This is a genomic window from Microbulbifer aggregans (assembly GCF_001750105.1).
Classification (GTDB): domain Bacteria; phylum Pseudomonadota; class Gammaproteobacteria; order Pseudomonadales; family Cellvibrionaceae; genus Microbulbifer; species Microbulbifer aggregans.
Genome location: NZ_CP014143.1, coordinates 1,211,104 through 1,326,446 on the forward strand (window position 1 = coordinate 1,211,104; position 115,343 = coordinate 1,326,446).

Consider the following 115,343-nt stretch of genomic DNA (forward strand, 5'->3'; position numbering starts at 1 on the left):
TTTAGGCGCGTTGAACCATTCGGAGGCCGAAAGCGGGGAAGGCCGAAAAAATATTATATCGAAGACGTTATTAAGGATACATTTTCAATTTATGATCGGGACTTTAAGTCGACTGGGGTCAGAGTGCAAATACCAAGCTCACAGACTCTTGTTAGTGTCGACATTACCGAGTTGTCTGAAATACTCACTAATCTCATAACTAATAGTATTTATTGGCTGAATTCGGTCCCGAGAGGCCAGAGAAAAATTAAAGTAATGGTTTCGAGGTTGAGCGGAGATTCTTTAGAGATTGTTTTTGCGGACACTGGCCCTGGAATTAAGGAGGAGCATAGAAACCATATCTTTGAACCATATTTCTCCGATAGAGAGGGGGGGCATGGTTTGGGGCTCTGCTTGGTGGGTGAGATAGCCAAGGACTACTACAATGGGTCAGTTGAACTCTTAGATACCGGAAAGAATAATGGTGCAGTCTTCAGAATTGTTTTGAATAAGCGGGTTTAAGAATGAATGTGTGGAATGTTTTGGCAGTTGATGATGACCCGAGAAAGCTAGACGAGATTGAGCGGATATTTTCCAGGGGAATTGATGATAACATCTTTTATTTCACAAAAGAGACTTCTTTTGATGAAGGGGCAAGGCTAATAGAGAAAAATAGGTTTGATTTTGTATTCCTTGATGTTCACGAGGATAAAAATGATCCTGACCCTTCTATAGAGCCGGCTGAAGAGGATCAAAGGGGAGAGGAAATTCTGCAAGCATTGCAGAACTCTAGATTTCTTCCTGTGATTTTTTATACAGGATTTCCAGATAAAGTTAGACATTTGTGTAGTCCTTTAGTGCAAGTGGTGAGTAAGGGTTCATCGGTCCAAGAGATTCGTGCGGCAGTGCAGGCAATACTGGATATGAAGTTACTCCACCTCTTTAAATATATTGAAGAGCAAGGTAGATCATATATGTGGGATTCGCTTAGCTCTACTCTGGATGGTCATTGGGGTGATATCAAGCCAAGGGAAATATCGCTGTTACTAGCGAGACACATATCAAAAAGCCTTTCTAAAGAGGTTATTAAGCAGCTTCTAGAAATGGATCATAAGATCATTGATCCACTAGAGATGTACTTATATCCACCAGAAGGTGATTCCTGTAATCCGGCTGATGTTTTCCGAAGTAAAGCTGATTCTTCTTTATGGATGGTGTTAACTCCAGCTTGTGATTTTGAGCAGTCTAAAGCAGATAATGTCTTATTGGCCAGAATAAAATCCATAACTGAACATCCAGTATATAATGAGTGGATGTCTGCTAAAGATGCTCTTGAAAAAATTCCGGAGAATGAAAGAACTAATGAACAGAAGCAAGGTGTTAAAAATTTAAAGGGAAAGGTGAAAAGTTTAGTAAAAAACCAAGCTGGCATTAGGTATAGATACTTACCTAAGGCATTTTTTCTTCCTGATTGTGTGGTTGATTTCCAAGAGCTAATACATTTGCCTGCAGAGCAATCAGAATATTATGAGCCTGTTTGTTCCTTGGATAGCCCTTTTCGTGAGGAAATGCTAAGTGCATTTTCGAAGTACTATGGTCGTATTGGGATACCTGATTATGATTCGTCTGTAATCTTGGAGCGCATAGAGAAGGAATATTTTGAATAATGTGCTCTCTACGCAATGATTCTCCTGATAGCAGCCCAAGTGCTACCTATAAATGGTAGATGTTTTATCGCCCGAGCAGCGCTCTTACTGTATGTCCCAGATTAAGGGGGCAGGTACTACGCCTGAACTGGCGTTGCGAAGAGCTCTGTGGCATCTCGGCTTTCGATATAGAATAAAGAGTAAACTACCGGGAAAACCAGATATTGTATATCCGACTTTGAAGGTTGCCATATTTGTAGATGGTTGCTTTTGGCATAAGTGTCCAAAGCACTATTCACCCCCCAAGACACGAGCAAAATTCTGGTCGGATAAAATATCGAAAAACGTCGCAAGAGATAAAAAGAACAATGTTTTACTCAAAAAACGGGGTTGGACAGTTGTTAGGTTCTGGGAGCATGAAATAAGGGATTCACTGGAAGATTGCGTAGTAACAGTTGTAAGAGCTCTGAAATCTAGACAGGTTAAAAGTTAGAAAGCCACTTAGTTATTGCCAGATGTGATCCAACCTTTTCCTTGAGGATTTTGACGATATCTGCCGCTGAAATGATGACTACTGGGTGATTATCATCCTTCAGTTCAGTGTACGCTTGGGGCGCTAAGTACGATGTGGTGACCATAACCCCGAATTGACGGTGTCGCAGCCTGGAGAGCAGGCGGGAAAGCTCCTTAACACCAACACCTGATCCGGGCTTGTAGCACTTTGCTTCCAGTGCGAAGTCCACCTCGATGGCACTGGGTCCAACGCCGATCTTGTAGCTCCCTATAGCATCTCTCCCACCATCTCGCCAGGGACGTGTGATCTCGCAGGAACCAATTGCTGGCATCATAAGCCGGGCAATTGCGACAGCGCAGTACTCAAAACGTACGGGGTTTTCCTTAAACTTCCTGTAGATTGATTCCAGGATTTTCAGATCCTCTGTCTTTTCGGGGAGCTGCTGCTCTTTACTGCGGATTTCCAGGCTGTGGGGTGCATAAAGAGGAGTAAATTTTCGAGAGTTTACCCAATCAAGCCAGATTTTCGGTGCATGTGGGGAATTGACGGTGCGGCCGTCTTTGATGTCATCAATCCACTTGCGTGATACAAGGGGAACATTCAAGACTGTAAAAATAGATTTATAGTTCTGGAAGCGCTGATTGTCGGAGCCTTTGGCTCGCCATATTGCCACCAAATCTTCATCGGGCCCAAGATTCTGCGCACCAGGAACAGCCAAGCCAAGAAATCGTACATCGCGATATTGCCCTGTTCCGCCGAACAGCAGTATTACAGGGAAGTGATCAAACGAAGTTGAAGTATGCCGGGCATCGAACAGGTTTCTGAGAATTAAATTGCCTTTTCTCGGAGTATCATGAATCTCGCGGACAGATTTGTTATCTCCAAAGTAAGTGAATAATCCACTTTCGGTGTCCAGGTGATCGGGCCAGTCTGAGTCGTTGAAGTTTGATTTGAGCGCAAGCAGCTTGAGCGTTTCTATTTCCGGCCGCTTGCCCAGATGTCGGAAGCCGGCTCCGCTGTCTACCCCCAACAGTTTGGGAAGTGGATCATCTGAAGCATTTCCTTCTCGGGATCCACCGTAAACTTGGTCAACAATTAAGTCAGTCTTCGAAAGGTTCACTTAGGATGCCAGATCTCTATCGCCCAGATGAATCTGGGAAATCTGTCTAAAAATCATTTCCATCACCGGTGAGCAAACACCATTTCCACACAATTTAACTTTTTCTCTTCTGTTACCGTGCGGAAGGGTATGTTTGGAGCCTGCCCCCATGGCCTTCAGCAGTTCTGGTGGCTGTAGCATTCTTATATACGGTGTAGTACCACTCCAGGTTACCAGCCCGAAACGATCCAATGTGGTTATCGTGCGAAGTGGAGCATCCAGAGATTGCCACCCCCCTGCATAATCGGAACCGTAATACACGATAATAAAGTCTTTGCCACGACCGAGCGACTCCATAGCCCTTTCGGCGCGCTCAATAGTGGCCTGGGCGCGCCCGGGTTTGTAAAGAGGGGTGCTTTTGTACTTTCCAGACCAGTCAATAACTGACCTTGCGTCTTTCAAGCCTCTCTTGTGAAGCGATTTAAGATCTTTCTCAGTTATGACTGAGCCTTCCTTATCGCAAATCAAAAACATCCGCTTCCTGGCCTGTGGAGTGCCGAAGTCAGCCGCATTCAGATACAGGTCATTAACGGTATATCCGTATGATTCGATAGTGGAGATAAGCTCATTGTGCCGTCCCCATTTCTTCATCCGGTTGACATTCTCAACTATCAGCCATCTGGGCTGCATCGCCTTTATCCAGGGAATTATTCCGATGGCTGTTTCCTTGCTTTTTTCACTGCCAGGCTTTGCTCCGCGAGCGATTGAGTGGGAGGTGCACTCAGGGGACGTCAGTAACACGTCCGGTCGGTGCTTCTTGGCAAGTTGTGAAGGCTTTAATTTTTCTATTGGTGAGCAAATAACCTCGGCGGAAGGAAAATTGCTCTTATAGGTTTCTGTAGCCAATTCCCATGCATCCACGGCAAGCAATGGCTTGGCCTTGGCGTTGACGGCTCCGCGAGCGCCAAACCCGCCACCACAGAAGAGGTCTACAAATGTGATCATAAAATGCACAGCGTTGAGGTCAGATGATGTGCCGATATCATACCAGGCTTATCCACATTTGGCGTTCCCAAATGTGCCGGCTCAAGCTGGTGGAAATTTGTTCGATTATTTCCTTTTTTAGTAAATGTGAAGGTGAATAGAGTGTGGTGTTTCAACAATTACAGTCGTCTATCTGTCCCGAAATTTAATTATCTACCCAAGAGCTAGTGACCGTGTTAGCGGAACTCTGCCGGACCCGCTCATGCAGGCATGATCGCCTCTGTTGCGACAGTGGTCGTCCCCGGGAAAACGTATGAGAATCTTGCGTATCGAGTGATTCTCAAGCGAATCGCTGTCTCGAGAGCCCTTTCTCACTTATCCATATCTGCCGTACAATTTGAATTCATTAGAACAATCAGATTGCTGAGGCACATGGCATGGATGCCGCTTTCAGGTCCACAACAAGATAATAATTCAGGTGGGACAGCTGCTTTATGAACATTGCTGAAAAGGCACCAGCGAGTACAGGGTGGGATAAGGATCAGCTCGCAGTAATAGCCGCAGACAGTGAAGCTCGACTTGCCGTGGAAGCGGGCCCGGGGACCGGCAAGACAGCAGTCGCATGCGCTCGCCTAGCACATTTGATCAGCGAAGAGGACATTGAGCCTACCAATACATGGATGATCAGCTTCACCAGGACTGCTGTTGCGGAAATCCGTGCCCGGCTTCATTCATATGTGGGTGACGATTCATTCTCGATCAGAATAGCAACCGTCGACTCTCATGCATGGTCCATTCATTCCGGACATGATCCCAATGCCCGGCTTACCGGCACCTACGAAGAGAATATTGCGCGCGTTATCGAGCTTCTCAAAACTGACGAGGACGTTTGGGATGAGCTATCCCAGATAGAGCATGTCGTGATTGACGAGGCCCAGGATCTCGTCGGTCAGCGGGCCGATTTGATAGAAGCCCTGGTCGAACGATTGCCCCCAGACTGCGGCGTGACTGTATTTGCTGATGAAGCGCAAGCAATATATGGATTTTCTGATGCAGCCATCGGTGCCCCGAAGGGAACATCAAAAGCGCGGGGCAGGTCATTGTTGGAGCGCCTGCGAGATGCGGAAGAGCTACACTTTACGACACTTGCCTTGCAAGAAATTTATCGGACATCTTCTCCTGGCCTAAAGAACATATTTTCGGGGCTTCGGAATGAGTTGCTCGAGCCACAAAACCATAGGGAGGGACTTCACGGCGATATAGCTAAAAAAATCGGAGACTTAGCCGACACGAGCGGACTCAAATGGAGAGAAATGAAAGTCGCTGACTTTACGGCGGACGACCTTCTTCTCTTCAGAACGAGAGCTGAAGTTCTGATGGCCTCGCAATTCTGCGATCTCCCTCACAGGCTGCGACTCTCCGGCTATGGCGCTACGTTACCTTCCTGGCTTGCTCTATGCTTTTTTGACTTTGTAGAACCATACCTGGGGGAGCGGACCTTTTTCGATCTTTGGTCCGTTCGAGTAGAGAACAAGGCCGCACCCGAATATGGCCCCGCCCAAGCCTGGAGTCTTCTGCTCCGCATTGCCGGCAGACGGGACGGATCAGTTGATATGCAGAGTTTGAGGCGCCGGCTAAGTCAAACCAAGCCTCCCGTTGAGATAGCCGTTCCGGAATATGGATTGCGTGGGCCAATAGTCGGGACCATTCATGCGAGTAAGGGCAGGGAGTCAAGTAATGTGGTCCTACTTTTGCCGAATGGGCCGGAATTCGAGAATTTAGAAGAAGAGGCCGAAGAGGCGCGAGTACTATTCGTGGGCGCTACGCGTGCTCGGGAATCTCTTATCGTTGGTGAGAGCAGCGTGTACAGAGGGTCAGCCTTGCGGTCCGGCCGGGCCTATCGTTCAGCAAGGAATCGCAAATCGGTAATGGTTGAGGTCGGTCGTGATGGTGACATTACTGCAAGGGGGCTCGTTGGTCGCAGTGAATTTGAAGCTGAAGATGCCGCAGGGGCGCAGTCGTTCCTGGCAAGGAATGCAGACGTTATCACTACATACACTCTGGAGGCTGATCCCGACCTGGATTGGCGCTATCGGGTTTGTGTCGGTCGTGGTGGGCTCTGCGTAGGGGCGCTCACCAGTAACATCACCTATGACCTCTGGGATATTTTGGCGGCAAGGGGACAGAGAAACAGCCATAAGCCTCCAGGATATGTAAATCACGTGCGGGGCCAGGGGTGTTCGACTCTGGTTCTGGCCGCAGATGACAGTGAGTTGGAGGTCCTGAATGAGCCTTGGGCCTCATCCGGTTTCATGTTAGCTCCAAGAGTTTCAGCGTTTCCTCCCTTTTTCTTTTTTGGCCGGAGATAGCCGCGGATGGACGATAAGTCAGAGGACAGAGATATTATAAAGCGCCGACTGTGCGAGGACCTCATTGGACCTCGTGCTGAATATGAGGAGCTTCCGGCGCGGCCGTCAGATGTTTACCTGACGGGGATACTGTGGCCCCAGCGCACCGCCATGACGGGAGAGGATGATGAGCGCCTCGGGACAGCAGGCTCTGGTACAGGTGAGGAGAGCGAAGGTGAGAATGACGCAGTCCGGACTGGGTCAATACAGAAGCCTGCCGTCGCCGGTATTTCATTCAGTGCCGCTTCTGAAGGGATCCCGCACGTACGAGTCATATGCAGTTTCGCGACATATCAGCATTCAAAGCGTGGTGATGCTGATGTCTGGATCCGTCAGCCCCACAGAGTGGAAATTCCCAGCCTCGCGCTTTCGCCCGGCTCTACAGACATATTATCCCTGGCTACATTCGGGGAAGGCATACCTGACGTTTCGCTGAATGTGCGCTGTATCCTTGTGGGAGATACCGTTCTTTCCACCCTAACTCTTGTGAACTCCATCGCTGCCGAACAGGGGCCAGGTGGGATCGAGTCCGCATCGCTTTTCCAGACCGCGATCTGCGTTGAACCCTGCGAGGGCAGCTTCTTAGTGCCCAAGCCCCCCCGGCGCCCGATTTCCGCTCGGCAGGATCAAAATAACGAAGATACAGAGATTCCCGTCAGCGACGAGCAGAGCGGAGCTCTTCTCTACCGGAATGTTGCAGAGTTTGCGGTGGGACATGTGTGCTCTGCTGAGTGGGAAGCGGCAGACACTGACTCAGGATGGCATGACTCGGTTCGGCGGATTATTACGACATGGATACCGTCAGCAATCGTCGAGGGAGTGGATCCGAACGGACACGAATTCTTTGCCGGGCTGGGCAAAGGGACGGAGGGCTTCGATCCATTGTCTGCTGAGGCTCTGGCGTTGGCAGACGCGGCGACTCTCCAAGAGGGGCTTCTGGCATTCTGCCGCGCATACGAGCGCTGGTTAAGCCTGCAGCGGAAGCGTGTGGATGATCCGGAAGATGTCAGCCCGGCACTCAGTTATGTTGCCGAGGCACACCTCGGCCGATGTGAGGAAGCGCTTGCGCGAATGCGGACGTCCGTAGATGAGCTGGGAGTGAACCAGAGGTTGCAGCGGGCATTTCAGCTGGCAAACCTCGCCATGCATTTGCAACATTCATGGGACCAATCGAAGAGCAGGTATGGCCCATTGCGTTGGCGCCCATTCCAGCTGGGATTTCTGCTCCTCAGTGCCCCGTCCGCTGTGGATCGGAATCATCGGGATCGAGGGATGATGGATCTGCTCTGGTTTCCAACCGGTGGTGGCAAGACAGAAGCTTACCTCGCACTGATTGCGTGCGTCGCGGTCTATCGCCGGCTTTCCGAGGATCCCCTTGACCATAGTGGTGTGTGCGCTCTTATGCGTTATACGCTTAGACTTCTAACGACTCAGCAATTTGCGCGTTCGGCCGCAATGATCATCGCGCTTGAGGCTATAAGATCGGGGCGCGTTGACTCTAGGGACGGCATGCCACTCCAGGGCGATGAACCTTTCTCGATAGGCCTATGGGTCGGGGGGGACGCCACTCCCAACAAGCGGGCCGATGCCTTCTCTTCCCTCCGGGGGTCGTCGGATGTCTCGTCGCCGAAGCAGCTGGCCCGCTGTCCTGCCTGTGGTGAAAAAATAAAGTGGTTGATGGATGATGCAGCCTCATCCGTACAAGTTCTATGCATGAACGACAAGTGCGTAATGTGCGGGACTCTGCCTGTTTTCACTATCGATGAAGATGTCTATGAAAACCGGCCTACTTTGCTGATCGGCACGGCTGATAAGTTTGCTCAAATCGTCAGGGAGAAGAGGACAAACAGTCTTTTTGGCATTTCGGATGGCGCGCCACCCGACCTGATCATCCAGGATGAGCTCCACCTCATCTCAGGACCTCTTGGGACGATAGCAGGGACTTACGAAACGGCATTTGATCTTTTGTTCGCTGCGCGGGGGCAAAAGGCAAAGATTATCGGCTCGACTGCCACGATCCGGAGAGCACCTGAACAGGTTTTGGCGCTCTTCGATCGTGAGGCATTCCAATTTCCGCCGCCTGCAATTGACCACGATGACTCCGGATTTGCTGTTCGCGACAGACGCCCCAACGCGACAGGCCGAAGATATTTGGGGGTATCAACGGCGGGCCGATCAGCAAAATTCACGCTGCAAGCAGTGGCCGGATCTCTATTGCAGACTGCCTTCGGGGCCTTTAGTGACGATGTCCGCAGGGACGCCTATTGGACACTCGTCGGCTATTTCAACTCCCTTCGCGAGCTTGGCGGCGCGCTTGTACTCATGCAGGACGACGTGACGGACAGTATATCCCTCTATGCGAACGCTCGTTCTGAAAAAGAGAGGCCCCTCAGCAATGTCGAGGAGTTGACGTCCCGAAGAACGCAGGAGGAAATCCGGGAGATGCTAGACCTCCTGGATATCAGAGTTGGATCCGCGGGTGCGGTGGATGCCGTGCTCGCCACCAACATGGTCAGTGTTGGTGTGGATATCTCGCGCCTGGGCCTGATGCTGGTTAACGGTCAGCCAAAGACAATCGCTGAATATATTCAGTCCACGAGTCGTGTAGGTCGGGGCGCAGTGAGTGGAATGGTCGTATCTGTTCTGAACAACGCAAAAGCGCGGGACCGCTCCCACTTCGAGACATTCTATAGCTGGCATCAGACGCTCTATCGGGACGTCGAGGCAACAAGCGTAACTCCTTTCGCATCGCGGGCTCGCGACCGGGCGATGCACGCTGCGCTGGTCGCAGCCGTCCGCCACCTTGTTCCGGACATGCTCGATTCTCCTCGTATGGATGACGACACCGAAGACGCGGCAATGGATATCATTGACCGGATTGCCGAACGTGCAAGCCGGCTCGATCCCGAGGAGCGCACTGTGAAGGATGAGCTTGAACGGCTAATTGATAGGTGGAGAGCAAGGTCCCCAGAGATCTATTGGAGCGATTTCAAGGGGAGCAAAACTCTGCTGCAAAGTGCGGAACGCGCTGCGGCTCGCAAGGCCGCGGGCCGCGATGCGGGAACTGCTTGGCCAACACTGAATTCTATGCGGACTGTGGAAGCCGGAACACCTTTCAGAATGGCCCCTATTCTGAGGGCAAAGGATGACATAAATGAAGAATGATCTTCAGGACCTTCGTCGCAGTGCAGTTGTGTCGACATTTGGTCCCGGTTCAGTAGTGGATTTCAGGGCAGGCGGGGGCGTCGTTTCCGGTATCGCAGCGGGCCTCGAGGAGTGGGATCGGTCATTCCCTCCCGCGGGTCTGACACACCCTCAGGTTATCCGGGAGACACGTCTTCAGAAAAAGCTGGGTGTCAAAGGGTTTCGAACACCTCCGGTCACCCTGGAACGGGGCAAGGGTGATGACGCCGACCCCCGGCGCCTCGTTGCCGTACGTTTCCCTCGGTGGCTGCAATGCCCGGGCTGTGATGTCATCAAGCCTGAAAGGCGTTGGAAGAGCGACTCGGGCAAGGCTTATCGGTACTGTCCTTTATGTACTGAGAAGTCCAATGGTGGCAACAAAGTTTTTGTGATCCCGGTACGCTTTGTCATGGCCTGCAAACATGGGCATGTAGACGAATTTCCATGGGATTGGTGGGTGGGTCATAAGCCAGACTGCTCTATTTCAAGACGTGACAATCCGGATCGCCATCCCGGTCTGGTTCTTCGTTCCGAGAAGCCCGGCCTTGCCGGTCTAATTCTAAGCTGTAAAAAATGCGGCGCACGCAGGTCGATGGATGGCGTTTTTTCCAAGAAAACATGGGAGCGTGGGCCGAAGTGTCGCGGGCGTCGCCCATGGTTGGCCGATGGAGACGAAGAATGTGGACAGGAGCAGAATGCTGTCCAGCGAGGCGCCTCGAACCTGTTTTTTGCTGTCACTGAGTCGGCACTTAGCATCCCACCGTGGTCGGATCAAGTTCAGGAGGTACTCGGGGACTGGTGGGGTTCGCTCGTAAACCTTGACGATCCTACAAAGCTTGAGGATTACATCGATTTCCTCGCGAAGGGTGATCTGGAGAGTGTACTTAGGGAGCTCGACATGTCCCCCGCCGAACTCGCCGAGGTTATTCGGACGCGCCTCGCATCGTATGGACAGGTTCGCACCGACGATCTTAGACCTGCGGAGTACCGCCAGTTCGTTTCGGAACCCGGGCGCAGTCGGGCTCACGATATCGATTTCGAAACCCGCCGTGTAGCGGTCGCACCAGAAATTGCACCATGGGTATCTCGCATAGTTCGTGCGGTCCGATTAAGGGAAGTGCGCGCGATAAGAGGGTTCACGCGGATCAATCCTCCTGGCGACCCGGATTCGCCCGAAGTCGCTGTGCTCTCTAAAGAGCCGCTCGATTGGCTCCCTGCAATCGAGGTGCGCGGTGAAGGTATCTTTCTTGCGCTGAATGAGGAGCGGCTGTCATTGTGGGAAAGTCGACCCGACGTCGAACAGCGCGTTGCCCAGTGTGAAATTCAGCATCAGGCCGACTGGAAGAACCGCTACGGCGATGATGCGAAATCGCCCGAGCCGATCACGGCGCGCTATATGCTTTGCCATACCCTCGCACACGCGCTCATGCGACAGCTGACGTTGGAGTGTGGATACTCGTCCGCTTCCCTGCAGGAGAGAATATATGCTGGCGCCGGCGACGACACCATGGCAGGGCTACTCATTTACACGGCCACGCCAGACTCAGACGGAACTCTTGGCGGCCTCGAGAGGCAGGGTAAGGCAGGACGAATTGAAGGCATCCTGCAACGCGCAATCGAAGCGATCGAATGGTGCTCATCCGACCCGATCTGTATTACAGATATGATGGGGGCTATAAGCAGCTACTCACACTCGGTTTGTCATGCTTGCTGCCTTGCGCCGGAAACATCCTGTGAGGCATTCAACAGCTTTCTCGATCGTGGATTACTGACTGGCGATGGCAGTGGATCGGGTCTCGGCTTTTTTGAAGACATGCTCAGGAGACCCTGATGGCTGTGCTCTGGCCCAGAAAACTGCCCCGCTCAGTTCTGGAAGATCGGCGGCGCCGGGCAGAGGTGCGGGTATACGATAAGCTCGCCGAAGTCCTTGACGACAGTTTCCAGGTCTTCTACTCGAGCCCATGGCTCGGGACCGACAGATTGGGAAATGAGAAAGACGGCGAGTGTGACTTTCTGGTTGCGCATCCCGACCATGGCATCCTCGCTATCGAGGTCAAAGGCGGCGAGATCTCATACGATCCAACTGATGATCAGTGGCGGAGCAAGGATGCATTTGGCTTTGTTCACAAGATCAAAGACCCCGTTGGGCAAGCGAGGAGTGCCAAATATGAGATCCTTAAGCGCCTGAATGCCTCGAAACGCTGGCAACGCCGTTACATCCATGCAGCTCATGGAGTGATCTTCCCGAGCACGGGCTTACCCCCAAGAGATCTCGGTGCCGACCGTCCCGGGCGAATATTCTGCAGCTCCGCTCAGTTGCGTAATGGATTACATGACTGGATCTCAGAACGCATGAAGGAGGGGCGGCGGCCTGATAACTGTCAGGAACTGGGACATGATGGAATTGCCGCGCTCGAGGACCTGCTAGCTAAACCATTCACCCTGAGTTTTCGGATTGGTGCGGCAATCGCCGAAGCCGACGTTGAGTTTACCGCTCTTGAACCAGCCCAATATCAGATTCTCGATACGATTGCCGAGATTCCGCGTGCACTGGTGCGTGGTGGAGCGGGTACAGGAAAGACGGTGGTCGCAGTCGAGGAGGCAATCAGGTCCGCCATGAGGGGGCGAAAGACTTTGCTCACCTGTCACAGCCGCCCTTTGGCAAAGAACCTCGAAAGGAAGTTGAATAACGTCCAAAACCTTACGGTCGTCGGCTTTCATTCGCTCTGTGGTCGTATGGCACGATTGGCAGATATCCATATGCCGACCGATCCGAGGGAACAAGAGCTCTACGAAAGCATTCTTCCGAACGCGCTTTACGAAGCAATGGAATCTCGACCTTCACTAAAATGGGACACGATCATCATCGATGAGGGCCAGGACTTTCTAATTGACTGGTGGATCGCAATTGATGCTTGCCTCAAAAGCGACGGTAGTCTGCGGGTTTTCATGGACAGTAATCAGAAGGTATACGAGCATGCTGGAGGCGGAGTTCACGATCTGAGTGTTGTACCTGTCCGCCTTTCTCGAAACCTTCGGAACACAAAAAAGATACACAAAAGCGCATTGGTGCACTATTCCGGTCCCGATATCATTGCAGACGGCCCTGATGGCCTTGAGGTTTCTTGGATCGAGGCAGAGACTGAGCAGGCGAAGATCGAAGCAGCTTTCAGGGAGCTTCGACGACTTGTGTTTAATGAAGAAGTCGCGCCGGGAGAAATTACTGTACTTGTAAACAGTCCATCCGCGCGGGTTGATTTCCTGGAGCGGTCTGGTGGAACCAGTATTCCCATTACTGATGCAGAAAATATGTCACTTGAGGAAGTCGTAGTAGATACGGTGAAACGCTTCAAGGGACTTGAGCGTCCGGCTATCATTCTGGTTGTCTCGGGAGACGAGATGGAGCGTCCTGAAATGGCTTATGTAGCCTTTTCAAGAGCTCGTGCATTTCTCTGTGTTGTGGCATCAAAAAATGAGATCAAGTGGCTGGGGAGTGGAGCGGAAAGTACTAAATAATGCACGTGCCATGACGCCATTGGAGGCAAGGTTTGGGTCAAATCCTTTCCGTAGAGTTCGACGCTGTCGAGAGATTAATCAGTCGAATTAGATGTCTGCATCAGCCCATGGTGGAGCAGGTCAGTGAAGTTACTACACATATAAATTGGTTGGTTTTTTGCGGGCGTGGGTTAAACGATACGATAGAATTACGGATACCCGTTACGACGAGGTACCACGTCAAGCAGCTAAAGCCATGGACCATACCCTCATACAGGCAAAGGATCTATGCAGGTCCTATCGCACCGATCGCGAGTCAATACGCGTGCTGGACGGCCTGTCTTTGGAACTTCTCAGGGGCCAAGCGGTGGCGGTCATTGGTCCATCGGGCTCGGGTAAAAGCACACTACTAAACCTGCTCAATGGCCTGCTATGCCCCGACAGCGGGCAGTTACAGGTATTTGGCCGGGAACAGTCTGAACTGACCGAAGCAGACTGGGCCGAATTGCGCCGTACCCGCATCGCCACCCTATTCCAGGATGGCAACCTGATTCCCACCCTTACCGTGGCCCGCAATATCGCTTTCCGCGCCGGGCTGGCTGGCCTAGAGGCGTATGAGGGCGATGCCTTACTCGAACAGCTGGATATTACCGATACCGCCCACCGTTACCCCGATCAACTCTCCGGCGGCCAGCGCCAGCGGGCGGCGCTGGCTTGTGCTTTTGCCATGCAGCCGCAGCTGATCCTGGCCGACGAACCCACCGGCAGCCTCGACCAGGCCACCGCCAAGCGGGTGAGCCCGCTGTTCTTCGATGCCATCCGTGAGCGGAATGTGGGCGCGCTGATCGTTACCCATAACCCGGAGCTGGCGCGCAGTTGCGACCGGATTCTGGAATTGCGGGAAGGAGCCCTGCACCCATGGGACTCGGCAGCGTCTTTTTAAGCCATTACCGCCGTCACCCGGGGCAGCTGGCGGGCCTGCTGCTGATCCTGGTGTGTGCCGCCATGCTCTGGAGTGGTGTGCGCTCACTTACCGGTTCGGCCGAGGATGCCGTCAGCCGCTCCCGCGCGGCGCTGGAACCACTGTTAAGTGTTGGGCGCACGGATGGCCGCCCGGTGACGGCGGAAGACTTCGCGCAGCTGCGCCGGGCCGGGCTGTGTGCGGCACCGCGCCTGCAGGTGCGCTTTCCCGGCGAGGATGCCCCGGCTGTTGTCGGTATCGATCCTTTCAGTGCCGCTTGCCTGCGCCAGTACAGTGAACAGCAAGGCGAGGGCGCATCGGCGATCGAGTCGCTGTTTACCGAACTCGATAATCCGTCGCTGCTGGGCAGAGCCGCCGATCTGCAACGCTGGCAACAGCTGTCGCTGCCGGCTGTGGCTGATTACCCAGTTGAAGAGGCGGAGGGCCTGCCGCGCGGGCAGCTGCTTACCGACATTTCCGTCGCTGCCCAGCTGGCGGTGGCGGGTCGGGGAACGCTGGAGATTCTGCTGCCGGCGGCAGAATTGGAGCGCGTCCCGCTGCCCGGGGGTTATAGCTCCCGGGTGGAGGATTACGGCGTGGAGCCGGACCCGCTGGTGGAGGCGTTCCTGCTCAGCCTGGATGCGCTCGGCGCGCTGGCATTGCTGGTGGCGGCATTACTGGTGCGCAGCGTGTATCGCTTCGCGCTGGAACAGCGCCGCCGCACGCTGGATATCCTGGTGCGCTGTGGTGTGCCGACCGTAAAGCTGCGGTTGGCACTGGTGGCGGAAGTACTGGTCATCGCCCTGATCGGCGGTAGCCTGGGGCTGTGGCTGGGGAACTGGCTGGCATCGGCCATGGCACAGGGTTTTCAGGGTACGCTCAGCGGGCTGTTCAATATGGACACCCTGGCGCAGGGCGGGCCTACGGCCACAACCTGGCTCGGCATGGTGCTGATCCTCGCGCTGGTGGTGGGCTGGGCCTGTGTGGACTTGCTGCTGTTCCGCCACCGCAGTGCGGCGGCTACCGAACAAATGCCGGGCTGGCGCTGGTTGGCGGCACTGTTGCTGGTGGCGGTTTCACTGGCGGTGCTGTTATCCACTGACCGGCTGTGGCTGATCTTCCTCTCCACCACCGGCTGCCTGATCGGCGCTGGTCTGCTGTTGCCGGAACTGCTAAACCGGCTGCTCGCCTATGCCGAACACCGCGCCCGGCGACCGCTGCTGGAGTGGTCTTGCTCCGAGATGCGTGCCCTGTGCCGGGTGCTGCAGTTGCCGCTGACCGCACTGGCCTTTGCCATCGCCACCGCAATCGGCGTGCAGGCGATGGTCACCGGCTTCGAGTCAACCTTTGGCCGCTGGCTCGACCAGCGCCTGCAGGGGGATCTCTATCTCGACCCGGGTCAGCCGGTCTCCCAGCAAGAATGGCAACGCCAGTTACAGGCACTGCCCGGCGTCACCAGCGTATTGCCGATGGTGCGCGGCCGCGGTGTGCTCGGGGAGCTGCCGGTAGATATCTTCGCGGTGGACCCGGCATCGCCGCTGCTGCAGGACTGGCCTTTTCTCGATGCAGTGCCGGACCTGTGGCAAAAGTTGGCAAGCGGCGGTGTGCTGATCAACGAGCAGCTGGCCCGCCGACAGTCGCTGGCCGTGGGTGATCAGGTCCGGTTTCGCCTGGGGACGGAATCGCAGGCGCGGGAAGTGATCGGGATCTATGCGGATTACGGCCGGCCGGAAGGGGAGCTGTTGTTGCCGATTGCCGCAGTACCGAAAGCATTGCCCGGCCGCTACGCGACCTTTGTCCTGGGTGTGGATGACCTCAGCAAGACCGGCTGGCAGGACTGGCCGGACCAATATGCCTGGCTGGCGGACAGCCGCCTGCGCGACCAGGCCGGCCTGAAGCAGGCGGCTAACGCCGCCTTTGCCCGCACCTTCCAGATGACCCAACTGCTGAACACCCTGACGCTGGCCCTGGCGGGTACCGCGCTGGCCCTGATGGGGCTGGTGATTTTCCGCCTGCGCCAGGGCAGTTATACCCTGCTGCATGTCTACGGTGTGCCGCGCAACAACCTGCGTCGGCGGCTGATTGTGCACAGCATGCTGGTCACCGGTTTGCTCGCTTTATTGGCAACTCCAATGGGGATTTTCCTTGGCTGGGTCTTAGTCGCCCAGGTGAACCCCGCCGCGTTTGGCTGGGCGCTGCCGCTGAAACTCTACCCCGGCTTCTGGCTGCAGGTGTGGCTGGCCTGCCTGGGCATCGGCGCGTTAGTGGGCGCGCTAGTGGGCGACCCGGTACGGCTGGAGATGCTGAAGAATGAATAGCGCTATCCGCTTCCTCCTGATCGTCTTGTTGCTCGCCGGTTGCGAAGAGCGGGCCGACACTGGCAATTCAATGAGTGCCCTGAACGAGCCGCCGGCGGGTTTCCGCCAGGCGGCGCCGGGCATGAGCGTCAGCCTGCCCGCGGATCTGGGCGCACACCCGGAGTACCGCCTGGAGTGGTGGTATCTCACCGCTACCTTGCGCAGTGCCGACGGTGAGCGCTTCGGGGTGCAGTGGACGCTGTTCCGCAACGGCCTGCGGCCGGGGCCATTTGAAGGGGAAGAGCCGGGCTGGCAGCTGGATGAACTCTGGCTGGCTCACGCCGCATTGAGTCGCCCCGGCGAGCACCGCTTCGCGGACCGCGCCGCCCGCGGGGGCACCGGGCAGGCCGGGGTTACCGCACATCCGTTCAATGCCTGGATCGATCACTGGCAGCTGGCCGGTACAGAGCAGGGCAAATGGACCCTGGCGGTGGACGATGAGGGCTTCAGTTACCGGCTGCAACTGCGGCCGGTTTTGCCACCGATACTGAACGGCGAGCAGGGCTTCAGCGCCAAGTCTGCCGGTGGCGGCGGCTCGATGTATTTCAGTTATCCACAGCTGGCAATCGAGGGCGAGGTGCAGATCGATGGGGAGCGCTTTGCCGTCAGCGGCCAGGGCTGGTTCGACCGGGAGTGGAGCAGCCAGTACCTGAAAGCCGACCAGACAGGCTGGGACTGGATGGCACTGCACCTGGAAGATGGCCGCCACCTGATGGCGTTCCGGGTGCGCGGCGACGAGGATTTCTATTCCGGTACTTTAGTGGCTGCGGACGGCAGCGCGCGAACGCTCACTGCTGAAGAATTTACCCTGCAGCCCCTGGAAACCCGTAACAGCCGCTACGGCGAAGTGCCGGTGGTGTGGCAGCTGCAGGTGCCCTCGGCTGGGTTGGATCTGGAAGTCCAGTCCTGGCCCGGCGATTACTGGAACCTGGGCGCCCTGCGTTATTGGGAGGGGCCGGTGACCGTGAGCGGTAGCCATACCGGGGAGGGTTATTTGGAGATGACCGGCTACGGGAACTGAAGCCTGCGCGTCGATTTATCAGGCGTTAAGGTTTGCCTGCGCCTGATAGCGCATCATGACAATATCGCGCCCCTGTTTCTGGTAGGTATGGAAGCGATCGATAATTGCGCTCGGCTGCCCGTCGACTTCTTCTTCGACAAATCCCAGCGACTGGTAAAACGGCACCAGATGCCGATAGGGGAAAGTGAAGGTCTGCTGGTCGTAGGCTTCCGCCATACTGTTCAGCAGCAGCCGGGCCACGCCCTGACCACGGTGGTCAGGCGCCACCGCCACGCCGGCCAGCAGTTGCGCTCCGGTGAGCTGGCGCAGGTAGCCGCAGGCAATGATCTGCTGCTGTTGGTCGCGGATCACCGCGCAGGGATCGTGGCGCCGCGCTTTGCCGCGAAATTTATAGGTGCGGTAAAATTTGTTGGCCAGCGGGATCTCCAAGTCGGAGAGCCAGTGCGCTGAGAAAGGTTGTTCTACTGTCATCTATGCCGCGCCAAACTTGCCCTACCTGCCACCGCCCGCTAAACGTCTGTTACTGCAGCGCCCTGGTGCATATCTCCAATCGCATCAAGGTGCTGATCATACAGCACCCCCTGGAAGAGAAGCATCCGTTCAACACTGGCCGCATGGCGCACCTGTGCCTGGAGAATAGCGAACTGGTGGTAGCGGAGAGCCTGACCGAAGCGGAACTGAAACAGCTGCTGAAGCCAAGCTCGGCGTTGCTTTATCCATCGCTGGAGTGGCTTCCGGAAGTGGAGCAAATAAAGCCCGGTGATCCGCAAAGCCAACAGCTGGAACAACTGGTAGTGATCGATGCCAACTGGCGGAAGTCCAAGAAGATGCTCCATCTCCAACCGGCATTGCAGCAGCTGCCCCGGGTCAGCTTTGAGGGGGCGCTGAGTTCTAACTACCAGATCAGGCATTCTTCTATCCCTAACAGCTTATCGACAATAGAGAGTATTGTGGCCGCAATGCAGCAGCTAGAGGCGGACAAAGATTTTAATGCCATGCTGCAGCCGTTCGAAACAATGATCGAGTTCCAGAAAAGGATTGCTGACAGTTAGGATCGAGAGCAGGGACGGCGGGCTTGCCGGAGCGTCATACGGAAGAGTTGATGTATGCTGCTAGGGATAGCTTATGATCAAGCTCCAGACCTGAAAGAATTGGGAGCGGGGCAGCAGGTATGCACTGGATAATCCAAAAAGGTATATACAAATCCGGCAATTACAACCTGCTTGTTGGGGCTCTCTCAACTATGGATATTCCGTATACGGTTGTCTCTATTTCATCTGATGGAATGGACTCGGAACCAGAGGTACATGCTGAGGAAAAAGTCTATGTATGCGGAGCACTGCGGCTTAGCAAAATAGCAGAAATCCGGGGCTGGTACCCTGGTAGCTTTTTGAATGAATCGTTTCGCTTTGATCTGTGGGATGAGCAGTTGGGAGAGGAGCTTCTTAACCATGGGGCACAAACTCAAAAGCTAGGTGAAGTTAAGCTTTCAGAAAATTCCAGTTCCTTTGTCCGGCCCAGTGAGGATAACAAAGCTTTTGACGGACTGGTCGCTAATCAAGAGATTCTTGATGAATTTCTGACTGAGCAATCTGGCAGTAATCTGCACGATCTAGACGTAATCGTTGCTCCGCTTAAGAAGATCTATCGGGAATATCGCCTTTTTATTGTTAAAAACCAAGTTGTCACTGGCTCCTTGTATAAAGCTGGAAGCAAGCCTCAGCTGTCAGACCTTATTGACGAAGATGTTATTGGTTATGGGAATAGAATCATTGAAAAGTGGACGCCAGCCGAGTCTTGTGTGATTGATATTGCGCTTACTGATCGTGGCCTAAAAGTCATCGAATTTAACAACATTAATAGCTCAGGTTTCTATGCATCGAATGTGCAAAGGTATGTAGAAGCTATTGAAATTGCATATGCATAAGTCCTAGGTTCGATGGTTGCTTGAGCTGTGCGCTTCCGATCTTATTTAAAATTGAGTCTGGCAAATCCCTAGGGGTAAATATGGATAAACCATCAATAAGTCCGGCCATTCGTGAGGAAATTGGCAGGCGCTTGCTATCAGCAGAGCGAGAGCATGGTGTGAAAATACTGTTTTGCTGTGAGTCAGGGAGTCGCGCCTGGGGTTTTGCATCGCCGGACTCGGATTACGATGTTCGCTTTATCTATATCCGCCCTGAAGACTGGTATCTCTCTTTTGACGTTGAAAACAAACGAGATGTTATTGAATGCCCGATAGTTGATGAAATTGACTGTAGCGGTTGGGACCTGCGTAAGGCGCTCTATCTTTTCACCCGCACAAACGGCGCGTTGCTGGAGTGGTTGAACAGCCCAATCCGTTATATCGAAAAGGGTGACCTGGCAGACCGTTTGAAGGTACTGGCCCCTCATGCAATTAATGATGTTGCGCTCTGTTACCACTACAGCCATATGGCCAGAAACAATGCGAGAGAGCACCTTGGTAAGACCAAGGTAAAGCTCAAAAGGACTTCTACGTCCTCAGGCCCCTACTAGCGATCAGGTATATACAGGAGGGTTGGGGAGTTCCTCCTGTTGAATTTGAAAAACTCGTTGATGCAGTAGCACCTGCCGAAATTAAGGGAGACATCGAGGCGCTGCTGGAGCAGAAGCGGCAGACACCAGAGTTTGGTGAGGGCGAAAGAGTTGAGAGCGTAGAGCGATTTGTGGCGACCGAGTTCGAGAGCCATGATGAGCAATTTAAGGGGCAGGGGCGCCCAGGCATGCTTGAAGGAAAGAGGGTTCGAGAAGAGCTCAATAAGATATTCAGGGATTCAGTGCGTAGCAGTTGGGAGTAGGAGTGCGTGCGGGAAAGGGCGCCCGCCCAGCTCTGACTGTGAGGTCAGAAGCCTTATGCCCGAGTGCACTGGGCACTATTTCCTAGCAAAACGCCGAGACGAACTACCTTAAAAACTGGATAATGCCGCGCTCTGGCTATTTGGCCCGCCACCCCCTCCAGATCTGGTAGTCCCCCATGGAAATCAACGTCAACTTCCTCGATAACCTGCGGCTCGAAGCCAAGTTTGACGACTTTACAGTCATCACTGATCAGCCCATCCGCTACAAGGGCGATGGCTCGGCGCCCAGTCCGTTCGACTACTTCCTGGCGTCCTCTGCGTTGTGTGCGGCGTACTTTGTACGCGTCTATTGCCTGGCCCGGGATATCCCCACCGACAATATCCGCCTGTCGCAGAACAATATCGTCGACCCGGAAAACCGCTACAACCAGATCTTCAAGATCCAGGTGGAACTGCCGGAGGACATTTCCGAGAAGGATCGCCAGGGCATCCTGCGCTCCATCGACCGCTGCACGGTCAAGAAGGTGGTGCAGACCGGGCCGGACTTCCAGATCGAGACGGTGGAGAACCTGGCCGAGGATGCCCAGGCGCTGCTGATGGTGGAGCCGGACGCCGAGCACCGCACCTTTATTGAAGGTAAGGATCTGCCGCTGGAGCAGACCATCGCCAACATGACCAAGATCCTCTCGGACCTGGGCATGAAGATCGAGATCGCTTCCTGGCGCAATATCGTGCCGCACGTGTGGTCGCTGCATATACGCGATGCGGCCTCGCCCATGTGCTTCACCAATGGCAAGGGTGCCACCAAGGAAGCGGCCCTGTGTTCTGCGCTGGGCGAATTTATCGAGCGTCTGAACTGCAATTTCTTCTACAACGATCAGTTCTTCGGCGAGGAGATCGCCAACAGCGAGTTCGTCCACTATCCGAATGAAAAGTGGTTCCAGCCGGGACCGGGTGACGAGCTGCCCGAAGACATTCTCGATGACTACACCCTGGCCATTTACAACCCGGAAGGGGAGCTGGGCGGCTCGAACCTGATCGACACCAATTCCGGGCGCAGCGATCGCGGCATATGCTCACTGCCCTTTGTGCGTAAGTCTGACGGCGAGGTCGTGTATTTCCCTTCCAACCTGATCGAGAACCTGTTCCTGAGCAACGGCATGAGTGCCGGCAATACGCTACCGGAAGCGCAGGTTCAGTGCCTGTCGGAAATTTTTGAACGGGCGGTGAAGAAAGAGATCATCGAGCAGGAAATTGCTCTGCCGGATGTGCCGCAAGAAGTGCTGGCGAAATACCCGGATATCGTTGAAGCCATCGTAGAATTGGAGAAGCAGGGCTTCCCGATCCTGGTCAAGGACGCTTCCCTGGGCGGTCAGTTCCCGGTGATGTGTGTGACACTGATGAATCCGCGCACCGGTGGTGTGTTCGCCTCCTTCGGTGCCCATCCGAGTTTCCACGTGGCGCTGGAGCGCAGCCTCACCGAATTGATGCAGGGTCGCAGCTTCGAGGGCCTGAACGATGTGCCCCCGCCGACTTTCAACAGTATGGCGGTGCAAGAACCCAACAACTTTGTCGAACACTTTATCGATTCCACCGGTGTGGTTTCCTGGCGCTTCTTCAGCGCCAAGTCGGAATACGAATTCGTCGAGTGGGATTTCTCTGGAAATCACAAGGACACCAACAAGACCGAGGCCGAGCACCTGTTCCAGATCCTGGAAGACATGGGCAAGGAAGTTTATATGGCCGAGTACGAGGACCTGGGCGCACCCGCCTGCCGTATCCTGGTGCCCGGTTATTCCGAGGTGTATCCGGTCGAGGACCTGATCTGGGACAACACCAACAAGGCGCTGGATTACCGCGAGGATATCCTCAACCTACATTCTTTGAGTGATGCAGAGTTGGAAGACCTGGTGGAGCGCCTCGAACAGAGCCAGCTCGACAATTACGAGACCATCATCAGCCTGATCGGTGTGGAGTTTGACGAGAATACCGTCTGGGGACAGCTGACGATTCTTGAACTGAAATTGCTGATCTACCTGGCGCTGCAGCGGCATGACGAAGCGCTGGAGCTGGTGGAAATGTTCCTGCAGTACAACGACAACACCGTCGAGCGCGGACTGTTCTATCAGGCAGTGAATGCAGTGCTGGAAATCGCCGTCGATGATGAAATGGCATTGGAAGACTACATCGGCAACCTGCGGCGCATGTTTGGTGAAGAAACGATGGATGCCGTGGTGGGCCTGGTAAACGGCACCGTGCGCTTCCACGGCCTGACACCGACCAATATGCAGCTGGAAGGACTGGACAAGCACCTGCGCCTGATCGAGAGCTACAAGAAGCTGCATGCAGCACGGGCGGCGAAGCACCAGCCTGCATAAAAAGCCTATATGCAAGCAGAAATGCAGCGGAATGCCTCCGCTGCATTTCTGCCGTCACCAAGACAGCTTTGCAGCTAAATCAATAAATCCGGTGATCGTCAGCCTGCCGCTCTGCGCGTTATCGGAGAGATTCTCTCCGCTATCGACAATACCCGAGTGCAGCAGGCTGGCCGGGTAAAAGGCCACGCGGTTGAATTGGGCCTCCACTTCACCAATCTTTTCGTACCACTCCCCGCACTCACTGGCATAGCCCGGCTGAACCTGTTCCAGATGTCTGCCCGCCTGGGCCTGATACTCAGCGACACGCTCATCGAGGATACTTTCGAAGCCGCTCTCCCTGTGCCGGAAAAAGCCGGTGCCCCGAAAAGGTTTGTCGCACAGGTAGTGGAGCATGGCCAGCTGCTGGCCATTGGTGGCATCGAAGTGGGGCAGGGACTGGATCGGCTGCAAGGTTTCCGGCGGCTTGGTGACCATGGAAAAGCAGCAGAAAGCATTTTTAATCGCCGTACTGGCGAGGCCCGCGCGGGTATCCAGATCGTAGGCCTGCCGCAGCGCCTCGGCGGCCGTTTCCAGCAGCGGGCCGAGGTAGTCTGGCGGGACCTGGGTACGCATGCCCGGGTAATAGGGGTTCTCCCGCAGCCACTGGCTATGCCGGGCGACTTCCACCAGTTGTTCCGGCTGGGGATGGGCATCGTCGATGATGACGAGCGGTGTTTGTTCGGCACCGAGGTGCTTGATAGTGACCTGCATTTGCGTGCGCTACAGCAATGAAACCGGCCTTCATTATGCCTGACGGCGATTCGATTGGCAGGTCACCAGGGATTTGCACTCGGGCATAAAAAAGCCCGCCGAATGGCGGGCTTGGGGTCGTCAGATTAGTGACGGAATCAGAGGCTGGCAGATTCCGGGGCTTCTGCGGGCTGTTCTTTGGACTCGTCAGCTTCCTTTACATAGCCGTCTTCATCCAGCTCGACAATGGGCATGCCCAGTGCCTCGACTTCCTCGCGGATACTGGCAGCATCGCCGACCACGACGATCGCCATTTCCTCCGGCTTCAGCACGTCGGTGATGACCTTGTTGAGGGTCTTGCGATCTGTCTCCTGCAGGATGGCGTTCTGCTGTGAACGGTAGTCCAGCGGCAGGTCATACTGGAGGATGCGGTTCAGCAGGCCGAGTTTGGCGGCCGGCGTCTCATAGCTGCGTGCTTCCTGCTGGCCGATGGCGGAGCGCAGGTAGTTGAACTCCGCTTCGGTCATGCCTTCGGCATCGAAGCTTTCCAGCTCGGTGATCACTTCGTTCAGCGCATCGGCGGTCGCGTCCTTTTTCACCTCGGAGCTGAACATGTACATGCCTTCCTGCGGCTCACCCATCAGGTAAGTGCGGGCGCCGTAGGTGTAGCCCTTGTCCTCGCGCAGGTTCAGGTTGATGCGGCTGTTGAAGTTGCCACCCAGCGGGAAATTGCCCAGATAGGCCAGGTAGTAGTCACCCAGTGCATCGTAGGGCAGGGCGTGCTGGCTCACCCGCAGGCTCGACTGGGCCGCGCCCTCCTTATTGACCAGGTACACGGTACGGCTGTCGATTTCCGGCTTCTGCAGCGCGATGGCAGGGCGGACGGGGGTGGATACTTCCAGTTTTGCCAGGCCATCCAGTGCCTTGACGATGGTGTCATGGGGCAGGCTGGTGCTGACGGTGACGCCGCTCAGGTGTGCGGGGAAGTGGGCTTCGTAATAACCCTTGATGTCTTCCAGGGTGATCTTGGCAACAGTGCCCGGCAGGCCTCCGGTGGGGAAGCTGAGCGGGTGCTCCTGTCCGCGCATGACCGCACCCACAGCGCGGGTGGCAAGACCCTGTGGAGTTTTGCGTGCCTGCTGCAGGCCCTCAATGGTCTGCTGCTTGATGCGCTCGAAGTCGGCCTCGGTAAAGGCCGGCTTGAGGATGCGTTCCATCATCAGCGGCATGGCCTCGTCCAGGTGCTTGGAGAGGACGTTCAGGGTGACGGTCGTCTCGTATTGACCCGGGGCAACGCTGATGGAGGCACCGAGACGGTTCAGGGCTTCAGCGAACTCTGCGGCACTGCGCTCGGTGGTGGCCTCAGTCATCAGGGAGGTCATCAGTGAGGTCAGGCCGGCCTTGCCACGGGGCTCGTCACGCTGGCCCACATCAAATACCGCGCGCACGGTGACAGTGGGGGTTTCATCGTTCTGCACTGCCAGCAGGCGCACGCCGTTTGCCAGCTTGCCGTCCTGGATGGTGGGCAGTTCAACCTGCGGGTTCACTCCTGCGGTGGGCTGAACGCTGCGGTCGAAGTTGTCCTGCACCGGGCGCAGGGCAAGCGCCTCGTCATCGTCGCCGTAGCTCTCCGGGATGGTGCGCTTCCATTCGTAGTTCTGCTCGGCCGCTGCCAGTTCCGGCTTGCCGTTGGGCACGACGCTCAGCAGTACCGCGGGCTTGTCGGCGATGTACTGCTCGAATACACGGGTGACGTCATCGGTCTCGACGGAGAGGTAGGCGTCGATCTCTGCATCAATGCCCTTGGGGCTGCCGGTGAAGGTTTCGAAGGCGGCCAGCGTGGACACCTTGCCGGCGACAGACTGCAGGCCAAACACACGGCTGGACTCATAGCCGGCCTTGAACTTGACCAGGTCATCCTTGGTCACGCCGCGCTCGGCGAACTCGATCAGGGTATCGCGTACGGCCTGTTCCATTTCCGCCAGGGACTCGCCGGAGGCGGGGTTCTGGATCACGATGAACCACATCTCACAGGCGAGCTCTTTACAGGAGTGGCTCACGCTGGCCTGTACCGCACGACCAGTCTGCACCAGGCGCTGGTAGAGCATGGAGTCCTGGCCCTGGCCGAGGATTTCCGCTGCGGCGTCCAGTGCTGGCTCATCCGGGTGGTTGTAATGCACTGTGGGGATCATCATCGCCAGCGCCGGCAGGTGGATGTTGTCCTCCAGGGTCACATAGCGGTCGGAGTCCAGTGTGGCGGGCTGCGCGGGCAGATCCTCGACTTCCGGGCCTGCCGGAATGGTGCCGAAGTACTTCACCACCCATTCCAGGGTCTTGGTCTTGTCGATGTCGCCACCGATGGTCAGGGTGGCATTGTTGGGGCCATACCAGCGCAGGAAGAAGCGCTTCAGGTCATTGAGGTCGGCCCGGTTCAGGTCCTCGAGCCAGCCGATGACCGGCCAGGAATAGGGGTGGCCGTCCGGGTAGGTGGCGGCGTACATGGTTTCCAGTGCCCGACCGTAAGGGCGGTTATCCACCCGCTGGCCGCGCTCGTTCTTGACCGTCTCGCGCTGGACTTCGAACTTCTCTTCCGTGACCGCATCCAGAAACACGCCCATGCGGTCGGCTTCCAGCCACAGTACGGTTTCCAGCTGGTTAGCCGGTACTGTCTCGTAATAGTTGGTGCGGTCAGTATTGGTGGTGCCGTTCAGGGTGCCGCCGGCCTCCTGAATGATGCGGAAGTGCTCCTCATCGGCCACGTTCACCGAACCCTGGAACATCATGTGCTCGAAGAAGTGCGCAAAGCCCGAGCGGCCCGGATCTTCGCGGTTGGAGCCCACGTGATAGGTGACATCGACGTGTACCAGAGGGTCCGAGTCGTCCTCGTGCAGGACCACGGTCAGGCCATTGTCGAGCTTGTACTTGCTATAGGGAATGGCGATCTCGGCACCATCGCCGTCGAAGGTCTCGACGAGGCTCACGCCCGCGGGCAGCGCGCTGGCGGCCTCTTTAGCGACGTCCTTGGATGATGCCTGTGAGGCCGGATCCTCCGGCCCCTTGCTGCACGCGGCGAGCAGCGCAGCAGTGAAAATCAGTGCGATTTTGCTTGGGTGCATGGTGGTTGAAAGCTCTTCGTTATGAGAATTAGGGGCGCTTTTTGTCACGCAGAACCCCAGATCCTAGCACAGCCACTATCGGCAAAAGCGAAATCGGCGCCAGTTGCTCGCGAATCCAAGGCGATTCGTCGCAAGGGTGCCAATCTGCAGTAGATCCTGGCTAGGTGATGCGATTCTTGGGGGGTACGAGCTTGGGGTGCTGGGGTCACAAGGTCCCGAGGTAGGCACTGCCCCCCAGCTGGCGCACCTGCCGGTTGATCGTCACCGCGCGGCTGCGCACATAGTGTGAGGGATACTGGGCCGACATGCGTTTCGGGTTGGGGAGCACGGCCGCCATTCTCCCGGCCTGCCAGCTGCTGAGGTAACGCGCAGAAGTACCAAAGAATTGGTTGGCGGCCGCCTGGGCCCCGTAAACGCCGTTACCGAACTCGGCGATATTGAGGTAAACCTCCAGAATCCGCTCCTTGGGCCACAGCACTTCCATCAATATGGTGAACCACGCCTCCAGTCCCTTGCGCACATAACTGCGGCCATGCCACAGGAACAGGTTCTTGGCCGTCTGCTGGGTGATGGTGCTGGCACCACGAGGGCGCCTCCGGTCTTCGCTGATCGCCTTTTTCAGCGAGGCGAAATCGAAGCCAAAGTGGTGGGCAAACTTCTGGTCTTCTGCCGCGATTACGGCCATCTGTAGATTTGGGGAAACCTTCTCCAGTGGCTGCCACTCATGCCGGGCTTCCTGACCAGAGCCCAATTCCCAGGCGAAGATTACAGCAGAGGAGGGCGGGTCTACCCAGCGCAGCATCAGCACCATCAGGGCTGTTGTACCGACGAACACACCGGACAACCAGAAAGTGATTCGCGTAAGTAATTTCAGTTTGCGAGCCATGGCGGATTGGGTTTGACGTCGTGGGTGGGTGCGACTGAGACAGGAGGGGCTAGTAGAGGTTCCCGGAGCGTGATCTGACGTTGGTTTTCTCTTTCTTTGCCATTTATCAATTTGGCGACCAACAAAGGGTTGACGGGAAAATTATCTAGAAAACTGGCAGGTCACTAAAGGCTATTCACGCCAACTTTCCCCTGTGCGCCCTGATATCACTTGTCTATTGGCGACAACTCTCATATACAGACTAAATGGCATAAACGCATAGCAATATACCTATTGCTGTGGTTGCGACATGCCTGGACTCTTCGTGGAGGGGGCTTTGCAGTCGCAAGCAAATGAGGGGTACGCAGAGGCGTCGCTGGTTATGAGAAGAGTCGTGAGCGCGTAATGAGGTAATTCAACCATTCCAATAATAAGGAAAACACCATGCAACTCTCATGTACGAAACATTTCCGTTTCGCCCTGATCCTGCTTTTCAGCACCCTGATGACGTCGCTGTCTGTACAGAGTGCTACCCGTCCTGCCACCGAAGACGCTCTTGATGCGATGGAGTCGAGCTTCGTGATCGAGGTGACAGAGACTCCCGGATTTATTCGTTTTGATAATCGTTTCAGTAATAAAACCGTAGGCCTTTTGATTGAGCCGGGTGGTGAAGTTGATCCGGTGGCCTATGCGCGCATCGCCCGTAAGATTGCAGGTGCAGGATATCCTGTTGTTATCGACAAAACCCCGAGCGAACTGGTGATCGCGGGTGTGATGCCCTCCATGGTGGGCGTAGTAAAGCAGTCAAACCCCGATATCACTGCCTGGGCATTGGCCGGGCACTCGCTTGGTGGGGTCATTGCAGGGCGGTACATTGCTCAGAACCCAGCAGACATCAGCGTCAAGGGCCTGGCCTTGTGGGCCTCTTTCCCCGATCCCAACATGCCAATTTCCTATCGCACCGACCTGATCGTTGCCTCGATCTACGGTGAAATGGATTGTCTGGTGCCCAAGGAGGATGTACTGGGTCTGGCCTGGACTCTGCCTTTTACTGCCACCATTGTGCAAATGGACGGAGCCAACCATGCCCAGTGGGGAGACTATGGCCCGCAGGAGGGAGATTGCGAAGCCGAGATCACCCCAACGCAACAGAAGATTCGCGGTAAACGTTCAACTATCGAGCTGGTACTGAGCCAAATCGAATCATCTCAGTAACTGAGTTTTGCGCCTATGTTCTGATCCAAGCGATTGGATCCGATTTAAAAAATAAAAATTTTCCGATGACGTTCTCAATTCTAGAGAACAGATTCGTCCCTGCTGCCACCCCTAGGGTGGCTTTTTTTATCTCAATTATTGCAAGACGGTTGTGGTGCATTGCAGGCGCAGGCAAGCCTTCTGTGTGAGCCAGAGCTTGGCTCACGCTGATTCACTTTAGTAGAGTGGCTGTTCAGGGCCTTCAGGTCATTCGTCACCTTTCATAAGCACAACAACACAGGCGTGACATTTTGAACAGATTTTCCCGGCGTAATTTTATCAAGACAGCACTTGCCGCCAGCGGCGGCGTGATGGTCTCCACTTCCCTGCAGGCCATGAGCCGGCCGGAGCTCCCCTCGCAGGTCAGCTTTAGTCACGGGGTCGCCAGCGGTGACCCGCTGCAAGATGCGGTAATTCTCTGGACCCGGGCCACGCCGGCTTCTTCGGTGAGAGATGGTGAGCCGATCAAGGTCACCTGGGAACTGGCCCGGGACGAGCAGTTTGTGGATGTGCTGCGTCGGGGCAGTGCTGAGACGAGTTCGGGGCGCGACTATACCATCAAGATCGATGTGCAGGGGCTAGAGCCGAATACCGCCTACTACTATCGCTTTGTCGGCGCCAGTGAGCAGAGCCCGGTGGGCCGCACCAAGACCCTGCCCGCCGGTGGCGTGGAGCAGGTAAAACTGGCCGTATTCTCCTGTTCCAATTACCCGGCCGGTTACTTCAATGCCTATGCGCTGGCCGCCCAGCGCGGTGACTGGGATGCGGTGCTTCATCTCGGCGACTACATCTACGAGTATCCGGCGGACGGTTATGCCACTGAGCGTGCGGCAGAAATTGGCCGCGCGCTGCCAGAAGACAATGCCGGCGAGATTCTGTCGCTGGCGGACTATCGCAAGCGTTACGCCCTCTACCGTGCCGATAACGGCCTGCAAGCATTGCACGCGGCAGCGCCGTTTATCACCGTCTGGGATGACCACGAAGTTGCCAATGATGCCTGGAAGGGCGGAGCAGAAAATCACAGCCCGGAAGAGGGGGATTTTTTCGAGCGCCGTGCGGCCGCGATTCAGGCCTATTACGAATGGCTGCCCATTCGCCCACCACAGGGCGAGACCAAGCCGCAGATCTACCGTAGCTTCCAGTTCGGTGACCTGATAGACCTGCATATGCTGGACACCCGGGTTATCGGCCGCGATGAGCAGCTGCAGTTTTCTCGCTATCTGGGCGAGGATGGCAGTTTCGATGGCCGTGCCTTTGGTGCGGCGCTGGCAGATCCGGAACGCACCCTGCTCGGCCCGACACAGCGCAACTGGCTGGCGGAAACGCTGCAGCAATCCACAGGCAAATGGCAGCTGCTGGGCCAGCAGGTGCTGATGGGCAAGATGTTCCTGCCGGCGGAAATCCTCATGAGCTACTACAGTCGGGGCAAGAGGCCAGATCCCACCCGCGAACTGGTTGAGCTGAAAATGGCCAGCCTGAAGGGTGAGCCGCTGAGCGAAGCCCAGCGTGGGCGGCTGCAGCAGCTGGTGCCTTACAACCTGGATGCCTGGGACGGCTATGCGGTGGAGCGCGAGGCGCTGTACCGGCATGTGGCGGAGCTGGGCAAGAACCTGGTGGTAGTGGCAGGGGATACCCACAATGCCTGGTATAACCACCTGAAGGATGACAGCGGCCGTTTAATCGGGCTGGAATTTGCTACGCCCAGTGTTACTTCACCAGGTATGGAGTCTTATCTGCAGCTGGATGAGCGAGCAGCGCAGGAGCTTGCCCATGGCATGCCGGTTCTGATCGACGACCTGCAGTACTGCAACCTGCACCAGCGTGGCTTTATGGCGCTGACCTTCAGCCGTGATGAAGTGCGGGCAGAATGGACGTTTGTGGATAACATCGACAGCACTGAATTCGCTGAGGTCGGCCGCCACCAAGTTGTCCATCAGCTGGTGTGACTGGGAAGCAGGCCGTTAATTCTTTGTGCCAGTCGAAAGGATAAAAGACACGTTCCGGGCCACTGAGAAAGGAGTTAGGGCTACATACCTTCGCATAAGTGCGCATATTACCCGGTGGCTCGAATTTGAAAGGTGCGCATCGAGTGCTGAGGTCGTTTATGCACAAATTGGCGATCGGCGAGTGATAGGCGGAGAGGATGCCCCCTCGTCATATTCAGGGCGAGGAACAACAAGAATGGAATGAGTGCACGGTTCATATGCTTGCCCTGGAGCAACCGAAACGAGAAGAAAAAAGCCCCCGCACTTGCAGGAGGTAAGGCACATCGAACATGCGATGTGCCTTGTCCGTCGTTAGCCCTAGCCCAAGGGTATTTTCTCGTCGGTGATGGGACGCATTGGTTTTACTCTGCGACTAGCGTGCGGCACTCATAGAAGTCTTCTCCTTCTTCGCCAAGCACGGAAGCCAGACCCGGCAGCAATTCCTGCATATCTCCCAACAACATCCACGGGGGATTGACGACAATCATGCCCGCCGATGTCATGCCCGGCCCATCGCTATCAGCGGCAATCCCGAGTTCGAACTGCACCACGTTGCGAACACCTGAGCTTTTGATCTGGTTCTCCAACTGGTCGATGCGCGCGCGCTCAACCACCGGGTACCAGAGCGCTACGGTGGCGGCAGGCATCCTGCGATAGATCAGCTTCAGTGCATCGATGACCCGCTGGTAGTCCTGCTTCATCTCGTAGGGTGGATCGATGAGGATGAAGGCGCGGCGCGATTGGGTGGGCAGCAAACCTGTAAGGGCGCGGAACCCATCCTCCTGGCGAATCTGCACATTGCCTGCCGAGCAGGAACGGCGTAATTCCGCCACATCGCTCGGGTGGAGTTCATACAGCCAGGCTTTGTCCTGCGGGCGCAGCAGGTTGCGGGCGATGGCAGGAGAACCGGGATAGACCCGCAGCCGCTCGTCCGGATTGTGCGACCAGATCTGCTCCAGGTAGGTCTGCAGGGTCGCCACATCCGGTGTGCACTGCAACAGGCGACCGATGCCATTGCGATATTCGTTGTTCTTGGCCGCCATGGCGCTCTGTAGGCGGTAGAGCCCGGCACCGGCGTGGGTATCGATATAGTCGAAGGCTTTGTCCTTCTTTTGCAGGTAGGTGAGGATTTCCACCTGCACAAGGTGCTTCAGCACGTCGGCAAAATTGCCGGCGTGGAAGCCGTGGCGATAACTGAGCATGGGACCCGTCTGAAAAATCTCAAATAGACAATCGGGCCTTTGGCCGGGGAGCGGCCGAGGCGGCTGTTGGGAGTAGCCTTGGGTGACGGACCGGGACCGGCCCACCAGGGATCTCGCGCGGATTTTGTGCCTATTCCGGGTGGCTGTAAACAAGATTTGAGCGGGAAGGATGGGGGCGTTTTTAGGGGTGGCAGATGCGCTAAAAACATGGGGTGGGGGGAGGGTTGGCTTTGCCCTTTGGGCTCGCTGGTCTCTGGTGGCTTTGCCTCCTCTCGCTCGAACCTGGGAGGCTTTTATCGAACTCTCTCGGACAAACCATATGCAGGAAATGCCGTTAGTTGGCTGAAGGAAGAGGGAATAGTACAGGGGGCTGCTGCGGGGAGAGGATTAGCTCCCTTCGGTCGCTGCTCTACAGCGGCGTTGCCGCTCTCGAGTCGAACGGAGGTTCGAACCTGGGCCTTCAGGCCCACCACATTCAAGAAGGGCATCTCGAAGGGTGGGGCTTGATGCGCGGAGGATTAGCTTCGCCCTTTGGGCTCGCTGGTCTCCGGTGGCTGCGCCACGTGGACTCGCGCGCGGCGCTCGGGGCTGCGCCCCGCCGTCGCGAGCTCCGGCGCCCTAATTTGCCTAGCAAATTAGTCGGCTCGAACCTGGGAATTGGTCGAAGCCCTTGGGCTTGGGTCGATATACAAAAAAGGCCACCCGTTGGGTGGCCTTTTTTGTATATGGCCCGCCCGAGAGGATTCGAACCTCTGACCTCTGCCTCCGGAGGGCAGCGCTCTATCCAGCTGAGCTACGGGCGGGAAACTCTGATTGTCTATCCGGCGCTGTGCCTGTTTCGGGGCGGGAAGCTTTCGGCTTCCGGCAGCGCTCCCCTCGCTTGGCTCGGGTCCGGCCACCAATCACAGATTGGCGTCGTTCGGCGGCGCGCAAGGCGGTGCCTTGCCTACGCTTGCCTCACCCAGCTGAGCTACGGGCGGATCTCGTATGGCTCTGAGGCCAGCGAGGACGCGGATTATACAGAAGGGGTGGGGGTCGGCAAAGTGGTTCTGGGCCAATTCCTTTGGCGCCGCCCTTCGCAGCGGGCGGCACAATGCTTATAATGCGCGGCTGGTAGAAGTGTGCGGCAAAAAGCCGGAAGTCTACGGGCTGCGACGGTGGCCTCTAGGGGGAGAGAAATGAAGAAGATTGTAGGTATCGTGGCGGCCCTGGCTCTGGGTGCGACCGTGGCAGTAGCCCAGTCCGTGGATGAGCAGATTGCGGAGCGCCTGACCGCGCCAGACAACATCTGCATGCAGGGCGACGAGTGTGCCGCTGCGGCTCCGGCAGCAACTGCTTCCGCCGGTGGCGGCACCCGCTCCGGTGAAGACGTGTACAACGGCTCCTGTCAGACCTGCCATGCGGCTGGTGTGGCCGGTGCACCCAAGCTCGGTGATGCCGCGGCCTGGTCTCCGCGTATCGCTCAGGGCATGGAGACCCTCTACACCCACGCCATCAATGGCTTCAATGCCATGCCGGCCAAGGGCCTGTGTGCGGACTGCAGCGACGAAGAGATTCAGGCTGCCGTCGACTACATGGCGGAGAACAGCAAGTAAGCGACTGCTTACTCCTGTTGCGAAAAGGCCGCTCATCGAGCGGCCTTTTTTGTGCCGGCCGGGGTTCTCCGCTTCCGGTTCACCCCCTATTCCTTCATCCCCCCCTTAGCAGTGATGTGAGCTTCATCGGCGGTTTTATCGCGCGTTTCGATAATTTACGCGCCAAAAACCGATAAGCAGGTGTCATTCCCCCTGTGATCAAGTTAGATTCCAGATCCTCTTAAGATTGCTCTGTTGGTCTTTTGTTCTGCTTTAGGGCTATCGGGCAAAGAAAAATAATTATTTAGATGCAGGAAGGGAGACCCGATGTCCTATCAATGGAAGAACAATCTGGCCTGTCAGGCGACTTACAAGATCCTGTCCGGGCGCAACAAGATGGATCAGTTTGATCCGGAGGATTACTCCCTGGCCGAAGCGGGCGAGCTCAAGCTGCGGGATCTGCGCTTCCGTATCACCAGCACCGATGCCTTTGATGGCTTCGAGGCCAAGCAGACGGCACTGCTGTTCTTTAAAGCCCTGCGAGACGATTACAGCCCCAAAAAGGAAAACCGCGAGATCACCAGTAACCAGTTCGTGCTTACCCTGGTCGAGCTGTTCCGGAGCGATGAAAAGACCCTGACCGATCTCGCCGCCACCGTGGATGAGTTCTGCAAATTCGAGGATGAGTTCTGATGAGGCGTATAACCCCTGAGCTCGCTGCCGCCGCGGTCGCGTTGTCGATGACGGCAACGGTGCTTGCAGCGGAAGATGATCGCAAAGCGCAATTCGCCCCGACGCTCCTCAGTGCAGAGTCTGACAGTACGGTGCTGGGACTGAGTTATGAGTTGGCCAACTCGGGGCGCCGCAACTTTGCATCGCCGGCAGCCGCAGATAGTGACGAGTGGGAAGACCCAAACATCGACGCACTGGAGTGGGGCTATACCCTGAAAGGGGTGCTGACCGGGAACCCGGATGACAATCCGGAGAATTTTGCCGAGCTGGACGTGTACCTGAATTACTCCCGGCTGGCTCTGAATCTGCCGGTGCAGGAGTTTGGTGCGGTGTACAGGTACGAGGCGGACCAGTCGTTCGACAACAAACAGTCCGTGGTCGGCCTGCGCTACACCGCGCATGTCAGCCGTCTGGTGCCCGACACTTATCGCACCAGCGGCGATCTATTGATACGAGCCACCCTGGGTGAAGTCACCCCGCTGACCGATACCGCCCGTGAGGCTGTGCTGGGCAGCGGGCCGGATAGTTACCAGCGCTGGGATGCCATTGCCCTGTACAAGGTGCCGGTGCGGGACTGGTTGGGCGATTACAGCGAGGATCTCGAGATCAGCTACCGCTATTTTGAGGAACTGGATCCGCCAGAGGCGATTCAGGAAGCGGGCCTGGAAAACTCCGAGTATTTCTCGGTAGTCCTGAACCTGAAAAACAATCTCTTCGTCGCCTACACCGAGGGTGAACTGCCAACCGACCTGGAAGAAGACAAGACCTTCAAGCTCGGCTGGAGCTGGGAGTTGGGCGACCTGGTGCGCTGACCAGCTCGGGTTGCCTGCTCAGCAGGCAGCCCGGTTGTGGATCATGGAGATGTGGGGGGCATCCCAGACCAGTGGTCGCATGCAGAGTTATTGGGCGGATCCTCCGGTAGGAGCTCCGCCTAACTTCCCGGTAAAGTACAAAGGGAGAGGTCGCTGTAATTTGGATGGAAAAAAGTCAGTGAATTGTTCTTATATCCGCCATCCTCTGTCCCGAAGGCGGCGTGTTCTTGCCAGATCAGCGCCAGCTGATTTGACTGGCGTACACTGAAGCTCCCACTGATGTCCCCCCATTGGCCCATGGGGCCAAAGGCATCAAGCTGGGACCAGCCGGAGGCCTCGTCAAAGCAGAAAAGGTAAAAATTGTCGACTGCGGGAACATGCATAACCCAGCTGTCGTTGACTGGTATCGGTGGATGATCCAGTGTGGGGGTGGCAAGCCCGATAGCCCCGAGGCTTTCTTGTTCGTCCCAGGACATCCCTGAGAAGAGCCAGGTTGCTGAACCGGCTCCTAGAGAGTCAGCTACGAGCATCAGGGCTCTTTCGCCGCTCCAGCTTAGCTCTATCTCGGTACCGACGCGCATCACTCCATAGGCATAGATTTCCTGGAGTGACCAACCATCGGTTAGGGTGCGAGTAGCCAATTGCAACCCAGATTCATTGAAGTCGAACTCATCCCGTCTCGGAGCGTAGGTGATAGGTATCGCGAGGCTTCCGGTTGCACTTATTGCTGGGCGTCTGGGGCCACCTGCATCGAGGGATATCGGTAACTCCTCGACAATTATCTCGATTGGCTGCTGATCGAAATTAAAGCGATGGGTCTGTAGTAATTTCTGGCCATCTTCTTTCTCAATGACTCTTGTAAGTGCAGCATAACCCTGGCGATTGGCATTCATTGACCTGATGTCGCGAGGTAGTTCAATCATCTCCTGAGACCATATGCCATCTGGAGTGCGAGTTTTGCACTGGGTAAGCAAGACCGAGGTGTTTAGCCAGCAGGCAAGCAAGCTACCTGAGTCACTCTTGAAAAGGTAATTGGGTTCGTAAAAGGCGTCTTCTGTGCTTTCACTAAGGGTGACGAAGGATGCCTGCTTTGTTTGTGTATTGATGTCGGCGCTCAATGCAGCGGTAGGAGTGATCCAGAAAAGCGTCACGACTTGGTCTCTGAATGTACTTCTCAAGACGCTGCCATGCGATTGCAGCTCGAAATTCTGAAATACGTTAAATTTCTCTTCGAGAGAGTTTGTTGCCGCGTTGAAAACCTGCAGGTCCACTGTGAATTGACCGGAACTTGATCCGGTTAGGAGCGCGATATTACCTTTCTCGTTAGATGGCAGTCCAAAAGTGGAAAACCATGGTGCGTTGTTGAGCCTTTGTCTGTCTGAGCCGATGAGATAATAGTCTCCGACGGTAACTTCTCTTGTGCCGAGGTCAACACCTTCATAGTTCAGTATTACTTCAGTATTACCAACTGAGCGAGGGGTGAGATGTCCTGTCAGAGGTGATCGATCAGGGTGCACTATGACTGAATAAAGTGTTCCAGAGAAGTCGGCGATATCCGGGTTAGATGAGGTGTAAATGATGTCACCGAGAATCGAGAAGTCGGGTGCACCCTGAACTCTTGCGTGTGCATGCTTCAAAAAGGGCATGGCAGTGTTCTTTGGGAAGGTAATAGCCCGTTGTACCGTTTCAATCGAATGGATATAGGGTGAAACCGTGATGTCTATAGAATCTTCATGGCCCTGATGCGAGGCGGTAATGGTGGCTGAGCCGGTTTCAAGAGGGTGTACGTAAGTTGTCCCGTCAGTTGCCTCTATTTTGGCCACTGTGGTTGGGTCTACGGACCACTCTGCTGAAGATGTTATGTCCTCGGACGATCCATCTGAGTAGATCAGTGACAGGGAAATTGCCTGTTTTTCCCCATAGTAAAGAAGTTCGGTGGTGCTCAGGGATATGCTGACTTTTTGGGCAACCGGGGGGCTTTCAGTTTCTTCCTTGTTGCCTGAACCTGACGAGCTGCCCCCCCCTCCGCAAGCACACAGCAACAACGTAAGGATGGTACTGACGGCAAATGGAATAAAGCGTCGAGAGAACTCTTTAATCGTCATTATCATTTTTCTAATGCAGATATTTTGATTAGGCGTTATAGGTGCAGAAGAGCAGCATACACGCGAGTACACCGCGAAGTGGGTGCGCACCATGCTGTACTGAGGGGGTTGCCCGGCCTGAGAATACAAGAGTGCTGGGCATTAGTTAAGGTTTTGTGCTCGGTGTGGAATAGCTGCGCGCACCATAAAGAGCGCGCGATGCTATCGAAGAACAGAGCGTGAAATCTTGATTAATCAAACATACTTAGCAGCGACCCCAGCGTTTCCTCCCCCTTGGCCTGGTTCTGTTCCGGTGTCGCCTGCCCGAATCCCTCGAGGACGATATCATCCTCCGGCAGCTCGTCGAGGAAGCGGCTGGGGGTGGTGTCCTGGTTTTCGCCAAACTGTTTGCGCTTGCCCGCCAGGGTCATGGTCAGCGTGCGCTGGGCGCGGGTGATACCCACGTAGGTCAGTCGACGCTCTTCCTCGATATTGTCGTCCTCGATGCTGTTGCGGTGCGGCAGCAGGTTTTCCTCCATGCCGATCATGAACACATGGGGGTACTCGAGGCCTTTCGATGCATGCAGCGTCATCAGGCTGACCTTGTCGGTGGCCTCCTCCTCTTCCTGGCGCTCCAGCATGTCCCGCAGGATCAGCTTGGAGATGGCCTGCTCCAGCCGCACGTCCTGCTCCAGCTCATCGTCAGTGCCCTCCATGATCTTGGTGAGGCTGTCCAGTAGCCAGTACACGTTCTCCATGCGCTTCTCGGCCACTTTCTCGCTGCTGGCGTTCTGGCTGAGCCAGCCCGGGTAGTCGATATCGTCGAGCATTTCCCGCAGGGCGGCATCGGGGCTGTTCTCGCGGCAGTTGCGCTGTACGCCTTCCATCCACAACACGAATCGGTTCAGGCGTTCGTAGCCCTGCTCGTTGATGTGCTCACGGAAGCCCATTTCTGAGCAGGCATTGAACATGGAGATCTCGCGCCCCTTGGCATAGTTGCCGAGCGCCTCCAGGGTGCTGGTGCCGATCTGTCGCCGGGGCGTATTGATGATGCGCAGGAAGGCGTTGTCATCATCGGGGTTTACCAACAGGCGCAGGTAGGCCATCACGTCCTTGATCTCCGCGCGGGCAAAAAACGAGGTGCCGCCGGACATCTGGTAGGGGATCTGGTGCTCCTGCAGCTTCATCTCGATCAGCCGCGCCTGGTGGTTGCCACGGTACAGCACGGCGAAGTCCATAAACTTGGCGCCGCGACGGCTCTTCTGCAGGAAGATTTCGTTGGCGACCCGCTCGGCTTCCTCGGTCTCGTTGCCGACTTTGATCACGCGAATCTCTTCGCCGAGCCCCCTGTCGGACCACAGCGCCTTGTCGAACTCGTGCGGGTTGTGGGCGATCAGGTGGTTGGCCACCTTGAGAATACGGCTGGTGGAGCGGTAGTTCTGCTCCAGCTTGATCAGTCTCAGGCTGGGGAAGTCCTGCTTGAGCGCGCTCATATTCTCCGGCCGGGCCCCACGCCAGGCATAGATGGACTGGTCGTCGTCCCCCACCACGGTGAGGCCACCGCGGCCGCCCACCAGCAGTTTTACCAGCAGGTACTGGGAGTTATTGGTGTCCTGGTATTCGTCCACCAGCAGGTAGCGGATTTTCTTCCGCCAGCGGTGCAGCAGCTCGGGGTCTGATTCGAACAGCTGGACCGGCAGCAGGATCAGGTCGTCGAAGTCCACGGCGTTGTAGGCCTTGAGGGCATCGCAGTAGCGCGAATAGGCGATCGCGATGGCCTGCTCCCCGGCGCTCTGGGCCATTTCCAGGGCCTGGCGCGGGGTGAGCATGTCGTTCTTCCAGTTAGAGATCTGGTTCTGCACCCGGTCCAGCAGGTCGGTGTCCAGGTCGCCATCGCGGAGCATCAGCTCCTTGATCAGAGCCCGTGCGTCTTCGGCGTCGAAGATCGAGAAGCCGGGCTTGAAGCCGGCGGCCCGGTGCTCCTTGCGCAGGATATTGAGGCCCAGGTTGTGGAAGGTGGACACGGTCAGGCCGTGGGCGGCCTTGGAGCGTTTGCCATCGGCGCCGGACAGCAGCTTGCCGACCCGCTCCTTCATTTCGCGGGCGGCCTTGTTGGTAAAGGTCAGGGCGGCAATATTGCGCGCCGCATAGCCGCACTCCTCGATCAGGTAGGCGATCTTGCGCGTGATCACGCTGGTCTTGCCGGAACCGGCGCCGGCCAGCACCAGGCAAGGGCCGTCGATATATTTCACCGCCTCCGCCTGGCGGGGGTTGAGCTTGGTCATGGGCAATACATCTGGTCCGTGTCGAGGCCGGGCATTCTACCAGCCGAGAGGGGGCTCTTGCGCAACTGAATGGGCAGTCCGGAGCGCGAAGACTGACCGGGGGCGCGGCCCCTGTTCATATACTTTGGGCCACCGATTGGCTATAACGGCGCCTTACCGGAGCGGAAGTTACACCATGCAGCGAGCCATTACCGGCTTTCACCGGGACGAGGAGAGCCACTGGGTGGCGGAGCTGGAATGCGGACACTTCCAGCATGTGCGCCATGACCCGCCCTGGCAGAATCGCCCCTGGGTGATTACCGAACATGGCCGGGCCCGCATGCTGGGCGAGCGCCTCGATTGCAAAAAGTGCGACGAGGGTGCGCCGCCGGACCAAATCGAAGAGAGCGAAGACTGATGGCGAGAATCTGGGTGGATGCCGACGCGTGCCCCGTGGCGATCAAGGAAATCCTGTTCCGTGCCGCCGAACGCACCGGAACCGAAATGACGCTGGTCGCCAATCAGCCGGTGCGGGTGCCACCGTCCCGCTACATCAAGGCGATGCAGGTTACCTCGGGCTTCGACGTGGCCGATAACGAGATCGTCCAGCGCAGCGAAGAAGGCGATCTGATCATCACCAGCGATATTCCCCTCGCGGCCGAAGTGATCGAGAAGGGTGCCGAGGCATTGAGCCCGCGGGGCGAGCGTCATACCAAAGCGAATATCCGCGCGCGACTCAACATGCGCGATTTTATGGACACCATGCGTGCCAGCGGCATGCACACCGGCGGCCCGCCGCCGCTCAGCCAGATCGACCGCAAAGCCTTTGCCGACCAGCTCGACCGCTGGCTTGCCAGAAGCAAGAGGTCGGGCGGTGGATGATTCGGTGCGGTTGGTGGATCCGGCTCCAGAACACCTGCCGATCCTGATGTCGTGGATCACCGCGAAGGACCAGTGCGAACAGTGGGGAGGCCCGCTGTTCCGCTATCCGTTTACCCGGGAGAGTTTTCGCGAGGACTGTCGCTGGGGCGAGCTTGCAGGTGGGGCGCTGGTTGGGGGTGATGGCGAGCTGCTCGCCTTTGGTCAGTACTACTTGCGCCGCGACCGCTGCCACTTCGGCCGCCTGATTGTCTCGCCGGCCCACCGGGGTCTACGGCTGGGAGAGGAGTTGGTCCGCGAGCTGGCCCGAAAGGGCTGCGAAGAATTGGGTGCGGAAGAATGCTCCCTGTTCGTGCTGAAAGATAACGCTGCTGCGCAGGCGCTGTATGACCGGCTCGGGTTTGCGCGCGCTGATTACCCGGAACCCTTCGACTGGCTCGACCAGTGCGAGTATCTGGTGGCGCCGGCCGGGGCGCTGTGCGGACCTGCCGTGTCCAACACTCTATAACCGGGAACTGACAAGGATGCCCGTAATGAAAATAAAAACCCTGCTTTCCGCGGCAGCACTCGTACTGCTCTCTACCAATAGCGGTGCAGAATCCGCAGCGCCCCTGCCGCAACTGCGAGCCTATGAGGTGCCGGCCAGCTGGCGTCAGCCCATTGAACCCCTGCAGATTGCCGACCATACCTGGCAGATCGGCACCGCTGGCCTCAGTGCCCTGCTGGTGAAAACCGATGAGGGCGCGGTACTGATTGATGGCGGCATGCCGCAGATGGCCGACCTGTTGTTGCGCAATCTGGGCAAGCTCGGGGTGGCACCCGGTGAGCTGAAATGGATCCTGCACAGCCATGCCCACGCAGACCATGTGGGCCCGCTGGCAGCCATTCGACGCGCTACCGGGGCGCAGCTGGCCACCAGTGCCGAGTCTGCCCAGTTGCTCGCCCGCGGCGGTGCCGGCGACCTGCACTTCGGCGACGGCTTAATGTACCCGCCGCTAAACGCGGACCGCTTACTGCAGGACGGCGAGCGTCTCCCTGTTGGTGAGCTGGCACTGCAGGTGCACTTCACCCCGGGGCATACACCCGGCAGCCTCAGCTGGACCTGGACCGACACGCGCCAGGGTAAGCCGGTGCAGATTGCCTATGTGGACAGCCTGAGTGCTCCCGGTTACCAGCTGCTCGACAATCCCCGCTACCCGAAAATAGTCGATGACTATCGAGCGAGCTTCGCTCGCATCGGCCAGCTGCCCTGCGACCTGCTGCTGACACCGCACCCCGGGGGCAGCGGCTGGAAATACGGTGAGCAGGCGGAGCGGTCAAAGCCGATCAGCTGCGCCGCCTACGCCGACAACGCGCGTAAAAAACTGGATAAGCAGATTGCCAAAGAGCGCGCTGAGGTAGCCGGGCAGGGCGCGCGTGGTTGAACTGATCGAGCCCAGAACCACACGGCTGCAGTTACGCCAGTGGCGGGACAGTGACCGGGCACCGTTCGCAGAGATGAATGCGGATCCGCAGGTAATGGAATTTTTTCCGGCCCGGCTTACCCGCTCGGAGAGCGACGCCGGTATCGATCGCCAGATTGCCCATATTCAGGAGCACGGCTGGGGCTTCTGGGCGGTGGAGCAGCTGCAAGATGGGAAGTTTGTCGGTTTTGTTGGTATCAAAAATGTCGCGGACAACTTGCCATTTGCACCGGCGGTTGAGATTGGCTGGCGTCTGGGCGTGCCATTCTGGGGCCATGGCTATGCCACAGAGGCGGCCGAGGCGTCCCTGCAGGTGGCCTTCGACCGGCTCGGGCTGGAGCAGGTGGTATCGTTCACTACACTCACCAATGTCCGTTCGCAGGCGGTGATGGAGCGCCTGGGTATGCAACGGGATCCGGCAACCTTTGACCATCCACTGGTGCCGCCGGGTAATCCGCTGCGACGACATTGTCTCTACCGGCTTGCACAGCGGACCTGGCTTGATCGCAAAGAGACCGACCGCCAGTAAATCGACACGATAATTCAGGGACGAACTGATGCTGACCGACAAACTACCCCGGCAATCCCTCGGCTTTTTCCCCACCCCCCTGCACCCACTGGAGCGATTGACACAAGTAGTCGGTGGTCCGCGTCTGTTTATCAAGCGCGACGACCAGACCGGCCTGGCGCTGGGCGGCAATAAAACCCGCAAGCTGGAATTTATCCTGGCCGATGCCCTGGCCCAGGGGGCCGATGCCATCGTTACTGCCGGCGCGGCACAATCCAATCACTGCCGGCAGACTGCTGCGGCAGCGGCGTTGCTGGGCCTGGAATGCCATCTGTTACTGGGTGGGCGGGCGCCGACCACCGCCCAAGGCAACCTGCTGCTGGACCAGCTATTCGGCTGCCATATCCACTGGACGCCGGGCCACCGCAAGGGCGAGGACCTGGCTGAGGTGGTGCGCTATCTGGAACGGGCTGGTCGCAAGCCCTATGTGGCGCCCTATGGCGGCTCCAGCGATCTGGGTGCGCTGGCTTTCGTTGGCGCCCTCGAAGAGCTTCAATCCCAGTGGTCCGATCAGGGCGGGCCCTTCACACATATCGTGTTTGCCTCCAGTTCCGGCGGTACTCATGCCGGCCTGATGGTCGGCGCACGCTTGCTGGGCCTGTCGACAAGAATAGTGGGCATCAATATCGATAAAGGCGCAGGCGGTGAGCGGCCCTTTGACGAGCATATCCTCGACCTGGCCGGGCAGGCGGCTGCGCGGCTGGGCCATTCAGAGCCATTTACCAGAGACGACCTGATCCTGGACGATGACTATTTGGGTGAGGGCTACGGTGTGGTCGGCGATGCCGAGCGGGAAGCCATTAGCCTGCTGGCGCGTAGCGAGGGCATTCTGCTGGACCCGGTCTACACCGGCCGCGCCATGGCGGGCTTGCTGGCACTGGTGCGCCGTGGCGCATTCAAGCCGTCTGATCGGGTGCTGTTCTGGCATACCGGCGGGGCACCGGCCCTGTTTGCCTACGGCGATCAACTCCAGCTTGGAGAAATACCGACCCTCTGAGGGCAGGGTAAGTCGTAGTTAGCGTCATAGGCAGCGTCAATCACCCCCGCAGACCGCAGACTGGTGATAGAGAGTTGCTGGATTACACTCAAAGATGAATCCGCCTGTTTCCGTTGTCCGTCAGAGCCTCGGGCTGGTCGCATTGCACTTCCCCGCGCCAGGCCCGTCGACACGCTCTATGGTGCTGGCGCGTACCCCGGCGCTCAACGGCTCGACGCTCGCAACCGGTATGAGGTCCGTCACCGATGATTCGCAAGCTGCTTTTCTTTATTTTTCTTCTGCCCTGCCTCGTGATCGCGCAAGAAGTCACAGTCGAAAATTTTGTCCGGGCCGAGTCGGATACGATGTTTCGCAAGAATATGGAAGGTGCCGGCGTAGGTGTCGGTGAGCTAAGCCATATTCGCACTCCGACCACCCCGGACAACCAGCCGGTGATCCGGATGAACCAGGATACGCTCTACTCGATGGTGATTCTGGACCTGTCGAAACCGGTCACGGTGACACTGCCGGACCTGGGGGGGCGCTATCAGTCCATGCATGTGGTGAACCAGGATCATTACATGTCCTATGAGGCAAAGCCTGGCACCTATCGACTCACCCAGGATGAGGTGGGCTCCCGCTTTGCCCTGGTGACTTTTCGCACCTTTGTGAATACCAATGACCAAAAAGATATCGAGAAGGCGCACGCTGCACAGGACGCCATCAAAGTGAGCGGTGGCGGGAGCGGGCCTTTCGATGCACCTGAGTGGGATGCCAAGACTTTGACGGTCGCCCGCAAGGCGCTCAACGACCTCGCAATTCTCGGTTTTGAAAGTGCACACGCCTTTGGAAGTAAAGAAGAAACCAAGCCTATTGATCACCTGGTCGGTGCGGCGGCGGGTTGGGGTGGCTTGCCCCAGAGTGCGGCCTATTATGAGATCGACAGCGTCTCCCAGAACGACGGTAAACAGCCCTATGCGGTGACAGTCAAGGATGTGCCCGTCGACGCGTTTTGGTCAGTCACCGTCTATAACGCCGACGGCTATCTCGAAGCCAACAAGCAGGGCGTAAACAGCTACAACGATGTGACTGCTGAACGCAATCCGGATGGGTCGCAGACCATTCACTTCGGCGGGTGTGAAGACGGGCGCGTGAACTGTATCCCGATTACACCGGGATGGAATTACGCTGTGCGGATGTATTCCCCCCGCAAAGAAATTTTGAGCGGTGAGTGGTCGTTCCCCAAACCCGAGCCATCGAAACGCTAGCAGCTGTCGCCGCCAGGGTAGTCATTTTGGGAAGCTGACCTACGCATTCATGCCCGACGTAGCACAGTCTTAACGGTCAAAAGTAACGCCGCACCTGTCGCAGGTAGCGGCGATACTCCTCGCCGAACTTGCGCTCCAGGTAGCGCTCTTCCCGACGCACTACACCGCTGTGTACCAGCCAGAGTAAAAGCGGCAGCAGCACCAGTGCCCAGAAAGTATTGATGATCAGAGTGAGTCCCAAGTACATCAGTGTCAGCGCCAGGTACAGGGGATTGCGACTGAAACGGTACGGGCCGCTTGAGACAATCGCCCGTGTCGATCCACCCGGATGCACGCAGGTGCCCGCGCGATCCAGTGTGATCTTCCCCCACAGCGCGAGTACCACTCCACTTGTCAGCAGCATTGCGGCAATTGCCCAGTGCCAGCTTGACCTGGCTCCCATCGAGAGCGGGTAAAACCATTCCAGCACAGCGGCCAGCACCAGAAAGCCTGCGTAAATCAGTGGTGGCAGCGCAATGACCTGAGCGTGATCTGGTGTCCGCACACACTCTGTTTTCATCCTGACACTTCTCTGTAGCTGTTAGGGGTGGAAGTTGTTGTAGGTCAGGCGCCGACCGTAGCTGGTCGGCGATCCAGATTGCGGTATGCCAGTGCTTCCGCCACCTGAGCCGTGCCAATGTTAGCGATCCCCGCCAGGTCGGCCAGGGTACGGGCCACTCTCAGTACCCGGTGATAGGAGCGGGCGGAGAGCCCCAGCTGAGTGACCGAGTTTCGCAGCATGGCCGCTTCACTCTTGCCCAGTGCGCAGTGTTGTTCCAGTGCACTACCTGCCAGTTGCGCATTCACTACCCCCTGACGCGTCAGTTGCCGCTCACGCGCGGCCAGCACTCGTGCACGCACGGTTTCGGAAGACTCGCCAGCGGGTGCCTCCTGCAGCTCGGCCGCGTTCATGCTTGCCACTTCCACCTGCATGTCGATCCGGTCCAGCAGTGGTCCAGAGAGTTTGTTGCGATAGCGGTCAATCTGATCCGGCGTGCAGCGGCAACGGGATTCGCCCAGATAGCCACAGGGACAGGGGTTCATGGCCCCGACCAGCTGGAAACGGGCCGGATAAGTCACCTGGGCGCGGGCGCGGGAAAGACGCACCTCGCCGTTTTCCAATGGCTCCCGCAGCAGTTCGAGCGCATGCCGGGGGAATTCCGGCATCTCATCGAGGAACAGCACACCGCGGTGCGCCAGGGAAATTTCCCCGGGCCGCGGGTTGCTGCCGCCACCCACCAGCGCCGTTGGGGAGGCGCTGTGGTGGGGCGCACGAAATGGCCGTTGCTGCTGCCGCGGCAGTCCCGCACTGGAGTAGACGGCGGCTACATCGATTAATTCTTCCCGCGACAGCGGCGGCAGGATGCCCGGCAACCTGCTGGCGAGCATGGTCTTGCCGGTACCGGGCGGGCCATAAAAGAGCAGGTTGTGTCCGCCGGCCGCGGCAACCTCCAGTGCGCGTCGGGCGCGCAGCTGGCCGCGCACCTCGGTGAGGTCGGGATAGCTGTGAAGGTTGTCGCTCGCAGGGGCTGCCTGGGCAAGGGGCAGGCGCTCGCGGCCGTGCAACTGGGCGCAGACTTCCAGCAGTGAGTCGGCAACCTGTGCCCCGCCATTTGCCAATGCCACATCGTCACTGCATTCCCGGGGAGCAATCAGCGTCCGGCCCGCATCCCGGCAGGCGATGGCGGCGGGCAGCGCGCCGCTGGCCGGCCTCAGGGCGCCGGTCAAGGCGAGTTCACCGATAAATTCCAGTGTTTCCAGCGCGTCACCGGGCACCTGTCCGGAGGCGGCGAGGATACCGATGGCGATGGCCAGGTCGTAGCGACCGCCTTCCTTGGGCAGATCGGCGGGTGCGAGGTTGACAGTGATGCGGCGCTGGGGAAATTCAAAGTGACTGTTGATCAGGGCGCTGCGCACGCGATCACGGCTCTCGCGCACGGCGGCTTCGGGCAAACCGACAATATTAAATGCCGGCAGGCCATTGGCCAGATGGGTTTCGACAGTAACAAGCGGGGCGGAGACGCCAACCTGGGCGCGGGCAAAGGTGACGGAGAGGCTCAAAATTTCTTCCCTGAAATTTGCTGTTCGGCGGACCGCTACTCCCCAATGCGGCCGCTATCTAATGGTCTGTCATTCGGCTGAGGGCGGACGGTGGTCTCGGGAGCCGAGTGCTTTCTCCAGCTCGGCCACCTGGGCCTCAAGTGCAGCGACCTTTTCCCGGGTGCGCTCGAGGATGGCCACCTGGGTATCGAACTCCTTCTGAGAAACCAGAGGCAATTTTCCCATGGCGACGGTGAGGGCATCCCGCAGGTCGTCGGTAACCACCGCACCCTGATCCCTCAGCTCCTTCAGGAGTTGCTGCAGCTTGTCTGAAGACACCTATCTACCCTCTCTGACCGGCACCGGTATTGATGCCTGCTGATCTGCTCGAATTGTACCCCAGTCACTGAGCTGGCCGAAACGGCCTCAAACTAGGGCATTAGCAGTGCCTTGCACTGGCGCAGCCTGCCGGGTCTTTGCGCTCTTATGGATCGCCGCTCCAGCTTGGGGCCCCTTTACTGTGCGTAGTGCCTGACCCGGGTCCAAATTGGTGCGCCCCAGCTCCCGTCCGATCGCCGAGAAAGCCGTAACCGCTTCACGGAATTCCTCTAACTCATTGATTTCTAGCTGAAAAATCAACTTGGCATCAAGTGTGCAATTTACATGGCAGCAGCCTCCGGTCCGGAACGCGTTTCCGGACTGTGCTTCAGCCTCGGGCAAGGACAGCTCACAAGGCGAAACAGCAGAGCCACCATCCATCCAATGGTCGGCACCCGACGCTGACAGGCTGTAACGAGAAGACGACATAAAAATTACAGATCACAGAGACCAAGGAGAATTAAGGTGGGAACGAATATGAAAAACATTGCAGCCGTACTGACGGCCGGGGCCCTGACTCTGGCTTCCTCCTCTGCGGTGAATGCTGCTGAAGGCGGCTTTTCCGCGAGTGCCAATCTGGGCGTCGTGACTGACTACAAGTTCCGTGGTGTATCCCAGACCGATGGCGGTGCAGCGGTTCAGGGCGGTGTCGACCTGGACTTTGGCAATGGCCTGTACCTGGGCACCTGGGCCTCTCAGGTGGACTTCGCCTGGGGTGAGGACGAAACCGACTACGAGCAGGATTTCTACGGCGGCTATGCCGGGGAGTTCAGCAACGGCATCGGCTATGACGTGGGCTACATCTATTACGCCTATCACGGCAGTGACTGGGATGAGGATTACCAGGAGATCTACGGCAGCATCAGCATTTCTGACCTGACCCTGGGCATGGCCTATTCCGATGACTACTGGGCGGGCACCGGCGAGTTTTATTACACCTATGCCGATTACAGCTTTGCGCTGCCAGCCGACATGAGCCTGGGCTTGCATGTGGGTGCCAACCTGTTTGACGAGGAGGCTTTCCTGTTCGAGGCCGATTCCTACCTCGATTACTCGCTCACCCTGGGTAAGGAGTTCGGTGGTTTGAGCCTGAGCGCTTCACTGATCGGAACCAATATCAGCGATAGCGAGTGTTACGGCCTCGACTGGTGTGAGCCTTCGGTGCTCGCAGGGGCGACTTACAGCTGGTAATCGTCAGGCCCTGCTCCACGGAGCAGGGCCACAATACTATGGGGGATCACAGATGAAACTGGTCACAGCAATTATCAAACCCTTCAAGCTCGATGCCGTTCGCGACGCGCTTGCCGAGGCCGGAGTCACTGGCATCACGGTCAGTGAAGTGAAGGGCTTTGGTCGCCAGAAGGGCCACACCGAACTCTACCGCGGAGCCGAATACGTGGTGGATTTTCTGCCGAAAACCATGCTGCAAATCGCAGTGGATGACAGCCGGGTCGACGCCGTGCTGGAAGCAATCGGCACCGGTGCCCACAGCGGCAAGATCGGCGACGGCAAAATTTTCGTCACCGAGCTGGAAGAAGTGGTGCGGATTCGCACCGGCGAAACCGGCGCTGAAGCGATCTGATGAAAAACGGTGCAGTGTAACGACGCTGACTTGAAAAAATTACTGAAACAAACCTCTCGGGATTGAACGGAGCGAACGATGGAAAACCAAATTTTTCAGTTGCAGTACGCAATTGATACATTTTATTTCCTGGTGTGTGGTGCACTGGTCATGTGGATGGCGGCAGGCTTCGCCATGCTGGAAGCGGGCCTGGTGCGTTCCAAGAACACCACCGAAATTCTCACCAAGAACGTGGCACTCTTCGCCATTGCCTGCATCATGTACCTGCTGACTGGCTACGCCATCATGTATGACGGTGGCTGGTTGCTGTCCGGTATCGAGGCATTTGATATGGAAGGCGTACTCGCCAGCTCGGCCGAAAACGGCTTCGAGGGCGACTCTGTCTACTCCGGTGCTTCAGACTTCTTCTTCCAGGTGGTGTTCGTGGCCACTGCCATGTCCATCGTTTCCGGTGCAGTTGCGGAGCGCATGAAGCTGTGGAGCTTCCTCGCTTTTGCTGTCGTACTGACCGGCTTCATCTACCCGCTGGAAGGTTCCTGGACCTGGGGCGGCGCCGACGTCTTCGGCCTGTATAACCTGGGTGACCTGGGCTTCTCCGACTTCGCCGGTTCCGGCATCGTACACATGGCCGGTGCGGCTGCGGCGCTGGCTGGCGTGCTGCTGCTCGGCGCCCGTAAAGGCAAGTACGGCCCCAACGGCCAGGTATACGCCATCCCCGGCGCCAACCTGCCGCTGGCGACGCTCGGTACCTTCATCCTGTGGATGGGTTGGTTCGGCTTCAACGGTGGCTCGGTGCTGAAACTGGGCGATGCCGCCAACGCGCACTCCGTGGCCATGGTGTTCCTGAACACCAACACCGCCGCTGCGGGTGGTGCGATTGCTGCACTGATTACTGCCCGTGTCCTGTTCGGTAAGGCCGACCTGACCATGCTGCTGAACGGTGCCCTGGCCGGCCTGGTGGCAATCACTGCTGAGCCTTCCACGCCGACTGCCCTGCAGGCGACCCTGTTCGGCGCCATCGGCGGTGTCCTGGTGGTCTTCTCCATCGTCACCCTGGACAAGCTGAAGATCGATGACCCGGTCGGCGCTATCTCTGTGCACGGTGTGGTTGGCCTGCTGGGTCTGCTGCTGGTGCCGGTCACCAATGACGGCGCCTCCTTCAGCGGACAGCTGATCGGTGCGGCCACCATTTTTGTCTGGGTATTTGCCGCTTCCTTCGCCGTATGGTTCCTGCTGAAGGCCATCACCGGTATCCGCGTCAGCGAAGACGAGGAGCAAGAAGGTGTTGACTTGGTAGAGTGCGGAATGGAAGCTTATCCGGAATTCATGGGCAAATAACTGTCCGCACCCGCTGCCGGCCCTCACGGGTCGGCGGTTGAACTTCCCGCAGAAACAATCGACCAGGGGAACAAGAGACAATGAAATTAATCACGGCTGTGGTGAAGCCCTTCAAGCTGGACGACGTGCGCACCGCGCTCTCTGAAGTGGGCGTGCAGGGCATGACGGTTACCGAAGTAAAGGGTTTCGGTCGCCAGAAGGGTCACACTGAACTGTATCGTGGCGCGGAATATGTGGTGGATTTCCTGCCCAAGGTAAAGCTGGAACTGGCAGTGGATGACAGCATGGTGGACAGCGCCGTGGAAGCCATCACCAAGGCTGCCCAGACCGGCAAGATCGGTGACGGTAAAATCTTTATCACCGCGCTGGAAGAAGTGATCCGTATCCGCACCGGTGAAACCGGCAGCGAAGCGGTTTAAGCGCCGCGCGCACGACTCTTCCAGATCCTGAAAGCCCCCGCGGGGGCTTTTTCTTTTTGTGCTGATTCCCGCCAGATTTCCTCTTTCCATGCCAGCAGATCCAGTGTCGCGTTTATCCCCATAACCAACTGCGATAAACCGTAACCGGTCGGCAACAAAAAACTCTACGTTTGTTGATCCCCGATGCTGGCGTGATATGGCAAAGCTGCCTATATATTAATCGCCGCGGGGTAATCCAAGGTAGCCGGCGGCACAGGGGTACTTCCTCTGTAACAGAAGTAGCAGTTACAGGGTTCAATCATGAAAGATGGTTACCAGGATCAAAACAGCTCTTCCCGTGCAAAAGACAATGAGGATTTTGCTGAAGAGCGCAGTATCACTTCCCGCGAGCGGGCCCGCAGTCAACTCAATTCGGATATCGAGGAATATCTTGCCAGCGGTGGCGCCATCGCGGAAATCGATCCGGATGTGACCGCCGATCCGCCGCGCAAGCCGCAGCCGAAATACGGCAGCCGACCGATCTGAAGGTGTTGAAGTGCGCGTTGGGTTGACGCGCACCTGGCTCCTCAAGGCGCGGGACAAATCTATCGGAGAGGGTTGCTGAATAGCGCTCTCATCGTTGATCTATGGTTTATGCAGGCGGCGCCGAGCCCGGTGTCGCTTTGGTATGGGCCGTATTTTAATTGATGGGAGAAACGCACGGATGGGACTACTGAACCGACTGCTGGTCGCCTATGTCGCCGTATCTGCAGCTGCTGTCTGTGTGGCCCAGGATGCGCCACCGACGGGACCCAAGTCCGACGCCAAGTATGCGCCCTACCCAGAGCTGGATTTCCCGAACCGGGTCTTCTTCGGTGATACCCACCTGCATACCAGCTACTCCACCGACGCGGGCATGTTCGGCAATACGCTTGGGCCGGATGCCGCCTACCGCTTCGCCAAGGGTGAGACGGTCACTTCCAGTACCGGTGTGCCGGCGCGCCTGCACCGCCCACTGGATTTTCTGGTGGTCGCCGATCATGCCGAGAACCTGGGCCTGGCGCCGTTGATCGAGGAGTCCGACCAGAGACTGCTGGCCAGTAAATGGGGCAAGCAGGTGCATGACCTCACCAAGGCGGGCAAGCCCGATGAGGCGTACGCCATGTGGGGCTCTGCGATCGCAGAGCGCAAGGATCCGCTGACAGGCATTGAAGGCCTGGTGGCGTCCATGTGGCAGCGGATCACCAAGGCTGCAGAAGAACACAATAATCCGGGTCTGTTTACCGCCCTGATCGGATTCGAGTGGACCTCCAGTCCGGATGGCAGCAACCTGCACCGTGTTGTCGTATTCCGCGACGACAAACCCAGGGCCGATAAGATCATTCCGCTATCGGCTTACGATTCCGAGGATCCCGAGGATTTGTGGCGCTGGATGGCTGACTATGAGGAAAAAGTAGGCGGTCGTGTCCTCGCCATTCCGCACAATGGCAACCTCTCCAACGGACTGATGTTTGACAGCGTCACCTTCACCGACCGCAAACCCCTCGATCGGAATTACGCCGAGCGTCGCGCCCGGTGGGAGCCCATGTACGAGGTCACCCAGATCAAGGGCGATGGCGAAACCCATCCACTGTTGTCGCCAAACGATGAATTTGCCGACTTCGAAATCTGGGACAAAGGTAGTTTCGGTGCAGCCAAGGAAAAGGACATGTTGCCGCGTGAGTATGCCCGTGAAGCGTTAAAGCAGGGACTCGCCTATCAGGAAAAGCTCGGGGCCAACCCCTACAAGTTCGGTATGATTGGCAGCACCGATTCCCACACGTCACTGGCCACGACCGGGGAGGATAACTTTTTCGGCAAAGCCACAGCGGTGGAACCGAGCAGCGATCCGATCCGTTTTGAGGAGAAGATTACCGGCTATCTGCCCGACCCCAAGGGGCGCGACTATGCCATCCGCCACTACCAGGCCAGTGCCTCAGGGCTCGCTGCGGTGTGGGCACGGGAAAATACCCGCGAGGCGCTCTGGGATGCGATGGCGCGCAGGGAGGTGTACGCAACCACGGGCACACGCCCGCTGGTGCGGGTCTTTGCCGGTTTCGGTTTTACCAAAGACGACCTCAACCGCTCCGACTTCGCCCAGCATGGCTACGACAATGGCGTGCCCATGGGCAGGGAGCTCAAGCGTTCAGACAAGGCCCCAACGTTCCTGGTGCGGGCGTTGCGCGACCCGGACGGCGCCAATCTGGACCGCATCCAGATGGTGAAAGGCTGGCTGGATAGCGGGGGCAAGACCCACGAGCGGATTTACGACATCGCGGTGTCCGACGGTCGCAAGATTGGTGCCGACGGCCGGGCAAACCAGGCGGTGGGCAACACGGTCGACCCGAATGACGCCACCTACACCAATGCGATCGGCGATCCCTTCCTGCAGGCCTATTGGAAAGACCCCGAATTCGATGCCAGGCAAAATGCCTTCTACTACGTGCGGGTGCTCGAAATCCCCACGCCACGCTGGACCACCTACGATGCGAAATACTTCGGACTGAAACGGCCGAAAGATGTGCCGGCAAGTATCCAGGAGCGGGCCTATACCTCGCCTATCTGGTACAACCCTTGAAAGCTCACAAGCAGAGGGTAACTGCTAGCGTTTTTTGTCTTTAGCGCGCGGATGAGCCTGGTCGTATACGCGGGCCAGATGCTGGAAATCCAGGTGGGTATAGATTTGCGTGGTGCTGATATCTGCGTGACCGAGTAATTCCTGCACGGCGCGCAGGTCGCCGCTGGATTCGAGCATGTGGCTGGCAAATGAATGGCGCAGCATATGTGGATGGACCCGCTGCTCCGCTCCGCTGCTGCGGGCCCAGTGGGCCAGGCGGTTCTGCACGGCGCGGTTGCCAAGGCGACGGCCCTTCATGCTGGTGAAGACGGCATCCTCCGCTGATCGGGGCGCCACCTGACGCCAGCGGGTTAGGGCGGTACTTGCTTCCGAACCGACGGGCAGCAGGCGCGTCTTGCCCCCCTTACCCGTCACCCGAACCTCGCCCGCCGGCAAATCCAGGTCGCGCCAGTTAAGGGCGGTCAGCTCACTCAGGCGCAGGCCACTGCTGTAGAACAGTTCCAGGATTGCGCGGTCTCGCAGTGCCAGCGGATCCTCGTCAGTATCCGGTGCCTGGACAAAGTCTGCCGCCGCATCCACGTCCAGCACTTTGGGCAGTTTTTTCTCGCCCCGCGGGGGGCGCAGGCCGGCAGCGGGGTTGGCGCCAATCCAGTGTTCCCGCAGGGCAAAATTACACAGGCTGCGCACGGCGGAGAGCCAGCGCTGCAGGCTCTTTGCCCCCAGTCCTTCCCGGTGTAGCTGTGCCAGCCAGCTGCGCAGCGTCATCTCCCGAAGTTGTCCGATTTCGTCGACGCCTTCCCGTTCCGCATATGAATGCAGGCGGACGAGGTCGCGTCGATAGGCGGCAATGGTGTGGGGGGAGAGCTGCTTGCCGGTTTGCAGGTGGTGCAGAAAGCGTTCGATGGCGCCCGTCAGCAGCACGGCATCATTACCGCTGATCCAGCAGGCGCGGCAACAGGCGTTCCAGCACTTCGCCGATATAGGAGAGGAACAGGGTGCCGAGACTGGAGCGGTAGTGCTGGGGATCGCTGGAGCCGACAGCCAGTACGCCGAGCTGATTGGCAAGAGGCACCACCGCGGCAGAGGCAACGGCTTCCGCATCCTTGCCGAACAGGTAGGCCTTTTCCGCCGGGCGCAGAATGCCGCACACGGTGCGACCGTTGCGGAGGATGCTGCCGATCGCGTTCTCGGCGGCGGGGCGCGGGGTGCAGCGGACTTCTCCCAGATCACTGTGCCCGCCGGGCAGCGGACCAAACAGGGTCAGGGAGGTGAACTCGACGCCAAAATCGCTGGCGAAGCTCGGGTAGAGCGCGGCACCGGCCTCGGCAACGGACTCCGCTTCCAACAGTGCCAGCATCAGTCGGCGGCTGTGCAGGAACAGCTGGTCGTTTTCACGTGCATTGTGCAATAACTGGTCGAGACGCTGACGCATCTCGATGTTGCGTTCCCGCAGCAGGTGAGTCTGGTGTGTCATCAGTGACACGGTCTTGCCGTTCTCCCGCGGCAGCTTGATGGTCTCGAGCAGCTCCATGTGTTCGGCGAAGAAATCCGGATTCTGGATCAGGTAGCGGGCCACCTGGCGAGCCAGCAGTTTGCGGTCGCGCTTGGAGTCGCCGCTGCCGTCACTGTCGAGGGCTTCCAGGGTTACGTCGCTTGATTCCGTCATCTTCGGGATTGCTGCCTGCTGCTAGAGAACGATCTGCCCATGGTACACGGTGGTGGCGGGCCCGGACATGGTAACCGGCTGTCCCGGTCCGCTCCAGTGGATTGTCAGTGGCCCGCCGGGCAGGTGGATGGTGACGGAATCGTCGACCAGGTCGCGCAGGCGCGCAGCCACGGCAGCGGCGCAGGCGCCGGTGCCACAGGCGCGGGTCTCACCCACGCCACGTTCGAACACCCGCAGATGGGCCTCGTCCCGTGAGGTGATCTGCAGGAAGCCCACATTGACCCGATTGGGAAAGCGGGGATGGCGTTCGATCTTGGCGCCCAGGCTCTCCACAGGAGCAGTGATTACATCTTCCACCAGCAGCACCGCGTGCGGGTTGCCCATGGAGACGGCACTGACGGTGAAGACTTCGCCGTCCACATCCAGTGGATAGGTTTCCGCCTGGCGATCGGCTTCGAAGGGCACGTCGGTGGGCTCGAGTACCGGCACGCCCATGTCGACACTGACCTGATCCCCATCAAGGTGACTGAGTCGCAACAGGCCGCCAGCGGTTTCCACGACCAGGTGCTTTTTGCCGGTGAGGCGGCGCTCGCGCACAAAGCGCGCGAAACAGCGGGCACCATTGCCACAGTTCTCCACTTCACCGCCGTCGGCGTTGTAGATGCGGTAGCGGAAGTCTGCGTCGGGATTTCTTGGCGCTTCCACAACCAGCACCTGGTCGCAGCCGATGCCGAGGTTGCGGTCCGCCAGTTGGCGAATCTTTTCCGGCGACAGCTTGATGCGCTGGCTGATCGCGTCGAGCATGACAAAGTCATTGCCGAGCCCGTGCATTTTGGTGAACTTCAACCGCATCTGATTCCTCTGTACTGCTCTCCGCTGTATTGTTCGCGCGGAATGCCGCTGTCCCTTGAAGGCCGGTTAGTGTTTCTCCGGCGCCTTGCTCTCGCCGCGTACCAGATCCGCCATGCTCTCGCGGGCGCGGACGAGATGGGAGCGGTCCCCATCCACCAGTACTTCTGCCGCACGGGGGCGGGAATTGTAATTGGAGCTCATGGTGAAACCGTAGGCACCGGCCGAGAGCATGGCCAGCAGCTGGCCGGGCTCCAGGGCCAGCTCGCGGCGTTTGCCGAGAAAGTCGCCGGTCTCGCAGACCGGGCCAACGATATCCCAGAACTCAGTATCCCTGCCGTTCGGCTGCACCGGCACGATATCCTGCCAGGCCTGGTAGAGCGCCGGACGCAGGTTGTCATTCATGGCCGCATCGACGATGGCGAAATTGTGCTCTTCGGTGCGTTTGAGGAATTCCACTCGGGTAAGCAGCAGGCCGCCGTTAGCGGCAATGGAGCGGCCGGGCTCCAGTACCAGCTCCAGTTTGCGGTCGCCGAGCCGCTCTTTCACCGCGCCGATGTAATCGCTGACGGGGGGCGGTTCTTCGCCTCGGTAGCGTACGCCCAGCCCGCCGCCGAGATCCAGGTGCTTCAGGTGAATGCCTTCGCCTGCCAGCTCGTCGATCAGCAGCAGCAACCGCTCGAGTGCGTCGAGAAATGGCGACACTTCGGTGAGCTGGGAGCCGATATGGCAATCGACACCCACCACGTTCAGGTGCTCCGATTTCGCTGCGCGGCGATAGGTGTCGAGGGCGGTATCGATGGCGATACCAAACTTGTTTTCCTTGAGCCCGGTGGAGATGTACGGATGAGTTTTGGCATCCACGTCCGGGTTCACGCGTAGAGAAACTGGCGCAGTTACACCCATCTCGGCTGCCACCGCATCCAGTCGTTCGAGCTCTGCATCGGACTCCACATTGAAGCAGTGCACGCCCACTTCCAGTGCGCGGCGCATCTCCGCGGCGGTCTTGCCGACACCGGAGAATACGATCCGGGCCGGATCACCACCGGCGAGCAGCACCCGCTCCAGCTCACCGCCGGAGACAATATCGAACCCGGCACCGAGCTGTGCCAGTAGCGACAGGATGCCGAGGTTACTGTTGGCCTTTACCGCATAGCAGACCAGTCCAGGATGATCGCCCAGTGCGTCGGCGTACTCGCGGTACTGACGCTCGAAGTGGGCACGGCTGTACACGTAAGTGGGGGTGCCAAACTGTTCGGCTATTTCCGTCAGGGAGACATCTTCGGCCCAGAGGCCTCCGTCGCGGTAATGGAAGTCACTCATTTTTCTACTGCAGGCTCCAGCTCGTCGGCGGCGGTTTCACTATCGTTTCTGCGCCGCGTTTCTTGTTGTTCTTCCGTTGTCTCGGCCTGGGCGCCGGGAGTCGTGCTGCTCGCCGGTGCCACTATCGGCGACTGTGCCGGTACCGGGGCCGGGCTGGCCGCATCCTGCGGCAGGTACAGTGGACCTTTCTGGCCACAGGCACCGAGCAGGCTCGCGGCCAAAACGACGGTGGCGAGTGGTAAATTTTCTTTAAACATCGACGGCTTCCTGCGCATTGTTGTGCGGAAAAGCCTGCTAGTATAGCCAGCTACTCTACCCGATGAACACTGTAACAGAAGTAACTATGACAGCGAGCCAGGCAGACTTTGAAGCGGCGATCGAGCGCACCCTGATCGAGATCGAGGACGCACTCGATTCCTGCGAATGGGACATCGATTACGAACGCGCGGATGCGGTGCTGACCCTGACCCTGGAGGACAACGGTAGCCAGGTCATCCTCTCCCGCCAGACCGCCAACAAGGAGCTGTGGGTGGCGGCCCGTTCCGGCGGTTACCACCTCGCCTTTGAGCCACCCGGCTGGAAGTGCACGACTACCGGTGAGGACCTGCCGACCCTACTGGACCGGGTATTGACCGAGCAGCAGGGCGAGTCAGTTTCACTCGGGTTGTAATAATGATTGGCGACGCCGCGGCAAATGTTCAGCGCGCGGCGATCGCTTCCCTGGCGCGGGTGCAGGCGGCCCGCACCTGTGCGGGGGCAGTGCCACCGATATGGTCCCGGGCGGCCACGGAGCCCTCCAGGGTCAGCACATCAAAAACGTCTTCACCGATGACGTCAGAGAATTTCTGCAGCTCTTGCAGACTCAGGTCGGCGAGATCGCAGTTCTTTTCGATGGCAAATGCCACCGAGTTGCCGACTATCTCGTGTGCATCACGGAAGGCCACCCCCTTACGCACCAGGTAGTCGGCCAGGTCGGTTGCGGTGGAGAAGCCCTTGGCTGCCGCGGCGAGCATATTGTCCTTTTTCGCTTTCAGTGCCGGCACCATGTCCGCGAAAGCCCGCAGGCAGTCCAGCGCGGTGTCGGCCGCATCAAACAGCGGCTCCTTATCTTCCTGATTGTCCTTGTTGTAGGCGAGCGGCTGGCTCTTCATCAGGGTCAGCAGGGCGATCAGGTGGCCGTTGACGCGACCAGTCTTGCCACGTACCAGCTCCGGTACATCCGGGTTCTTCTTCTGCGGCATGATCGAGGAGCCGGTGCAGAAGCGGTCGGGCAGGTCGATAAAGTCAAACTGGCTGGAGGTCCACAGCACCAGCTCCTCACTGGCGCGGGACAGGTGCGTCAGCAGCAGTGCGGCAAACGCACAGAACTCGATGGCGAAGTCGCGGTCGCTGACGGAGTCCAGTGAGTTCTCCGTGGGCGCATCGAAGCCAAGCAGCTCGGCGGTGCGGGCCCGGTTGATCGGGTAACTGGTGCCTGCCAGGGCAGCGGCGCCCAGGGGGGAGCGATTTACCCGCTTGCGGCAGTCCATCAGGCGCTCGTAATCCCGGCTCAGCATCTCGTTCCAGGCCAGCAGGTGGTGACCGAAGGTCACCGGCTGCGCGGATTGCAGGTGGGTGAAGCCGGGCATGATGGTATCGGCCTCGCGCTCCGCGAGCTCTACCAGGCCGTTCTGCAGGCGGGTGAGCTCGGCGCCGATGGCGTCGATGCGGTTGCGCAGCCACAGGCGGATGTCCGTGGCGACCTGGTCATTGCGGGAGCGGCCGGTGTGCAGTTTCTTGCCGGTCGCGCCGATGCGCTGGGTCAGGCGCGCCTCGATATTCATATGGACGTCTTCGAGCTGCACCGACCAGGGGAACTCGCCGGCCTCGATCTCCGCGGCGATAGCCTTGAGACCGTCCTCGATCTGCCGGAACTCATCATCAGTGAGTACGCCCACCTCGGACAGCATTTGCGCATGGGCCAGCGAGCCCTGGATATCCTCCAGCGCCATGCGCTGGTCAAACATCACCGATGCGGTAAAGCGCTCCACGAAGGCGTCGGTCGCCTCACTGAAGCGGCCGCCCCAGAGCTTGGCGGCGGGGTTGGCATCGGATCTGGGTTCCTGGGGTGCGGGGGCTTTCTTGTCACTCATGTTCTGTCGCTGTCTCTCGCAGTCTCTCCGCGGATCTGGCGGAGGTAGTGGAAGTGGCTGGGCGATGGCGGTATCTTCGAGGGCGCGCTGCGCTCCACAGAGCGGCGGCGAACCTGATAACAATGCACGAAGAATAATAGTGGTATGACCTCCCCACAGTCCGCGCAACCGGCGGGCAGTATAACGCAGCAAATTCGAAAATTTGCGCCAGATGGCGAAGATTCTGCGCAGGCGCAGTTCCTGCCTGACCTGTGCCATGTCTCCGCGCTGGCAGTACTGGTACTGATGGGCGAGCTGCTGGCCCTGGTACTGGTGCTGGCGGTGGATGGGCTGCGGGATTTCAGCTGGCAGCGTCTGGGCCTAGTGTCGCTGGCGGTGCAATGGGTGATCCTGCCCTCCGCCGCGCTTCTGTGCCGACTGCGACCGAGACTGGCGCAGCTGTCCCATCGCGTTGCCGGGGCGATCAGCTTTGCCGTGGTCATGGCGGTGTTGCTGGCGGTCCTCGTCGTCCAGGAATGGCTGCGTGCCTCACTGATGCGCCAGGGCTTTGATCTCTGGCATCTGCTCGACAATACATTGCTCGGTGCCATCTGTGCCGGCGTAGTGCTGCGCTATGCCTATGTACAGCAGCAGCTCCACAACCAACAGCGCGCCGAACTGGTCGCGCGTATCGATGCCCTGCAGTCCCGCATCCGCCCCCATTTCCTGTTCAACAGTATGAACAGCCTCGCCAGCCTCATCGCCATCGATCCAGAGCGGGCGGAGAAATTGGTCGAGGATCTCTCCACCCTGTTCCGCGCCAGCCTCGCGGACTCCAAAATGGTGCCGCTCGAGCAGGAGCTGACCCTGGCCCGGCGCTATCTTCAGATCGAGGCGTTGCGTCTCGGCGAGCGGTTGCGGCAGAGCTGGGATATAGACTCCGGTCTGGAGAGCGCAGTGATTCCCTCCATGCTGCTGCAGCCCCTGCTGGAAAATGCGGTACTGCACGGTGTGGCGCGACTGAAGCAGGGCGGCGAGATACAGGTTTATCTGCGACAACTGGATAACCAGTTGCAGCTGGTGATAGAAAACCCAGCCCCCGCGCTGGATTCCAACCGGGAGCGCCGTGGTAACGGCATGGCACTGGAGAATATTCGCCAGCGGCTTGCCGCGCACTACGGTCACCGTTATCGCTTCCAGTCAGAACTTGAAGATGGGATCTACCGGGTAGAGGTTATCCTGCCGATGAACAATATCCCCGAGACGGGAAAGAGAAGCGAGAAGATGGAGCCCGCCCTGTGACGGAACTCGGTGTACTGATCGTGGATGATGAACCCCTCGCCCGTGCCAGATTGGCCCGTCAGCTGGAGGGGCTGCAACGCTGCACGTTACTGGGAGAGGCTGCCGATGCCGAGGCGGCCCTTGTCCAGGTTGAGGTGCTGGATCCGGATCTGGTACTGATGGATATCGAAATGCCCGGGGACAGTGGCCTGGTGCTGGCCGAGAAGCTCTCAGCCCGCGAGCATCCCCCGGCAATGATCTTCTGCACGGCCCACGACGAGTTTGCCCTGCCGGCTTTCGCTACCGCAGCCACGGGTTACCTGCTCAAGCCGGTAGCGAGGGAGCAGCTGGCCGCGGCCATCGATAAATTGCAGCGCCTGAGCAAACCGCAGCGACGGGTGGCTGCCACCGGAAAGGTGGGGGAATCCCCGAGACCACAGATCAAGGCGGTGAGCCGCCGCGGAGTGGAGTTGTTGCCGGTGGATACCATCCGCTGCCTGATCGCTGACAGCAAGTATGTGGTCGCTCACCACGACGGCGGTGAGACGATCCTCGATGAGTCGCTGAAAGACCTGGAGCGAGAGTTCGGCGATACGTTCGTGCGGGTGCATCGCAATGCCCTGGTATCGAGGCATTTCATCGCCGGACTGAGTCGGGACAGTGGCGGTTACCGGGTGATGTTGAGCGGAAGCGAGCAGCGGCCCCAGGTGAGCCGCCGCCTATTGCCCACAATCCGTGAGCTGGTGGAAGAGCTGGGCCGGTAACGACTACCAGCCCGCGCATCAGTACAGCTTCGGTCCGCCGTATTCGTCGCTGTCGCCCTCGAGGCTCAGCTCGCCCGCTGCATCGTTCAGGTACTCGGCATCGGATTCCGACTTGAGCTTGATCATCAGGCGCAGGTCGTTAGCGGAGTCGGCGTGGGAGAGGGCGTCCTCGTAGGTGATCTCGCCGCGGTCGTACAGCTCGTACAGGGCCTGGTCAAAGGTCTGCATGCCCTGCTCGTTGGAGCGTTTCATCAACTCCTTCATCTTGTGCACCTCGCCCTTGCGGATCAGGTCCGCCATCAGCGGGGTGTTGATCATGATCTCGAGACAGGCGCGGCGGCCGTCGCCATCCGGTGTGGGTACCAGCTGCTGGGCGACCATCGCCTTGAGGTTCAGCGACAGGTCCATATAGAGCTGCTGGTGACGGTCCGCCGGGAAGAAGTGGATGATCCGGTCCAGCGCCTGGTTGGCATTGTTGGCGTGCAGGGTGCACAGGCACAGGTGGCCGGTCTCGGCGAAGGCGATGGCGTGATCCATGGTCTCGCGCGAGCGCACCTCACCAATGAGAATCACGTCGGGCGCCTGACGCAGGGTGTTCTTCAGGGCGACCTCGAAAGATTCGGTATCCAGGCCCACCTCGCGCTGGGTGACAATACACCCGCGGTGCTGGTGGACGAATTCGATCGGGTCCTCGATGGAGATAATGTGACCTTTCGAGTTTTCGTTGCGGTGGCCGATCATGGATGCCAGTGAGGTGGACTTACCGGTACCGGTCGCACCCACGAAGATGATCAGGCCGCGTTTGGTCATCGCCAGATCCTTGAGGATCTCCGGCAGTCCCAGACCGTCGACCGTGGGGATACGGGTCTCGATGCGGCGCAGCACCATGCCCACCAGGTTGCGCTGGAAGAAGGCGGAAACCCGGAAGCGGCCCACATTGCGCACGGCAATAGCGAAGTTCAGCTCTTTCTTTTCGGCGAATTCGCGACGCTGCTTCTCGTTCATCACACCCACCACCAGCTCGCGGGCCTTCTCTGGCGTCAGCGCTGAGCTGCTGGCCGGGATGACCTTACCGTGAACCTTGATCGAGGGCGGTACACCGGCGGTGATGAACAGGTCCGATGCCCCTTTCTCCACAACCAGCTGTAACAGTCTTTCGATTTCCATTGTCTAAACCACTTTTATTGTTGTCGCGTCGCTGCGCTATTGTCCGCGGCCGATGCGGAAGTTTGCGCGATTAATGCTGTCCCCGTTTAAGGCCTGCAGGGACAGTCAATGACTTAAAAGTTTTCGGGCATCTTCGCCTTCTCACGGGCCACATCGCGGGTGATCACCCGGCGCTCCACCAGATCCTGCAGGCACTGGTCCATGGTCTGCATGCCCACGCTGGCACCGGTCTGGATGGCAGAGTACATCTGCGCGACCTTGTCCTCGCGGATCAGGTTACGGATTGCTGGGGTGCCACGCATGATCTCATGGGCCGCCACCCGGCCGCCGCCATTGCGCTTCAGCAGGGTCTGGGAAACCACCGCCTGCAGGGATTCTGACAGCATCGAGCGCACCATTGCCTTTTCTTCCGCCGGGAATACATCCACCACCCGGTCGATGGTCTTGGCCGCGGAGGTGGTGTGCAGGGTGCCGAATACCAGGTGACCGGTTTCCGCCGCAGTCAGGGCCAGGCGGATGGTCTCCAGGTCCCGCATCTCACCAACGAGGATGATGTCCGGGTCCTCACGCAGGGCGGAACGCAGGGCCTCGGCAAAGCCGTGGGTGTCCCGGTGTACTTCCCGCTGGTTCACCAGGCACTTTTTCGATTCGTGCACGAATTCGATCGGATCCTCGACGGTGAGGATGTGCTCGTACTTGTTGTCGTTAATGTAGTCGATCATTGCCGCCAGGCTGGTGGACTTACCGGAGCCGGTGGGCCCGGTCACCAGCACCAGGCCGCGGGGGGTGTCACAGATCTGGCGGAATACCTGGCCCATCCCCAGATCGTCCATGGTCAGTACCTTGGACGGAATGGTCCGGAACACGGCACCGGCACCGCGGTTGTGGTTAAACGCATTTACACGGAAGCGGGCGACGCCGGGCACTTCGAAGGAGAAGTCGGTTTCCAGGAATTCCTCGTAATCCTTGCGCTGCTTGTCATTCATGATCTCGTAGATCAGCGCGTGTACCTGCTTGTGCTCCATCGGCGGCAGGTTAATGCGGCGGACATCGCCATCGACACGGATCATTGGCGGCAGCCCCGCGGACAGGTGGAGGTCCGAGGCGTTCTGCTTGGCACTGAAGGCGAGGAGTTCTGTGATGTCCATACTGCTACCTTATTGTTCTGATTACCCTGTTGTCCTCTGGCGGGAGGCGGCGCGAGGTGCCGGATTCGAGTCGCAGTCGGATTTGCGTACAATCGGCCCCTCTTTGTTATCGAGCTAGTATATGCGCAAAGAAGACATCACCGAAAACCTGAATCGTGTGCGCGCACGCATCGTCACCAGTTGTGCGGCCTGCGGGCGCGATCCGGACAGGGTAACCCTTCTGGCAGTATCCAAGACCCGGCCGGCGTCAGACCTGCGCAGCGCCTTCGATGCCGGCCAGCGCGATTTTGGCGAGAACTACCTGCAGGAGGCGCTCGAAAAGCAGGCGGAGCTCTCGGATCTGGATATCACCTGGCACTTCATCGGGCCGCTGCAATCCAACAAGACCCGGGCGGTGGCCGAGCATTTTCACTGGATGCACAGTGTCGATCGGTTAAAAATTGCACAGCGACTTTCTTCACAGCGACCGGATTCCATGCCGCCGTTGAACCTGTGTCTGCAGGTCAATATAGACGACGAAGACAGTAAGTCGGGTGTGTTACCCGAAGAGGTTGTCGCTCTGGCGGAGGCGGTGGCCGAGCTGCCAAATGTGTGCCTCCGTGGGCTGATGGCCATTCCCGCGCCGCGGGAGTCGGAAGAAGAACAAAAGCAGCCTTTCGAGGCCCTCTATGCGCTGCTCGATCAGTTGCGTGAGCGGCTGCCGGGGCAGCCACTGGACACGCTTTCCATGGGTATGTCTGGCGACATGGAGGCGGCTATCGCCAGCGGTGCCACCATGGTACGGATCGGCACCGATATTTTCGGGCGAAGAGACTAACGGACGCCTCTCGCCGCAGCGAGAGGCGTCACCGGGTTACAGTGCTTGTTCGGCAGACTGGACCGTATCGTTTTCCCTCATCTTCCAGCGAGATACAGGCTTCTCCAGCAGGTGCTGGGAGAAGAACAGGGCGGTCACCTGGGAGAAGACATCCCGGTTTTCCTTTTTGCGGTAGCCGTGTCCCTCGTTGAGGGCATTCATGTACCACACAGGCTTGCCCCCTTCTCGCAGTGCTGCGACGATTTGCTCTGCTTCAGTAACCGGTACCCGGGGATCGTTTTCTCCCTGAACTACCAGCATGGGTACGCGGATTTTGTCCACATTGTTGCTGGGGCTGATGCGTTCGAGGAAGGCGCGCATGTCCGGATCACGCTCATTGCCGTACTCCACCCGGCGCAGGTCGCGGCGGTAGTCGCGGGTATTGGTCAGGAAAGTTACGAAGTTGGAGATGCCGACGATATCGACTGCGGCCCGCAGTCGGTCGCTATAGTGCATGGCGCTGGCGAGTACCATGTAGCCGCCGTAACTGCCCCCAAATACCGCTACCCGGTCACCGTCCAGATCCGGTTGGGTATCGATCCAGTCCAGCAGCGCACCGATGTCCCGTACCGAATCTTCGCGCTTGTAGCCGTTATCCAGCGCCACATAGGTTTTGCCGTAACCGGCGGAGCCGCGCACGTTGGGTGCGATCACTGCCACACCCAGCTTCTGTAGCCACAGTTGGTAGGTGCTGCTGAAATAGGGTCGGTACTGAGCCTCCGGGCCGCCATGGATGGAGATCACTACAGGTACTGGACCCTCGGTATCGCGGGGGCGATAGACAAAAGCGGGAATCTTGCGTGCCTCGCCATCGACTGTGTCAAAGGTGGGGTAGTGGACCAGTTCCGGCTCGATAAAGCTGTCTGTGTCCAGTCCGCCCACCTCACTTTTGGTCCAGCGCTCGAGCTCTGCGTGGCGCAGTGGTGTGCGGCGCAGATTCAGGACGAACGTGTCGGTTGGGGTCTTGGGGGTGTTGATGGACAGTGCCAGTTTGTCTCCCTGACCATTGAATGTGAGCCCGCCCACTACGCCAATGGGCAAGTCTTTCACCTTGCGATAGCGCATATTGCGGGGATTAAACAGGTAGACCTGATCCATACCGTTCTCGTTGATGGTAAAGGCCCCGCGGCGGCGGTCATCGCTGAGCACCACCGAGGATACGTCCCAGGCGATACCATCAGTGATTACACGCTCTTCTCCGGTGGCGAGGTTCCTGTGCACCAGTTGGGCGAACTCGCCCCGTTGGTCGGATACGTAAAAAATGCCACTGCCATCGCTGTCGAAGTCCCCGGCATAGTTACGCGACTGGTTCTCGCTGTCGCCGGCAACCCGCTGCAGTTCCCCACTCTCCAGATCCAGCACGTGGACCAGGGAGTTAGTGGAGGAAATGTACTGCTGCACCAGAAGCCGGCTGTTGTCCGCACTGAAAGACACCGGGCCCCACCAGCTGCCGTCGGGAGACTCGAGGGCGAGAGTACTGGTGTGGCCATCGGCACTCAGACGGGTGATCCAGATGTCATTGGCGCGGCCATTGCGGCGCGTGCTCTGGTAGGCCACCAGAGAACCGTCCGGGCTCCAGGCTATCTGACCATTGCGTGACTCACCGTCGGTCAGCATGCGGCTATCGCCGGTTGCGGGATCAAACAGGAAAATCTGCGCGTCCTCACTGCCGCCGGCATCCATGGTGAAGGCGATCTGCCGGGATTGCGGCCGCGGTTCCACCTGGCCTACGGGTTCCGTGAAGAAAGTGAGCTGTTGGCGGGCGCCGCCCGGTCGATCCACCCGGTGGATCTGATTGACCTCGCCGAACCGGGTAGAGACATAGAGGGCATCCCCTTCCTCGGTCCAGCCGAGTACAGACGCGGAGCGAACACTCTGGTAGCGATTCAGGTCATCGGCCACCTGGTCCGGTACCGGAGGAATATCTTCCATTACCAGGTTGCCGTTGTTGAGGGTGCGTGTCTCCACTGCAGCGGGAGTGACAGCTGACCAGGCCAGGCTGACGGCCACCAGTGCAGCTGGCAGAAGTCTCTGCTTGCTCATGGGCTTTCCTTGTTATCGTCATTGTCGCCTCCATGTTAAAAGTCTCGCCACGGGATACCAGTGGGCTGCGACGGACGGAGGTGGCGCAGAGGGGAATTCGCGCCAAATTTTCAATTGGCCGGGGCGGCGGCCATAATTTGCCCCGGCAAAGTCATACGATAGTGAACGAAGGGGATGTCAGTGACAGCGACGGAAAAACCGAAGATGGTGTTTATCGGTGGTGCCGGCAATATGGCCGGCGCTGTGATCGGCGGCCTGGTGGCCAGCGGTTATCCGGCAGGGCGCATCGTCGCCACCGGTCGCAACGAGCAGAAACTCACTGATTTTGCCGCGCGCCACGGTGTGCAGGTGACCACTGACAATGCGGCTGCGGTGGCGGAAGCCGATGTGCTGGTGCTTTCGGTCAAACCACAGATGATGAAAGAGCTCTGCGGGCAGATCGCCACGCTGGTAAGTGATCGCAAACCACTGGTGATTACTCTCGCGGCGGGTATTCCGCTGGCGGCCTACCAGCGCTGGCTCGGCGCCGGTGTGCCCATCGTACGGGCGATGCCCAACACGCCGGCCCTGGTGGGCACCGGGGTTACCGGCCTGTTCGCGGGCGATGGTGTCTCCAATGCCCAAAAGCAGATTGCGGAGCAGATGGCCGAGGCGGTCGGCATCGCCATCTGGGTCGATGAGGAAGCCGGCATCGACCAGGTGATCGCCGTCTCCGGTTCCGGGCCGGCTTACTATTTCCAGTTTATGGAATCCATGATCGACGCTGCGGAAAAGGCGGGCATGAACCGTGCCGATGCCGAGCGGCTTACCTTGCAAACCGCTCTGGGCGCGGCGAAACTGGCGGTGGCCAGCGATGTGGACGTGGCCCAGCTAAAGCGCAACGTCATGTCACCAAACGGCACCACCGAGCGTGCGATACAGCGTTTCCAGAACGACGGTTTGCCGGCGCTGGTGGAGCGGGCAATGCGGGACTGCGCCGACCGCGCCGCAGAGATGGCGCGCGAGCTGGATAACTAGACAACAGCGCTGACAAGAATGCAGGGCGCCGGCAGCAGCGGGCGCCGACAATAGTAAATGCGAGAATCGTGCAGGGAATCTAGATGGCCAACACTTTCACCAATATCGGTGTCTTCCTCGTCGCCACCATTGGCATCCTTTATCTGTTTGCCGTGCTGATGCGCTTTCTGCTGCAACTGGCGCGGGCGGATTTCTACAACCCGATCTCCCAGGGCATCGTGAAAGTCACCAACCCGTTACTGCTGCCATTACGGAAGCTGGTGCCGGGTCTGTTCGGAATCGATATGGCCTCGCTGGTGCTGGCGATTCTGGTGGGCTGGGTCATGATTCTCGCCTGCGGCTTGCTGGCTGGTGGTGGCCTGTTCAACCCGTTGAGCGCTTTGCTGTGGTCGTTTCTGGGCTGCATCAGTACCGTAATCGCGATTGTCTTTATCGGAATGCTGATTTCCATCATCTTCAGCTGGATCGCGCCGCAGAGCGGCCATCCGGCCCTGATGCTGCTGCGGCAGCTGCTGGAGCCGTTCTGCGCACCGGTGCGTCGGCTGATTCCGCCGCTGGGGGTGATCGATATCAGCCCGATCTTCGTCTTTATCCTGTTGACGGTGGCGGACAAGCTGCTGGTGGGTTTTGCTCAGATGGCCAATATGCCCGCATTCGTCTACGGACTCTTCTGGCAGATCCCCGGGTTCTGATCGACGCCCATTCCGCAAACCGGGTCGCATTTCCGCCGGCCCGGCGCTTCTATTCTCATGCCTGTTGACCGAGAATAGCCGCTTCCGTCAAGTAAGCAGTACAACAAGAACAGAATTACATGGAAGACGCTCTCTTGCGCCAGCATATCGCCGATTACGACCGCTGGAAGAAAGGCCTGGACAACCAGTTCGCCGCCTTCAATCAGTGGCTGAAGCAGCATTTCCCCAACTCCGCCGGTGCCCGCCAGGTGGTGCAACAGGCCCGTTCCCTGCTGGCGGAGGACCAGTTCACGCTGGCGCTGGTGGGGGAATTCTCTCGCGGCAAGACCGAGCTGATCAACGCACTGTTGTCGCATACCTACGGCAAGCGCCTGCTGCCCTCGCGGCCGGGACGCACCACTATGTGCCCGACGGAGATATTCAGCGACGGGGGCCAGCAGGCCAGCCTGCGGTTGCTGCCGATCGAGACGCTGGCCACCAATACCAGCCTGGAAAGCTTTCGCCGTATCCCGCAGAAATGGGTTGCCCACGAGTTCGACGCCAACGATGCCGATGCCACCCGCGAGGCCCTGCTGAAGGTTGCCGCCACCAAGTCGGCGACACCCGAAGAGGCGGCCCGTCTCGGTTTCGATCGCCGCCACCTCGATAGCAATGGCGCACTGGTAGAGATTCCGGCCTGGCGGTATGCACTGATCTGCCTGCCACATCCGCTGCTGGCCCAGGGATTGCGGATCATCGACACGCCGGGCCTCAATGCCCTCGGCAATGAACCGGAACTGACCCTTAGCACGCTGCCTGGCGCCCAGGCGGTGGCATTCCTGCTGGCGGCGGATGCCGGCGTCAGTGGCACCGACCTGAATATGTGGGAGACGCATCTGGTCCCCCTGCGTGAGCATCGTGGCACCGCGGTGATGGCACTGCTCAACAAGATCGATGCCATGTGGGACGATCCGGACGAAGATCCGGAACTACTGCTGCGTCGCATGCGTGCGCAGGTGAGCAAGCTGCTGGAGCTCCCTCAGGAGAGTGTGGTGGGCGTTTCTGCCAAGAAAGCGCTGCTGGCCCGACAGCAGCAGGACGCAGCGCTACTTGAACAGAGCCACTTTGCAGAGTTTGAAAAATTACTGGTGCAGCGACTGATGGAGCACCGGCAGAAAGTGGCCGAACATCGTTGCCTGCACCAGGCACTGACACTGATGGCGGACACCCGCGATCTGCTCAAGCGCCGTCTCAACAGCGGGCAAGCGGCGCTGGAGCACCTGCAAAGTCGCGGCAGTACCAGTACCGAGCAACTCGAAGAGCTGGCCCAGTTGCAACAGACGGTGAAGCAGCAACACAAAGTCTGTCATCAGGAGTTGCTGACGCTGAAGTCGAGCCACCGCATGCTGGCCCGTCAGCGCTCTTCACTGCTGGCTCCGGTTTCCAGCCAGCAGTTGCAGACTCTGATCGACGACACCAGCCGCGCCCTGAATGAGCGCTGGACGCCTCTGGGCCTGGCCCGTGCCATCGACGGATTTATGGAAGGGGTGGATCACCAGCTCGCCAACATGGAGCGGGAAGTGGACGCGGCCAACCGTCTGGTGGATGCCATCTTCGAACGCTCCTCCCTGAAGAACCTGGATTCCAGCGACCAGCATTTCGGGATTGCCAGTTTCCGTCTCAGTCTGCGCGGTCTGCATCGGCAGGCGGCACAATTGCGCCGTTCGCCGCAGCTGTTGCTGGCGCGGCGCAACCGCCTGACCGAGCGCTTTATGGCCACGCTTGCCAGCGAAGTAGGGCGCCTCTATAGCCAGTTGATCTCTGCTGCGGATGGCTGGCTGGACCAGGCCCTGGAGCCTCTCAAACAACATGTGCAATACCAGAAGCATTTGCTCAACCGGCATTTGATCAAGCTCACAGAGTTGAAGCAGAAAACCCAGAGCAAGCGCACTGATCTGCGCGCACTGGAAGAGGAGATCCTGCGCAACGACAGTGCGCTCGCTTCGCTGGAGGAGCTGCTGAAACAAAACGCCCCGGCGCCACAGCCGGTGGCACCTGCGCCGCGCCGCGACAACGTTACCCAGCTGAAAGCACCCGCGGCCAGCTGAAAAGGCTCTGAACCGGCGGTGTCGGTCGACACCGTTGGACGTTGTGGCTGCGGCGGTGACATTTGTCTTCCGCCGTGGCGCTCCCGTAAACTGGCCGGTCTTCCACCGATGAACACCGCTTGACCCGGAAACCGGTATCACCTTGTCTACCGTAAATATTTCAGCACCCGCCGAACAGCGTGACGTGAGCCGTGACCCCGGCTCCGTCGGTATTGTCGTGCCCAGGCAACACACGTTTCGTGAGCCGCTGGAGCTTGCCTGCGGGCGTACGCTGAGTGAGTACACGCTGGTGTACGAGACCTACGGCACCCTGAATGCGGCCAAGAGTAATGCGGTCCTGATCTGTCATGCACTTTCCGGCCATCATCACGCCGCCGGCCGCCACAGCGAAGAAGACAAGCGTCCGGGCTGGTGGGACAACTACATCGGCCCGGGCAAACCCATCGATACCGACCGTTTTTTTGTGGTCTCGCTGAACAACCTGGGCGGATGCCATGGCTCCACCGGTCCCGCCTCTATCAATCCCGAGACCTGCCGCCCCTGGGGACCCGATTTCCCGATGTTGCGGGTGCGGGACTGGGTAAACAGCCAGGCGCGGCTGGCCGATTTGCTCGGCATCGAGCAGTGGGCGGCGGTGATCGGTGGCAGCCTGGGCGGCATGCAGGCCATGCGCTGGTCACTGGAGTACCCGGATCGTTTGCGTCACTGCGTCGTGATCGCCTCGGCGATGAAGCTCTCGGCACAGAATATTGCCTTCAATGAAACTGCCCGTCAGGCGATTACCTCCGACCCGGATTTCTGCCACGGCCGTTATCTGGATGAGGACAAGCTGCCCCGCCGTGGTCTCGCGGTGGCACGCATGATCGGCCATATCACCTATCTCTCGGATGATGGCCTCGGCAAAAAATTTGGCCGCGAGCTGCGTTCGGGTACGTTTGAGCGCGGCGTAGAGGAGGAGGTGGAGTTCCAGGTGCAGAGCTATCTGCGCTACCAGGGGGACAGCTTCTCCGGCAGTTTTGACCCCAATACCTATATCCTCATGACTCGGGCGCTGGACTATTTCGACCTGGCGCGGGAGTACGGCGACGATCCGGTGGCAGCCTTCTCTCATGCGCGCTGCCGTTTTATGTTGATCTCGTTCACCTCTGACTGGCGTTTTGCACCGGAGCGTTCCAGGGAGATCGCCGACGCACTGATGCATGCGAACGTGCCGGTGAGCTATGCAGAAATCGAATCGTCCATGGGGCACGATGCCTTCCTGTTGCCGAACAGCCGCTACCAGCGCGTCTTCGACGCATACATGCAGCGGATAGCCGCTGAGTGCGATGAGGGAGTAGGGCAATGATGCGGGTTGACCTGGATGCGATTCAGGATTGGATCAGGCCAGAGAGCCGGGTGCTCGACCTGGGTTGTGGTGACGGCTTGCTGCTTGAGCAATTGGCCCGCAACAAGCAGGTCAGCGGTTATGGGCTGGAGATCGACCCGGAGGAGATCGAGCGCTGTATTGCCCGCGGCGTCAACGTGGTGGAACAGAACCTCGACGCGGGGCTTGGCAACTTCGCCGACAATAGCTTCGACACCGTGGTCATGACCCAGGCCCTGCAGACCCTGCGCCAGCCTCATCTGGTGGTACAGGAAATGCTGCGCGTCGGGCGCGAATGCATCATCACCTTCCCCAATTTTGGGCAGTGGAGAGCGCGTTGGCACCTCGCCATATCCGGTCGTATGCCGGTTTCGGATCTATTACCTTTCGAGTGGTACGACACGCCTAATATTCACTTTTGTACTTTCAGGGACTTTGATCTTCTTTGTAGGGAGCGTCGCTGGACTATCCTCCATCGACAGGTAGTCTCTGAAACCCGGATTGGGGTGGCGTTGAAAGATTTTTCGCCCAATCTTTTCGGGGAGACGGCGATCTACCATCTCACTCGCTAAACTGAAAAGAGATGTGCGCCAAGGATGCCGTGCCGGGGTCGTGAGTGGGCCTGATTGGGTCCTGAAAGGGGCCGTGGTCATGAGCCCGGCACCCACCGGTGAGGGAATCGACAACAACAGGAGGTGATTCGTGAAACGTATTCTGACAGCCGTGGCTGCAGCGGCCTTGCTCTTCTGGGCAGTGAGCGCTGCGGCGCAGGAAGCCAAAGTCATCAAGAGTCACGAAGATTTTGGCGATTACCGCGTGGTCTACTCGGTTTTCAACAGCAGCTTTATCAAGCCTGAGATCGCTCAGCAGTACAAGCTGGTACGGGCCGATGATCGGGCCTACGTCAATGTGTCGGTGGTGGAAAAGGATTCCGGTCAACACGGGCTGGCCAGTGAAGTCGGCGGCACTGCCACCAACCTGATCCAGCAGTCGCGCCCGCTGAAATTTCTCGAGATTCGCGAGGGGCCGGCAGTTTATTACCTGGCGCCGCTGCGCTTTGAAGACGAAGAAGTACTGACCTTCAAGGTGGATGTGAAGTTGCCGAATGGCCGTACTGAACAGCTGACATTCCGCCGTCAGCTCGACAAATTGTAAAGCCTGTCGGCGGCGGTAAAAGCGAGCGCTCCGCGCTCGTTTTTTATTTGTGGCCCTGAAAGGGGCGGTTCTGGAGAAAAATTTGGACAAGATCGTGCTCGCCAGCGGTAACGCCGGCAAACTGCGGGAATTCTCCCAGCTGTTCGCCAGCTGGGACATCGAGGTGGTACCGCAGTCGGATTACAACATTCCGGATGCGGATGAGACGGGCCTCAGTTTTATTGAAAACGCCCTGATCAAGGCACGCCATGCCAGCCGCCTGAGTGGACTGCCGGCGTTGGCCGATGATTCCGGTCTGGCGGTGGATGCCCTGCACGGTGCGCCGGGAATTTATTCTGCGCGCTATGCTGGTATTGGCGCCACCGATGCCGAGAACAACCGCAAGCTTCTTGAGGCACTGGCGGACACCCCCGATGAGCAGCGCGGGGCCAGTTTTAACTGTGCGCTGGCATTTGTACGTCGCGAGGACGATCCGGTACCGCTGGTATGCAGTGCCCGCTGGCGCGGCCGTATTCTGCATGAGGCAGCCGGTGAGGGCGGCTTTGGTTACGATCCGTTGTTTTTTGTCGAGACCGAGGGCATGGCTTCGGCTCAGCTGTCCCGAGAGGTGAAAAACCGTATCAGCCACCGCGGCCAGGCCGTGGAGCGCTTCCGCGCATTGTGGCAGGAGTACATGGGCAGCGAGGCCGCCCTTGGCTGATAACAACATCGCCGAGCTCGGCCTGCCACCGCTGAGCCTCTATGTGCACATCCCCTGGTGTGTGCGGAAATGTCCCTACTGCGACTTCAACTCCCATGCTGCCGGGGAGATCCTGCCCGAGGCGGAATACGTGGCTCAGCTGCGACGTGATCTGCACAGTCAGCAGGCGTGGGCGCAGGGGCGCCAGCTGACCTCCATCTTTTTCGGCGGCGGTACTCCCAGCCTGTTTTCCGCCCATGCCATTGCCGACATTCTTGGCGCGGCAGAGGAGCTGGTGGGCTTCGAGCCGGATATCGAGATTACCCTCGAGGCCAACCCCGGTACTTTCGAGCAGCAGAAGTTTGCCGGCTATCGGGCCGCTGGCGTCAACCGGTTATCCATCGGCGTGCAGAGCTTCGATGCACATCAGCTGGATAACCTGGGACGCATCCACTCCGGTTCGGAGGCCGCCGGTGCCCTGGAAATGGCCCGGCGCGCCGGCTTTGACAATATCAATCTGGACCTGATGCACGGCTTGCCACAGCAGACCGAAGAGCAAGCATTGGCGGATCTGCAGCGGGCCGTGGACCTCGGGCCTGAGCATATCTCCTGGTACCAGCTCACCATCGAGCCGAATACCGCCTTTTACAGCGCGCCACCGGTGGTCCCCGGGCCCGCCCATATTGTTTCCATGCAGGGAGCGGGGCGGGATTATCTGGCCCGTCATGGCTATGGACGCTACGAGGTTTCCGCCTACGGCCAGTCGAATCGGGAGGCGCGCCATAACATCAACTACTGGTCTTTCGGCGATTATCTGGGCATCGGTGCCGGAGCGCATGGCAAGGTGAGCCTGCCAGAGACCGGGGAGATACTCCGCACCCGCCGCACACGCACCCCGCGCCATTACCTCGCCGCGGGCGAGAACGGGCCGCTGTCAGCGCCACCCGCAGAGCCAGTGGCCCGGGAGGAGCTGCCACTGGAATTCCTGATGAATGCCCTGCGACTGGTCCAGGGGGTGCCCGCGGACGTATTTACGCGACACACCGGCCTGCCGCTGTCGTCCCTGGCCAAGCAGTGGGCGGTGCTCGAGCAGCTGGAGCTGGTAGAGCCGCTGGAGGAGCGTATCGCCGCGTCGGCCTTCGGGTTCGACTATCTTGACGAGATACTGCAGCGCTTCCTCGAGCAGCCGTGAGGAGCAGGGCATTACCCTTGAAAGCCCCTCCCGCGGCCCCCATAAAGAGGGCAACCGGCGCCTTGCGGCTGCGGGGGGCTCTACTTATCATGTGCCCACCGCGCCTGCGGGGCAGGACCGCACCGAGTAACCAAGAGAACAGGAAAGCAATATGAGCGAGCACGCAATCGTCAACGTGACCGATGCCGAGTTTGAGGCCGAAGTACTCAAGGCCGAGGGCCCGGTACTGGTAGATTTCTGGGCGCAGTGGTGCGGCCCCTGCAAGATGATCGCTCCGGTCCTGGAAGATCTGGCTGGTCACTACGGCGACAAGCTGAAGATCGTCAAGGTCGATGTGGATGCCAACAAGGAATCCCCGGCCAAGTACAACGTGCGCGGCATTCCCACCCTGTTGCTGTTCAAGGGCGGCAACGTGGAAGGCACCAAGGTAGGCGCCCTGTCCCGCGCCCAGCTGACTGAATTCATCGACAGCCAGCTCTAAATACCCCGCCATCCTGTGGGACAATTTCTCTTGCAGGATGGCGATCTGCCGTTATACTGGCTAATAATCTGAAACCATTCAGACGAGTCGAGTACGATTCCTGACCGAGCTGAACGAAGTCGCCCCTCCGCACGGTCGTAGACCATCCCCGGCGCGTGAACTCCTTGAGTTGAACTTATCCAGAGCCAAGCTGCACGGCCGACCGGTCAATTGAAGCAGTTTTCTGAGTTCCCCCTGAGCTATCGCGAATCCGGAAATGCATGAAAGGGCGCTGCGTCCATGGGCAAAATTGAGCAATATCAAACTCCAGACCCCTCCTCGAAAAATTCCGGCGCGTCCGCGCCAAATGCAAACAGAAACCTTAATAAAGCAATTGGTATGAATCTCTCCGAATTAAAAACCAAACCGATCGAAGAACTGATTGAAATCGCCAAGGGCATGGGCCTCGAAAACCTGGCCCGCTCGCGCAAGCAAGACATCATCTTCAACATCCTCAAGCGGCACGCGAAAAGCGGTGAGGATATCTACGGTGAAGGGGTGTTGGAGATTCTGCAGGACGGTTTTGGTTTTTTGCGCTCCGCCGACTCTTCTTACCTGGCGGGCCCGGATGATATCTACGTTTCCCCGAGTCAGATCCGACGCTTCAACCTGCGCACGGGCGACTCCATTGCCGGCAAGATCCGCCCACCGAAAGAAGGCGAGCGTTACTTCGCTCTGCTGAAGGTCAGCGAGATCAACTTCGACAAGCCGGAAAACGCCCGCAACAAGATTCTCTTCGAAAACCTCACCCCGCTTTTCCCGAACAAACGCCTGACGCTCGAATGTGGCAACGGTTCCTCCGAGGACCTGATCGGCCGCATCATCGACCTGGTCGCGCCCATCGGTAAGGGGCAGCGTGGTTTGATCGTCGCACCGCCGAAAGCCGGTAAGACCATCATGCTGCAGAACATGGCTCAGGCCATTACCCGCAACAACCCCGAGTGCCACCTGATCGTCCTGTTGATCGACGAGCGCCCGGAAGAAGTCACCGAGATGCAGCGCTCCGTACGCGGTGAAGTGGTCGCTTCCACATTTGACGAGCCGCCGGCCCGTCACGTGCAGGTTGCCGAGATGGTGATCGAAAAGGCCAAGCGCCTGGTGGAGCACAAGAAGGATGTGGTGATCCTGCTGGACTCCATCACCCGTCTGGCCCGCGCTTACAACACCACCGTGCCGTCGTCCGGCAAGGTACTGACCGGTGGTGTCGACGCCCACGCGCTGGAGCGCCCGAAGCGTTTCTTCGGTGCGGCCCGTAACATCGAGGAGGGTGGAAGTCTCTCCATCATCGCCACCGCGCTGGTGGACACCGGTTCCAAGATGGACGAGGTGATCTTCGAGGAGTTCAAGGGCACCGGTAACATGGAGCTGCAACTGGATCGCAAGATCGCTGAAAAGCGTGTCTACCCGGCGATCAACGTGCGCCGCTCCGGGACCCGCCGCGAGGAGCTGCTGATGCCGGAAGGCGAGCTGCAGCGGGTATGGATCCTGCGCAAGCTGCTCCACGACATGGATGACCTGGCGGCCACCGAATTCTTGATCGACCGCCTGAAGGACTTCAAGACTAACGACGAGTTCTTCCTGTCCATGAAACGGAAATAATTCCCAATCAGAATAAGGCACCGGATCCGGTGCCTTATTGCTAACTGGGGATGAAAGCGGCGATTATTTGCGCAGAAACTGATTGAAAAGGCGAGCCGTTAGGCATATAAAGTCCCACATTGTGGCGCTGGATGTGTACTGAACGAACGACGCCCGACCGAATTGGCCAGTGCCAGTCATTAACCGACCCGCACACTTCAGGCCAATCTCAGATGGATGATCTGGTGGAGCTGGTTATCCATTTGTGACTGCACGACAGCCCACATATCTAGTGAGAACTTTTTGTGAATATCTATATTGGAAATCTGGCCTACGCGGTAACTTCTGAAGACCTGCAGGAAGCATTCGGTGCCTTCGGAGAAATCTCTCGCGCGACTGTAATCACCGACCGGGAGACTGGCCGCTCTAAAGGTTTCGGTTTCGTTGAAATGCCGAACGACGACGAAGCTCGTAAGGCGATCGAAGAAATGAACGATCAGTCGCTGTCTGGCCGTAACATTCGTGTTAACGAAGCCAAGCCGCGCGAAGACCGTCCGCGTCGTCCCCGCTTCTAAGCTGATCCCAGCTTAAGCGTTCGGTGGCCCGCAGTATCCGCTGCGGGCCCCTTCAAACTCCTCCCCTTTCTTCGCAACCTGCTCTAGCCAGGCTGCCATTCCCCATTTTGTCCTGACTCCTTTACACTGCGCACAGAGCTTTTCTGCGGTCAGGAGCAAAATGAAATACAAAGACCTGCGTGACTTTATCAAGCTGCTGGAAAAACGCGGCCTGCTGAAACGCATCCAGCACCCTGTCGACCCCAATCTGGAAATGACAGAAATTGCCGACCGCGTCCTGCGTGCCGGTGGTCCCGCGCTGCTATTTGAAAACCCCGTTGGATTCGATACGCCGGTGCTCGCCAACCTGTTCGGCACCCCGGAGCGCGTTGCCCTGGGCATGGGCCGGGAATCGATCACGGAACTGCGTGAAGTGGGCGAGCTGCTCGCCTTTCTCAAGGAGCCGCAGCCCCCCGAGAACCTCAAGGATGCCTGGGAAAAATTACCTGTGTTCAAGCAGGTGCTGAACATGGGGCCCAAGGTGGTAAAGAAGGCGCCGTGCCAGCAAGAGGAGCTGAGCGGTGACCAGGTGGATCTCTACCAGCTGCCAATCCAGACCTGCTGGCCCGGCGATGCGGCACCGCTGGTGACCTGGCCGCTGGTGATTACCCGCGGGCCGGAGAAGAAGCGCCAGAACCTCGGCATCTACCGCATGCAGCTGATCGGTAAGAACCGCCTGATCATGCGCTGGCTCTCTCACCGTGGTGGCGCACTCGACTTCCGCGAGTGGTGCCAGCGTAATCCCGGCAAACCCTACCCGGTGGCGGTCGCCCTCGGTGCCGACCCGGCAACCATCCTCGGCGCGGTGACACCGGTCCCGGATACCCTGTCTGAATATGCCTTTGCCGGACTCCTGCGCGGTGACAAGACCGAGGTCGCCGAAGCCACGTTGAGCGACCTGCAAGTGCCTGCCAGTGCCGAATACGTGCTGGAAGGCTATATCCACCCCGACGATATGGCCGATGAAGGCCCCTATGGTGACCATACCGGTTACTACAACGAGGTGGACAGTTTCCCCGTCTTTACGGTGGAGAAAATCACCCATCGTAAAGACCCCATCTACCACAGCACCTATACCGGGCGGCCGCCCGATGAACCCGCGGTGCTCGGCGAGGCGCTAAACGAAGTATTCGTGCCGATCCTGAAAAAGCAGTTCCCGGAAATCGTCGATTTCTACCTGCCGCCCGAAGGCTGCTCCTACCGCCTCGCCGTCGTCAGCATGAAGAAACAGTATCCGGGCCATGCCAAGCGGGTAATGATGGGTGTCTGGTCCTTCCTGCGCCAGTTCATGTACACCAAGTTCGTGATTGTCACCGACGACGACGTCAACACGCGCGACTGGAAGGACGTGATCTGGGCCATGACTACCCGTATGGACCCGGTCCGTGACACGACCATGGTGGAGAATACTCCGATCGACTACCTGGATTTCGCCTCGCCGGTTTCCGGGCTGGGCTCCAAGATCGGCTTTGACGCCACCAATAAATGGCCGGGGGAGACCGACCGTGAATGGGGCCGGCCCATTGAGCGGGACCCGGATGTGGTGAAGAAGATCGATGAGATCTGGGGCGAGCTCGGCCTCTGACCACCAAAACCAATCACTGACCCAGGGAGGGGACGATGCAAGTGATCAAAACCATCCGGCCCGGCCAGAAAGGCGCTCGCCGCTTCGAGCGCCGGTTTGGCAAGCGGCTCTGCGCCGTGCGGTACCGCAATTCCCCATGCGGTAACAAAGTTCTCACCACGGTTGAACTGATCGTCGATGAGCGTGATAAGCCCGCGCCGGGCGTTTCCCATTCCGGATTACATGCTTACCAGCGGGCGGAACCGGTGGCGCTCTCGATTGGTGCAGAAGAAAACGCCATGCGGCGTCTGCTCAAACAGGCTGGGGCTCGCTGGAGCCAGCAAGCGCGAGCTTGGGTCGCAACCCGCGAAACCGTCGCGACGCTCGGCCTCAATCATCGAGTTGTTGAAGGGCTGATTGACGCCTGTACCGATGTGGACACCAGTATCGAATTGTGAGTGGTTAGATGTGACCACTTATGATCATATATGGATACCCCTAGTTAGAACTAGTAACGTGGTCAGATATGACCACGCATAAGAATAAACTGTTAAATGTATATGGATAGATACGCGGTTTCTGCTCGATTAAGTCTGACCTCAATATTCGCAATGATTGCGTTTGTTGTGATATTGAACTTTTTACCGGGCGAACTATTTAAATACGCGCTGATGGACTTGTTTCTTGAAGTTTCAGGTATTCTTTTGACTACCAGTTTCACTCTACCAGGTCTTTATCTCTGGGTTACGGGGTTTAAAAGGTATGACGAAGCTTTGGGCGGGTTCGGGCCAAAGTTGGTACTGTATTTCGTTTTTACAATACCTTATGCGATCTACCTACAGTACCAGTATGAAAGCAGTGCAAAAAACATTTAACAAGGCAATGCAGCGGACTGCTGCGCAGCCGCGCTGATTGCGGCGTTATGAGTCAAAGATGAGTAAATCGCGAGAATTAAAATATGAGCCAAGAAGCATTTACTTAACCTTTAGTTTATTGGCATTCTTCTCGTTCCTGACTGCAATAGCTGTGAAAAACATATACGTCGCAAACGGTATGTTTTTTGTTCTTTCAACCGCGAGTTACTTTGTTGTCAACGTAACAAACGGAAAAGTGTTCTTTTTCGATAGAAAGGTTGTCGGAACCTACAATTTGCTGTATCCGTTTTCCGTGATGGCAGGAGCGCTCATAGTTTTGGGGGCAGGCTCAGTGAATGTCATTCCCTTTGAGATTTTAGCTGTTAACTCTCTTGCAGCAGCCGGTTTGCTATTTGTAGCAAACTACATATTGCTACGTAAATTTTGGAATGGCTTTGATTCAACGCTGAGCATTTTATGTGTGTCGCTCCTGGCTGGAGTGGGTGTTACGTTCAGCCTAAGCTCTGCGCTCTGGAGTCACTCATAACAAACGCAAGCAGGATGCTACGGCCCTTCGGGCCTCCGCGGGACGCCCAACGCTATGCACATTTTGTGCGGGTCGCTGCGCTCCCAGTTTCGCACAAAATGTGCATAGCATTGGTCGCCCCTGTTGCGGGCGTTATGAGTCTTAAGTGTGGAGAACGAAGCAATCCTTAGCGAACGCTCCAAATGTTCAAAAGCCGCAATTACCGTCTTGGTAGCTATGTTTATTGCGGGCTTACTCCTTTGGTTGCTTCTGGCCCCAGTTGAAAAAGGGTCTGTCGTGTTTTGGAGTGGTGTAGTTCTAATGGCTATCCCAGGTTATGTTGCCGGAGAGAGCTTAGGTTCTTTGGGGTTAGGGGCTGATTTCGTTAAGAAATTATCCAAGTCATTACGCATAATATTTGGCTTTTCTTGGGTGCTAATATGCCTGTTAATTTTTAGTGCAGTTTTAGCGTTTTTGTCATCAATGGTAGGAACATAACAAGCAATGCCACAATCAACTCATAACAAGTCAAGGCAGCATCGCCACTTCGTGGCTGGACGCGCTAAAGCGCGCAGCTGCTTGATGCGTTAGGGTGAGAAATAAACGAGGTGATAGATGAACGAAAAACCAAAAGTAATTACTGTCACACAGATTGTTCTCGTGATTTTTCAACTGATCATGGCGTATGCATATATATTTGTAGTTAGATCATTACTGGCTCCAGCTAATGATTTTGATAGCTACGCCGGAGCCATTCTTGCTGTGGCGATATCAACACTAATTTTCTGGCTTCCTTTGATTTCATTTATATTGATAATCTATAAGCATTGGATTGGTCGGTGGTTGGCAATAGCAGCTCTATTATTCTTACTAATTAGTTCATTAATTAGCCCAGAGAGTAGGCTCAGTGGATCAATGGCACATGATCTAGGGGTATATACGGCACGTACTGTATTTCTTATGCTTCCGTTAACCTTGATACTTTTCCTGATATTCTCGAGAGCGGTGAGAGAGTACTTCGCAAACCCTAACAAAGCCAGGCAATGAAGCTCCGGGCGTATGGCCTCCGCGGGACAGCTTGCCTTGTGCGCATTTTGCGCAGGTCGCAGCGCTCCCAATTTCGCGCAAAATGCGCACAACGTAAGCTGCCCCTGCTGGCGGCGTTATATTTTTCGATGAAAGTTAAGCTTCCTGACACAATTGAAGATTTCTTGCTGCTATGTTGCAGTGTTCTTTGCTTATGGTATTCGCTGTACTCCATCGGTAGAGGCGAGATCTTTATGAAAGTCGAATCCTTTCGTCTTTCAGAAAGCCCACTGGGCTTCATCGTTTCAGTCGCCTTTATAACTGTTCTAGGCTTATGGACCGCGTATCTCGCCTTAACTCAGAATCAGGACGAAGCGAGCTAAAGTCAAAATATAACAAGCGGTTGTAATCGCCGCGATAGACGCGGCTGGGACGGCTTACGCTACGCTCCAGCCGCCCCTAAACCGGGCGTTAAGTGAGTAAAGGAGTACCGATGAAGTCATTTATATTTAATCTGGCCGGACTTCTTGGCTCTTGGCAATTTATTGAGCTTTCTTCTGAAAATTCACTCAATTCAGTCCTTGCACCTATCGTTTTTGGCGGCTTTCTCATATCTAGTATTCTTTGGTTCATTGTTAAATTTGGTGTGAATCAGCGAACCAATGGCGGAGCATATTTTGGGAGAAATGCCGGTAGTCATGGCGGTGACTGCGGAGGTGGGGGGGATGGCGGGTGCTAGCCCCTACTTAACAATCACGGGCAGTGATGCTGCGGCCCTCCGGGCCTCCGCGGGGCGTTATGGCTCGTAAAGGAATTCGAGTATGGAAACTACACCAAATAGAAAATGGATGTATCAGGTTGGGCTTATTTTGCCTATCGTTTCAGCTTGCCTTTTTGTCCTGGCCTTCTTGAGTGGCTCACAATCTGTATTACGGTTGCACCTAGTTTCGTTTGGCTATCTACCCTTTTTGGGGCTGGCTTTAGCAATTTCTTACTTATGTTTTAGCTTTATCGATAAAATTCGATATACCATCTCAGGCTATAGAAACTTGATTGCTGCGTCTCTACTGGTGCTCCTTTATGGGTTATGGTTGTGGGCAGTTTCAAAGTACTGAGTAGCCTCAGCCATAACAAAGCCGGGCAATTTGCTCCGGGCCTGCGGCCCTCTGCGGGACAGCTTACCTTGTGCACGTTTTGCGCCGGTCGCTGTGCTCCCATTTTTGCGCAAAATGCGCACAAGGTAAGCTGCCCCTGCCGGCGGCGTTAGCTATTTGGTCGAACTATGAAATTCATTTCCCGATGGCATGTTATTGTTAAGTACATGCTAAAACACAAAAGAGAGGAAAATTTTTTCCCACTGATGACCTGCTCCTATTGGTTTACGGTGGTCGTTTCAAGCATCATCTATTTAGTATTAGGTAATGCTGATGTGCTGCACCTAAAAAGCGACCTAGTGAGCATTTTTGGTGTCGTGCTCTTCTTCGGTGTAATTTTTATAGTCCATTTATCTATACGGAATATTCAGACGTATGATGAGGCTGAGGTATGGTATAGCTTGCTCAGTAAGAATCAGAAAATTGGCCTTAACGTGGTCGTTGCCAGCTTCATGGCAGTCAGTTTTATTTCGCTACTTACTTGGGCCGTTGTGGAAATGTAGTGAATGCAGCTAACAAAGCCAGGCATTTTGCTCCGGCCCTTCGGGCCTCCGCGGGACAGCTTACCTTGTGCACGTTTTGCGCAGGTCGCTATGCTCACATTTTCGCGCAAAACGCGCACAAGGCAAGCTGCCCCTGCCGCCGGCGTTATGTGTAAATTGAGATGAGAAAAACATACTCGTTAAAAGAAATTGAAATACCGATGGAAATAGCTGAGTTAAACGGGCCGTTCCAAGAGTTCAAACAAGACGTCTCTATTGTCTCTGTAAAATTAAACTCGGGTGAAATTTTCGAGCGTGTAATGCTTCTCTATCCAAATTACGTAATTTCAGTAGCGGAAGAGTCAGAGTTACCTTTTAATCAAAAAGAGGTTTCTGAGGTCCTCCAGTCTCCTCAAAGTCTTCGTAGGCATAAAGATTCAAGCTGGGTATATTGGTACAACCAAAATGACTTTAGTAAAAACACATAACAAGGGCAGGCAAAATCGCCCACAAGAAGCGTGGTCTGGACGCGCAAAAAGCACGCGCCTTTGCTGCCGGCGTTATATCTCAGAGAGAACGTGACTTGTTTGAAATATTTTTTCTCCTGCTGCTGGCATCTCTAGGTTTTTACTCGATCTATATCTTGCTCGTCGGCGAAGTGTATCGAATTGAGCCGGTTGTAATAAAGGATTATGACGGTGAGTTGCTTAGGAGAGTGCGAGTCACCTCATTCGATAAACAGTATTATTCATTGTTAGAAGGCAATAAATTCCCTAATTTTTTGTTCTCTTCGAACTCTCTGCTTTTGAGGTGGGGATGCCCAATATTTAGCCGGGCTGAATTTCAGAATTTGATAGATAGTTTGGACCGGGGTGTATCAAGTACCCACAAAGGACTAAATAAAGTTAATATAAAAACTTATGTTGGCGCACAAAATGGCGAGGCAATAGTTAAGATTTATCACTTACTTGGGTTCTCGCAGGTATTTATTAACAGGGCTGCAATCAACGAAATTAAGTCTGACCTCGTAGAGGGAGAGATATAACAAGCGGCTGTTATCGCCCCTGTGGGGCTGGGACGGCCTTTCCGCCGCTTCGCGGCTCCAAGTCCGGCCCAAAGCCGGGAGTTATGCATTCGAGAGAATCTAGGATGACTAAAAAATTAATAATATTATTTCCGCTAATTGCGGCCATTGCTCTTGCAATATTGTTCAAGCCGCAGCTCAAAGCTATTTTCTCTGACCAGCTGACTCGCTGGGAAATTGACAAAATAAAGGCTTCAAAAGTTGACGTGGGTTGCACCCAGGCAGTATGTGGAGTCAAAGCGATAGAAAGTGAAGTTTCGTTTCAATTTACTTTCAATAATAGAAGTCAGCTTTCCGAGCGAGTTGTATTGTTAAATCGGATTATAGAAGGCTGGCCGTCCACGAAATCGGAGTGTAGCTCGTTCACAAATATTGGTGGTTTAGATGTTTGCTATCTGTGGCAATAAACATCAAGTGAACTCGGTGGTGCGGCATGCATAACAAAGCCAGGCAGTATGCTGCGGGCCTTCGGCCCTCCGCGGGACGGCTTACCTTATGCACGTTTTGCGCACTCGCTTCGCTCCCATATTTGCGTAAAAAGCGCACAAGGTAAGCTGCCCCTGCTGGCGGCGTTATGCTGGCGGCCATCCACTTTTTTGCTAATGAGAAATAAAAATGAAGCCATATTTAAAGATGATTACTATGACTCCGATCTTGATGTTTTTATTTGCATCAATTGTATATGCGCAGACTGATGTGAAGGAATACAAAAAGGGAACAGGGACTTCAATGCTCGTCCCCTCTATTCAGAACGATAAGGATCTTCCAAAGCTGAGTGGATCTGAAAAAAAGCAAATTGATTCCTCGCAGAAGCGCAAAAGAAGTAATGAAAGCGCAAAAGCAAAAGCAAAAGCAAAACCGGCACAAACTTTCACAGGCAGTGGCCCAGCAATGGCAAGGGATAATCCTGATGCTTAGGTTTCTAACTTAGTTTTGAAGCTTCACAGCATAACAAGTTACGGCAGAAAGACGTCTTACTTTGTGCATTTTTTGCGAAGTCTGTGCGCCCATGTTTTTGGGCAAAAACCACGCAAAGTAAGCCGCCGCTGCGGACGGCGTTAGGTTCAAGTAAGGTTCGGACATGGAGCAATGGATCAATCATCTTATCATCAAACCACTGCTCATTATTTCCATTGTGGTCCCGATCGCATATGTAGAAGTCTCAGAAAATGGGCTCACAGTGGAGTCCATTTTCCTGATTGCGATAGTATTGGGCACATGGGTGTCTATCTCACTACTCGAAAAATACATCAAGCATCATGTGCGTTATTACGTGCCTATGAAGAGGCTGGAGGTAGATGTTGTATTAAGAAAGGCCGCAACCTATCTAGGAGTTAGGTATTCTTGCAGCGAGCCTAAAAACAATTCGTTCTCTGGAGTTCTCACTAGTCAAGGATTTACAGAAAAGTGGGTTATCACATCTGAAAATGGAAAGGTACAAGTCTCCGTATCTGGAGACTACCCGTTCCCGATTTCACTTTATAATTGGTGGCGCATTCACAGGGATGTTGCTGAAGAGCTATGGTCACAGGGGATGCGCCGTGCCTAAAAAACTCAAGCACGCGGACCAAATTTCTCATGTGCTACGATTTGCCCGGTGTTGCGCGCGTTGGGCAGCCCAAAGAACTCGGGGATATTCTTAATGACAAACCGGAAGATGGATTTAACCTGTAGCTGCGGGCAGGTAGTGTTGAAGGTTCTCGGTCGTCCAATAGTTAATGCTGAGTGCCTGTGTAACGATTGCCAGACTGCTGGGGAGATTCTGCAATCGTTGCCTGGTGCCCCATCCACTTTGGACAGTAAAGCTGCAACACGCTTTGTGCTTTATCGAAAAGATAGGGTATGGTGCGACAAAGGGCAGACTTACTTATGTGAACATCGGTTGTCGAAGCATTCCAAAACACGTCGTGTGGTCGCTACGTGTTGCAACACGCCAATTTTCCTAGAGTTCACTAGTGGTCATTGGTTGAGCATATACGGTGGCCTCTGGCCTGCGGAGGCCTTACCTGCGCTTGAAATAAGGACGATGACTCGGGATCGGCCCAGCGGCGTCGAACTCCCAGATGACGTGCCCAATCCAAGCACTCACACAATTTCTTTTTTCGCCAAGCTTTTTGGGGCTTGGGCTGCCATGTATTTCCGCACCCCGAAGATTGACTTTGTTAGAGGAGGCTTGAAAAAACCATGATGTCGATTGTTCCGCAGTAGACCCTACCGAGAAAATTGAGCAAGTTTTGATTTCTTGAGTCTGGGTATGTGTGCCGCCCAACAAAGCACTTCAGTCGACGGCTCCGCCGCAGCTGAGCTTCAGCATAATTGCTAACTAGATTATGGTTCTAACAGAAAAAGAAAAACCATGGCAGAAGTTTTAATTCCACTTCCCGATAAGGACTTTGATGTAACCGAGGTGGCTGTTCCTTGGCGATTACTCACAAGCGCGGGGCATCATGTGATTTTTGCGACTGAAAAAGGTACGGGTGCTCCTGTCGCAGATCCGTTGCTACTTACTGGGGTTATTTTCGGGCAGCTTGGTGCTGAAAAGGAGGCAAAAGCATTCTATAGGGAGATGTGTGAAGACAGGGCATTTAACAACCCCCTGTCGTGGTCAAGCCTGAACGTCGACAATTTTGATGCGTTAATTTTGCCCGGCGGGCATGCACCTGGTATGCGCCAATACCTTGATAACTCAAGTCTGCACAAGTTTGTTTCGGATTTCTGGGCTACAAATCGTCCTGTGGGTGCGATTTGTCATGGGGTAGTGGTTCTCGCACGCGCGAAGAGCGGTGATGGGAAATCCATATTGCATGGCAAGAAAACCACGTGTCTTCCCAAGTACATGGAAAGGCTCGCCTATTGTCTGACGTTTTGGAAGCTCGGAAACTATTACCGTACGTACCCTGCTTATGTTGAAGCTGAAGTCCGCGATGCTTTGTCGAGCCCAGGTGACTTCGTACGAGGACCGATCAATCTTGGTAAGCGTGGGACCTCTGCAGACCATAAAGCTGCATTTGTGGTTGAAGATGGTCGCTATGTGTCGGCTCGCTGGCCCGGAGATGCCTATCTGTTTACTGAGCGGTTCATGTCATTGCTGTAACAAGCGGGCGTGAGCTATCTTGCACAAATGAAGAGCAAAATCGAAGGGCGCGATAATAGAAAATAATGACGCCATATTACGACTACTGCGTGGCAAAATCTGACCCTGCTCGGCAAGCCACGAAATCCAGGCAGTTCGCTACCATCCAATGATCCGCATTGCCAACACAGGTGACGTCGTCGCTATCGCCAGAATCTACAACCATTATGTAGAAAATACGGCTGTGACGTTTGAGGTTAATCCGGTTTCCGAAGAAGAAATGGCATCCCGGGTAGCCGAGTGCCAGGGGAGTCGCCTACCCTGGCTAGTGGCAGAGGATCCCAATGGGGTGGTAGGTTATTGCTACGCCACGAAATGGAAAGGGCGTGCGGCCTATCAGTACTCGGTCGAGGCTTCGGTTTATGTGGCGCCATCTTCGCTTGGCAGGGGGTGGGGAACCCGCCTCTATAAGCAGCTATTGGTCGAGCTTAGGCGCCGGGACCTGCATGCAGTCATCTGTGGTATCACATTGCCCAATGAGGCCAGCGTTGCCCTGCATGAGAAGCTTGGCATGGTCAAGGTCGCCCATTTCAAAGAGGTCGGAAGGAAGTTCGATCAGTGGATCGATGTCGGGTATTGGCAATGCCTGCTAACAGACTAAAAAGCTGTGGGCTATTCGCGGGGCGCAGGTAAATCAGGCGTGTGCTTCGCGCACCTGCCATAACCAGGAATTCAGGAAACGGGATGCTCGTATGGAATTTATCATTCTGCTTATCATCATCCTCGCGGTACTGGTGCTGCCGCTGAAGATGGCGGCAGCCATGATGGGAGCGCGTAATACTGGCGCTTTTTACTGTCTTTTCGCGCTGCTGCTGGCAGTTTTCATCCAGCGGATTGTGGGTAGCATGATTCCGGGTGTCACCGAGGAGTGGGGCCTGCTGATCGCTATTCCGCTTGCCGCTATCGCCTATATGCTCGTGCTCGGCACCGGCTTCCTGAAAGCGATCGTGATCGCGCTCGTACAGGGGCTGATTACGATCGGCGCCGTACTCCTTCTGGGTGGCTATTTCGCCAGCATTTAGACTCGCTCGCGGCCTCACATGGGCTATCGCGGCTAATCTTTACTTTCCCGTAATCCCTGCTGGAGCGCTGCATTGGTGACGATCATCGTCATTCTCATCGTCTCTGGAGCGCTTCTTATTGGCGCCCTCTGGGGACTCTGGGGCAGAATCTCGGATTCCACCGAGGGGTTTCTGGTCGCCCTGGCAGGCGGCGCGCTGCTCATTTCAGCGGTACTGGAGCTCATCTATCCCTCCATGGAGGATGGGCGTGTGGGCTGGGTCCTGGTGTCTGTCCTGGCGGGGGCTGTGAGCTTTGCTTTGCTGGATTACCTGGTTAAGGAGAAGTGCGCGGCAGGGCAGGGCGCGGGACTGCTGATGGCCATTACCCTCGACGGCGTTCCGGAAAATCTCGCGCTGGGTGTCTCGCTGATTGGAACTGCACCGATGACGGTGGCGGCTCTATCGTGCTCGATCTTCCTCTCAAACCTTCCGGAAGCAGCTGGCGGTGCCAGGGAGATGCGGGAAGGCAAGCTCAGTCGACGCACTGTACTGCTGCTGTGGACGGCGGCCGCCCTGTTGCTATCCCTGGCTGCACTGGCCGGACATTGGCTGCTGGCCGATATCGACGACGCTATTCTTGCCTATATCCGCTGTTTTGCGGGTGGTGCGGTAGTGGCGTCCCTGGCGATCGAAGTTTTCCCCAAAGCCTTCAGCAAAGACAACTACTGGTCTGGTGTGGCGGCTGCCCTGGGGCTGGTGATTGCACTGTTCCTGCATGCACTCGGGGAAGGGTAGGTGTTGAGGGGCCTGAAAAGGAGGCTCTCACTTGGCATTGCGAGATAATTGTTTTCCCTCTCCCCGGATGATCGTCAGTACAATCTCGCCCACGGGAATACCGAGTTTGCTCAGTTTCGATTCATTGATCAGTACCCGATCGGATATCAGGTACATGCGGTCATCCACATTGATCTCGATGGTGTCGCCTTTGTAGGGGACTTCGAGCACATAGCGGATAAACATGGCGTTGCCGCTGACCTCCACCTCAGCATCCCCCACCACATCCTCGGCACGGCCGATATAGGTCCGCACGCCGGGCGTATCGCTTGCAGTGGGGATGAGCTGCCAGTTTCGGAATTGCACTTCTCCGTCATCAAACAGAAAGCGCTCGGCGAGCAGGCCGACGCCGCCATTCCAGCTTCCCTGCAGGTCCGCGTTGAAGCGCCGGGTGACCGTGCCATTGCGATCTTTGAGTACACCGTGGGCGGTCAGTGGGCCGCGAAAGAATTCCTCCGGCACCATCCGGGGCTGCTTGTCCTGATAGTGCTCAATGCCGGCAGAGCTGCAGGCGACAAGAAAAAGCGCGCACAGTATTAAAAGCAGGCGCCTGGTAGCGATCAGGTGAGTAGTCTGCATGACGATTGGGTTCCAAGCGGAGTTGCAGTTGAGCATACGCCACCGCACCAAATGTGGATCAGGGCGGCACAGGGTGCGCTGCGTACAACCCTAGCCTAACGCAGCCACCGGCGTCTGAATGGCGGCAGGAGGGAATTGGCAGGCAATTACTCAGCCGACACGCCGGCAGCCTCAAGCCGCTGTCGCAGGGGTTGCAGATGGGATGCAAACTGACGCCAGCGGCCCATGGACCGCTGGTGTATTGGCTGGCGCACCTGCGTTGCGCTGGCGGTCGCTGCTGCGCCTGCACTGCGATGGAATTCGAGGCAGGCCGTCTCGAACGGGAGTTCGAGCTGATCCAGCAATGCCCGGGTCTGCTGCTCCTGATCCTGTACCAGTTGATCGTAGTTGACCTCGATCAGGCGATCACCCAGCAGGTTGCGCCAGTGATCCATCAACTCGCGATAGCCGATGTAGTAGTCAGCCAGTTCTTCCAGACTGTAGGAAAAGGGATAGGCATCGGCGAACAGTTGCTTGAACATGGCAAAGCAGCTGTCCATGGGGTTGCGATATACATGGATCAGTCGCGCCTGAGGAAAAGCCTTGGCCAATAAAGGTAGATAGAGAAAGTTGCTGGGCAGTTTATCGGTGAACAGTGGCGCGGAGCCTCTCAGGTAGGCGGTATCCTGTCGATACAGGTCGGCCGCCCGTTGCAAATCCATCGTTACCGCCTGGGCGGCGATATCGGCCCGGAACAGTCCGGGCTGGCGGATGCTGCTCAGGCGCTTTACCGCCAGTGGCCACTGGGCCAGTTCACCGAGGGACTGGACGCGACTGTGACTGGAAACGATCCGCTCCACCAGGGTGCTACCCGACCTGGGCAGGCCGAGGATAAACACGGGGTTAGCGTCCGCGGTATTCTCGGCTGGCGGGGTTTCGGTGAACCAGCGCTGATCAAACCGCCGGCACAGTGTATCGAACAGGGTGCGGTCATCACGGAAGTCATACTGAATACGCTTTCGTTGCAGGCTTGCGGCCTGTGCGCAGTGCGTCCACGCCGCCTCCCAGCACTCGAGATCCTCGTACTCTTTCGCCAGGGCGTAGTGCAGGTAAACTTTTTGCCCGGCATCCTCATTCTCTGTCTTGAGTAGCGATTCCATCACGGTGCAGTGTTCAGAGCACTCGGCCCGGCGCGCCCTGGAAAGTTGCCAGTGACTGCGACCGTGATCAGGATTCTGCTCCAGAACTCGCTGCAGGTTGTCCACCGCTTCCTGTTTCCGGCCGACAAAAAGTTGAATGGCTGCGGCATTGGAGAGGATGGCAATATCGTCTGGTGCCAGGCTTGCGGCACGGCTGATCAGCGGTTCGGCTTTCTCCTGCTTGCCGATATGACTATAAACGGTTGCGAGCACATCCAGAATTTTGGCGTTATCGCGCGCGGGCTCGGTACAGCGATCCGCTTCACGCTCGGCATCGGCGTGTCGCCCGGCCTGAACCAGGCAGCGGGCTTTCTGAACACGGGCATCGAAGCGCGCGGGGTCGATTTTCAGCACGGTATCGAAGGCGCGCAGTGCCATATCAATCTTACCGCCCTCCGCGGCTGCTAGACCCAGGACGAGATGGGCATCGGCCTGCCTGGGGTCGCGCTTCAGAATATCGATGCAGAGCGCCGTTGCAGTTCGCCAGTCTTTGCGGGCAACGGCACTGCGTACTTCACTAAGCTTCCCGCTAATATCCACCGGGCTCATAACAACCTCCGCAAATGACGACCGGATACTTCGCCTCTCATCAATAGAGACTGCATTATACGTGCTGAAATAAAAAAGGCGGGGCATGGCCCCGCCTAACGATCCTGTGAGAGAAGTCGGATCAGAACTCGTAGGACAGGCTGGCACCAATGGTGCGGGGCAGTCCGACATAATGGAACTGTCCGCGTTCGCCGTAACGGCGGGCGCTACGACCGCCAACATAGTAGTACTCGTTGGTGACGTTATCGGCGAACAGTGAGGCGCGCCACTGATCGAGACGGTAGTCCGCGGACAGGTTGAACAGGGTGTAGCTGTCCAGCAGCTCGTTGTCGTTGAAGCTGCCGAGGCTGTTCAGTCGGGTCTGGATCTCGTCCTTGTAGTAAGCATTGCCGCGCAGGGTCAGCTCACCGGTGGGGACCTCAACGGCATAGTCCAGAGCCAGGTTGGCCTGCAGGTTGGGCACGCCCGGGAAGGCATCGCCATCGAAGCCGCCGATTTCCGGTGCATCGCCCTTCAGGCCGTGGTCGTAGTAGGTCACCCAGGCATTGATGCCGAGGTTGTCGGTGACCGCAGCCTGGGTTGCCAGTTCGATACCGTTGATCTGGCCTTTGCGGGCGTTACCGGTGATGTTGATGGCCTGCAATTCAGACTTGGCTGGCACCTGGAGGTCTTTCCAGTCGATGCGGAAAATGGCCCCGTTGAAGATCACCCGACCGTCGGCCAGGGTGGTATGCCAGCCAAGTTCGTAATTCACTGCCGAGTCAGAGGTAAACGCCTTCTCGCTATCGAGCAGCTGGGGACCGATGTTGGTACCACCGCGACGGAAGCCCTCGGCGGCCGTGGCATAGACCATGACATCACTGGTGAAGTTGTAGGCCGCATTCAGCTTGAACACGGTATCGTCGATCTCTGACTTACCGGAATCGCACTCGGGTTCGACGGTGTCACGGGTCCAGTACCAGTAGACCGGCAGCAGGGTGCAGTCGTAGGCGATATCTTCACTTTGCTCGAAATAGCGGGCGCCGACAGTGACTTGCAGTTGCTCGCTGGGGTGGAAGGTGGTTTCGCCGAACAGCGCGCGCTCTTCAAAAGTGCTGCCGCTGTAGGCCCAGTACTCCAGCTCACCGTAACCGGTATCGATACCGGCCCAGTCCTGGTAACCCGGGGTAAACTCGCGGGAGTTACCGGTGCCCTCGTTCTCCTCGTAGTAAACGCCGGCGATCCAGTCCAGCCAGTCAGGGGAGTTGGCGTCGGTGGACAGGAAGCGGGTTTCGTGAACGAAGGCTTCCTCTTCATCCTGTTCCAGTGTGAAGGAAGAGAACTCCGGGAAGTCACAGTAACCCGGCCAGATGTCCACACACAGCAGATCGGTCTGGTCGCGGTTACCCTCACCTTCGTATTGTGCCAGCGAGGTGGTGGAGAAAATCTCGACGGCCTCGGTATTCCAGCCCAGCTCAATATTGAACAGGTCGTCACGGTTGTCCCGGACTTCCTGATAGCGCAGCGGCGAGCTGTACTTGTCACCGGTGTAGGCGAGGTTCACGGCCTGGCGGCCACCAGCCTGCTGGTCCTGCAGGTAGTAGCTGACTTGCGCGTGGAAGTCCTCGGTTGGCTCCCAGCGCAGTGCTGCGCGAACAGAGGTGGTCTCTTCGGTATTCGCGTCCTTCACGACCCGGCTATCATTGCTCACGCCAGGCTCTGTCAGCACATTCACGTAGTCGACAAAGCCAGCATCGTCGATCCGGTTTGCGGAGACGCGCAGGGCCAGAGTTTCAGACAGGGGGAGGTTGAAGATACCGGTCACGTCGCTGGAGAGGCCGTCGCTCTCGCTGTTCTGGTACAGCTCGGTGGATACGGAGCCTTCGACAGCATCGGTGGTCGGCTTGTTGAGGATATAGCGCAGGGTTCCACCCATGGCACCTCGGCCATAGAGAGTGCCCTGCGGGCCGCGCAGTACCTCCACCCGATCGACATCGACCAGCTTGAAGTCGATCAGCAGCGGTGTGTCGTTGACATAGCGGGAGATAATATCGCTACCGCCCTGGTTTTCAGCGGCCTGCAGGCCGCCTACGTTCATACCCCGCAGGGTGACCAGTCCGGTACTGCGGGCACCGGAGTCAATCATCTGCATGCCCGGGATGAACTGGGACATCTTGCTCAGGTCGTCGGCACCGATATTCTGGATGGCCTCACCGGTGACTGCGGTGATGTTGTAGGGGATCTCCTGGATAGATTCGGAGCGGCGGCTGGCTGTTACCACGACTTCTTCCAGCGCCTGGGATTGCTGTCCACCTTCCTGAGCCTGTACGGCAAATGGCACTGTGTGCGCGGCTGCGATCGCGAGTGCGATGAGCTTTTTATTGTGCTTTGTCATAAGGGTACCTTTGACTTCTCGTTGCTTTCTTTAATCGTTAATCGTTGTTGTATTTATGTGCGGGAAATTATGTCCCGGGTAAAACAGCTCCATCGTCTGCCGGGTATGGCCGAGACACGCTGTGGTGTGCTGCAGCAGTTGTATTGCGTAGCAAGAGTTGTGCCACGGGGTATCGCGGCGAAGGATGTAAAATTCGAACAATAAAAGAGACAAAACTGCAACACAGAAACCTGCCTTGGAATCGTTGATCTGCGGAGAAATCAGGCAGGCTGAACTGGAATTGATCGGCCGCCCGCTACCCAATCGTGATAGCGGGGGTTAATTGTTGAACCATTCACTGAGGTGGTAATCGCTTGAGCGGTGGCAGAGCGGGTCGCCCATCGCGATAGTGTTGTGGTACATGCCGGTGTTCTGAAATGGGTTTTCAAAAGTTTTTACTGCAATCCAGAAAAGCGCGCAACAACGCTGTGCTATTCCGCTGGCAGTAGGCGAAGATCGGCAAGTTTTTCCGGGGAATGACAGTTAAGTCAGGTGGTGGGCCCGGCGTGGCGGGCCGCTCTGGAGGGGTAGGCGGTTAACTCGTGTTAACCCGCCTGTCAGCTATAGGCTTCAAGCGCTGGTTTGCCGTCTCCCGGCAGGGGTAGCTCGGGCAGGTCGGCTACGGCCTGCATCAGCCCCTCTTTGTAGAGTTCTGCTGCCTCTTCCTTTTCCCCAAGGGCATAAAGCAGTCGAGCCAGCTCGGCAGTCGTGGCCGGGTCCGAGCGCAGGAGCAGGCTTTTCTCAAACGTCTGCCGCGCCTTGCCCCAGAGTTCGTTGCGCAGGCACAGGCGTCCGATGCAGGTCAGCAGGTCGCCGTTTTCGCCGTATTCCTTCATCCATCCCTCGGCGACCGTGAGTTGCTCGGTGGTGTCGGCCCCGGTCAGGCAGCCATACAGGCGGGCCAGCTCGGGGCGCCACTCGCGGTTCAGTACCCAGCGCAGGTGCTTTTCCGCCTCCTCATCGCGCCCGATATCGTGGAGTAATTCCGCGTAGAGGCTGCGCAATGCCATATTGCGCTGCCAGCGTCCGCTGAGGCTCTGCCAGGTCTCGCCGAGTTTCTCCGGATCCCGGCGGCTCGCTGCATCGCGCAACTGGTGCTGGTAGACCTCGAGTTCCAGTTGTTCCATCTCGTCGTCGGGCATATTGGCGTGCTTCTCAAGCTCCGGTAGCAGGTCACGCAGACGGTTCCAGTCACCGAGACGGTAGTAGGCCTCTTTCAGCAGCTGCAAGACGGCGGGATGCCTGGGCTCTACCTGCTTGGCACGCTCCAGCGAGGCGATGCACTGCTCGTAGTGCTTGTCGAGTAACTGCATCCGCGCCTGGCTAAGGGCTACCGCCAGACGGGTGTCGTCCCCGCTGGCTTCCGCCTTGGCCAGCAGTTCGTTGGCCTCATCCCGGTAACCGAGTTCATAGGCGCTGCGGGCGGCGGCCAGATAGTTGATCAGCGGTGCATCGGAGCGCGGGGCACTCTTCAACAGCTGGCGGCGGGCGCGAGCCCAGTTGCCCTCCATAAATTCCACCAGCCCATTGGTCAGCCGGCGGCGGGCAACCCGTGTGCGGCCGAAGCGGATACGGCTGACGCCGCCCTCTACGCCACGCAGCAGGCTGCGCAGGAGCCAGAAGGTGAGAAAGAGCAGCAGTAAACCCAGGGCGAGGGCTCCGATGGCTACCCAGAGGTTCATTTCAATCCGCTTGCCCCCGACTGCCAGCAGCAGGTAGCCGGGATAGCTGCGGATCATTTCGGCGAGAAAGGCACCGAACAGGAGAAACGCGAGGCCTGAAAATAGAAAACGCTTCATTGAGTTTCCCCTCCTCCTTCACCCGGCTCTACACCCTCCGTCTTGTGCAACCGCTCGATGTAATTGTGCAGGGCGCTCTGGGATCCAGCGAGGCTGGGCAACTCGACTTCGATATCCAGTTCCGAAAGTTCCTCGAGTTCCGCTGCCAGTACTTCGCGCTGGTGGTTGGGGATGCCGTAGTCGAGCAGTAGCTTGCGCGCGCGCTGGAGTGAATCGCGGAACACAGTGCCGTTCTCCCGCAACAGCGCCAGCTCAGCCTGCTCCATATTGAGGCGCAGGCTCTGGCGGAAACGGGCTTCACTCTGTGGCGAGAGCAGCACCGGGTCGATACTGCCATCGCGGATGCGCACGGAATCCTGCATGAATTTCACGAAGTTGTCCCAGCTGCGAGTCATCGGACCCTGTTCGCTGCTTTCGCCTTCTGGGATCAGCTCAGACGTGTCGCGGGTCGCCAGGTCGAACTCGGGCTGGATATCGGTGCGCAGCAGCTGTTCCTCGAGGGCCCGCAGGCGCAGGAAGATGCCCTCGCGGTCGATATTCTCTACCAGCTTGAGCTCGGTAATATCGCGCGCCAGCTGCTGCCGCACCGCATAGAGATCGGGCAGGTCTACCCGTCGCAGGATGTTGTCCACCTCCTCGAGCAGGCCGAGTGCGGCGCGGCTGTCCCGCTCCAGCAGCAATCGCTGGTTGGCCAGGCGGAGAAGATAGTCCGCCTCTGCGAGTTGCCAGTCCTGGCGGCTGACATTGCCCAGTTCGCCGAGGCGGCTCGCCTGAGCGTTCAGGGCTCGCTGCATGCGGGCAATCTGCTGCTGCAGCTGTGCGATCACCTGGTCCTGGCGCTCCACTTCCTGTGCCAGGGCTGCCGCTGCCTGCTCGACCTGCTCCTGACGGGCGGAGGTCACGCTACCCGGTTGTTGTGTGGCAGGAACTTGCCCCTGAACGGGTGGGGTGGGAGAGGTTCGCGCAGGCTCGGTACTCGGTTCGGGTTGTGGGGCGGGCGACTCCTGCTGCGCAGTGGTTGCGGAAGGTGTCGTTTGTGCCCCTGTCTCGCGACTGGTGTCCGGCTGATCAGCACCCGGCAGGCGTGATCGCAGCTCGGCGAAGCCATGCTGAACCTGTGGCCAGTTGAACCAGGCCCAGGCCCCACCACCACCGACAATCAATGCGGCGAGCAGGAGCCACAGCCAGCCCAGCCCCCCTTTGCTTGTCTCCGGCTTAGTCTTCGCGTTTTTCCCGGTCGCCCCCTGTCCGCGATCCTGCTCCGCCTTGGCGAAGTTGCTCTTGGGTTCGGCTTTCTCCGTCACGGTGGGCACGTCCTTGCTGGACGCAGAATTTGTCTCGGGTTTGGCGGATTTCTTATCAGTCATGGCGGCCGCAGACAGGTGGAAAATGTCGTCAAATTATAGCGAGTTGCGACACATGAAAGTCAAAGTGTGGCGCGCATTTAAAAAAATTTACTGAATTGGGCGGAGTAAGTGGCTCACTGGCCCTGCAGGGAGCGCCTGAGAGCCTCGAACATGGCGTCGTCGCCGGCGTTGGTGGCGGCAACCACATGGGCAAAGCCCAGTTCCCGGCCCTGGGCTGCAACCCTGGCGCTGGGGCAGACCAGCAGTGCCCGGCGCAGGGCGTCCCGGCTGCAAGCATCGATGCAATGGGCCAGGTTTTGAAGTGTTTCGCCACTATGGACGGCGATGGCGTCCGGCTGGTGTTGGTATGCCGCCAGTTGGGAAATGGCGGTGTCGGGCAGGCTGCGGTCGTAGAGTTCGCAATAGTCGACCCGGGCGCCCCGCTCCCGCAGGGTCTCGCCAATCAAAGGCCGGCCGCCGCGACCGCGGAAAATCAGCGCCTTCTGCTCGCGGAGATCCTGCAGTGCAGGCAGTGCCAGCAGGGCCTCGGAGTCCATGCTTTCACCGCCGCTCTGGCACTGGACACCCGCTTCTTCCAGTGCGGCTGCAGTGGCCGCGCCGATCGCATAAAAGCGTGTTCCCATGGGCAGTTGCGGCCAGTATGCGTCCAGCCATTCAAAGCCGAAGCGAACGGCGTTGCGGGAGACGAAGATGGCGTGATCGATCTGATCGAAGTCAAGAATCCGCTGTTTGATGGCCTGGCAGCCACTGTCATCGGTGATCGGCACGATATCCAGCATCGGGATGCAGTCCGCCTCAGCCCCGGCGCTGTGCAGCCGGCGGCACCAGCCGGCCGCCTGTGCCGAGGGGCGGGTGACGAGAATGCGCCGGCCCTGCAGCGGTTTCTCCACGTTACTCAGACCGACTGCAGGATCTTGTCCGCGCCGTTGGCGAGCAGCTCGTCGGCGACGGCAAATCCCATCGCTTCGCCGTCGGCGGCGGGGCCGCGTCGTTCGGCGCGGATCATCTCTTTACCGTCCGGGCTGCCCACCAGGCCGCGCAACCAGAGCTCTCCATCCTCCAGCACGGCGAAGCCGCCGATCGGCACCTGGCAGCTACCGTTGAGGCGCCTTACCAGGGCGCGCTCGGCCACCAGCCGGGTACTGGTCTCGGTGTGGTGGAGCGGGCGCAACAGCGCTTCCAGTTCCGGGTCGCGGCGGCTCTCGATGCCGACAGCGCCCTGACCGCCGGCCGGCAGCAAGATCTCGGGGGCGAGGAAATCACGGATGCGATCGCGCATTTCCAGCCGCAGCAGGCCGGCGGCAGCGAGAATAATGGCGTCAAATTCACCGGCGTCCAGTTTGGCGAGCCGGGTGTTCACATTGCCGCGCAGGAATTTGACTTCCAGGTCCGGACGCCGGGCCAGCAGCTGGCACTGGCGACGGAGGCTCGAGGTCCCGACGACGGCGCCCTCCGGTAGCGCATCGATACCGGAGAAGTGATTGCTCACAAAGGCGTCGCGCGGGTCCTCGCGCTCACAGATCACCGGCAGGTGCAGTCCTTCGGGAAACTCCATCGGCACATCCTTCATCGAGTGCACGGCGATATCCGCGCGCCCATCCAGCATGGCCTTTTCCAGTTCCTTCACAAAAAGCCCCTTGCCGCCGACCTTGGCCAGCGGGATGTCCAGTAGCTGGTCGCCGCGGCTGGTGAGGGGAAGGAGTTCCACGGTGAGATCGGGGTGGTGTCTCTCCAGCTCGGCGCGGACAAATTCGGCCTGCCAGAGTGCCAGGGCGCTCTCACGGGTGGCGATGCGGATTCGGGAGATGGGCATGCTGATCTATCGTTCGCTTGGGAAATGGCCGGCAATTCTAACAGAGACACCCAGTCGGTGTGGTCGCTTGTGGTAGCAGGGATCAGCCCGTGCGGGCCCGCAACCAGTCCTCGAGGATGATGCGCGCCGCAATGGAGTCCACCGGATCCTGGGCGTAGTTACCCCGGTGCCCGCGCTCGAAAGCTTCCTCCTTGGCGGCGCGGGTGCTGAGGCGCTCGTCCGCGAATTCCACCGGCAGCCCGGTGCGTCCATGAAGGCGGTTACCGAACTTTCGCGCCCGCTGGCTGAGTTCGCTCTCAGTGCCGTCCATGTTCAGCGGCAAGCCGACCAGCAGCAACTTGGGTTGCCACTCGTCGATGAGGCGCTGCACCTGCGCCCAGTCGGGCTGCCCGTCCTTGGCTGGCAGCGGGGGCAGTTCCCTGGCACTGGCAGTCAGGGTCTGGCCGTAGGCGGTGCCGATAGAGCGGGTACCGTAATCAAAGGCGAGGACGGTGAGCGGTTTCATGCTGGATAACGTCAGGTGGAGCGTTTATCGGTCGTCGTGGAGCCTGTTGAGTGACTCGCAAACAGGCGCCGCGACGAGATTATCGACGCCGGTCAGGCGTGCCCGGCCTGGGAGCCGATACCGCCCAAGTCGATGCCATGGCGAGCGGCAGCCGCTTGCCAGCGCTTCTCGGTGGGGGTGGCAAACAGGATTTCGGGCTCCGCCGGCAGCGTCAGCCAGGCGTTCTCCAGCAGTTCCTGCTCCAGCTGGCCGCCCTCCCAGCCAGCGTAGCCGAGTGCTACCAGCACATCATCCGGCCCGCGGCCGCCGGCGAGTGATTCGAGAATATCCTTGGAGGCGGTGAGGCTGATGTCTTCACTGACCTCGACGGTGGAGTCGAACTTCATCCCGGTGCCGTGCAGCACAAAGCCCTGCTCCGGGGATAGCGGACCGCCCAGCAGCACCGGCTCCTCGCCCCGCTGGCTGCGGTCGTCGAGAGAGAGCTGGCGGAAGACCTCGTGCCACTGCACCTTGCTGGGCACATTGACCACGATTGCCATGGCGCCTTCCGGGTTGTGTTCACACACAAAGGCGATGGTGTGCTTGAAGCGCGAATCCTCCATGCCGGGCATGGCCAGCAGAAACTGGCCGCGCAGGCTGTTGTGGGTGAGGTCGCTGTCGATATTTTGGCTGTGCATAGATTCAGTCTAGTGCGGACATGGGCGGAGCAGTTCAACCGCGCGGCGTACCGCTGCCTGCGGCAGTGGAAAAGCCGGTCATTTCAAAGCGCCAGGTACGAATGATCTCGAGGCGGTCGGCCTCCTTGCGGATCTCAGCCGGAAACGGTGCGAACGGCGCCGACAGGCGCACGATCTGCTGGGCGGCATCGTCCAGCACCTTCTCGCCGGAGGACTCCAGAATGCGCACCTCTTCCACGGCGCCGGTGGGAAGCAGGCGAACCATCATCCGCAGGCTGCCGGTGATCTGGCGTTGCAGGGCCTCTTGCGGGAAGTTGTCATTGCCGACGGCTTCCACTTTCTGGCGCCACGCGTGCAGGTATTCGGCATCGGCTGAGGCCCGGGTGGCGACCGAGGTGAGGCGCCGGACGCGGGGGCGCTGGGCAATTGTCTGGCGAATCTTGTCCAGCCGCGCCTGCAGGCTGGCGATCTCCGGATTGGAGAGAGGCAGGTCGTTGGGCGCGTTGCCTTCCTGTTCTTCGGAGGGTTTGTCTTCTGCAGGCAGTTCCGGTGCCTGCTGGGGACTGTCACCAATGGTGGTGACCAGCTGGCGACGCTGCTCCGCGGGGCGCGCGGCCTGCTGCTGCGGCAGGGGGTTGACCTCGCGGATCGCAGTGTCGGCGATTTCAGCGCGCCGGTTGCTGGAGAGCTCGCGCGGATCTTCCGCCGTGCCGCTGGCTTCCTGGTTGTGCTGGGCGAGGTAGTCGGCGTCCTCCGGCGCTGCGGAGGTATGGTGTTGCGCCAGGGTGACCTCCAGGGTGGGCGGTGCCTGGCGTCCCTCGGGCGCAGTAAAAGCCACACCGAAGATCAGCAGTGCGTGGAAAGCGCCAGCAAGAAAGAGTGCAAACACGAAACGATCGTGCTGGGCAGCATGAAGCTGGTTCGGGGTGGCGGTGGAATTCATTATTGGTTTTTGGTTACTGCTGGTTTTACCGCGATAGGTCCGCTCAGCGGATCAGACCACGAGTTTACCCTTTTTGCTTCAGCCGGTCTGTGATTGCGCTCATGAGCAGGCCTCCGATATCCGTGCCGTAAGCTGCATCGATTTCGCGCACACAGGTGGGGCTGGTGACGTTGATTTCCGTCAGATAGTCGCCGATGACGTCCAGGCCGACGAACAACAGGCCCTTTTCTTTCAGGGTGGGCGCTACCTGTTCGACAATCCAGCGATCCTTGTCGCTCAGTGGGCGTGCCTCGCCCCGACCGCCCGCTGCCAGGTTGCCCCGGGTTTCCCCGGCTTCGGGAATCCGGGCCAGGCAGTAGGGCACGGCCTCGCCATCCACGACCAGGATGCGCTTGTCGCCGTCTTTGATCTCCGGAATATACCGCTGGCCCATGATCTGCTTGTGGCCATTGGCTGTCAGCATCTCCAGGATTGCTCCCAGGTTGGAGCCGTCGGGTTTGCAGTGGAAGACCCCGCTACCGCCCATGCCATCCAGGGGCTTGAAGATCACGTCTTTGTGGCTGGCGTGGAAGGCGCGCAGTCTCGCCATGTCCTTGCTGACAATCAGTGGCGGGCAGCATTGCGGAAAGCGCGTGGCAAAAATTTTCTCGTTGCAGTCCCGCAGGGACTGGGGTTTGTTGACCACCAGCGTTCCCTCGAGCTCTGCGGCTTCAAGGATATAGGTGGAGTAGACGTATTCGTTGTCGAAAGGGGGATCCACGCGCATGAGCATGGTGTCCAGCTCCCCCAGCGGCATGGGGTTGGAGTCGCCGAGCGCGAACCAGCACTCCGGGTCGTCAAATACCTGCAGCGGGCGGCCGATGCCCATCGCCCGGCCGCCGTCGAGGTACAAGTCCGACTGCTCGAAATAAAAGAGGGTGAAGCCGGCGCGCTGGGCCGCCTGCAGCAGGGCAAGCGTTGTGTCTTTTTTGAAGCTGATATTGGCGATGGGGTCCATCACCACGCCGAGGGTATGGCTCATAGTGGGTTCCGTGCAGGCTAAAAAATCGACAGGCGGCAGAGCCGGGTCCGGATAAGGTAAGAGTTGGCCGCCAGCGGCGCAACCGTTTGGCGCACCCATAAGCGGTTACGTTGGCGAGAAAGCAACTCGCTTGCGGGAAGCCACCCGCTTGGCAGGTAGATTCACCGTGGGTTCTGTGATAAAAGTTGCCACTGTTGTGCGACCTTGGCGAAGGTGTCCGCTGTACGCTTGGTGGACAGTCGCTTGCGATATCCTGTCGGCGAGGCGCCCAGACCCCGAGCGTGGTAAACAATATAGGGTCCGCGAGAGTTGCGGACGCGGGGCCCGAAAATAAGTAATCAGGGGATTCAAGAACACTATGGAGCTCAACTGGGAAAGCCTGACGGTAATGGTGATCGACGATAGCAAGACGATTCGCCGCACCGCTGAAACCCTGCTGCAAAAAGCCGGATGTACCGTTGTCACTGCTACGGACGGTTTTGATGCTCTGGCAAAAATCGCAGACTCGCGCCCCGATATCATCTTTGTGGATATCATGATGCCGCGACTCGATGGCTATCAGACCTGTGCCCTGATCAAGAACAACAGCGAGTTCCGTTCCACGCCTGTCGTGATGTTGTCGAGCAAGGACGGTCTTTTTGATAAGGCGAAGGGGCGAGTTGTTGGGTGTGATCAGTATCTGACCAAACCTTTCAGTAAAAGCGAGTTGCTTGGGGCCATTTCGGCTCACGCCAAGCCGCATCACGCAGCCTGATATCGCTTCGGTATCAGTTGCGGTAAGGACCTGTCTGCCAGTTGTGGCGTAGAATGGGTCCGCAGGTCCTGAGCGCAAATGGATGCGCGGGGCCGCTCCGGCGATGACTTTCGGGCTCGCCGGCTTGATAAGAAGAAAGAGAAAAGAAGAAAGTGCGGGCAGTTGGCCCTGGTTGATGGGGATCCAGGCCTGCAGATAACGACAACACAAACCGCCGCACTCTCAACGGTGTCGCGGGCCATCAATGTTGCGGGGAACCAATGGCACGAGTACTCATTGTCGACGACTCTCCTACCGAAACTCACAAGCTCACCACCATCCTGGAAAAAAACGGCCATGCAGTGATCGCCGCGACCAACGGGGAGAATGGTGTAGATGTGGCGCGCCAGCAGCGGCCGGACGTCATCCTGATGGATATCGTCATGCCGGGGCTGAATGGCTTTCAGGCCACCCGCCAGTTGAGCAAGGATGGGAATACCAACGGTATACCGATCATCATCGTGACCACCAAGGACCAGGATACCGACCGCGTCTGGGGTATGCGTCAGGGGGCGCGGGCCTACCTGACCAAGCCGGTGGACGAAGGAAAGCTGCTCGGAACCATCGAGGAGGTGTTGGCCTAGGCCAGCCGCATTATCTGTGCAGTCAAAGAAGACTCCCTATCTAGCGCTGGTCGAAATGGCCAGCCGTGCCAAGGCGCAGGCTGCGGGCCTGCCCGGTCGCCAGGAGGTTAAGCCCTACTGGAGTGGTATTGGCTTTTCTCTTCTCGGGCACAAGTTCGTTGCGCCAATGGACGATGTTGCGGAATTGCTCGAAGTGCCCCAGCACACGTTTATTCCGGGTGTGGAACCCTGGGTGCGTGGCGTCGCCAATGTGCGGGGTCGCCTGCTGCCGCTATTCGACCTGGCGGCCTTCTTCGGTGGTCATCTGCGGGGGACGCGCCAGCAACGCCGTGTGCTCGTGATCGAGCGCGGCAAGGTCTACGCCGGCCTGATCGTCGATGAGTTGCACGGCATGCAGCACCTCGCGCTCGAGTATGCTGATCACGCGCCGGGCGATCTGATGGAGCCCTTCGCACCGATGGTCAACGGACAGTTCAAATTGCAGCAGGACCGCTGGCTGGTTTTTGATATTCCCGCGCTGCTCAATGATTTTCAGTTTATGGACGTCGCAGTTCACTGACGGCGTCATTCCCGGTTGCTCCCGCCGGGTTTCTATCAAGGGAGAGCAGGTGTCAAATGTCTGCAGCTCAAGAGGCGGCGACTGAGGCTCTCTGCATCGAATGCGTTAAACACAAAGTGGTGACAAAAAGAATTGGCCTGAGCAACAGGTCCGCCAGGAGTAAACTATGAAAACAGGCTCCCAGAGTTCCTTCTCCGCGCTGCGCAGTAACCCTGCCGCGTTGTTTATGGGTCTGCTGGTACTCGCCACGCTGGCGGGACTGATCGTCAGTATCTACCTGGTGCAGACCCGGGGTGACCGAGATAAAGATTACCTGCAGCAAGTGGCGGAACTCCGCGCACTTTCCTACCAGGTCGTGTCCTACGCACCGGCGGCTACCGCGGGTGACGAACAGGCCTTTGCTGAGCTGGAGCAGGTAGTGCGGCAGATGAACACCACCTGGAACGAACTGCAGCAGGCCGATGAGAGCACGCGTGAGGCGCTACAGGCGGAACTGGCAAACTACAACCAGATCTGGCGTCAGGTGCGTGAGCAGGCCGACACCATTATCGGCAACAAAGACTCGATCATCTTCCTGAACGACGTGGCGAGTACGCTGAATGACTCGCTGCCGGAGCTTCAGGCCGAGCACAACAACATCGTGGAGATCCTGCTGGCCAACAACGCTCCGGCCAACCAGGTTGAGCAGGCACAGCTGCAGGTGTGGCGCGCCGAGCGAATCGGCCGGAACATCGACAAGATGCTTCAGGGTGGCGACGACGCCGAAGATGCTGCCGACCAGTTCAATACCGATGCCAGCCTCTTCGGTAAAGTGGTTGAAGGCATGAAGAGCGGTGATGTGGTGATGGGGATCTCCCGCGTGACCGACGGAGAGGCCCGTCAGTCGCTGGAAGAGATTACCGAGCTGTTCGAATTCGTAAGCTCCTCGGTGCGTGAAATCTTCGAAGCTACCCCGGCCCTGTTCGCTACCCGCCAGGCCGCGGACGGTATCATTGCCGCGTCCCCCGAATTGCTGGAAGCACTCAGCACACTGAACGACCGCATCGTGAGCCTGTCCAGTGAGCGCCAGCCAAATAACCAGACCATCGCAATCATTGCGGCGGTGTTCGTCCTGCTGATCTTCGGCATGATGATTGCGGCCTTCTCCGGTACCCGCCGCAGTCTGCGCGAAGAGTCCGAGACCAACGAGCGCAACCAGCAGGCCATTATGCAGCTGCTGGATGAGCTGGCGGACCTCGCGGATGGTGACTTGACCACCTCCGCCACGGTGACCGAGGCCTTTACCGGCGCGATCGCGGACTCCATCAACTACACCATTGACCAGCTGCGCGTGCTGGTATCGCGAATCAACAACGCGGCTCAGGAAGTATCCACCCTGTCCCAGGAAACCCAGCAGACCGCTCTGCACCTGGCTGAGGCCTCCGAGCACCAGGCGCAGGAGATTGCCGGCGCTTCCGCAGCCGTTAACGAGATGGCCGTGACCATTGACCAGGTATCGGCGAACGCCGCTGAATCTGCCCAGGTTGCGGAGCGCTCGGTACAGATCGCGAGCAACGGCGCCAAGGTAGTACAGAACACCATCAAGGGCATGGATACTATCCGTGAGCAGATCCAGGACACCTCCAAGCGGATCAAGCGCCTGGGTGAGTCGTCCCAGGAGATTGGCGATATCGTAAGCCTGATTAACGACATTGCCGACCAGACCAACATTCTGGCCTTGAACGCCGCCATCCAGGCCAGCATGGCCGGTGACGCCGGCCGCGGCTTCGCGGTGGTTGCGGACGAAGTACAGCGCCTTGCGGAACGCTCTGCGGCTGCTACCAAGCAGATCGAGGGCCTGGTAAAAGCGATTCAGTCGGATACGAACGAAGCCGTGGTCTCAATGGAGCAGACCACCACCGAAGTGGTCCGCGGTGCGCGCCTGGCGCAGGATGCGGGTGTTGCCCTGGAAGAGATTGAAGGCGTATCCACCAACCTGGCCGCCTTGATTCAGAACATCTCTAATGCGGCGCGCCAGCAGGCATCTTCTGCTGGTCACATTTCCAATACGATGAACGTGATTCAGGAAATTACCTCGCAGACTTCTGCCGGTACTCAGGCTACCGCACAGTCCATTGGTAATCTGGCGGAAACCGCTAACGCACTGCGTGAATCCGTCGCCGGCTTCAAACTGCCGAGTGAGGATACCGGCGCAGAGAGCAGTGATCTGTACGATGTCGAGCTGCCGGATATGGGTGAGGACGAGTTCCCGATGCTTGAGGGGGATTCCGCCGAAGCCGAGCATGGTCGCGAAGAGCGGGCGTTGGCCTGATCAGGTCGAGACTGTGAGGGTGGGGTTAGCATCTCGCCCTCGATGCTGCCGGAATGACGCATGGCTCCGGTCACCACAGATTGCCGGATCGCGCCGGCAACCCGCGTACAGACAGATTTACTGAGGACTTGGCGTGAATCACGACAATCCCAACTTTCAGGCCCTGGATTGGCTGAGCGGTGAAATTAACGAGACGCTGACGCAAGCGCGCCAGCATCTCGAGCACTTCGCTGTAGACGCGGATGCCGATAGCAGTTTGTTGCAAAACTGCCTCACGCTGATTCACCAGGTCCATGGCAGCCTCCACATGGCTGAGCTTACTGGCGCTGCCATGCTCGCAGAAGAGATGGAGCAGCTGGTTCAGGCGCTGGCGACCGGCGGTGTGGAAAACAGCGAGGAAACTCGCGAGTTTCTCATGCGGGCGCTGCTCGAGCTGCCGCTTTACCTGGAAAAGGTCTCCTTCCAGCGCCGGGACAACCCTGTGCTGCTGTTGCCCCTGTTAAACGACCTGCGCGCGGTCAGGCGGGAGCGCCTGATTACCGAGGGCGCCATCTTCGCGCCGGACCTTTCACCGCTCGATGTTGCCGAGGGCAAGCGTCAGCCGATTATTGCTGACAACCCGCGCTTCCAGGAGCTGGTCACCAAGCTGCGTAAGATGTATCACGTAGCTGCGGCAGGCCTCATTCGCGATGTAAACAGCGGTGAAAACCTCACCTACCTGAAAAAAGTCTCCGAGAAAATGGCGCTGCTCTACAGCGGCAGTGTGCGCCAGCCGCTGTGGCAGATTCTCGGCGGGATTTTTGAAGGAATCGAATCCCATCATCTCAGTGTCATGCCGGCGCTGCGCCAGTTGCTGCGGCGAATCGATGTCGAATTTCGGCTGCTGCAGGGCCGCGGGGCCAGTGTTCTCGATGCACGCCTCGATCAGGACCTGGTCCGCAACCTGCTGTTCTACGTCTACCTGAGCGGCCCGAATGGCCCGCAGCGGGAGTCCCTGTATCGGACGTTCGCCCTCGATCGGGCTGTCCCCGGTACACCGCGCCCGGATACCGGTGATGCCCTTGCCATGGGCCCGGAGGCGCTTGGCACCGCTATTACTGCCCTGAGAGAGGAGTTGCGGACCCTGCGTGAGGCTCTGGAGCCTGAAGTTGCGGGCGGCGAGCGAGCCCCACTCTCCGACAGTGCGGCGGTGGCCAAGCGGATCGCTGACACTCTCGGCGTCCTGGGTCTGGAATCCCAGCGCACACGTGCGCGCGCAGTCTACGATTCTCTCCGCGATGCCTCTCGCACCGCTGATCCTGACGATATGCTCATGCATGCGGCCGGTGAATTGGTGCAGCTGGATTCAGCGTTGCAGTCCGCCTTCAGTCGCAACAAATCTGTTGAGGATGCGCCGCCCCTGATGGGTGATGCTACCGAGTCGGTGCTTCGCGAAGCACGAGCCGGACTGGAGCAGGTGAAAGAGGCGGTAGTCGAGTACATCGCCAGCCACTGGGACGCCAGCTACCTGAACCAGGTTCCGGAGCGCTTGCAGGAAGTCTGCGGCGGTCTGGATATGGTTGGTTACCGCCGTGCCGGGGAGATTGTCAGTGCCTGTCGTCGCTATATCAGCGAACAACTGATCAGTGCTGGTGCACAGCCGGATTGGAAACTGCTCGATACCCTTGCGGATGCGATCACCAGTGTTGAGTATTACCTGGAGCGCCGGGCGGAAGGCATCGAAGATGCCGATATGCTGCTGGCGCTGGCGGAAGACAGCGTGGCCACCCTGGGATTCGCTGTATCCGGTGTCGAAGATCCGGTACTGACAAGCACCGAGGCAGCGTTCAAAACCCCTTCGGAGCAGGCGGAAGAGGATAATGCACTCGCCGGTTTCGAATTGGAGCTCGAAGCTGACGATGAGGTTCCCGTTGAAACCGGGGAAGAGAGCAGCTGGTTTGCCGATGGCGAGCAGCCCGTATCCAGTCAGGAGGCACCCACCGTTGATGATGCAGAGGTCGTTGAAGGCGAGCTCTTGCACACTGCGCAGGATTCCGGCGCGCAGGCTGAAATCGAGCAGAGCCCTGTCCAGGAAAGTGCGGCGGCGGATGACGATGAGAGTCTGATCGACGACGAGATCATCGAGATCTTCCTGGAAGAAGCCTCCGAGGTGCTCGAGGCCATCGCTGAATACTTCCCGCGATGGGCCGCCAATTTTGCTGACGAGGAAGCCCTGGTGGAATTCCGCCGCGGTTTCCACACTCTGAAAGGCTCTGGCCGCATGGTCGAGGCCGCGGATATCGGTGAGCTCTCCTGGGCAGTGGAGAATATGCTCAACCGCATCATCGATGAAACGGTGAAGCCCCAGCGTGCGCACGCGGCACTGGTTGAGCAGGTACGGCAGAAGCTGCCGTCGATGATCGATGCCTTCCGCGAGCGCCGGGCTGACCCCGATCCCTCACTGACAGGCCGGCTCGAAACCTGGGCGCAGCAGTTGTCCCGGGGTGAAATACCGCCAGAGCTCGACGGAGGTAAAGTTGCCGCAGCTGCTGAAGTGGCTCCTGACCGCGACGCGGCGGACGAGCACGATCAGCTCTGGGAGATTTTCGCTCAGGAAGCGGAAACACACTTGTCCGTTGTGGCCGAATTCCTCGAGGAAATGCGCCAGTGCGCTCCGGTTTACGGCCTTCCCTCCGATCCCCTGCACCGGGCACTGCACACGCTGAAAGGCTCCGCTCATATGGCAGAAGTGAAGCCGGTTGCGCAGTTGATTGCGCCACTGGAACGCTTTGCCAAGGAGCTGCGGACCTACCAGGTACCGATCGACGAAGATACTTTCGAGTTGATCAGCGACGGTGCAGATTATGTCCGCGCTGCGCTGGACCAGATCCGCAGTGGTGAAGAGCTCAGAATTGAAAAGTCAGAACAGTTCCTGGCCCGCGTTGCCGAGCTGCAGGAGCGTGCCGTCGGGCACCTGATTCGCGAGCGCGAGGCCAACGAACCGAGAGCCGTGGACCCGCAGTTGCTGGCTGTGATCATGGCGGACGGCATGAAAGTACTGCTCGATGCCGATCAGATGCTGAACCAGTGGCGTTCGAGACCCGATGACATGGCGCTGTTGCATCCGGTGGCAGAGGAACTGCAGATACTGGAGGAAGCAGCCAATCGCGCCCAGTTACCGACATTGGCGGAACTGTCCGAGCTGCTATTGGCGGTCTACCGGAAGGTGATTGATGGCGAGCTGGAGGCAGAGCCCGCGCTGTGGGCTTCCCTCGAGCAGGGGCACAATGAGCTGTTGGATCTGGTCGATGCCGTCGCGGCGGCTCAGGACCTGCCCGAGGTAAGCGAGGCCGTTGAAGAGGCGCTGCGTTACCTGGCCCAGGACCAGAGCCCCGTTGCTGAAGACGATGATTTCGACCTGGCGGAGCTGGGTATCGACAGCGCCGACCTGCCCACGACGGAAGACGCGGGCCGCTGGTCAGAGGGCTGGAAAGGTGACGATGAGTCCTCGCCGGAGACTACGGACGAGGACAGCAGCCAGCTCGACGGTCTGTCATTGCCGGGCGATGAGGACACAGTCAGCGATGCCCCGTCGTCAGGGGCAGATGCGGTTACCGCCACTGAAGACGGCGTAACCGAGGACCTTGGGGACCAGTTCGACGACCTCAGTTTTGATGATCTTCTCTCTGCCGAGACCCTGGCGGGGGAAGAGCATGGAGCAAATGCTCCCGTTGAGGAGGCGACCCCAGGCGCAGGCAAGAATGAGCCGGCGGCCGCCGACAACCCGGATTCCGAAGCGACGCTACAGACGGCAGATATCCTCGATGACTGGGATGACCTCGGTGTCGAAACAGTAACAGAAGCTGGCCTTACAGCGGGCAGTGAACAGTCGTCAGAAGCTGGCGACACCGCCCAAGCTGAACCTGGCCTCAATGCCCTGCTGGCCGACATCGATCCCGATGTGGTGGATGTCTTCATGGAAGAAGCCGGGGATCTTATCGATGAGCTGGAAGAGCTGATTCAGGGCTGGGAGCAGGAGCCGACAGATACAAGTCTGGCGGAGGCTCTGAAGCGGGTGTTGCACACCTTCAAGGGTGGTGCACGGATGGCGGGCCTTATGGGGCTCGGTGAGGTCGCGCACCGCTTCGAAACAGTGATTGAGGGTATGCAGGGCAATGCCGAACCCTCGGCAGAGTTCTTTGCCGACGCACACGCCATCTACGATCGCCTCGCCGGCGGTGTCGAGACGGTTAGGGCCTGGATGACCGGCGACGAGCAGGAGGCCTTCGGCCACCTGCTGTCCACGACCTGGGCCGACGGGCAGCTGTCTGAAAATGCCGATCCGGTAGATTACGGTATCGAGGCGCGGGATCCCGAGCCTGAAGAGTTGGAGTCCACCCGGGAGCTGCCCTCCGTAGAGAGCCTGCTGGAAGCGGCCGATGTCGAGTCAAAGACGGAAGCGCCGGCTGCCGGGGGCGAGGAGCGCCAGGATACTGCTGCCGCACAACTGCTGCCGGTGAAGCGTGGCGGCAATGTACTGCCGTTCGTTCGCAAACCCGGGCGCGTACAGCAACGCGAGGCCGCTGCGCCTAATCGTGGTCAGCCGCAGGAAATGGTGCGGGTGGCCGCCGAGCTGTTGGAGGAGCTGGTCAACCTGGCCGGTGAAACCTCGATTTCCCGCGGTCGTCTTGAAGAGCAGGTCAGTGAATTCGGCCTTGCCCTGGATGAAATGGATATGACCCTGCAGCGGCTCAATGAGCAGTTGCGCCGCCTGGATCTCGAAACCGAAGCACAGATCCTGTTCCGTCAGGAGCAATTGGCGGAAAAGGATGACGATTTCGATCCGCTGGAAATGGACCGCTACTCGTCTATTCAGCAGCTGTCACGCTCATTGATGGAGTCCACTTCGGACTTACTGGAGCTGCGTGCCACTCTGGGTAACAAGACCAGGGACACAGAGACCCTCCTGTTGCAGCAGTCCCGGGTAAATACCGAGCTGCAGGAAGGGCTGATGCGCAGCCGCATGGTGCCTTTCTCGCGTCTGGTGCCGCGTCTGCGGCGGATCGTGCGGCAGGTCAGCGCCGAGCTCGGCAAGCAGGTCGAGCTGGTCTTCTCCAACGTCGAAGGCGAGCTGGATCGCTCCATGCTGGAGCGGATGGTCGCACCGTTGGAGCACATGCTCCGCAATGCGGTGGATCACGGCATCGAGATGCCCGTGGAACGCGAGGCGGCCGGCAAGTCTGAAAAAGGCCGGATTACCGTCGCGCTCGAGCGTGAGGGCAGTGAAGTCGTGCTGACCATCAGCGATGATGGTGCCGGCATCAACCTGATGAAGGTTCGGCAGCGGGCGGTCGATTCCGGCCTTATGCGACCTGACGCAGAACTGTCCAACAACGAGATTCTGCAGTTCATTCTGCAGGCGGGTTTCAGTACCGCGGAGAAGGTGACGCAGATCTCCGGCCGGGGCGTGGGTCTGGACGTGGTGAGTGCCGAGATCAAGCAGATCGGTGGCACCGTCCACATCAATTCCCAGCTGGGCAGTGGCACCGAGTTCGTCGTGCGCCTGCCGTTTACGGTCTCCGTCAACCGGGCGCTGATGGTACGCATCGGTGATGACCTGTTTGCGCTGCCGCTGAACACCATCGAGGGCATCGTGCGCCTCAGTCCGTTCGAGCTGGAGCACTATTACCGCTCTAAAGATGCGCGGTTTGAGTATGCAGGGGAGCCGTACCAGGTAAATTACTTCGGCACGCTGTTGCAGTCCGAGGCTCAGCCGAAGCTGAGTGTTGAGGACACGCAGCTACCGGTTCTGCTGGTGCGCTCCGAGGGCCATGCCATGGCCCTGCAGGTTGACGCGATCATGGGCAGCCGTGAAATCGTGGTGAAGAGCCTTGGTCCGCAGTTCGCCACCGTGCAGGGTGTTTCCGGGGCCACGGTCACCGGTGACGGCACCGTGGTTGTGATTCTGGATGCCCATGCTCTGTTGCGCCGTCAGGCCGCACAGCTGGCGCGGCCGGACATCGAGGCCATTGCGCTCGAGCCAGAGCCCACGCCGCCCCAGGCCCTGCCTGCGGAAGAGCGACAGCAGACCATCATGGTGGTGGATGATTCCGTTACTGTACGGAAAGTGACTACCCGCTTCCTGGAGCGGGAAGGCTACATCTCGGTCACGGCAAAAGACGGTCAGGATGCGGTGATTCAGCTCCAGGATATAAAGCCGGATCTCATCCTGCTGGATATCGAAATGCCGCGAATGGACGGCTTCGAGGTGGCGCGCCATATCCGTTCCAGCAGCAGCTTGCGGGATATTCCAATCGTGATGATTACTTCGCGTACGGGTAAAAAGCACAGGGATCACGCCTTGTCGCTCGGGGTCAACCAATACCTTGGCAAGCCCTACCAGGAGGAAGTCCTGCTGGCGGCTATCCGCGAGCATCTGCCGGAACTGGCGGATCAATAACGGTGAATAGAGAGGGAAAGTCGCAATGAGTGGAGTGCAAGCGCTGCCGGTCGATGTGCCGCAGGAAGTGAGCAGTCTCTTCCTGCAATTGGCCGACGGTCAGCTGTTGGTGCCTGTGGACACCCTGTCAGAGGTTATTGCGGTGCAGACACCGGTCGCCGCCTATGATGCGCCTGACTGGTACCTTGGTGAGTTGAACTGGCGCGAACAGCGATTGCCTCTGATTTCGTTCGAAGTGCTGCGAGGAGGTTCTCTGGCATCACCGAGCAATAACGGGCGGATCGCAGTGCTCAATAGCGGCAACCCTGATGGCGACCTACCCTTTCTCGGGTTGATGCTACAGGGAACGCCGCGGCTGGTGCGGGTAACTCCTCAGGAGCTTGCTGCGCGCGACAAGCCATGCCGACCCGGCGAGCTGGTGCATGTGGCAATGTCTGGAGAGGATGCGGTGATTCCTGATCTGGAGATGCTGGAAAGCGCATGTCTGGAGTATCGCAGCGGTCGCTAGTTTGGTCCCAACCACCGGGCTCGGATTGAACGGTCGGTATGGTGAAATCGCTATGTGGCTCGTTATCAAGAGAGTCGCGATGGCAACACAGCGACCAGGAAAATTGACAGTGATCAGACAAAAAACGGGGCCCTAGGGCCCCGTTTTTTGTCTCTCGTAAAGTGCGATCTGCCTGCGATCAGAACAGCTCCTCCGGCAGTGATTCCCGCTCGCGGCGGGGGGATTCGTCGCTCGTATCCGGGTCGTTGGAGTAGACCGGGGAGATGGAGCGGTAACTCTCCCTGCCCGGCACTCGATCCGCACGGAATATCTCAAACATGCCGCCGCCGGAAGTGCGCAGGCCGGTGTTCGGGTTGATGCGCACGGTGACAATACCGTCCGGCTGCGGCAGGTGCCGTTCCGGCAGCCCCTCCAGCGCGGCGGTCATAAAGTCGATCCAGATCGGCAGGGCCGCAGAGCCACCGAACTCGTTCTTGCCCAGCTCATCATTGGAGTCGAAGCCGACCCAGGTGCTGGTGGCGAGGTGCGGGCTATAGCCTGAGAACCACGCATCGCGTGGGCCGTTGGTGGTACCGGTCTTGCCGGCGATATCGCCGCGCTTCATGACCAGTGCCTTACGCCCGGTACCCTTCTTGATCACATCTTTGAGCATGGAGTCCATGATGTAGGTGGTCTCCGGCGAGATGACTCGGGGCGCGCGCGGGCGGGCCTGCTCACTGGATTCGCTGTAGACCGGATTCACATGCAGGGTGCGCAGGTCTACGGGTTCCTCTGAGGGCTCGATTGCCGCCGCCTCCATCTGCACTTCCTCGAGATCCAGCGGTTCATGCTGAAGCTCTTCGCTGCCAGGTTCCGGACAGTCCCGACACACGGTCAGGGGCAGGGCCCGGTACACCGCGTCCCCGTTTACATCGAGAACTTTGTCAACCAGATAGGGCTCCACCCGGTAGCCGCCATTGGCAAAAGCCGCGTAACCACGTGCCATTTCGACCGGAGTGAGGGCGGAGCTACCCAGGGCAATGGTCAGGTTGCGGGCGAGCTTGCTGCGCTCGAAACCAAAGCGTTCCACGAAACTGAGGGCGCTATCGATTCCCAGCGCCTGCAGCAGGCGGATGGAAACCATATTGCGCGAGCGGTACAGCGCCTTGCGTAACCGGGTTGGACCGAGGAAGTCGCCGCCGTCGTTTTCCGGGCGCCACACGTCCTGCAGGTTGGCTTGCTCGAAAATAATTGGCGCGTCATTGATCATGCTGGCCGCTGTATAACCGCGCTCGATGGCCGCTGCGTAGATGAACGGCTTGAAGCTCGACCCCGGTTGACGTGCGGCCTGGGTGGCGCGATTGAAGTGGCTCTGGCGGAAGTCATAGCCACCTACCAGTGCGCGGATAGCGCCGTCCTCGGGGGCCAGCGATACCAGGGTGCCCTGAGCGGCGGGAACCTGGGCCAGGTGCCATTCCTCGCGAACTTCGGGCTCTTCAAGGGGCGCGCCGGGCTCGCCGGGATCGGCAAAGGGGTCGGGCCCCTGTGTGGCGGCTCCTTCATCGCCGCTGTTGGCAACCTCGATTTCTGCCTGCGGGTCGATTTCAACCCTGCGCAGGCGGATCACGTCGCCTGGAGCGAACATCTCCTCGGCGGATTGCAGCCGCGGGCCGCGGGCGTTTTCCGAAAGGAAGGGCCGGATGGATTCGAGGCCGTTCTCCCAGAGCACTTCGACGACGCGGCGATCGCGCAGCTGGACCTGCAGCTTCTTCGGTTCCACCGCGGTGACCACGGCGGGCTCGAGACCGCCGAGGATCGGGATTTCGTTGAGGAGGTCGACCAGCTGGTCGCTGTCTTGCAGCAGCTCTTCGTTCAGCCGCTGCTCCGGGCCGCGGTAGCCATGCCGGCCATCGTAACTCTCCAGTCCCCGCTGCAAGGCTTCCTGTGCGGCCTGCTGGAGGCGACTATCGACGGTGGTAATAACCTGGTAGCCGTCGGTGTAGGCGCTGTCACCAAACAGCTCCACGGCCTCCTTGCGCGCCATTTCGGCGATGTAGGGGGCATCCATGTCCAGGTCCCGCGGGTGGTGGCGGGCTGTGACCGGGGCTGTGATAGAGTTCTTATAATCAGCTTGGTCGATGTAGCCCAGTTCCAGCATGCGGCGCAGGATCCAGTTGCGGCGCACCAGCGCACGGGACGGGTTTGCCAGGGGGTTGTAGGTGGAGGGGGCTTTGGGTAGTCCCGCCATCATCGCCCACTGGGCCAGGTTCAGCTCACTGATATCGCGGCCGTAGTAGACGTGGGCCGCGGCCTGAAAGCCGTAGGCACGGTTACCGAGGAAGATCTTATTGATGTAGAGTTCGAGAATCTCGTCTTTGCTCAGTTCCTGCTCGATTTGCAGGGACAGCAGGATCTCGTTGAACTTGCGGACAAAGCGCTGTTCCCGGCTCAGGAAGAAGTTTCGCGCCACCTGCATGGTCAGGGTACTACCCCCCGACTGGATGGAGCCGGACTGCAGCAGCTGGGTCACAGCCCGCATCAGGCCCTTAATCGATA

100 protein-coding genes, 1 tRNA gene and 1 pseudogene (2 of these 102 only partly in view) are annotated in these 115,343 nt (G+C 58.1%); 67 read left to right on the forward strand and 35 right to left on the reverse strand.

Annotation, left to right across the window (positions count from 1 at the left end; genetic code table 11):
- The 3 genes in view from AUP74_RS05220 to AUP74_RS16990 are tightly spaced (at most 52 nt apart) and all read left to right on the forward strand, a layout consistent with a single transcriptional unit that may run on beyond the window.
- Positions 1 to 501, forward strand: the 3' portion of a protein-coding gene (locus AUP74_RS05220) for a sensor histidine kinase (protein ID WP_069946649.1). Its footprint begins 1,746 nt before the window's first position; only the last 501 of its 2,247 coding nucleotides appear in the window; the start codon falls outside the window, past its left edge; it ends in the stop codon at positions 499 to 501.
- 2 nt (positions 502 to 503) lie between these two features.
- Entirely contained in the window at positions 504 to 1,646 is a 1,143-nt protein-coding gene (locus AUP74_RS05225) for a response regulator transcription factor (RefSeq protein ID WP_069946650.1), read from the forward strand.
- 52 nt (positions 1,647 to 1,698) lie between these two features.
- Positions 1,699 to 2,118 (forward strand): very short patch repair endonuclease, encoded by a 420-nt coding sequence (locus tag AUP74_RS16990; protein WP_083260833.1) that lies wholly within the window; start codon positions 1,699 to 1,701, stop codon positions 2,116 to 2,118.
- On the opposite strand, the gene AUP74_RS05230 is transcribed toward AUP74_RS16990, so the two are convergent.
- Entirely contained in the window at positions 2,108 to 3,259 is a 1,152-nt protein-coding gene (locus AUP74_RS05230; RefSeq protein WP_069946651.1) for a restriction endonuclease, read from the reverse strand. The genes AUP74_RS16990 and AUP74_RS05230 overlap by 11 nt on opposite strands.
- Positions 3,260 to 4,243 (reverse strand): DNA cytosine methyltransferase, encoded by a 984-nt coding sequence (locus tag AUP74_RS05235; protein WP_069946652.1) that lies wholly within the window; start codon positions 4,241 to 4,243, stop codon positions 3,260 to 3,262.
- 473 nt (positions 4,244 to 4,716) lie between these two features.
- On the opposite strand from AUP74_RS05235, the gene AUP74_RS05240 reads away from it, so the two are divergent.
- From AUP74_RS05240 to AUP74_RS05270, 7 genes are all read left to right on the forward strand, one after another.
- Positions 4,717 to 6,591 (forward strand): UvrD-helicase domain-containing protein, encoded by a 1,875-nt coding sequence (locus AUP74_RS05240; RefSeq protein WP_069946653.1) that lies wholly within the window; start codon positions 4,717 to 4,719, stop codon positions 6,589 to 6,591.
- Between the two features lie 6 nt (positions 6,592 to 6,597).
- Entirely contained in the window at positions 6,598 to 9,795 is a 3,198-nt protein-coding gene (locus tag AUP74_RS05245; protein ID WP_069946654.1) for a helicase-related protein, read from the forward strand.
- Entirely contained in the window at positions 9,785 to 11,644 is a 1,860-nt protein-coding gene (gene drmB / locus AUP74_RS05250; protein WP_069946655.1) for a DUF1998 domain-containing protein, read from the forward strand. Before AUP74_RS05245 ends, drmB begins: the two co-directional genes overlap by 11 nt.
- On the forward strand, positions 11,644 to 13,329 hold the full coding sequence (locus AUP74_RS05255; RefSeq protein ID WP_069946656.1) for an NERD domain-containing protein: 1,686 nt from the start codon (positions 11,644 to 11,646) through the stop codon (positions 13,327 to 13,329). Before drmB ends, AUP74_RS05255 begins: the two co-directional genes overlap by 1 nt.
- Positions 13,330 to 13,564: 235 nt before the next feature.
- Positions 13,565 to 14,251, forward strand: a complete 687-nt coding sequence (locus AUP74_RS05260; protein ID WP_069946657.1) for an ABC transporter ATP-binding protein — start codon at positions 13,565 to 13,567, stop codon at positions 14,249 to 14,251.
- On the forward strand, positions 14,227 to 16,587 hold the full coding sequence (locus tag AUP74_RS05265; protein ID WP_069946658.1) for an ABC transporter permease: 2,361 nt from the start codon (positions 14,227 to 14,229) through the stop codon (positions 16,585 to 16,587). The genes AUP74_RS05260 and AUP74_RS05265 overlap by 25 nt, the downstream gene beginning before the upstream one ends.
- Positions 16,580 to 17,647, forward strand: coding sequence for a lipocalin-like domain-containing protein (locus AUP74_RS05270; RefSeq protein WP_069946659.1), 1,068 nt, complete (start codon positions 16,580 to 16,582; stop codon positions 17,645 to 17,647). Before AUP74_RS05265 ends, AUP74_RS05270 begins: the two co-directional genes overlap by 8 nt.
- An 18-nt stretch (positions 17,648 to 17,665) precedes the next feature.
- Here AUP74_RS05270 and AUP74_RS05275 read toward each other — a convergent pair whose 3' ends face one another.
- Positions 17,666 to 18,118 (reverse strand): GNAT family N-acetyltransferase, encoded by a 453-nt coding sequence (locus tag AUP74_RS05275; RefSeq protein WP_069946660.1) that lies wholly within the window; start codon positions 18,116 to 18,118, stop codon positions 17,666 to 17,668.
- Positions 18,119 to 18,120: 2 nt separating this feature from the next.
- On the opposite strand from AUP74_RS05275, the gene AUP74_RS05280 reads away from it, so the two are divergent.
- From AUP74_RS05280 to AUP74_RS05295, 4 genes and pseudogenes are all read left to right on the forward strand, one after another.
- On the forward strand, positions 18,121 to 18,699 hold the full coding sequence (locus AUP74_RS05280) for a tRNA-uridine aminocarboxypropyltransferase (protein ID WP_069946661.1): 579 nt from the start codon (positions 18,121 to 18,123) through the stop codon (positions 18,697 to 18,699).
- 119 nt (positions 18,700 to 18,818) lie between these two features.
- Positions 18,819 to 19,574, forward strand: a complete 756-nt coding sequence (locus AUP74_RS05285) for an ATP-grasp domain-containing protein (RefSeq protein ID WP_069946662.1) — start codon at positions 18,819 to 18,821, stop codon at positions 19,572 to 19,574.
- An 80-nt stretch (positions 19,575 to 19,654) separates the two neighbouring features.
- Positions 19,655 to 20,466: pseudogene (locus AUP74_RS17550) on the forward strand (nucleotidyltransferase domain-containing protein).
- Positions 20,467 to 20,642: 176 nt separating this feature from the next.
- Positions 20,643 to 22,844: an OsmC domain/YcaO domain-containing protein gene (locus AUP74_RS05295; RefSeq protein WP_069946663.1), complete on the forward strand. Its 2,202-nt coding sequence runs from the start codon at positions 20,643 to 20,645 to the stop codon at positions 22,842 to 22,844.
- Positions 22,845 to 22,898: 54 nt separating this feature from the next.
- Here the strand turns inward: AUP74_RS05295 and AUP74_RS05300 are convergent, their stop codons facing one another.
- The 3 genes from AUP74_RS05300 to mtgA all read right to left on the reverse strand — a co-directional run bounded on the left by AUP74_RS05300 (position 22,899) and on the right by mtgA (position 27,575).
- Positions 22,899 to 23,594: a DUF6445 family protein gene (locus AUP74_RS05300; protein ID WP_069946664.1), complete on the reverse strand. Its 696-nt coding sequence runs from the start codon at positions 23,592 to 23,594 to the stop codon at positions 22,899 to 22,901.
- Positions 23,595 to 23,731: 137 nt separating this feature from the next.
- Positions 23,732 to 26,689: a M16 family metallopeptidase gene (locus AUP74_RS05305; protein WP_069946665.1), complete on the reverse strand. Its 2,958-nt coding sequence runs from the start codon at positions 26,687 to 26,689 to the stop codon at positions 23,732 to 23,734.
- A gap of 205 nt (positions 26,690 to 26,894) precedes the next feature.
- Entirely contained in the window at positions 26,895 to 27,575 is a 681-nt protein-coding gene (gene mtgA / locus AUP74_RS05310) for a monofunctional biosynthetic peptidoglycan transglycosylase (RefSeq protein WP_069946666.1), read from the reverse strand.
- Positions 27,576 to 27,998: 423 nt separating this feature from the next.
- Between mtgA and AUP74_RS05315 the strand changes: the two genes are divergently transcribed.
- Positions 27,999 to 28,769: an alpha/beta hydrolase gene (locus AUP74_RS05315; RefSeq protein ID WP_069946667.1), complete on the forward strand. Its 771-nt coding sequence runs from the start codon at positions 27,999 to 28,001 to the stop codon at positions 28,767 to 28,769.
- 290 nt (positions 28,770 to 29,059) lie between these two features.
- Positions 29,060 to 30,754, forward strand: coding sequence for an alkaline phosphatase D family protein (locus tag AUP74_RS05320; RefSeq protein ID WP_069946668.1), 1,695 nt, complete (start codon positions 29,060 to 29,062; stop codon positions 30,752 to 30,754).
- Between the two features lie 401 nt (positions 30,755 to 31,155).
- Here AUP74_RS05320 and AUP74_RS05325 read toward each other — a convergent pair whose 3' ends face one another.
- Together AUP74_RS05325 and AUP74_RS05330 are read right to left on the reverse strand one after the other, a co-directional pair.
- Positions 31,156 to 31,995 carry a 23S rRNA (adenine(2030)-N(6))-methyltransferase RlmJ gene (locus AUP74_RS05325; protein WP_069946669.1) on the reverse strand — a complete coding sequence of 280 codons (840 nt, stop codon included), beginning with the start codon at positions 31,993 to 31,995 and terminating at the stop codon, positions 31,156 to 31,158.
- A 726-nt stretch (positions 31,996 to 32,721) separates the two neighbouring features.
- A tRNA-Arg gene (locus AUP74_RS05330) sits at positions 32,722 to 32,798 on the reverse strand.
- A 375-nt stretch (positions 32,799 to 33,173) separates the two neighbouring features.
- Between AUP74_RS05330 and AUP74_RS05335 the strand changes: the two genes are divergently transcribed.
- From AUP74_RS05335 to AUP74_RS05345, 3 genes are all read left to right on the forward strand, one after another.
- Positions 33,174 to 33,590, forward strand: a complete 417-nt coding sequence (locus AUP74_RS05335) for a c-type cytochrome (RefSeq protein WP_069946670.1) — start codon at positions 33,174 to 33,176, stop codon at positions 33,588 to 33,590.
- Between the two features lie 306 nt (positions 33,591 to 33,896).
- On the forward strand, positions 33,897 to 34,262 hold the full coding sequence (locus AUP74_RS05340; RefSeq protein WP_069946671.1) for a hypothetical protein: 366 nt from the start codon (positions 33,897 to 33,899) through the stop codon (positions 34,260 to 34,262).
- Positions 34,262 to 35,113: a hypothetical protein gene (locus AUP74_RS05345; RefSeq protein ID WP_145924324.1), complete on the forward strand. Its 852-nt coding sequence runs from the start codon at positions 34,262 to 34,264 to the stop codon at positions 35,111 to 35,113. Before AUP74_RS05340 ends, AUP74_RS05345 begins: the two co-directional genes overlap by 1 nt.
- A 119-nt stretch (positions 35,114 to 35,232) precedes the next feature.
- Here AUP74_RS05345 and AUP74_RS05350 read toward each other — a convergent pair whose 3' ends face one another.
- The gene (locus tag AUP74_RS05350; RefSeq protein ID WP_069946673.1) at positions 35,233 to 37,218 is read right to left on the reverse strand and encodes an Ig-like domain-containing protein; all 1,986 of its coding nucleotides are present in this window, start codon (positions 37,216 to 37,218) and stop codon (positions 35,233 to 35,235) included.
- Positions 37,219 to 37,448: 230 nt separating this feature from the next.
- Positions 37,449 to 39,482 (reverse strand): DNA helicase Rep, encoded by a 2,034-nt coding sequence (gene rep / locus AUP74_RS05355; RefSeq protein ID WP_069946674.1) that lies wholly within the window; start codon positions 39,480 to 39,482, stop codon positions 37,449 to 37,451.
- A gap of 175 nt (positions 39,483 to 39,657) precedes the next feature.
- Here rep and AUP74_RS05360 point away from each other — a divergent pair, with 175 nt between their 5' ends.
- The 7 genes from AUP74_RS05360 to AUP74_RS05390 all read left to right on the forward strand — a co-directional run bounded on the left by AUP74_RS05360 (position 39,658) and on the right by AUP74_RS05390 (position 44,615).
- Complete coding sequence (locus tag AUP74_RS05360; RefSeq protein WP_069946675.1) at positions 39,658 to 39,879, forward strand: DUF3565 domain-containing protein; 222 nt, start codon at positions 39,658 to 39,660, stop codon at positions 39,877 to 39,879.
- Positions 39,879 to 40,343 carry a YaiI/YqxD family protein gene (locus tag AUP74_RS05365; protein ID WP_069946676.1) on the forward strand — a complete coding sequence of 155 codons (465 nt, stop codon included), beginning with the start codon at positions 39,879 to 39,881 and terminating at the stop codon, positions 40,341 to 40,343. The genes AUP74_RS05360 and AUP74_RS05365 overlap by 1 nt, the downstream gene beginning before the upstream one ends.
- On the forward strand, positions 40,336 to 40,848 hold the full coding sequence (locus AUP74_RS05370; RefSeq protein WP_083260836.1) for a GNAT family N-acetyltransferase: 513 nt from the start codon (positions 40,336 to 40,338) through the stop codon (positions 40,846 to 40,848). The genes AUP74_RS05365 and AUP74_RS05370 overlap by 8 nt, the downstream gene beginning before the upstream one ends.
- A gap of 25 nt (positions 40,849 to 40,873) precedes the next feature.
- Complete coding sequence (gene bla / locus AUP74_RS05375) at positions 40,874 to 41,764, forward strand: subclass B3 metallo-beta-lactamase (protein ID WP_069946677.1); 891 nt, start codon at positions 40,874 to 40,876, stop codon at positions 41,762 to 41,764.
- A complete protein-coding gene (locus AUP74_RS05380) occupies positions 41,757 to 42,332 on the forward strand; it encodes a GNAT family N-acetyltransferase (RefSeq protein ID WP_069946678.1) in 576 nt (191 codons plus the stop codon). Before bla ends, AUP74_RS05380 begins: the two co-directional genes overlap by 8 nt.
- Positions 42,333 to 42,360: 28 nt before the next feature.
- A complete protein-coding gene (locus AUP74_RS05385; RefSeq protein ID WP_069946679.1) occupies positions 42,361 to 43,368 on the forward strand; it encodes a D-cysteine desulfhydrase family protein in 1,008 nt (335 codons plus the stop codon).
- A gap of 344 nt (positions 43,369 to 43,712) precedes the next feature.
- Positions 43,713 to 44,615, forward strand: a complete 903-nt coding sequence (locus AUP74_RS05390; protein WP_226999901.1) for a DUF1214 domain-containing protein — start codon at positions 43,713 to 43,715, stop codon at positions 44,613 to 44,615.
- Between the two features lie 76 nt (positions 44,616 to 44,691).
- Here the strand turns inward: AUP74_RS05390 and AUP74_RS05395 are convergent, their stop codons facing one another.
- From AUP74_RS05395 to AUP74_RS05405, 3 genes are all read right to left on the reverse strand, one after another.
- On the reverse strand, positions 44,692 to 45,174 hold the full coding sequence (locus tag AUP74_RS05395) for a methyltransferase family protein (protein WP_069946681.1): 483 nt from the start codon (positions 45,172 to 45,174) through the stop codon (positions 44,692 to 44,694).
- A 44-nt stretch (positions 45,175 to 45,218) separates the two neighbouring features.
- Positions 45,219 to 46,715, reverse strand: coding sequence for a YifB family Mg chelatase-like AAA ATPase (locus AUP74_RS05400; protein ID WP_069946682.1), 1,497 nt, complete (start codon positions 46,713 to 46,715; stop codon positions 45,219 to 45,221).
- A gap of 69 nt (positions 46,716 to 46,784) precedes the next feature.
- Positions 46,785 to 47,033, reverse strand: a complete 249-nt coding sequence (locus AUP74_RS05405) for an accessory factor UbiK family protein (RefSeq protein WP_069946683.1) — start codon at positions 47,031 to 47,033, stop codon at positions 46,785 to 46,787.
- Between the two features lie 516 nt (positions 47,034 to 47,549).
- On the opposite strand from AUP74_RS05405, the gene AUP74_RS05410 reads away from it, so the two are divergent.
- The 6 genes from AUP74_RS05410 to AUP74_RS05435 all read left to right on the forward strand — a co-directional run bounded on the left by AUP74_RS05410 (position 47,550) and on the right by AUP74_RS05435 (position 53,007).
- Positions 47,550 to 48,263 carry a TorF family putative porin gene (locus tag AUP74_RS05410; RefSeq protein ID WP_226999902.1) on the forward strand — a complete coding sequence of 238 codons (714 nt, stop codon included), beginning with the start codon at positions 47,550 to 47,552 and terminating at the stop codon, positions 48,261 to 48,263.
- 52 nt (positions 48,264 to 48,315) lie between these two features.
- Positions 48,316 to 48,654 (forward strand): P-II family nitrogen regulator, encoded by a 339-nt coding sequence (locus AUP74_RS05415; protein WP_069946685.1) that lies wholly within the window; start codon positions 48,316 to 48,318, stop codon positions 48,652 to 48,654.
- A 78-nt stretch (positions 48,655 to 48,732) separates the two neighbouring features.
- A complete protein-coding gene (locus AUP74_RS05420; protein WP_069946686.1) occupies positions 48,733 to 49,992 on the forward strand; it encodes an ammonium transporter in 1,260 nt (419 codons plus the stop codon).
- Between the two features lie 80 nt (positions 49,993 to 50,072).
- Positions 50,073 to 50,411, forward strand: a complete 339-nt coding sequence (locus AUP74_RS05425; RefSeq protein ID WP_043319767.1) for a P-II family nitrogen regulator — start codon at positions 50,073 to 50,075, stop codon at positions 50,409 to 50,411.
- A gap of 300 nt (positions 50,412 to 50,711) precedes the next feature.
- Positions 50,712 to 50,936, forward strand: coding sequence for a hypothetical protein (locus AUP74_RS05430; RefSeq protein ID WP_069946687.1), 225 nt, complete (start codon positions 50,712 to 50,714; stop codon positions 50,934 to 50,936).
- 178 nt (positions 50,937 to 51,114) lie between these two features.
- Entirely contained in the window at positions 51,115 to 53,007 is a 1,893-nt protein-coding gene (locus AUP74_RS05435) for a DUF3604 domain-containing protein (RefSeq protein WP_069946688.1), read from the forward strand.
- Between the two features lie 24 nt (positions 53,008 to 53,031).
- Here AUP74_RS05435 and xerC read toward each other — a convergent pair whose 3' ends face one another.
- The 5 genes from xerC to lptM form a co-directional block, all read right to left on the reverse strand.
- Entirely contained in the window at positions 53,032 to 53,928 is an 897-nt protein-coding gene (gene xerC, locus AUP74_RS05440) for a tyrosine recombinase XerC (RefSeq protein ID WP_145924325.1), read from the reverse strand.
- A 7-nt stretch (positions 53,929 to 53,935) separates the two neighbouring features.
- Positions 53,936 to 54,673, reverse strand: a complete 738-nt coding sequence (locus AUP74_RS05445) for a DUF484 family protein (RefSeq protein WP_083260839.1) — start codon at positions 54,671 to 54,673, stop codon at positions 53,936 to 53,938.
- 21 nt (positions 54,674 to 54,694) lie between these two features.
- Positions 54,695 to 55,525 (reverse strand): diaminopimelate epimerase, encoded by an 831-nt coding sequence (gene dapF, locus AUP74_RS05450; protein WP_069946689.1) that lies wholly within the window; start codon positions 55,523 to 55,525, stop codon positions 54,695 to 54,697.
- A 66-nt stretch (positions 55,526 to 55,591) separates the two neighbouring features.
- Complete coding sequence (lysA, locus tag AUP74_RS05455; protein WP_069946690.1) at positions 55,592 to 56,845, reverse strand: diaminopimelate decarboxylase; 1,254 nt, start codon at positions 56,843 to 56,845, stop codon at positions 55,592 to 55,594.
- Positions 56,842 to 57,102 carry an LPS translocon maturation chaperone LptM gene (gene lptM, locus AUP74_RS05460; RefSeq protein ID WP_069946691.1) on the reverse strand — a complete coding sequence of 87 codons (261 nt, stop codon included), beginning with the start codon at positions 57,100 to 57,102 and terminating at the stop codon, positions 56,842 to 56,844. Before lptM ends, lysA begins: the two co-directional genes overlap by 4 nt.
- 86 nt (positions 57,103 to 57,188) lie before the next feature.
- Here lptM and cyaY point away from each other — a divergent pair, with 86 nt between their 5' ends.
- Positions 57,189 to 57,515, forward strand: coding sequence for an iron donor protein CyaY (gene cyaY, locus AUP74_RS05465; RefSeq protein WP_069946692.1), 327 nt, complete (start codon positions 57,189 to 57,191; stop codon positions 57,513 to 57,515).
- Between the two features lie 28 nt (positions 57,516 to 57,543).
- Here cyaY and argH read toward each other — a convergent pair whose 3' ends face one another.
- Entirely contained in the window at positions 57,544 to 58,977 is a 1,434-nt protein-coding gene (gene argH, locus AUP74_RS05470) for an argininosuccinate lyase (protein WP_069946693.1), read from the reverse strand.
- Between the two features lie 144 nt (positions 58,978 to 59,121).
- On the opposite strand from argH, the gene AUP74_RS05475 reads away from it, so the two are divergent.
- Entirely contained in the window at positions 59,122 to 60,258 is a 1,137-nt protein-coding gene (locus AUP74_RS05475) for a sensor histidine kinase (protein WP_083260840.1), read from the forward strand.
- Positions 60,255 to 61,001: a LytR/AlgR family response regulator transcription factor gene (locus AUP74_RS05480; protein ID WP_069946694.1), complete on the forward strand. Its 747-nt coding sequence runs from the start codon at positions 60,255 to 60,257 to the stop codon at positions 60,999 to 61,001. Before AUP74_RS05475 ends, AUP74_RS05480 begins: the two co-directional genes overlap by 4 nt.
- 18 nt (positions 61,002 to 61,019) lie before the next feature.
- Here the strand turns inward: AUP74_RS05480 and AUP74_RS05485 are convergent, their stop codons facing one another.
- Both AUP74_RS05485 and AUP74_RS05490 read right to left on the reverse strand, forming a co-directional pair.
- A complete protein-coding gene (locus AUP74_RS05485; protein ID WP_069946695.1) occupies positions 61,020 to 62,168 on the reverse strand; it encodes a PilT/PilU family type 4a pilus ATPase in 1,149 nt (382 codons plus the stop codon).
- 113 nt (positions 62,169 to 62,281) lie between these two features.
- Positions 62,282 to 63,316 (reverse strand): type IV pilus twitching motility protein PilT, encoded by a 1,035-nt coding sequence (locus tag AUP74_RS05490; protein ID WP_069946696.1) that lies wholly within the window; start codon positions 63,314 to 63,316, stop codon positions 62,282 to 62,284.
- 121 nt (positions 63,317 to 63,437) lie between these two features.
- Here AUP74_RS05490 and AUP74_RS05495 point away from each other — a divergent pair, with 121 nt between their 5' ends.
- Positions 63,438 to 64,133 (forward strand): YggS family pyridoxal phosphate-dependent enzyme, encoded by a 696-nt coding sequence (locus AUP74_RS05495; RefSeq protein WP_069946697.1) that lies wholly within the window; start codon positions 63,438 to 63,440, stop codon positions 64,131 to 64,133.
- 36 nt (positions 64,134 to 64,169) lie between these two features.
- Here AUP74_RS05495 and AUP74_RS05500 read toward each other — a convergent pair whose 3' ends face one another.
- Positions 64,170 to 66,215 carry a S9 family peptidase gene (locus AUP74_RS05500; protein WP_069946698.1) on the reverse strand — a complete coding sequence of 682 codons (2,046 nt, stop codon included), beginning with the start codon at positions 66,213 to 66,215 and terminating at the stop codon, positions 64,170 to 64,172.
- A 204-nt stretch (positions 66,216 to 66,419) separates the two neighbouring features.
- Here AUP74_RS05500 and proC point away from each other — a divergent pair, with 204 nt between their 5' ends.
- The 25 genes from proC (at position 66,420) to AUP74_RS05630 (ending at position 88,731) form a co-directional block, all read left to right on the forward strand.
- Positions 66,420 to 67,232 carry a pyrroline-5-carboxylate reductase gene (gene proC / locus AUP74_RS05505; RefSeq protein ID WP_069946699.1) on the forward strand — a complete coding sequence of 271 codons (813 nt, stop codon included), beginning with the start codon at positions 66,420 to 66,422 and terminating at the stop codon, positions 67,230 to 67,232.
- An 83-nt stretch (positions 67,233 to 67,315) separates the two neighbouring features.
- On the forward strand, positions 67,316 to 67,924 hold the full coding sequence (locus AUP74_RS05510) for a YggT family protein (protein ID WP_069946700.1): 609 nt from the start codon (positions 67,316 to 67,318) through the stop codon (positions 67,922 to 67,924).
- A 119-nt stretch (positions 67,925 to 68,043) separates the two neighbouring features.
- Positions 68,044 to 70,011 (forward strand): dynamin family protein, encoded by a 1,968-nt coding sequence (locus tag AUP74_RS05515; protein ID WP_069946701.1) that lies wholly within the window; start codon positions 68,044 to 68,046, stop codon positions 70,009 to 70,011.
- A gap of 184 nt (positions 70,012 to 70,195) precedes the next feature.
- On the forward strand, positions 70,196 to 71,356 hold the full coding sequence (gene metX, locus AUP74_RS05520; protein WP_069948729.1) for a homoserine O-succinyltransferase MetX: 1,161 nt from the start codon (positions 70,196 to 70,198) through the stop codon (positions 71,354 to 71,356).
- Entirely contained in the window at positions 71,356 to 71,946 is a 591-nt protein-coding gene (metW, locus tag AUP74_RS05525; RefSeq protein ID WP_069948728.1) for a methionine biosynthesis protein MetW, read from the forward strand. Before metX ends, metW begins: the two co-directional genes overlap by 1 nt.
- A gap of 130 nt (positions 71,947 to 72,076) precedes the next feature.
- Positions 72,077 to 72,529, forward strand: coding sequence for a DUF4426 domain-containing protein (locus AUP74_RS05530; RefSeq protein ID WP_069946702.1), 453 nt, complete (start codon positions 72,077 to 72,079; stop codon positions 72,527 to 72,529).
- Positions 72,530 to 72,611: 82 nt separating this feature from the next.
- Positions 72,612 to 73,229, forward strand: coding sequence for an RdgB/HAM1 family non-canonical purine NTP pyrophosphatase (gene rdgB, locus AUP74_RS05535; protein WP_069948730.1), 618 nt, complete (start codon positions 72,612 to 72,614; stop codon positions 73,227 to 73,229).
- The gene (hemW, locus tag AUP74_RS05540; protein ID WP_069946703.1) at positions 73,222 to 74,400 is read left to right on the forward strand and encodes a radical SAM family heme chaperone HemW; all 1,179 of its coding nucleotides are present in this window, start codon (positions 73,222 to 73,224) and stop codon (positions 74,398 to 74,400) included. The genes rdgB and hemW overlap by 8 nt, the downstream gene beginning before the upstream one ends.
- A 151-nt stretch (positions 74,401 to 74,551) precedes the next feature.
- On the forward strand, positions 74,552 to 74,881 hold the full coding sequence (trxA, locus tag AUP74_RS05545) for a thioredoxin TrxA (protein ID WP_069946704.1): 330 nt from the start codon (positions 74,552 to 74,554) through the stop codon (positions 74,879 to 74,881).
- Positions 74,882 to 75,259: 378 nt separating this feature from the next.
- On the forward strand, positions 75,260 to 76,519 hold the full coding sequence (gene rho, locus AUP74_RS05550) for a transcription termination factor Rho (protein WP_069946705.1): 1,260 nt from the start codon (positions 75,260 to 75,262) through the stop codon (positions 76,517 to 76,519).
- Positions 76,520 to 76,803: 284 nt separating this feature from the next.
- On the forward strand, positions 76,804 to 77,073 hold the full coding sequence (locus AUP74_RS05555; RefSeq protein WP_069946706.1) for an RNA recognition motif domain-containing protein: 270 nt from the start codon (positions 76,804 to 76,806) through the stop codon (positions 77,071 to 77,073).
- A gap of 160 nt (positions 77,074 to 77,233) precedes the next feature.
- Positions 77,234 to 78,697 (forward strand): 4-hydroxy-3-polyprenylbenzoate decarboxylase, encoded by a 1,464-nt coding sequence (ubiD, locus tag AUP74_RS05560; protein WP_069946707.1) that lies wholly within the window; start codon positions 77,234 to 77,236, stop codon positions 78,695 to 78,697.
- Positions 78,698 to 78,732: 35 nt separating this feature from the next.
- Complete coding sequence (locus tag AUP74_RS05565) at positions 78,733 to 79,134, forward strand: hypothetical protein (protein WP_069946708.1); 402 nt, start codon at positions 78,733 to 78,735, stop codon at positions 79,132 to 79,134.
- 475 nt (positions 79,135 to 79,609) lie between these two features.
- Positions 79,610 to 80,077: a hypothetical protein gene (locus tag AUP74_RS05575; protein WP_145924326.1), complete on the forward strand. Its 468-nt coding sequence runs from the start codon at positions 79,610 to 79,612 to the stop codon at positions 80,075 to 80,077.
- A gap of 147 nt (positions 80,078 to 80,224) precedes the next feature.
- On the forward strand, positions 80,225 to 80,554 hold the full coding sequence (locus AUP74_RS17165; RefSeq protein WP_145924327.1) for a hypothetical protein: 330 nt from the start codon (positions 80,225 to 80,227) through the stop codon (positions 80,552 to 80,554).
- A 1,021-nt stretch (positions 80,555 to 81,575) separates the two neighbouring features.
- Positions 81,576 to 81,821 carry a hypothetical protein gene (locus AUP74_RS17005; RefSeq protein ID WP_083260842.1) on the forward strand — a complete coding sequence of 82 codons (246 nt, stop codon included), beginning with the start codon at positions 81,576 to 81,578 and terminating at the stop codon, positions 81,819 to 81,821.
- Positions 81,822 to 81,903: 82 nt separating this feature from the next.
- On the forward strand, positions 81,904 to 82,197 hold the full coding sequence (locus tag AUP74_RS17170) for a hypothetical protein (RefSeq protein ID WP_145924328.1): 294 nt from the start codon (positions 81,904 to 81,906) through the stop codon (positions 82,195 to 82,197).
- Between the two features lie 167 nt (positions 82,198 to 82,364).
- The gene (locus tag AUP74_RS05590) at positions 82,365 to 82,739 is read left to right on the forward strand and encodes a hypothetical protein (RefSeq protein ID WP_069946713.1); all 375 of its coding nucleotides are present in this window, start codon (positions 82,365 to 82,367) and stop codon (positions 82,737 to 82,739) included.
- A gap of 1,128 nt (positions 82,740 to 83,867) precedes the next feature.
- Complete coding sequence (locus tag AUP74_RS05605) at positions 83,868 to 84,209, forward strand: hypothetical protein (RefSeq protein ID WP_069946716.1); 342 nt, start codon at positions 83,868 to 83,870, stop codon at positions 84,207 to 84,209.
- Between the two features lie 208 nt (positions 84,210 to 84,417).
- Positions 84,418 to 84,720: a hypothetical protein gene (locus AUP74_RS17175; RefSeq protein WP_145924329.1), complete on the forward strand. Its 303-nt coding sequence runs from the start codon at positions 84,418 to 84,420 to the stop codon at positions 84,718 to 84,720.
- Positions 84,721 to 84,883: 163 nt separating this feature from the next.
- Positions 84,884 to 85,351: a hypothetical protein gene (locus tag AUP74_RS05610; RefSeq protein WP_069946717.1), complete on the forward strand. Its 468-nt coding sequence runs from the start codon at positions 84,884 to 84,886 to the stop codon at positions 85,349 to 85,351.
- Positions 85,352 to 86,158: 807 nt separating this feature from the next.
- On the forward strand, positions 86,159 to 86,896 hold the full coding sequence (locus tag AUP74_RS05615; protein WP_069946718.1) for a type 1 glutamine amidotransferase domain-containing protein: 738 nt from the start codon (positions 86,159 to 86,161) through the stop codon (positions 86,894 to 86,896).
- 148 nt (positions 86,897 to 87,044) lie between these two features.
- A complete protein-coding gene (locus tag AUP74_RS05620) occupies positions 87,045 to 87,536 on the forward strand; it encodes an arsinothricin resistance N-acetyltransferase ArsN1 family B (RefSeq protein ID WP_069946719.1) in 492 nt (163 codons plus the stop codon).
- A 91-nt stretch (positions 87,537 to 87,627) separates the two neighbouring features.
- Complete coding sequence (locus AUP74_RS05625; RefSeq protein WP_069946720.1) at positions 87,628 to 87,957, forward strand: hypothetical protein; 330 nt, start codon at positions 87,628 to 87,630, stop codon at positions 87,955 to 87,957.
- A 75-nt stretch (positions 87,958 to 88,032) separates the two neighbouring features.
- Positions 88,033 to 88,731 (forward strand): ZIP family metal transporter, encoded by a 699-nt coding sequence (locus AUP74_RS05630; RefSeq protein ID WP_226999903.1) that lies wholly within the window; start codon positions 88,033 to 88,035, stop codon positions 88,729 to 88,731.
- A 27-nt stretch (positions 88,732 to 88,758) separates the two neighbouring features.
- Here the strand turns inward: AUP74_RS05630 and AUP74_RS05635 are convergent, their stop codons facing one another.
- From AUP74_RS05635 to gshB, 11 genes are all read right to left on the reverse strand, one after another.
- Positions 88,759 to 89,349: a DUF3833 domain-containing protein gene (locus AUP74_RS05635; RefSeq protein WP_069946722.1), complete on the reverse strand. Its 591-nt coding sequence runs from the start codon at positions 89,347 to 89,349 to the stop codon at positions 88,759 to 88,761.
- Between the two features lie 146 nt (positions 89,350 to 89,495).
- Positions 89,496 to 91,076 carry a tetratricopeptide repeat-containing sulfotransferase family protein gene (locus tag AUP74_RS05640; RefSeq protein ID WP_069946723.1) on the reverse strand — a complete coding sequence of 527 codons (1,581 nt, stop codon included), beginning with the start codon at positions 91,074 to 91,076 and terminating at the stop codon, positions 89,496 to 89,498.
- A gap of 121 nt (positions 91,077 to 91,197) precedes the next feature.
- Positions 91,198 to 93,450 carry a TonB-dependent receptor gene (locus AUP74_RS05645; protein ID WP_069946724.1) on the reverse strand — a complete coding sequence of 751 codons (2,253 nt, stop codon included), beginning with the start codon at positions 93,448 to 93,450 and terminating at the stop codon, positions 91,198 to 91,200.
- Between the two features lie 596 nt (positions 93,451 to 94,046).
- Entirely contained in the window at positions 94,047 to 95,288 is a 1,242-nt protein-coding gene (locus tag AUP74_RS05650) for a heme biosynthesis HemY N-terminal domain-containing protein (RefSeq protein WP_069946725.1), read from the reverse strand.
- Entirely contained in the window at positions 95,285 to 96,655 is a 1,371-nt protein-coding gene (locus AUP74_RS05655) for a uroporphyrinogen-III C-methyltransferase (RefSeq protein WP_069946726.1), read from the reverse strand. Before AUP74_RS05655 ends, AUP74_RS05650 begins: the two co-directional genes overlap by 4 nt.
- Before the next feature lie 113 nt (positions 96,656 to 96,768).
- A complete protein-coding gene (locus AUP74_RS05660) occupies positions 96,769 to 97,545 on the reverse strand; it encodes a uroporphyrinogen-III synthase (protein ID WP_083260845.1) in 777 nt (258 codons plus the stop codon).
- Positions 97,546 to 97,550: 5 nt separating this feature from the next.
- Positions 97,551 to 98,468 carry a hydroxymethylbilane synthase gene (gene hemC / locus AUP74_RS05665; protein ID WP_069946727.1) on the reverse strand — a complete coding sequence of 306 codons (918 nt, stop codon included), beginning with the start codon at positions 98,466 to 98,468 and terminating at the stop codon, positions 97,551 to 97,553.
- 82 nt (positions 98,469 to 98,550) lie between these two features.
- On the reverse strand, positions 98,551 to 98,973 hold the full coding sequence (ruvX, locus tag AUP74_RS05670; protein WP_069946728.1) for a Holliday junction resolvase RuvX: 423 nt from the start codon (positions 98,971 to 98,973) through the stop codon (positions 98,551 to 98,553).
- Between the two features lie 92 nt (positions 98,974 to 99,065).
- A complete protein-coding gene (locus AUP74_RS05675; protein ID WP_069946729.1) occupies positions 99,066 to 99,650 on the reverse strand; it encodes a YqgE/AlgH family protein in 585 nt (194 codons plus the stop codon).
- Positions 99,651 to 99,684: 34 nt separating this feature from the next.
- Positions 99,685 to 100,593: an energy transducer TonB gene (locus tag AUP74_RS05680; RefSeq protein WP_069946730.1), complete on the reverse strand. Its 909-nt coding sequence runs from the start codon at positions 100,591 to 100,593 to the stop codon at positions 99,685 to 99,687.
- A gap of 64 nt (positions 100,594 to 100,657) precedes the next feature.
- Entirely contained in the window at positions 100,658 to 101,614 is a 957-nt protein-coding gene (gshB, locus tag AUP74_RS05685; RefSeq protein ID WP_069946731.1) for a glutathione synthase, read from the reverse strand.
- A 358-nt stretch (positions 101,615 to 101,972) separates the two neighbouring features.
- Between gshB and pilG the strand changes: the two genes are divergently transcribed.
- The 4 genes from pilG (at position 101,973) to AUP74_RS05705 (ending at position 105,861) form a co-directional block, all read left to right on the forward strand.
- The gene (gene pilG / locus AUP74_RS05690) at positions 101,973 to 102,368 is read left to right on the forward strand and encodes a twitching motility response regulator PilG (protein WP_067084389.1); all 396 of its coding nucleotides are present in this window, start codon (positions 101,973 to 101,975) and stop codon (positions 102,366 to 102,368) included.
- Between the two features lie 260 nt (positions 102,369 to 102,628).
- Positions 102,629 to 102,991 carry a twitching motility response regulator PilH gene (pilH, locus tag AUP74_RS05695; RefSeq protein ID WP_067084387.1) on the forward strand — a complete coding sequence of 121 codons (363 nt, stop codon included), beginning with the start codon at positions 102,629 to 102,631 and terminating at the stop codon, positions 102,989 to 102,991.
- 16 nt (positions 102,992 to 103,007) lie between these two features.
- On the forward strand, positions 103,008 to 103,550 hold the full coding sequence (locus AUP74_RS05700; protein ID WP_226999904.1) for a chemotaxis protein CheW: 543 nt from the start codon (positions 103,008 to 103,010) through the stop codon (positions 103,548 to 103,550).
- Between the two features lie 166 nt (positions 103,551 to 103,716).
- Positions 103,717 to 105,861, forward strand: coding sequence for a methyl-accepting chemotaxis protein (locus AUP74_RS05705; RefSeq protein ID WP_069946733.1), 2,145 nt, complete (start codon positions 103,717 to 103,719; stop codon positions 105,859 to 105,861).
- A gap of 70 nt (positions 105,862 to 105,931) precedes the next feature.
- Here the strand turns inward: AUP74_RS05705 and AUP74_RS17375 are convergent, their stop codons facing one another.
- Positions 105,932 to 106,156: a hypothetical protein gene (locus AUP74_RS17375; protein WP_226999956.1), complete on the reverse strand. Its 225-nt coding sequence runs from the start codon at positions 106,154 to 106,156 to the stop codon at positions 105,932 to 105,934.
- Here AUP74_RS17375 and AUP74_RS05710 point away from each other — a divergent pair.
- Positions 106,058 to 112,300, forward strand: a complete 6,243-nt coding sequence (locus tag AUP74_RS05710) for an Hpt domain-containing protein (protein WP_237475153.1) — start codon at positions 106,058 to 106,060, stop codon at positions 112,298 to 112,300. The genes AUP74_RS17375 and AUP74_RS05710 overlap by 99 nt on opposite strands.
- A 25-nt stretch (positions 112,301 to 112,325) precedes the next feature.
- Positions 112,326 to 112,808 (forward strand): chemotaxis protein CheW, encoded by a 483-nt coding sequence (locus AUP74_RS05715; RefSeq protein WP_069946735.1) that lies wholly within the window; start codon positions 112,326 to 112,328, stop codon positions 112,806 to 112,808.
- A 178-nt stretch (positions 112,809 to 112,986) separates the two neighbouring features.
- Here AUP74_RS05715 and AUP74_RS05720 read toward each other — a convergent pair whose 3' ends face one another.
- Positions 112,987 to 115,343, reverse strand: partial view of a penicillin-binding protein 1A gene (locus AUP74_RS05720; protein ID WP_069946736.1) — the 3' portion only. Its footprint extends 301 nt past the window's final position; the window shows 2,357 of its 2,658 coding nt (coding positions 302-2,658); its start codon lies off the right edge, out of view — the gene reads right to left on this strand; it ends in the stop codon at positions 112,987 to 112,989.

Bases quoted from the DNA above. Each gene is read 5' to 3' on its own strand.
- AUP74_RS05225 (WP_069946650.1), top strand. From the start codon at position 504: ATGAATGTGTGGAATGTTTTGGCAGTTGATGATGACCCGAGAAAGCTA.
- AUP74_RS16990 (WP_083260833.1), top strand. From the start codon at position 1,699: ATGGTAGATGTTTTATCGCCCGAGCAGCGCTCTTACTGTATGTCCCAG.
- AUP74_RS05235 (WP_069946652.1), bottom strand. From the start codon at position 4,243: ATGATCACATTTGTAGACCTCTTCTGTGGTGGCGGGTTTGGCGCTCGC.
- AUP74_RS05240 (WP_069946653.1), top strand. From the start codon at position 4,717: ATGAACATTGCTGAAAAGGCACCAGCGAGTACAGGGTGGGATAAGGAT.
- AUP74_RS05245 (WP_069946654.1), top strand. From the start codon at position 6,598: ATGGACGATAAGTCAGAGGACAGAGATATTATAAAGCGCCGACTGTGC.
- drmB (WP_069946655.1), top strand. From the start codon at position 9,785: ATGAAGAATGATCTTCAGGACCTTCGTCGCAGTGCAGTTGTGTCGACA.
- AUP74_RS05255 (WP_069946656.1), top strand. From the start codon at position 11,644: ATGGCTGTGCTCTGGCCCAGAAAACTGCCCCGCTCAGTTCTGGAAGAT.
- AUP74_RS05260 (WP_069946657.1), top strand. From the start codon at position 13,565: ATGGACCATACCCTCATACAGGCAAAGGATCTATGCAGGTCCTATCGC.
- AUP74_RS05265 (WP_069946658.1), top strand. From the start codon at position 14,227: ATGGGACTCGGCAGCGTCTTTTTAAGCCATTACCGCCGTCACCCGGGG.
- AUP74_RS05270 (WP_069946659.1), top strand. From the start codon at position 16,580: ATGAATAGCGCTATCCGCTTCCTCCTGATCGTCTTGTTGCTCGCCGGT.
- AUP74_RS05275 (WP_069946660.1), bottom strand. From the start codon at position 18,118: ATGACAGTAGAACAACCTTTCTCAGCGCACTGGCTCTCCGACTTGGAG.
- AUP74_RS05280 (WP_069946661.1), top strand. From the start codon at position 18,121: ATGCCGCGCCAAACTTGCCCTACCTGCCACCGCCCGCTAAACGTCTGT.
- AUP74_RS05285 (WP_069946662.1), top strand. From the start codon at position 18,819: ATGCACTGGATAATCCAAAAAGGTATATACAAATCCGGCAATTACAAC.
- AUP74_RS05295 (WP_069946663.1), top strand. From the start codon at position 20,643: ATGGAAATCAACGTCAACTTCCTCGATAACCTGCGGCTCGAAGCCAAG.
- AUP74_RS05300 (WP_069946664.1), bottom strand. From the start codon at position 23,594: ATGCAGGTCACTATCAAGCACCTCGGTGCCGAACAAACACCGCTCGTC.
- AUP74_RS05305 (WP_069946665.1), bottom strand. From the start codon at position 26,689: ATGCACCCAAGCAAAATCGCACTGATTTTCACTGCTGCGCTGCTCGCC.
- mtgA (WP_069946666.1), bottom strand. From the start codon at position 27,575: ATGGCTCGCAAACTGAAATTACTTACGCGAATCACTTTCTGGTTGTCC.
- AUP74_RS05315 (WP_069946667.1), top strand. From the start codon at position 27,999: ATGCAACTCTCATGTACGAAACATTTCCGTTTCGCCCTGATCCTGCTT.
- AUP74_RS05325 (WP_069946669.1), bottom strand. From the start codon at position 31,995: ATGCTCAGTTATCGCCACGGCTTCCACGCCGGCAATTTTGCCGACGTG.
- AUP74_RS05335 (WP_069946670.1), top strand. From the start codon at position 33,174: ATGAAGAAGATTGTAGGTATCGTGGCGGCCCTGGCTCTGGGTGCGACC.
- AUP74_RS05340 (WP_069946671.1), top strand. From the start codon at position 33,897: ATGTCCTATCAATGGAAGAACAATCTGGCCTGTCAGGCGACTTACAAG.
- AUP74_RS05345 (WP_145924324.1), top strand. From the start codon at position 34,262: ATGAGGCGTATAACCCCTGAGCTCGCTGCCGCCGCGGTCGCGTTGTCG.
- AUP74_RS05350 (WP_069946673.1), bottom strand. From the start codon at position 37,218: ATGACGATTAAAGAGTTCTCTCGACGCTTTATTCCATTTGCCGTCAGT.
- rep (WP_069946674.1), bottom strand. From the start codon at position 39,482: ATGACCAAGCTCAACCCCCGCCAGGCGGAGGCGGTGAAATATATCGAC.
- AUP74_RS05360 (WP_069946675.1), top strand. From the start codon at position 39,658: ATGCAGCGAGCCATTACCGGCTTTCACCGGGACGAGGAGAGCCACTGG.
- AUP74_RS05365 (WP_069946676.1), top strand. From the start codon at position 39,879: ATGGCGAGAATCTGGGTGGATGCCGACGCGTGCCCCGTGGCGATCAAG.
- bla (WP_069946677.1), top strand. From the start codon at position 40,874: ATGAAAATAAAAACCCTGCTTTCCGCGGCAGCACTCGTACTGCTCTCT.
- AUP74_RS05385 (WP_069946679.1), top strand. From the start codon at position 42,361: ATGCTGACCGACAAACTACCCCGGCAATCCCTCGGCTTTTTCCCCACC.
- AUP74_RS05390 (WP_226999901.1), top strand. From the start codon at position 43,713: ATGTTTCGCAAGAATATGGAAGGTGCCGGCGTAGGTGTCGGTGAGCTA.
- AUP74_RS05395 (WP_069946681.1), bottom strand. From the start codon at position 45,174: ATGAAAACAGAGTGTGTGCGGACACCAGATCACGCTCAGGTCATTGCG.
- AUP74_RS05410 (WP_226999902.1), top strand. From the start codon at position 47,550: ATGAAAAACATTGCAGCCGTACTGACGGCCGGGGCCCTGACTCTGGCT.
- AUP74_RS05415 (WP_069946685.1), top strand. From the start codon at position 48,316: ATGAAACTGGTCACAGCAATTATCAAACCCTTCAAGCTCGATGCCGTT.
- AUP74_RS05420 (WP_069946686.1), top strand. From the start codon at position 48,733: ATGGAAAACCAAATTTTTCAGTTGCAGTACGCAATTGATACATTTTAT.
- AUP74_RS05425 (WP_043319767.1), top strand. From the start codon at position 50,073: ATGAAATTAATCACGGCTGTGGTGAAGCCCTTCAAGCTGGACGACGTG.
- AUP74_RS05430 (WP_069946687.1), top strand. From the start codon at position 50,712: ATGAAAGATGGTTACCAGGATCAAAACAGCTCTTCCCGTGCAAAAGAC.
- AUP74_RS05435 (WP_069946688.1), top strand. From the start codon at position 51,115: ATGGGACTACTGAACCGACTGCTGGTCGCCTATGTCGCCGTATCTGCA.
- AUP74_RS05445 (WP_083260839.1), bottom strand. From the start codon at position 54,673: ATGACGGAATCAAGCGACGTAACCCTGGAAGCCCTCGACAGTGACGGC.
- dapF (WP_069946689.1), bottom strand. From the start codon at position 55,525: ATGCGGTTGAAGTTCACCAAAATGCACGGGCTCGGCAATGACTTTGTC.
- lysA (WP_069946690.1), bottom strand. From the start codon at position 56,845: ATGAGTGACTTCCATTACCGCGACGGAGGCCTCTGGGCCGAAGATGTC.
- lptM (WP_069946691.1), bottom strand. From the start codon at position 57,102: ATGTTTAAAGAAAATTTACCACTCGCCACCGTCGTTTTGGCCGCGAGC.
- cyaY (WP_069946692.1), top strand. From the start codon at position 57,189: ATGACAGCGAGCCAGGCAGACTTTGAAGCGGCGATCGAGCGCACCCTG.
- argH (WP_069946693.1), bottom strand. From the start codon at position 58,977: ATGAGTGACAAGAAAGCCCCCGCACCCCAGGAACCCAGATCCGATGCC.
- AUP74_RS05475 (WP_083260840.1), top strand. From the start codon at position 59,122: ATGACCTCCCCACAGTCCGCGCAACCGGCGGGCAGTATAACGCAGCAA.
- AUP74_RS05485 (WP_069946695.1), bottom strand. From the start codon at position 62,168: ATGGAAATCGAAAGACTGTTACAGCTGGTTGTGGAGAAAGGGGCATCG.
- AUP74_RS05490 (WP_069946696.1), bottom strand. From the start codon at position 63,316: ATGGACATCACAGAACTCCTCGCCTTCAGTGCCAAGCAGAACGCCTCG.
- AUP74_RS05495 (WP_069946697.1), top strand. From the start codon at position 63,438: ATGCGCAAAGAAGACATCACCGAAAACCTGAATCGTGTGCGCGCACGC.
- AUP74_RS05500 (WP_069946698.1), bottom strand. From the start codon at position 66,215: ATGAGCAAGCAGAGACTTCTGCCAGCTGCACTGGTGGCCGTCAGCCTG.
- proC (WP_069946699.1), top strand. From the start codon at position 66,420: ATGGTGTTTATCGGTGGTGCCGGCAATATGGCCGGCGCTGTGATCGGC.
- AUP74_RS05510 (WP_069946700.1), top strand. From the start codon at position 67,316: ATGGCCAACACTTTCACCAATATCGGTGTCTTCCTCGTCGCCACCATT.
- AUP74_RS05515 (WP_069946701.1), top strand. From the start codon at position 68,044: ATGGAAGACGCTCTCTTGCGCCAGCATATCGCCGATTACGACCGCTGG.
- metW (WP_069948728.1), top strand. From the start codon at position 71,356: ATGCGGGTTGACCTGGATGCGATTCAGGATTGGATCAGGCCAGAGAGC.
- trxA (WP_069946704.1), top strand. From the start codon at position 74,552: ATGAGCGAGCACGCAATCGTCAACGTGACCGATGCCGAGTTTGAGGCC.
- rho (WP_069946705.1), top strand. From the start codon at position 75,260: ATGAATCTCTCCGAATTAAAAACCAAACCGATCGAAGAACTGATTGAA.
- ubiD (WP_069946707.1), top strand. From the start codon at position 77,234: ATGAAATACAAAGACCTGCGTGACTTTATCAAGCTGCTGGAAAAACGC.
- AUP74_RS05565 (WP_069946708.1), top strand. From the start codon at position 78,733: ATGCAAGTGATCAAAACCATCCGGCCCGGCCAGAAAGGCGCTCGCCGC.
- AUP74_RS05575 (WP_145924326.1), top strand. From the start codon at position 79,610: ATGAGTAAATCGCGAGAATTAAAATATGAGCCAAGAAGCATTTACTTA.
- AUP74_RS17005 (WP_083260842.1), top strand. From the start codon at position 81,576: ATGAAGTCATTTATATTTAATCTGGCCGGACTTCTTGGCTCTTGGCAA.
- AUP74_RS17170 (WP_145924328.1), top strand. From the start codon at position 81,904: ATGGAAACTACACCAAATAGAAAATGGATGTATCAGGTTGGGCTTATT.
- AUP74_RS05590 (WP_069946713.1), top strand. From the start codon at position 82,365: ATGAAATTCATTTCCCGATGGCATGTTATTGTTAAGTACATGCTAAAA.
- AUP74_RS05605 (WP_069946716.1), top strand. From the start codon at position 83,868: ATGACTAAAAAATTAATAATATTATTTCCGCTAATTGCGGCCATTGCT.
- AUP74_RS17175 (WP_145924329.1), top strand. From the start codon at position 84,418: ATGAAGCCATATTTAAAGATGATTACTATGACTCCGATCTTGATGTTT.
- AUP74_RS05610 (WP_069946717.1), top strand. From the start codon at position 84,884: ATGGAGCAATGGATCAATCATCTTATCATCAAACCACTGCTCATTATT.
- AUP74_RS05615 (WP_069946718.1), top strand. From the start codon at position 86,159: ATGGCAGAAGTTTTAATTCCACTTCCCGATAAGGACTTTGATGTAACC.
- AUP74_RS05620 (WP_069946719.1), top strand. From the start codon at position 87,045: ATGATCCGCATTGCCAACACAGGTGACGTCGTCGCTATCGCCAGAATC.
- AUP74_RS05625 (WP_069946720.1), top strand. From the start codon at position 87,628: ATGGAATTTATCATTCTGCTTATCATCATCCTCGCGGTACTGGTGCTG.
- AUP74_RS05635 (WP_069946722.1), bottom strand. From the start codon at position 89,349: ATGCAGACTACTCACCTGATCGCTACCAGGCGCCTGCTTTTAATACTG.
- AUP74_RS05640 (WP_069946723.1), bottom strand. From the start codon at position 91,076: ATGAGCCCGGTGGATATTAGCGGGAAGCTTAGTGAAGTACGCAGTGCC.
- AUP74_RS05645 (WP_069946724.1), bottom strand. From the start codon at position 93,450: ATGACAAAGCACAATAAAAAGCTCATCGCACTCGCGATCGCAGCCGCG.
- AUP74_RS05650 (WP_069946725.1), bottom strand. From the start codon at position 95,288: ATGAAGCGTTTTCTATTTTCAGGCCTCGCGTTTCTCCTGTTCGGTGCC.
- AUP74_RS05655 (WP_069946726.1), bottom strand. From the start codon at position 96,655: ATGACTGATAAGAAATCCGCCAAACCCGAGACAAATTCTGCGTCCAGC.
- hemC (WP_069946727.1), bottom strand. From the start codon at position 98,468: ATGCCCATCTCCCGAATCCGCATCGCCACCCGTGAGAGCGCCCTGGCA.
- ruvX (WP_069946728.1), bottom strand. From the start codon at position 98,973: ATGAAACCGCTCACCGTCCTCGCCTTTGATTACGGTACCCGCTCTATC.
- AUP74_RS05675 (WP_069946729.1), bottom strand. From the start codon at position 99,650: ATGCACAGCCAAAATATCGACAGCGACCTCACCCACAACAGCCTGCGC.
- AUP74_RS05680 (WP_069946730.1), bottom strand. From the start codon at position 100,593: ATGAATTCCACCGCCACCCCGAACCAGCTTCATGCTGCCCAGCACGAT.
- gshB (WP_069946731.1), bottom strand. From the start codon at position 101,614: ATGAGCCATACCCTCGGCGTGGTGATGGACCCCATCGCCAATATCAGC.
- pilG (WP_067084389.1), top strand. From the start codon at position 101,973: ATGGAGCTCAACTGGGAAAGCCTGACGGTAATGGTGATCGACGATAGC.
- pilH (WP_067084387.1), top strand. From the start codon at position 102,629: ATGGCACGAGTACTCATTGTCGACGACTCTCCTACCGAAACTCACAAG.
- AUP74_RS05705 (WP_069946733.1), top strand. From the start codon at position 103,717: ATGAAAACAGGCTCCCAGAGTTCCTTCTCCGCGCTGCGCAGTAACCCT.
- AUP74_RS17375 (WP_226999956.1), bottom strand. From the start codon at position 106,156: ATGGACCTGGTGAATCAGCGTGAGGCAGTTTTGCAACAAACTGCTATC.
- AUP74_RS05715 (WP_069946735.1), top strand. From the start codon at position 112,326: ATGAGTGGAGTGCAAGCGCTGCCGGTCGATGTGCCGCAGGAAGTGAGC.